Below are 115,343 nucleotides of genomic sequence, written 5' to 3' on the forward strand. Positions count from 1 at the left end.
CCTAAACAGGCTGGCATACAGCCGCCTAAAACACAAAATTAAAGTAAAAATCTCTTGACTTTTAACACAGAATCTCTATAACATCTCTATAATGTCTCTATAAGATCACTGCAATGGGGTGGGAAAATGTTTGGAATGACGAATGCATCGAATTACGATTAGGACAAAGGGAATAGAAAAGATGATAGATGATGGTTGATAGTTGGTAGAGGGGATTTAGGGATTTCGGAATTTAGGGATTTTGAGATTTGGGGACGCTGAGGTAATTAAATACCAGATTGATTGAATTGTTTTATAGGCTTAGGTACGGTTTAATGTGGTGTAGGTTTGGAGTAAGTGCGGAGTAAGTAGGGAGCAGGTAGAGCGTGCGAGAAGTTTAGAAAATGCAATGGTGATTGGCGGCGATGTTCTAAATTTTCACTTACCAGTTATTGGAAGAATCGGCGAAATATAACAGGGTTGTTTAAACATTTTGGGTTTATGAGGATTAGAGAAGCTGAGATTTATGATATCAAACAGATACAGATTGTAAGAAATTCTGTATCAGAAAATGCTTTATCAGATCCAAAGCTGGTGAGTGATGAAGACTGTGAAGAATTTATTACGATTCGAGGAAAGGGTTGGGTTTGTGAAGTTGACCGGCAAATTGTAGGTTTTGCCATTGCTGATTTGAAGGGCAATAATATCTGGGCTTTATTTTTAAGGCCAGAGTATGAAAAGAAAGGTATAGGCCGACTACTACATGACACTATGCTTGAGTGGTATTTTAGCCAAACAAAAACAAAGGTTTGGTTAGGAACAGCACCCAATACAAGAGCAGAAACTTTTTACAGGAAAAATGGGTGGACAGAAGTTGGGACACATGGAAAGTGTGAAATAAAGTTTGAAATGACTTATAATGATTGGATAAACAAAAAGGGATAGTAGTTATATTGTCATTCAATAGGCGCAAAGCTGCCATCATGCTTTATCAAAAGTTGAAGAGAATAACTAACTTTCATCTATAAACTGAAAATAAGCTTAAGGAAGTAAATAAGGGTACGTGGTCATATGCTGCCCTGCCTTTCCCAACCTCATGAAACGTTGTTTGTTATTTAACTACTACTACCATGAATAACATCGACATCAATACAACTGTTCGGAAACTATACAGTCGCATTTTTAATTGGTATCAAGAAAACGGGAGTGCTGCATTGGAGAAGGTTATTCAATCAGTCCAGTCCTGGAAAGATGGCAATGAAATTATAGCTGAATACAAATATGCGTTAGAAGAAATGCCTCGACCAGAAAATGCTACTCTTGAGGAAATATACCTGGTTGCTGATAAAGTTATAGTTGGGATTTTGGAAAGAAATTATTCTGAAAATGTTGGTGATGACCTTGTATTAGGAAACGTAGCAAGAATTATCACAGAGTTATATAAGGAGATAAAGAAGCAGGAGACGGCTGAACAATTGAAAGACAGCTTTTACACTGTTATGGATTATGATATTCAGGATGATTTTGAATATTTTGAAAAGGCAGAAGAAGTTTACAAAAGCGTTTTGCTTGACAACGATAAAAATATTGGAGGACGGGTTGCCTTAGCTGATACAAATTGGGAGTTGCAGAAATTAAGTAATGACAACAGCCAATTATTTTTCAGAAAACCAGTAGCATTAAACTTTGAAGAAGTTGATGAAGCAAATAATTTATATCAATTGGCTATAGATGGAAAAATTTCAATCACTAATATAACAGTAAAGACATGGCCTGGACTACAGAAATAACAATTAAAAATACGAGTCACTCAAAAGTCAGGTGCAAGGTCAAGAAGGGACAGGTTTTTGAAAATAAGAAGGTAGGGACTGGCCTACAGAATGTAGCTGCAGCAAAGGATTATATTTTCGACCTGCAGCCCAACTCAACTCAAGTCGTTCAGATTGAAGTATTATGTATTAACCAGAAATTAAAGTCACCTGAGGGCTTATTAAACATTACAAATTATGTGGTGAATAAGGAATTTCATACACAAGAGGATTTATGGTCCGTTATGAACAAAGTATAAACCAACAAGCATGGCAGAAAATTCAATTGAGACTCTCGAAATTTATATTGATTACGACCGATTAAAAGCACATGATGTAGCAACGTTGTTATCGAATCTGTCATTCGTTTCAACTAAAATCGCAGAAGATTATTTTTCTAGATTTGATGATTATCAAGGAGAAGACCTTCCTACTTTGGACATTGAAGCCGTAAATACTGGTGGTTCCATCAAGTTTATTTTCGTTGAAGGATGGAAATTGAAAATCACCAATAGTGAAGACGCTGATATTGTAGTCGGCATCCCTAAAAAACTTGGCATACCAATTCTCATTGGATACTTATTCCTATACATGGCTAACAGTTATCAAGATTTTAAAAATACACAGCTAGATAACAGACTTAAAGAAATTGAGATACAACTTAAAGAAGTTGAATTGTCAAGAGCATTATCATTCAATAATGAGACAGAGAAGCAAGATACTTTCAGGCTTGCTTCATACTATATTGACCATAAAATTCCAGAAATCAAACCTGTTCTTATTGACACTATAAAATCAGTTCTAAGAAACCCAGACTTCACATCATTCAGGGTGAACGATACAGAAATAAAAAATTCCAACAGGCCATAAACATCACAGATATTAGCTTGACTGCAGTTTCCATTATTGCATTGACAAGTGTATTCCCCAGTATAAATGGGTAGACTTTGTCAACGAGGTTTTGAATGGCAATAGTGGCAGCGCATGAATATGTGTACAGCGGCATCATCGCAATGTGCCTTTAATTGGAGCAACTACTTATACTTCGGCTTTTTTTCTTAATTCTTTGTACCAGTCTTCGTTTTCGACGCCTTTCATGGCTGGGTGTTGCATGTAAAAGATGGGGGTGAATAGTTTTTTTTCGATGCAGTTTTTGAAATGGTAAGTTGCTTTTTCCCGATCGCCTAAGCCCCAGTAGATCATGCCAAGGTCTCCGTCCAATACAGTATCTGGCTCTTCGGCATGGCGTTGGTGGATCTTCTCAATACACTCCATTGCTTTTTCTGATTGTCCCAGCTTTGCATATGCGAATCCTAAAATATTTACTGCTTTGAGTGGGTGATTGACCAACCGGTGCACTTCTTCAAACAGATGGAGTGCTTTTTGCCAGTCGCCTTTTAAGCCATTAGCCCAGCCTTTTATTTCTATGGCTACGCGCATATGTGGACTCATTTCCAATACTTTGTCTGTCTGGCGTATGGCATCATCATAGCGATCTGCATAAAGGTAGGCTTCGCCCAGATAGATATTTAGTATAGGAGAAAGAGGGTCTAATTTTATTGCTTTTTCCATCATAGTAACGGCTTCATCCTTTTTGCCTATACCTATGTAGTAATACCAGAGCAACTGGTAGGCTTCCATGGCTGAAGGATTTAAACGAAGAGCAGTTTGCAGTTCTTCATAGGCCTTTTCCCACTTCAGTTCGTAGAAGAGGTAAAGGCAGGCTCTTGCTATATGACCTTCGGAAATAGAGTGGTCAATTTCCAGTGCTTTTCTGCTGTAATTGTCCACAATCTCGAATGCTTGGGGCGTTTTTAGTTGTCCTGAAACACCCAAATAGCCATAAATGTTTGCTATCATAGCATAAGCCTGGGCATAGTTAGGTTCGATGGCAATCGCCTGGCCGAAATATTCAATGGCTTTACGGCCGTCTGCGGGGGTCAACTTATGCCAGAAGTGCATGCCTTTGAGGTAAAGCGTATAAGCTTCCATGTTGTATGTTGGCGCTTTTACCAGGTGGCTCTCTTTGTGGGTGGGCAATAGATTCTCTCTTAGCCTGTTTGCAATGATACTGCTGATCTCGTCCTGCACTTCAAAGATATCAGTAAGGTTGCGGTCGTAGTTTTCGCTCCAGATGTGGTAGCCATCAGCTGCATTGATCAACTGGGCTGTAATGCGTACGCGGTTGCCTGCTTTGCGCACGCTACCTTCCAGGATCTTGTCGACATTTAACCTGATGGCGATATCGCGAATGTCGTCGTTCTTTCCTTTGAAGGCAAAGACAGATGTGCGGGAGGTGACCTGCAAGCCTTCCACTTTCGTGAGGGCATTAAGGAGTTCTTCGGTTATGCCATCGCTGAAGAATTCATTGTCGGGGTCAGCGCTCATATTTACAAAAGGGAGCACGGCAAGGCGATTAACAGGAAGTTTTGTCTTGCCTTCCAATTCGTGACGGGCCGGGACCACGATGCCTGTATTTGCAATAGCGAAAATGCGAACAGGTTGTTTTACATTCTTTAGTTCAAAATAGCCGACCTCGCGGACCAGGATGTCTTCCTGGTTTTTGATATCGTCGTATACCTTTTCTGAAACTAATATACTTCCGGGCGCTCCTAAAGATTCGATGCGGGATGCCAGGTTGACGCCATCACCATAGATGCTTTCTTCTTCCAAGATCACATCGCCAGTATGGATGCCAATACGTACATCTACTTTGGGTTCTTGCTGTAACAATTTTTGTATCTGGATGGCACAGTTTACGCCATCAATGGCGCTGTTGAATAGTGTGAGTGTGCCATCGCCATAATACTGTAGGATCTTTCCGCCGTACTGAGGTACGGAGGTATCGAGCACCTCTTTCATATGCCTGCGCTTTTGCCGGGCTAACTGTTCATTATCCTGCATCAGGGCGGTGTAGCCTGTCATATCGGCGAAGAGTATGGCTGCGAGTTGGCGCATGCTCTAAAATTAGCACATTAGTTCATTAGATCATCCTTAAAAACGGGACAGGTGGTGCTAATGTGCTAATTTGAAAATGATCGTGGCGGGTGGTATTGGCAGCGTTTTACATCACATTACCTGCTTTAGAATTTCCCTGTGGCTGCTTTCAATGTGTGGTTTGAACTCTGCGTACCATTTCTGCCATTCTTCTTTGCCCATCTCCTCGGTGAGTGATTTTTCGAAGTCGGCGAGCGAATTGTAGCTTTCTTCAAAAATGAGACGATAGGAATCGCCGGTAAAGTCAGTAAGCATGCGGGCTTGTTGGTCCATTGGCATCAGCTTTCTTTTTACGGCGTCATCTACTAAGGCTTTAACATCGCGGTAGTGACCAAATTTTAATTGGAAAATGTCGCGGATAATGTACATAAACCAGGTTTTAGAGGTTAGAAATTACCTGGTACGGCGTGGGGTGTTTTGTAGGGAACGGGAAGGTAAAGTTAGGGAACGTTTTGAATGACGAATGGGGAAAAAAGATGGTAGATGATAGAGGGGAGAGTGGAGGGAGTCGGAGGGGAGAAGGGATGTTTTAAGTTAGTATTATCAAGAGGGTGGTAAGGATTTCTGGAGGAATGGCTACTTTAGCAAACCTGAAATTTAATGAAATGTCTGTTGAAGTAAGAGGATTAACTAAGGTTTATGGTTCGCAGAGGGCTGTGGACAATATTTCTTTTAGTCTTGCAAAGGGTGAGATCGTTGGTTTTCTTGGACCTAACGGAGCCGGGAAGTCTACTACGATGAAGATGATCACTGGCTACCTGGAGCCCGATGGTGGTCAAATCCATGTGAGCGGCATCGATGTGCAGCAGTCGCCATTGGAGACAAAGAAGAGAATTGGTTATTTGCCTGAGTCGAATGCTTTGTATTATGATATGTATGTGCGGGAGTACCTTCAGTTTATAGCGGGTATTCACCATGTGGCCGGGGCAAGGGTTCAAGTGGAGCAGGTAATTGAAACTGTTGGCCTGACACCTGAGAGCAATAAAAAAATTGGCCAGCTTTCAAAAGGTTATAAGCAACGTGTAGGTATTGCAGCTGCCCTGTTGCACAGCCCGGAGGTGTTGATCCTTGATGAGCCTACCAGCGGATTGGATCCTAATCAAATTGTAGAAATCAGACAAGTCATTAAGGAACAGGGAAAGGATAAGATCGTTCTTTTTTCTTCACACATACTGCAAGAGGTAGAAGCTATTTGCGACCGTGTTATTATCATCAACAAGGGGAAGATCGTTGCCGACGATCAGCTTTCCAACCTCAGGAAGCGAAGCACGACCAATGTTGTGAAGGTGAGCTTCCAGGAGCCCCTGGAGGCAGAATGGCTGAGGCGATTGCCTGATGCAAAAACTATCACTAAGGTGGATACATATACCTGGAGCATTGAAACGGATCAACCGGATGCTTTGAGGAAGGAGGTATTAGAAATGGCGTTGCAACACAACCTGAATATCAATTCGCTGCAGAATGAGCGCCAGAGTTTGGAGGAGGTGTTTAGGTTGTTAACATCAGCAAATAATGGATAAAGAGAAAGACCAGGAAAGGACAGATGCATAAAATCTAAGGGTATGTAGTTTATATTTCAGGCGACCTGTTGCTGCATTTTTTAAATTTGCAGATTGAATATTTATTTAAAAATATCGTTGTTTCATCAACAATTCCAGAGCCTAGCCTAATGGTTGGAGAAGTATGATTTTCCGCACCTAGTTAACTTGAATGACTCATTTAATGGTACTCCGTGTAAAACGAATCATTTTTTCATTTTAAACCATTTGTTATGAGTACACAGGTTGCTGCCTCCAATGCGATCATTACCCGCGAACTATTTGATGCTTTTTTACGTGGTGATATCCCTTACATTCTCAACCACCTGGATGAGAATTGCCAGTGGAATGTCATGGGCGCTCCATTACTTCCTCATGCAGGGAAGTACATAGGTAGTGGTACAGGTCTTTTCTTTACCAAACTGAATGAAGATTTTGAGTTTCCCACTTTTGAAGTACAGGACATTTACGAGGTTAATGACACTGATGTGATCACTACTGGTCATATTGTAGCCAGGTCGATAAAGACAGGTAAGACGGCAGAGTCTCCGTTTATGATGCTGAACCGGTATAAGAATGGTAAAGTTGTTTACTTCCAGAATTATGTTGATTCTGCAGCACTGGCGCAAACGTTAAAATAGTTTTGTTATGAAATTAGAGAGTAGTGACTTTAAACATGGGGAAGCAATTCCATCGGTTTTTACCTGCCAGGGAGAGGATAGGAGCCCGTCGTTGAAAATTTCGGATGTGCCGGCAGAGGCGAAATCGTTGGTGCTGATTTTGGATGATCCTGATGCTCCGAATGGGAGGTGGGTGCATTGGCTGGTTTGGAACATTCCACCAGAGACTGGGGGTATTGACGGAAATCATGTTCCCAAGGAAGCAGTGCAGGGGAAAAATTCATGGGGCCGAACAAGCTATGGAGGTCCATGTCCTCCTTCTGGTACTCATCGCTATTTTTTCAAATTGTATGCGTTAGACGAGATGCTTTCGCTTTCTTCTGCAGATGTGAAGGCGCTTGAGAAGGAAATGGAGCCGTACATTATTGATCAAAGTGAGTTGATGGGGACTTACAGTAAAAAGTGAATTCAGAAGCCTATTTTTTGATTTTGACAGCGGATTTTTAAAAAGCTTTAAATTACATACTATTCGACTCATCTAATACTGTTCTATGGATAGGGGACACCGCCATCTCGCCGCTATTCTATTTACTGATATTGTAGGCTATACCGCCATGATGCAGCATGATGAACAGCTGGCAATGGAGGCTGTAAAACGCCATAAGAAAGTATTAGAGAAAAACGTGGCCGCCAATGAAGGTCAAGTGATGGATTATTACGGAGATGGCAGTTTAAGTATTTTTCGTAGTGCTAATGATGCGGCCAAATGTGCTTTATATGTTCAGAAAGAATTACGGATACCTCCGGAGGTGCCTTTGCGGATCGGTTTACACATTGGGGAGATCATATTTGAAGAAGGCAATCCATTTGGTACAGGTGTTAATGTTGCTTCCCGCATTCAGTCGCTGGGTATAGCCAATTCTGTTTTATTCTCCAAAGAGATCTGCGATAAAATCAAGAGCAATCCCGAATTCAAGATCGTTCCTCTTGGTGTGTTTGAGTTTAAAAATGTAGAGGAACCAATGGAAGTGTATGCCCTTTCCAATGAAGGGCTTGTGGTGCCCTCCAAGGAAGAGATGATGAAAGAAGGGAAGCTGAAGAAGGAGGTGGGCCAGGAAAAAGTAACTTCCCTGAAGAAGGTGATCCTGGTAGCTTCTATTGCTTTGTTGGTGATTTCTTCTCTTTTTTATGTGTATGCTCGTTTTATTTATAAGCCCCCTTTTCCCAATAAGGACAATTCTTTGGCTGTTCTCTATTTTAATAATATGAGTGGCGATCCAAGGGAGGAGTATTTCAGTGATGGCATTACTGAAGAGATCATTTCAAGGCTTTCTATGATCAAAGGGCTGCGGGTGAAAAGCCGCACTTCTGTGTTGGCCTATAAAGGGAAGGCCAAGAGTGTGAAAGAGATCGCAAAAGAACTTGGTGTTAAAAATATACTGGAGGGGAGCATCAGGAAACAAGGGAACCAGTTGCGGGTTACGGCGCAATTGATCAATGCTCAAACTGATGAAAATATATGGTCGTTCAGTTATGACGAACTTCTGCAGGATATTTTCCAAGTGCAATCGGATATTGCCCACGAGATTGCATCCAAGTTCCAGATCAAGTTATCCGATGCCACATCCAAGAAGCTGGAAACGCCATCGACCACCAGCACAGAAGCTTATGACAAGTTTTTGAAAGCGATCAGTTTATCATTTGTAGAATGGGGGTTAGGAGGACCGCAAACGAACAGGCTAAAAGCTATTGAGTTATTAAGGGAGGCAATCAAACTTGATCCTGATTTTTCTAATGCATACTCTTTGATGAGTACCAGTTTTGCCTATTATAGTTTTGATGCTGATAATCCCAAACGCTGGCTTGACTCGGCAGAAATACTGGCGCGGAAGTCTATTACGTTGAGGCCGGACCGGGAATACGGGTACAGTGCCCTGGCTTTTGTTTTTGAAAGCAGGGGCAACCTTGATGAGGCTTTAAAATGGCTGGATAAGGTTCATGAAATTGCGCCTTATTCGGCTGCTGGCTGGGCCAGTGCTATTTACCGGAGAAAGAAAGAATATGGCAAGGCTTACGAGTGGGTGATGAATGCCATTGAATATGATCCTTCAGAACCGCAGCATTACCTGGCCAAAGGATTTATCTTTTATGATTTAGGCTTGCTGGACTCCATGAAAAATTACATTGATGTTGCCATGGGTATAAAGCCGGAGTCGATAGATATAGAAAACTCAGCCTCCAACTATTACCTGCGTACCGGCAACCTGGAGGAATACAGGCGTGTCAACCGTTATAAGATGGCCAATGATGAAAAAGAGTTTAATTACCAGATGGCCATCTTCTACCTGTTTCAAAGGGATTTTAAGACAGCTGATTCTTTATACCAAATTTCTTCGCATCCTGATGATATGGATGCCGGCCTTGCCAAACTCAGGTTGGGGCAAACAGAGCAGGGTAAGCAGTATCTTAACAAGTCCATTGAGCGCAGGTTGCGTTTTTTGGGCTTTGATGCTGTATGGCACAACTTTGACATCTGCCGGGCTTATGCAGCGATGGGGGATATGCGCTTTGTTGAATACTGGGAAAGGGCTGTAAAAAATGGCTGGCATGATTACCTTTTTATACTGCAGGATCCCTTCTTAGACAGCGTGAGAAATAATCCTGAGTTTATCAGGTTAAAGAGAGAAGCAGAGCAAAGGAATGAGCAGTACAAGGCAGATTTAAGAGCGGCGATAGAAGCACGGGAGGGGAGGAAAGATGATAGATGATAGATGGTAGAAGGGAACTGGCTGGGTGTGAGTAGGAGTAAAAGGGGTTAATGGGTGAGTAGTCATCATCAAAATACAGTTGATATTGGGTTTATGGGGGATGTGATGATAGGGCGGCTGGTGAATGACAGTATCCGTCGGCATGGTTATGCTTATCCCTGGGGAAACCTGTTGCCACATCTTCATTCGACAGACCTGAATTTCATAAACCTGGAAACTACGTTTACGACCTGCGAAGATGCTGTTTTAAAGACCTTCAATTTTAAGTCGGACCCCGATCATGTAGCAGTATTACATGAAGCGCGTATAGATGCTGTAACTATTGCCAATAATCATATCGGAGATTTCGGGATCCAGGGTATGATGGATACCATCGAGGTGTTAGACAAAGCTGGTATTCCGCATACAGGTGCTGGCATTAATGCAGCTGAAGCATCCCGCCCGGTTTATATTTCCTGTAATGACCTTCATATTGCATTTCTTGGGTGCACTGATAATGAACCTTCCTGGTGTGCTATGGATGATTATCCTGGTATCAATTATGTTGAGGTTGGGAATATTAATAAGATCAGAGCCCAGATTGAGTCAATCAGGCATGATGCTGACCTGGTTATTTTATCTATTCACTGGGGGCCTAATATGCGTGAGCGGCCATCGAAAAAATTTATTGAATTCGCCCACCAGATCATAGATGCAGGAGTTGATATCATTCATGGTCATAGTGCACATATTTTTCAAGGGATTGAGCGGTACAAGGAAGGATTGATCCTTTATGATACAGGTGACTTTATTGATGACTATATGGTTGATCCCATATTGCGTAATGATCATTCTTTTTTGTTTTTATGTACAGCTGGGGCGCACAAGGTTTATGATCTCCGCCTGATTCCTGTTGTTATTTCTGATATGCAGGTAAATGTGGCGGAAGGAGAAGACCGGGAGTGGAGTGAAGGGAGAATGAAACGAATGACGAATGACAAGTGACGAATGGGAGAGGGGATGAGCAGGGCAAAGTGGGAAAAATATTGCCTAATGGTAAGGGGAGAGAAGGAAGGAGAGTGAATAATAATAAAAACAGCGGTAGAGTTTACCGCTGTTTTTGAATGAATGAAGCATTCTGTAATTATGTTTGAAGTATTGCTGTTTAATTAATACTTCTATTGTTATAAGCCTCTCTCTATTAATTCTAATACCCGCTATCCTGATAAAGCCTCGTTCATTAAAAGAGCCTGACTATTGGGATATGTCCTTTAGAATATATCCAATTTTCATTGGGTATTGATGTAATTACAGAACGCCTGCAATTAATAAGTGCCGAAAAGCTGTTTTCACCTTTAAGCTCTAAATAACCGTTTCATAGTAGTGAAAACTTCTCACTGCCTTAAGCACTTTGTTTAATGATGCCCTCCTGCTTATTCACACCAACATTGTCTAAATAATCACTGCTCAGGGCTATTTTCATAAGGTTTCGAACTTTAAAGAGCTGTACAGATTTATTATGCTAAGCCAATCTAAATACTAAAATCAACTACACCATACCATAAATAAACAATTATGCCAAAAAAATGGGGAAGCTGAACCGTTCAAACTACGAATGGTTCGAATCCGCCAGAGGCGGACAAGTTGCGATTGATGAATGGGGAGAGGGGCATCCTGGAAGTTTGCCAGGATCTTTATTGTTAATTGGATTGGTTTGTCCAAACTTCGAGCTCTACATTATACCCGATATCGAAATACCTGATGATTCTTGTAGATTGATATTTTCCTGTTGGCTGATGATCCTTGCCATCAGAAACGATTTGGAAATAATGTTGCTCTGTTTTTACAACCTTAAAGATGTTTTCGGTATGGAGAACAGATTTATCAATGTACCGAAGTTGGTCTCCTAAACATACGTTCTGGCCGGGATGAAGGTGTTTCCACATAGGACTTAATTTTTAGTTAAACATCAGGGTAAACGAATTTTAGTTGAAAATATATTATTGTGTAATTGAAAAAAAATTACATAGCGAAAAAGTTGATTAAAGCCAAAAAAACTTTATAACAGATTAGGCGATAACTCTTAAAAAGGAAGTGGCGCCCGGACCGAAGTTGTTGCACCGGGGCGCCAGGTAATTATTTAATCTGCAGTTGCGCCTTTTTCGCCGACGAACCATTGTTCTTTATTTTTGAACAGGACGTTGAATGTTGTCAGGGAGCCGTAGATGCGTGTGATGTATTGCTGGATGTTAACTTTTTCGTCGTCAGTCAGCTTTTTATGGGCGTTGATCTGTTGTTCTAAAACACGTAGCCTGTCGCGCAGCATTACAATTTTGTGGAAGAAGGCTTCGATAGGAATGTCTTTGGGTTTGAGTGATTTATCAGCAGGTTGCAAGATCATGGTGCCGCCCTGCCAGCGATCGCCAATGGATACTACTTCATTTACACCACCCCACAAGCGTAGAATTTTTAATAAGGATTTTTCTACTTCTGAATGTGTCTCAATTTCTTCTGTAACATTTTCAGGTATGATCTCTTCGAGGTTGGTATCGTTTTTATCAATCTCCTTCACTCCATGATAGATGAAAGAGATAAGGTAAGTAGCGTAGCGAACGCCTACAATAACGCCGGGGCCATATTGTGTATGTTGCAAACGGGTGCCGATGCCTAGGTTTAGTTGATCCATAAGAATGAGTTATTAAGGTGAAGATGTCAAATGTAAAGAGCGAATGGTGAATGGTTAGTGTTGGGCGGTAGCTTTTTGTTTCATGAACATCTTGTATGATTCTTTGATGTATAACTGGAAGTCGTAGTCATTGCTATAAAGGGTGAATTCGTAAGTAGGCCGGTAGAGGGCCATGAACCTGTCCAATTCTTCGTCTGCCAAGTTTGTTAACCGGCGTACCAATGCTTTATTGAATCGGTGGTCGATGGATTTATCCTGTTCCTGTTGCAGCAGGCGTTCCTGGAAGCGTAACATGCTTTTATTTTTCCGGAACTGGAATGAGCGGATCACTTCATCCAAATTAATGCCGGCACCTGTTTGCCCGATAGAAGTCATGTTTTCGAGATTGGGCCTCCTGTAGTCGAAAACTTTCGCATAGTCGAGCCGGTTTTGTATTGAATCCTGTTTGTAGTTGCGGGGTTGGACTTTTACTTCTTTTAAAACCGTGATCGCGACCTGTAATGAAATGTCGAACTGTGTGACATCAGCGATTTTGAGTACCGGGAATTTTATAGTGGGTTTGCCGAGATAAGAAAACCAAATAGAATCTTTTTCACCAACTGAAATGGAGTAATGGCCATTGGCATCGGTAACTGTTCCGTTTCCGCTAGTGCTCATTACCGAAACTGATATCATAGGAAAGGAGCGGCTGCTATCGTAAACGGTTCCCTGAACTTTGTATTGTGCCTGTGCCTGACTGGCGATCAATAGGATGCAAGCACAACACAAAGTTTTAATATGTTTTATGAGTTGATTCAAAAGACACTTTGTCGGGCAAGTAACGAAACAAAATGCAAATGCAATGTAAAATGATGGCAAATGGATTGCGCCTTATTCTGTTAAGGCTGCATAGACAAGGGCTTTGAATTTCTCGTGGATGTCGGCCTGGCTGTTGGGGTATTTGTTCAGGAACAATTGGGCGACAATTTTTTCTTTGGGATCGATCCAATAAGTAGAACTGAACATGCCTCCCCAGAAGAATGAGCCTGGTGAAAGCGAGGATTTGCCGCTATTGGCTTCGGAAACCACTTCAAAGCCAAGGCCGAAGTAATTTCCCGAGTGGAAAGAAATTTGTCCGATCTGGTTGGAGGTCATCATGCGTATGGCGGCTTTGCTTAGAATGCGTTTTCCATTGAGTGAGCCGCCGTTTAAAAGCATTTGCATGAATAAGGCATAATCATAGGCTGTAGAAGAAAGTCCGACGCCGCCAGAATAGTAGGAGCCATTGTGTGCAGGGTAGTCTGTATAGAAATTCCCATTTAACTTATAAACAGCAGGCGCTTTTTGTAGTTTTTTGTCTGAGTCTTTGCTTTCTGTATATAAGGTTACCAGGCGGGCTCTTTTGGATGACGGCAGATAAAAATAGGTGTCCTTCATTCCCAGCGGTTCAAAAATGCGTGTGCGGAAGAATTGGTCCAGGCTCATACCGCTGACCACTTCGATCAAATAGCCCAGAACATCTGTATTAAGGCCATAAGTCCATTGTTCTCCAGGCTGGTGAAAGAGCGGCAGGCCTGCAAGGATCTTTATTTTATTACCCAGCACCATGGTATCTGCTACACCGATGCCGCCCACTACGCCAGCTTTGGCGTAAATCGCGTTCATTTTAGGATTGCCTATTTGGGCATAACCAATGCCAGATGTGTGTGTCAGCAGCTCACGGATCGATATCTCTTTTTTAGCCGGGATGGTTGTATAGGTAGTATCCCCTTCGTTGTACTTATCCAGCACTTTAGGATTTTTGAATTCAGGGATATATTTAGAAACAGGGTCATCCAGCAGCAGTTTGCCTTGTTCGTACAGCATCATCACACCGACGGAGGTGATAGCTTTTGTTTGGGATGCTATGCGGTAGATGGCATCCTTAGCAAGGGGCGTTTTGGTTTCGAGGTCGTTGTAGCCAATGCTTTTATGGTAGATGATTTTGCCATCCTTCATAACAAGTGCTGTAGCACCAGAGATCCATTGTTTGTCAACATACTCTTGTAATACTCTGTCAATCTGCGACAATCGTTCTACGGATACTCCCATAGAGGCTGGAGAAGCCGAAGGCAGTTGCCAATCTTTAACTGAGGTTTGTGCCTGTGAAGACAGGAACAAGATCAACAAGGAAAAAGCAAGGATTTTTCTCATTTGTTATGATTTGGTCACTAAGATAGGTTAGTCAGAAGTTCTTCTATGACGACCGGATAATGTTTGTGTTCGAGGGCGTGAATCCTTTCTGCCAGCATTTCCGGTGTATCGAAAGGGTGTACGGGGCATTGGGCCTGGAAGATGATGTCGCCATTATCATAATGTTCGTCCACATAATGAATGGTAATGCCACTTTCTGATTCTTTGGCATTGACCACAGCTTCATGGACAAAGCTGCCATACATTCCCTTTCCGCCATATTTAGGCAGCAGGGCGGGGTGTATATTAATAATGCGATTACGGTAAGCGTCTATCAATGCCTGGGGGATTTTCCATAAGAAGCCTGCCAGAACGATGAAGTCAATTTTTTTTTCCAGTAGTACAGGCACATAGCCATCTTCCTTAAAGAAGCGTTCTTTATCTATTAATAATGTAGGAATGTTTTCTTTTTCGGCAATCCATAATACGCCTGCTGTAGGTTTATTAGAAACGACCAGTGCGACTTCAGCAGTTCCGTTGTTGGTATGGTGGAAATGTTCAATGATCTTTTGGGCGTTACTCCCTGCTCCGGATGCAAATATTGCGATTTTTTTCATGTGAGAATAAATGTAGAAATATTACGATTTCAAGTATGAAAATGCCTGATCAGAATAATTTATAGACATGATTTTCATCTGACCAAATTATGACAAACTTACGAGAGGGCCAGCAGGGAAAAGGTCAAAAATCTTCTGAAATGCAGGCTGGGCTTGGGTTAAAAAAATTTTAAGAGCCGTTGCTTTTTGTAAAATTCCTGTCATATTTTTGCACCCGATTTAGGAATTTTTCCACATTTTTAGCGAAGCATTATGATTTTTTTTAAACCCAATGCTAAGAAGATTGCGCTGACGGGGATTGTTTTTCTTCTTTCATTTACGGCAGTATTAGCTCAGGATGGTAAACAGTTGTTCGCTGCAAACTGTCAAACTTGTCACTCACTTACAAAGGATCTGACGGGTCCGGCTTTAGCAGGTGTTACTGAAAGGGGGCCTTGGGGCGACCGCAAGAATTTGCATGCCTGGGTGCATAATCCGGCAGCTTTTATGGCAAACAATGCCTATGCAAAAGGTTTGCAGGCGAAGTTTGGTTCTGTGATGCCTAGTTTTCCGCAATTGGCTGAAAAAGATATCGATGCGATCATTGACTATGTAATGACGCCTCCTGCTCAGCCTACTGGTGGTGAAGCTACCGCCGGAGGTCAAGCGGCTGCTGAGGAAGAGGCTTCGAACAAGAATGCTATCATCTTTGGTATTATTTCTATTATATTGGCTTTGATTGCCCTGATCCTGATGCAGGTAAACAGCGGACTGAAAAAGCTTTCAGATGACAAGGAAAATATTGTTCGTCCTGAGCCTGTACCATTCTACCGCAATAAGGTCTATATCGCAATGTTTGCATTGGTGTTGTTTGTAGTTGGAGGTTATTTAGTTGGAAAAGGTGCGATCAACCTGGGCCGTCAAAAAGGTTACCAGCCTGATCAACCCATTGCCTTCTCTCATAAGGTGCATGCCGGTGTGAACCAGATCAACTGTTTGTATTGCCATGGCAATGCGTGGGAGAGCAAGCATGCAGCAATTCCGTCTATGAATGTTTGTATGAACTGTCATAAGGCTATCTCCACTTATGAGAAAGGGCCGAAGCTTTATCATCCGGACGGAGAAGAGATCAATGGTACAAATGAAATTGCGAAGTTGTATAAATATGCAAATTATACAGCAGGACAGCCTTGGGATGCATCCAAAGCGAAACCGGTTGAGTGGGTAAAGATCCACAATCTTCCTGATCACGTTTTCTTTAGTCATGCTCAGCACGTTAATGCAGGGAAGGTTCAGTGCCAGACCTGTCATGGAAATATCCAGGAAATGGATGTTGTGAAACAGCAAGCTGAATTAAGTATGGGATGGTGTATCAACTGTCACAGAGAGACCAAGGTTAACTTCAACGATAAAGCGGATGGATCCGGTAATAAGTTTTATAGCATATACGAGAAGTTCCATAACGACCTGAAGAGTGGCAAAATGGATAGCGTGACGGTTAAGGATATCGGTGGTCTGGAATGTCAAAAGTGTCACTATTAAGCCCGGGTTTCCTGCAATGGGAAGTTTGGATGGGTATGCATCATAGTTAAAATGTTCTTTAATAATAATTTTTGTATCTAAACACTTCCGGTAAACCGGAGGGTATAAAAAAGTCTCCGCTAAAGGCGGATTGGGGGTACATATGAGCGATAAAAAGTATTGGCAAAGTTTCGCTGAGCTAAACGATAAGGAAAATTTTCAAAAAAGAAGTCAGGATGAATTTCTGGAGGATCTTCCTTTTGAAGATCAGGATGGAAAAGGTTGGCTTGACGCCAAGTCTCCGCGTCGTGATTTCCTTAAGTATTTAGGTTTCAGCACGGCTGCAGCGACTATTGCAAGCTGTAAACAGCCAGTAAGAAAAGCGATTCCTTACGTTAACAGGCCAGAAAATGTAGCACCAGGTGTTGCAAAGTATTATGCTACTACTTATGTGCAGTCCGGTGATGTATTGCCCATCGTAGCCAAGGTGCGTGATGGCCGTCCTATCAAGATTGAAGGAAACGATCTTTGCTCTTATACCAAAGGCGGAACTTCTGCAAGGGTACAGGCTTCTGTTCTGGACCTGTACGATACCAACCGTCTTACACATCCGAAACAAAAGACTGGTGACAAGTTCCAGGAAGTACCTACTTATGAGCAGCTGGACAAGTTGGTAACCAGTGCTTTATCTGGTTTGGGTGGTGCCCCGGTAGTTTTACTCACCGGAACAATTGTTTCTCCTTCTACCCAACAAGTTATTTCTGAATTTTTAGGAAAATATCCAGGCAGCCGCCATGTTCAGTATGATGCAATGTCATACAGTGGTATGCTGTTGGCCAATGAAGCCTCATTTGGAAGAAGGGCTATACCTTCTTACCGTTTTGACAGGGCTAAGGTTATTGTTAGTTTGGGTGCCGACTTCCTCGGTACCTGGCTGAACCCTGTAGAATTCGGACGTGCCTATTCTTACAACCGTAAGATTGATGAGCGTAATCCTCAAATGAGCAAGCATTACCAGTTTGAGAGCTACCTGAGCCTTACTGGTTCCAATGCTGACGAACGTTATTCACACCGTCCATCAGATACAGGTGCAGTAGCACTTGCATTGTATGCTGCTTTAGGCGGACAGGTTGCAGCTCCATCTATTGCTGATGAGAAGTTGCGCCAAGGTATACAGAAAGCTGCAGCTGATTTGAAAGCCAACAGTGGCGCCGCTTTAGTTGTATGCGGAAGCAACGATCCAAATGTTCAATTGGTAGTAAATGCCATTAACAGCGCTATCGGTAGTAATGGTTCTACTATCGATTGGGCACAACCTCTTCTTGTAAAGCAAGGTATTGATAAAGACATGGTTGACCTGGTTGGGCAGATGAATGCCGGACAGGTAGGAGCCTTGTTGGTCTATGATGCCAATCCTGCTTATGAATACTTTGACAGTGCTGCTTTCATCAATGGTTTGAAGAAAGTGAAGCTGTCTGTTTCATTCAATGAAAAGATGGATGAAACCACGTTGTTGTGTAATTATTCTGTACCGACTCATCACTTCCTGGAAAGCTGGGGTGATGCTGAGCCCAAAGCTGGTTACATATCCTTTATGCAACCAACTATTGCTCCTTTGTTCAAAACCCGCCCATTCCAGACATCTTTATTGAAGTGGGCCGGCAGCAATACTGATTATGAAACCTACTTCCGCCAATACTGGTTAGGCCGTTTAGGTGGAGAACAAGCTTTTGATAAAGCATTGCAGGATGGGGTTTTAGAAGGAGCTGCGCCTGCAACAGTTACTTCGGGTGGGGCATCCTTCAACGGAAGCGGTATCGGTAATGCAGTCGCACAAATCAATGCCAACAAAAAAGCCGGAAAAGATGAGCTGGTTATTTATGAATCAGTGCCTCTAGGATCTGGTAAGCAAGGTGGTAACCCCTGGTTGCTGGAATTGCACGATCCTATTACCAAGGCTACGTGGGGTAACTATGCAATGATTTCCATGACAAAAGCTGAGGAATTAGGCATTGATTATAAAAGTACTGATTACGAATATTACCCAGAGAAACCTGTTATTAAGATAACACTCAACAATAAGGAAGTTTCTCTGCCTGCTCTTGTAATCCCTGGTATGAATGCGAATACAATCGCCATTGCTGTAGGGTATGGAAGAAATAAAGAGTTGGGTGTAGCTTCTTTCGGAATCGGTCAGAATGTTTATCCGTTTGCCAGATTCAATGGTACTACAGTTGAGCATTATGCTCCGGTAACCGTAGCTGGTGAAACTTTTGGAAAAGAGAAGATTGCACAAGTACAGATCCATAATTCATATGAAGGAAGGACAGAGGTAGTAAAAGAAACTACCATGGCTACCTTTAAGAAATATCCTAAACGTTATACTGAGTTCCGGGAAGAGCTTGCAAAGGAATATGCTCCTAAAACAGGTGATTTCCGTAAAGAAGCAACGCTTTATGGAGATCACGTTCAGCCAGGGTTGAAATGGGGCATGTCAATTGATATGAATTCCTGTATTGGTTGTGGAGCCTGCGTTGTAGCCTGTCACTTAGAAAATAACGTACCTATTGTTGGTAAGAAGGAAGTTTTACGTGCCCATGAAATGTACTGGTTGCGTATTGACCGTTATTTTGTGAGCGATGATCAAAATCCTGATGATCTGAAGGCTGTTGTATTCCAGCCAATGCTTTGCCAGCACTGTGATAATGCTCCTTGTGAAAACGTATGTCCAGTTGCTGCCACTATGCACAACTCTGAAGGTATCAACCAAATGGCTTATAACCGTTGTATCGGTACCCGTTATTGCGCAAACAACTGTCCATATAAAGTACGTCGTTTCAACTGGGCAGATTATACCGGAGCTGACAGCTTTAAGGACAACCAAAAGCCATTGGTTGAAGAAGGCAAGCTAGACGAAGTGGTACTGCAAATGAACGATGACCTGACCAGAATGGTGCTGAATCCTGATGTTGTTGTCCGTAGCCGTGGTGTGATGGAGAAATGTTCTTTCTGTATTCAGCGTACCCAAGAAGCTAAATTGAAAGCTAAGCTGGAAAACAGAGTATTAGTAGATGGTGATGCGAAAACAGCTTGTATGCAAGCTTGTCCGACCAGTGCTATTATTTTCGGTAATGCGAATGATCAAAACAGCCAGGTATCACAACTCCGTAAGAATAACCCAGGACGCTTGTTCTATGTAATTGAACAAATACACACGCTACCGAATGTTAGCTACCTGGCTAAGGTGAGAAATACAGATGAGTTGCAAGAAAATGTAGAGGAACATGCAGAAGCTGAGCACGCAGGTCAAAATGCAGAGCCAGGAATTCCGAGTGAACATAAAGCTGAGGAAAAAGCAGCACATTAATTAAAGAAGTAATTATTAATTATTGATTAGTAATTATTATAAATAAAGTAGACAGAATCAATAACGGGCTTGTTGTTTGAAGGGAGCAAGCCCCGAATATTATCACTTATGGCATTACTTAAGTACGAATCGCAGGTAAGACCACCGCTTGTAGTAGGCGAAAAAAATTACCATGATGTTACAGAAGACATCTGTACTCCAGTGGAGGCAAATCCATCCAAGTTATGGTGGATAGGCTTTTTGATTTCAGTTGCATTATTGATGTTTGGGGTGTATTCCATTTACCGTGAGGTGACCTATGGTGTAGGTCAGTGGAACCTGAACAGAACAATCGGATGGGGATGGGACATTACCAACTTCGTATGGTGGGTTGGAATTGGTCACGCCGGTACACTGATTTCGGCCATCTTGTTGCTTTTCCGCCAAGGATGGAGAACGGGTGTGAACCGTGCGGCGGAAGCCATGACCATCTTTGCGGTAATGTGCGCCGGCCAGTTTCCTATCTGGCACATGGGTCGTGTATGGATGGCCTTCTTTGTATTGCCTTATCCAAATACACGTGGTCCGCTTTGGGTTAACTTCAACTCGCCACTACTTTGGGACGTGTTTGCGATCTCTACTTATTTTACTGTATCCTTATTATTCTGGTATTCAGGTTTATTGCCTGACCTGGCAACTTTACGTGACCGTGCCAAGGTAAAATGGAGAAAAATGTTTTATGGGGTTACTGCATTTGGATGGACAGGTTCTACCAAGCACTGGCAAAGACATGAAGCATTATCATTGGTTTTAGCAGGTTTGTCTACTCCTCTGGTATTATCAGTACACACGATTGTATCATTTGACTTTGCCACTTCCGTAATTCCAGGCTGGCATACGACGATCTTCCCACCTTACTTTGTTGCTGGTGCCATCTTTTCAGGATTTGCCATGGTGCAAACTTTATTACTTGTCACCAGGAAAGTGCTGGCATTAGAGGAATATATTACTATTGAGCATATTGAGGTAATGAATAAAGTGATCGTATTGACAGGTTCTATTGTAGGTATTGCCTACCTGACAGAGTTGTTCATGGCCTGGTACTCTCATGTAAATTATGAATGGTTTGCATTTAAAGAGAACAGGGTAAATTTATTTAGTCCTTATGGATGGGCTTACTGGCTGATGATGGGTTGTAATGTAATATCCCCGCAGATCTTCTGGTTCAGGAAGATGAGGAGGAACCTGCTGGTTACATTTTTTATGTCTATCCTGGTAAATATTGGAATGTGGTTCGAACGTTTTGTAATCATCGTTACTTCGCTGTACCGTGATTACCTACCATCTTCCTGGAGCACTTATTATAGTCCAACAATCTGGGAAGTTGGTTTTTACCTCGGAACTTTTGGATTGTTCTTCACCTGTTACTTCTTGTTTGCAAAGTTCTTCCCTGTAATCGCAGTTGCGGAAATCAAGCACATTTTGAAGAAGAACGGGGAGAGCTATAAAGAGAAGATGGATGTTGTTGAGAAAGAATCAGTTGAGGAATTTGCACATCATCATGCACATTAATTATTAAAAAGAACTTTTTACTATGGCGATAAAAAAATTTGTAGTTGGTTGTTTTTATGACGAACAAGTGCTTTTCCCTGCTGTTAAGCAGGTACGTAAAGCAGGGTATAAAATACATGATGTATACACGCCATTTCCCATTCATGGGTTAGATGCTGCTATGGGTTTGAGGGATACCAGCCTGCATACAGCAGGATTCATTTATGGTATCACAGGAACTACGGTTGCCTTGAGTTTTATTACCTGGGTATTTACAACTGACTGGCCAATGAATATTGGTGGTAAGCCATTCTTTGCCTTACCAGCATGGATACCTATCACATTTGAGCTGACAGTATTGTTTGCAGCAGTTGGTATGGTGTTGACCTTTTGCTACCTGTGTCAATTGGCTCCATTCGTTAAAAAGGATCACTTCCACTTAAGGGCAACGGATGATACGTTTGTAATGGCTATTGAGTGTACTGAAAAAACAAATGAAGCAGAAGCACAACAGTTTCTAGAAAGTGTGGGAGCAGTTGAGATCAACACCCAGTACAGAGAAACAGGTTGGTGGATGGGTCGTTACGACAAGGAAACCAAATTTTTCAGCGAAAAAGCAGAAGCCATTAGTTAATAGAAATCAGGTAGAAGAAATGAAAAAATTATTAATAGTAACGAGCATTTTGATAGCAGGAACTGCTATGATTGGCTGTGGTGGTGCAGAAGGAAATGACCCCGGCCGTATATATGTGCCTGATATGGCTTTTAGCCGTGCTTATGAGACTTATGGTTATAATAACATTGGCGACTATCAACATTTAAAAGACAAAGGCATTAATTATACTGCAACACCTGTTGCTGGTACAATTGCTCGGGGAGATGTGGCTGCTTATCCATACCCCGGTACTGATACAGGTTATGTTCAAGCGAAGGCTTACAGAAATCCATTAGATACAGTTAGCCTAAGTAAAGATCAAATGACAGAAGCTGAACGTATTTACCTGGTCAATTGTGCTATTTGTCATGGACCTAAACTAGATGGTAATGGTCCATTATGGAAGGATGGAAATGGTCCTTACCCTGCTGCACCAAGAAACCTGATGGATGCCTATACTAAAGCCTTGGCAGATGGCCAGATCTATCATGTTATTATGTATGGTAAAGGTCAAATGGGAAGCTATGCTTCTCAACTGAAGCCTATGCAACGTTGGATGGTCGTTAAATATATCCGTTCGAAGCAAGGACCTGCAACTGATACTGCGGCAGCAAAGGCAGCGGCAACGCCCGGTACACCATCACAAGCAGCAAGTACAACAACTTCAAAATAAAAAAGAAGCAAAGAAACATTATAAAAAGATCGTAATGGCACTTAGAGAACAATATCTAATTCCCAAAAAATACAATAATCTGTCACTTGCATTCATGGCAGTTGGATTGTTGTCTATTATTGTTTTATTTTTTACGCATGGCACAAGCAGCGACCCTCATGAGCAAACAAGGTTTTGGGCTTCACTGCTGCAAAACAGTGTTTATTTTCTGCTGGTTGTCAATGCATCTATGTTCTTTATCTGTGCTACGACATTAGCATGGGGTGGTTGGCAGATGTCATTCAGAAGAGTGACGGAAGCCATTTCAGCCTGTGTTCCTGTCATTGGTGTTATTACCCTGGTTATTCTTCTGGCAATTGTTTTTGGAGGTAATCATGAAATTTATCACTGGACAGATGCTGAGCATGTGAAGCATGATGCAGCACTTACTTTTAAAAAGGGATTTCTGAATAAAGGCTTTTACACAGCTTGGTCTATTATAACAGTTGTTGGATGGTGGTTGTTGGGCAAAAAAATGCGCCAATTATCCACTTCTATTGACAATGATCCTTTAACCATTGAAGAAGGTAAAAGTTATATCTGGAAAAACACGGTTTGGGCAGCACTTTATATTATTTTGTTCTCACTAACTGTAATGTCATCTATTCCCTGGTTCTGGCTTATGAGTATTGATGCGCACTGGTTTTCCACCATGTATAGCTGGTACACATTTGCTTCTTCTTTTGTTGCAGGAATTGCATTAATCACAATTTATGTTGTTTTTCTAAAGAACAATGGCTACCTGGAACTAGTAACAAGAGAGCATTTGCATGACCTGGGTAAATTTCAGTTTGCCTTTTCAATTTTCTGGACTTACCTGTGGTATTCGCAATTCATGCTGATCTGGTATGCAAACATTCCTGAAGAAACTACCTATTTCGAACCCCGTTTCCAAGGTGTTTATCGTGGTATCTTCTTTTTGAACCTGATCATTAACTTTTTAGCTCCTTTATTAATATTAATGAAACGTGCATCCAAGAGGAATTATGGCACAATTACGATGATGTCGGTATTGATTCTTTTTGGCCATTGGCTGGATTTCTACCAAATGGTTTTCCCAAGTGTTTCTAAAGAACATGTGCCTTTTATGTTAGCAGACCTGGGAATTGCATTAGGATTTGTAGGATTGATCATGTTCCTTACAGCAAGACATCTTGCCAAACATCCGTTATTTGCTAGAAATCACCCTTTCTTGAAAGAAAGTATTATTCACCATACATAAAAGGAGCGGTAAACAACTTACTGAAAAGAATATGTCAAGTTTTTGGATTATAGTATGTTTGATTTTAGGCTTTATCATCACTTTTCAAATTGCTAAAGCCAGTGAGTATGTTGCTATTTTACGGGGTGAAGAAAGAACCCGTAAAGAGAACAATCGTATCAATGCCTTTATGCTTCTTGCATTTTTGGTAGTAGGCCTTGTAGGTGTTTGGTATTGCAATGAAAAACTTAAGGGTAAAATTTTAGGTGAAGCTGCCTCAAATCATGGTGAGAAAATCGATACGATGCTCTACATTACCCTGGCCATTACCGGTGTTGTTTTCTTTATTACTCAAATATTGTTGTTCTGGTTTTCCTATAAATACCAGGAAAAATCTGACAGGAAAGCATTTTTCTTCCCACATAACAATAAGTTGGAAGTAATTTGGACTGTAGTACCTGCTATTACCTTAACCATTTTGGTAGGTTTTGGATTGTATTACTGGTTCCAGATCACCGGGGAAGCTCCAAAACAAGCTATGGTAGTTGAAGTAACCGGAAAGCAATTTGGCTGGGAATTCCGTTATCCGGGTAAGGATAAAAAGCTGGGAAGAAAGTATTATAAAGAGATCAGTGAAGGAATAGGAAACCCATTAGGTCAAATATGGGCTGATAAAGACAATCATGATGACATATATGTAAGTCAGGAAGCTCATATTGTAGTGAATAAACCAATAAAATTTATCATAGGTTCTAAAGATGTGATCCATGATGTTGGTTTAGCTCATTTCAGGATGAAAATGGATGCAGTGCCAGGTATACCAACCACTATGTGGTTTACTCCAAAGTTTACCACAAAAGAAATGAGAGAGAAATATGGTCCAGATTTCAATTATGAAATTTCATGTGACCAGATGTGTGGAAAAGGCCACTTTAGTATGAGGGGCACGATAGTGGTGGAAACCCAGGAAGAGTTTGACAGATGGATATTGTCGAAGAAGCCTCAGTATTTAGCCGCTATGGAAATGCAAAAATCTGCACCGGCAGTGACGACTACTGATTCAACTTCTGTACAAACACAAGCAACGACATCAATTCAATAAAAAATTAGCTGAACCGAAGGGTTGTAAAAAATATTGATATGAACAACGAGTCAACAATTCATGTGCATGGTGCGGAAATAGAGACACATGAAATTCATCATGATGGAAATGGACATCCCCATCATAAAGAAACTTTTATAACAAAATACATTTTCAGCCAGGATCACAAAACTATCTCAAAGCAATTTTTGATTACAGGTATAATCTGGGCAATTGTGGGAGGTTTGTTTTCTGTACTTTTCAGATTGCAGTTGGGTTATCCTGGACAAAGTTTTGCTATTTTGGAAACTTTCTTTGGCAAGTGGGCTGAAGGAGGCCAAATTAAGCCAGAATTTTACTATGCATTGGTAACGATGCATGGAACTGTTATGGTGTTTTTTGTATTAACTGGTGGATTAAGTGGAACATTTGCCAACCTGCTGATTCCTCTGCAAATTGGTGCTAGAGACATGGCTTCACCCTTAATGAATATGCTATCCTACTGGTTCTTCTTTTTAGCCAGCATGATCATGTTGTCTTCCTTGTTTGTTGAAACTGGTCCTGCAAGTGGTGGTTGGACATCTTATCCACCATTGAGTGCATTAGGTCAGGCTTCAATAGGTTCAAAAATTGGTATGGATCTTTGGATCACCAGTATGGCCATGTTTGTAGTTTCTTCATTATTAGGTAATTTGAACTACATAGCTACCATATTAAACATGCGTACAAAAGGCATGAGCATGACAAGATTGCCATTGACAATTTGGTCGCTATTTTTTACAGCTATTCTTGGTGTACTTTCTTTTCCAGTTTTATTGTCAGGTTTTATTCTTTTATTGTTTGACCGTAACCTTGGAACAAGTTTTTATTTAAGTGATATTTTTGTTAATGGACAAATATTGCCAAATGAAGGTGGAAGTCCAATATTATATGAGCACTTATTTTGGTTTTTAGGACACCCAGAGGTATATATTGTAATATTACCTGCAATGGGAATGGTATCAGAAATCCTGAGTATCAATTCCAGAAAGCCAATCTTTGGTTATATGGCAATGATCGGTTCTTTATTTGCCATTTGTATTTTAGCCTTACTTGTTTGGGCTCACCATATGTTTGTAAGTGGTATGAATCCATTCCTTGGTTCTTTCTTCGTATTACTCACTTTATTAATCGCAATTCCATCATCGATAAAAGTATTTAACTGGCTGACAACTATATGGAGAGGAAATATAAGGTTTACACCAGCAATGCTTTTTGCTATTGGTTTTGTTAGTTTATTTATTTCTGGTGGTTTGACTGGAATTTGGTTGGGTAATGCTACCATAGATATTCACATACATGATACAGTGTTTGTAGTTGCGCATTTCCATATCGTAATGGGTGTATCCGCTTTCTTTGGCATGTTTGCGGGTGTTTATCATTGGTTTCCTAAAATGTATGGACGTTTTATGAACAATACACTTGGTTACATACATTTTTGGATCACTTTTATAGGTGCCTACCTTATATTTTGGCCTATGCACTACGAAGGTCTCGCTGGGGTACCTCGGAGATACCTGGATAGAAGTATCTGGACTTCCTTTAACCAATTCGGTGATTTGAATAAAGTAATCACAATTGTTACCATTGTTGTATTTGCTGTTCAATTGATGTTTGTGTTTAATTTCTTTTATTCCATCTGGAAAGGAAGAAAGGTGCGCACTTTGAATCCTTGGTCAGCTACTACGCTGGAGTGGACAACTCCAGTTAACCCAGGACATGGAAACTGGGTAGGCGAAATTCCAGAAGTTCACCGTTGGGCATATGATTACAGTAAAGATGGTCGTGACTTTATTCCACAGACAGAGCCTGTTGGTGCGAATGAGACGACGGAACACTGAGAGAAATGACGAGTAATTAGAATGACGAACGACGGATTGAAAGAGGGGAAGTGACTGATTGATTAGGAATAATTAATTATTGAAGTGAAATAGAATTTGATAATACGTGAGGTTGAAAATGGTGGAGCAAGAATTAAGTATTTCAGAGAAAATAAAGGTGTTCAATACTGATGATTTTGGACACCGGAAATTTTCTAAGCATTATAAACAAGGAACAGTAGTGAACGAATCATCTCAACCGGCAAATCGTGCAGAAAGAGCGGTAATGAAAGATTACCTTTTGTTGATAAAGCCATCGTTGAGTATAATGGTTGTGTTTTCGAGCATAATCTCCTACCTATTGGCACCAAAAGTGGTAGCCTTTGATTGGAAGATGGTAGTTCTTTTATTTGCGGGCGGTATGTTGGTAACAGGAAGTGCCAATGCCATTAACCAGGTAGTGGAAAAGGAAACCGATGCTGTAATGAAAAGAACAGCAAAAAGACCTATTGCTGCGGGACGAATGAGTGTGTTGCATGGATGGGTATTTGCTATTTTATCAGGATTGGCAGGTATATTGATCCTTGGCTACTTTTTTAATTGGTTGAGTGCAGGATTGGCAGCATTCAGTTTATTTCTGTATGCTTTTATATACACACCATTAAAAAAAGTAAGTGCAATATCTGTATTGGTTGGTGCTTTTCCTGGTGCTCTTCCTTGTTTAATTGGATGGGCTGCCGGGGATGATCAATTGAGTCTTGGAGGATGGGTGCTATTTGCTATACAATTTTTATGGCAGTTTCCCCATTTTTGGGCTATTGCATGGGTTGCACATACTGATTACAGTACAGCAGGATTTAAACTATTGCCAAGTGATAAAGGCCCAACTAAGTTTACCGCTTTGCAAACGATCATATATTCACTTTTATTAATTCCTGTTGGTGTTATTCCGTACTATATTGAAATGAATGGCTTAATAGGGTTGATAATCGTTTCTCTGGCAAATATTTTCCTGGTAGTTCAGTGTATCAGGTTGTACAGGGATATGAGTGTTAAATCGGCAAGGCGAGTAATGTTTAGCAGTTATATTCATTTGCCTGTTGTATTATTGGCTATGTTGTTTGATAAAGTGTAAGGAATGAAGAATGATTCGAATCAGCCAGAGGCGGAAACGTGCGAATGGCAAATAAGATTTAATGAATCAAGAAAATATAATAGAAAGAAATGGTAATTGTGAGTAATCAACGAAATAATAGAATGCATCCTCACAAATTTGCGCTTTGGGTAGCCATAGCAAGTATCATTATGATGTTTGCTGGTCTGACCAGTGCTTATATTGTGAAGAGTAAACTGGCAAATTGGGAGGTTGTAGAAATTCCAACATATTTTATTTATTCTACTGCATGCATTATCATTAGTAGTTTGACCATCCAGGGAGCATTGCGCAGCTTCAAGCAACGTAATATGAGCCAATACCGGACCTTATTGATGGTGACTTTATTCCTTGGTATATGTTTTCTGGCACTTCAATATTTGGGTTTCAGTTGGCTATGGGAAAATGGTGTCAGGTTTAGAGGAGCAGGTGCTGGGCAATTTCTTTATATCATTGCCGGTTTGCATGCATTGCATGTTGCAGGTGGGATCATAGCTTTGATCGTTATTATATTAAGGACATTAATAGGAAGAAAAAAAGTTTATAATTCAGTAGGTTTAGAAGTGTTAAGTACCTATTGGCATTTTGTTGATGTGCTATGGGTATATTTATTAATATTTTTCATTTGGTTAGGATAGGATCATTTATATTGTTTTAAAAGTAATTCGTAAATCGTAAATTCTTTATGGCGACAACTGCTGTAGCAATTAAAAACAACTGGTGGAGTGGAGGAAAAAGTCCGTTTAATGTAGAGTACGGAAAGCTGATGATGTGGTATTTCTTAATAAGTGATGCCTTTACTTTTGGTGCCTTTTTAATTTCATATGGTACCATCCGCTTTTCACAAAATTATTGGCCAAACCCAAATGCAGTTTATAATGCATTTCCTGGTACAGGGCATGCCAATTTACCATTGGCTTTCGTAAGCTTAATGACTTTTATTTTGATCTTTAGTTCTGTAACTATGGTATTGGCAGTTCATGCAGGTCATCATAACAATAAAAAAGATGTAGTTAAATGGTTGGCCTGGACAGTTATTGGGGGATTGGCTTTCCTTGCTTGTCAAGCCTGGGAATGGACACACTTAATTACGGGTTATCATGTAGTATTAACCGGCAATCATTTGGATGTAGTTGGAACCACCGTTACAGGAAATCCCTGGGGTGTGCATATAGATAGGGCTGCAACAATTGCCGATGCATTGAAAAATACACCACATGAAGCACTAGTGAATGTAGTACATACGCAGCATCATGATATGAGCCACCATCAATTGGCCGCAATGAGTGATGACCAACTGAGAGGGATGCTTAATTTAGCAGAGCTTCATGTTACAGAAAAAGGCCCTGTTGCTTTCGGCGGCTTCTTCTTTGGTATTACCGGCTTCCATGGCTTCCACGTTTTCTCAGGAGTTATCATTAATAGCATTATGTTAATAATGGCTCAGAAAGATGTATTTGCTAAAAGAGGTCATTACCTGATGATAGAAAAAGCAGGTTTATATTGGCACTTTGTAGATTTAGTTTGGGTTTTTGTATTCCTTTGCTTTTATCTAATTTAATTATTCAAAAAGAATTTTGAAATGGACCAACTTTCACAATCAACGGAAATTACGTATCACCACGAGCCAGCAGAAGATACAAGCAGGATTTGGAAAACCTTTTGGATCTTACTTGGAATTACAGTTATAGAACTTGGCCTTGGCTTATTTATGTATCTCTTACCTATTCCTGCGTGGGTAGACGTATTTATTAAAGGTGTGATTGTCATATTGACTATGGCTAAAGCCTTTTATATAGTTAGTATATTTATGCACTTAGGAGATGAGATCAGGAATATGATCATGACAATAGCTCTTCCTTTATTGTTATTTATTTGGTTTATCGCTGCTTTCCTGTGGGATGGAAACGAATTTCGAACCAGTAGGAATCGTTATGATAAACATTTCCAGGAACAAACAATGAAAAGGCAGATAAGGATGGGAGACACTTCACAGCATAGTTTTGAATGATGTATAACTGATCATTTCTTTTATCAAAATATTTAAATGCCCTTCACCGTCGCAATCATAAATTTGCGGCGGTGTTTTTTTTATGAATAAAAAAGCTTTTTTAGGATTATTGGTTGCGGTTGCCATACCTCTTGTCAGTTACCTGATCATGAGGTCTTTGGGCAAGGACATTGGTGTCATGCCTCGCCATTTTATTTATGATACAGTTCATTCAGTCACCAAAAATGGAAAGCTGGAAAATGATACTGTGTGGCATAAAATTCCGGATTTCTCATTTGTCAATCAGCTGCATGATACTGTAGGCTGGAAGGATATAGGTGATAAAATTGTGGTGGCAGATTTCTTTTTTACCAGGTGTCCAACAATTTGTCCGAAGTTGACCCTAAATATGAAACTCCTGCAGGATCATATCCGGACATCGGAAAAGGTAGGAGACCGTTTCCCACGTTTTGTTCAATTCCTTTCTTTTTCAGTTGATCCGGAGCGGGATGATGTACCTGCATTAAAACATTGGGCTGATCGTTTTCAAATTAATCCGGAAAACTGGTGGTTACTTACAGGTAATAAAAAAGAAATCTATGACCTTTCGATTAATCATTTTAAACTTGGATTGGTTGATGGTAAAGGGATAGATACGGGTTTCTTTCATACCGATTACATGGTATTGATCGATAAAAACAGGAACATACGTGGGTATTATCATGGATTGGATACTACTGAAGTTCAACAACTTGCAAGAGATATTGTATTGCTTTCATTAGAAAAAGACCCTAACCGAAAAGGTGTATTTGCCGGAAAGCTAGAAATGCTTGCTGTCATCTTTTTTATTACCATTATTGGGATTGTTTTGTTGGTTTACCTTTTAAAACGTTATAAATGAATATTACTATTACGAAGAATGATACAAAAGCAAGGATAATCATATTCATTTTCTCTATAATAGTATTTTTTGCTGTTACTGCCTTAGAGAGAGTAACCCTAAATGTCCATTTAGGCTTTGATGAACATTTGTTTGCAAAGTTGAATGCAATTATCAACTCGATAGTAGCGGTATTACTATTAGCAGGTATTGTAACGGCAAAACAGGGGATGTATAAAAGCCATCAAAAAATTATGCTTTCAGCGATGGGATTATCGGTGCTTTTCCTGGTTAGTTACATTTGCCATCATTTATTTGCAGGTTCAACTTTATATGGAGATGTAGACAAAAATGGTATTGTAAGTGCAGCAGAAAAGCTTGAAGTTGGTAATATGCGCATGGTCTATTTTTTCATATTGAGCACCCATATTTTGCTTGCGGGTTTATCACTGCCTCTGATCTTATTTACGGCATACAGGGCACTAATCAACGAAAATGCCGTGCATCGTAAGCTGGCTAAGATCACATGGCCCATTTGGTTTTATGTAGCGTTATCAGGGCCAGTAGTTTACTTGATGATCAGCCAATATTATTGAGTGACGAATGATACGGAAGACGAATTGAGAAAGACAGCAAAGGTGTAGTTGAGCTACACCTTTGCTGTTATTAGAAGCCTGTTTTACCAGCCTTGTTTAGCCACTCCGGACTTTATTGCTGCTAAAGCTTTTTCTTCATTACATAAGGTGGTTAGTTTATTTCCTTTTCCATCGTGCCCCTGAACCATATAGGCACCTTTTGCTGTTTTTGTAATTACTGCATCCTGGATAGGCACGTTTTTCTCTTTGGTTTTCACGTTATAAGCTGTCAGGTTTACTTCTGCCATTTTTTATTGTTTTTTATTAAAGAAAAGGGTGATTTATTATATGTTGTGGCAAATCAAAGGCCAAACTGGCAATTGGATTAATGTTCAGTTTACAAAAAGTGTACCGCGCCAGTCCTGTTGGTTTCTAACATTTCCTTAGCACACGAACATACCTAATGTTCGTTTAAAGATAATGGAAAGTTTTACGTTAACTGGTGTATAATTTGCTTTATCTCCTTCAACACACAATACCAAGAATATGAGTAAGGAAATTTACCGCTTTTTACTTTTTTGGTTTGTTGTTGCTGTTGTAGACATAAATCCTGTTCATAGCCAATATTTTGGACGCAATAAGGTTAATTACAGGCGAATTGATTTTAAAGTTCTGGAGACCCCCAATTTTGAGATCTATTACTATTTGCAGAATGGAACTGTTCGCGACCGGATAGCACTACAATGCGAACAATGGTATCAAATGCACCAAACAGTGCTGAAAGATACCTTTAAGCGGCCGAATCCGGTTATTTTTTATAATAATCATGCTGATTTTCAACAAACACGTGCCATAGAAGGAAATATCGAAGTTGGAACCGGTGGTGTAACAGAAGCATTAAAAAGGCGGGTTATTATGCCTTTTATGGAATCGAATGCACAGACCGATCATGTGTTGGGCCATGAACTTGTACATGCTTTTCAGTATCACCTGATTTTGGATTCTCTAACTATGGATGCAATCGCCAATCTACCCCTGTGGATGGTGGAGGGCATGGCTGAATATATGTCTATTGGTTACCAGGATGCTCATACAGCCATTTGGCTACGTAGCGCTGTTGCCGGGAACAGGATGCCGACTTTAAAGGATTTAACGAACCATCCAGATTTATATTTCCCCTATAGGTGGGGTGAAGCTTTTTGGGCTTTTGTAGCTGGCACTTGGGGAGAGCAGATGATTAAGAGGCTATTTATGCGCACGGCGAGGGATGGTTATGAAAATGCTATCAAAGAGATTTTGGGAATTGATGCCCAGAAGTTCTCAGAAAAGTGGCAGGAAGCACTTCGGAGAGCCTATACACCCTATCAAAGAACAACCTCTACCTATGCTTTAGGGAAGAAACTTGTTGTGAAACATGATGCCGGTGAGCTGAACATTGTACCTAGTATAAGTCCTGATGGCAGCAGGGTTGCCTTCTGGACTGAGCGGAACCTGTTTAGGCTTGATTTATATGTGGCAGATGCAGAAACTGGTGATAACCTGGAGAGGGTCACATCTCACTCATTTACCTCACACGTAGATGAGTATAGTTCATTTGAATCCTCTGTCGCCTGGTCACCAGACAGCAGGCAACTTGCTTTTGTGGCTTTTGCCAAAGGTAGCAACCGCCTGATCATAGCGCGGGCAGATAAAGGCAGAATCATGCGCCAGATCGATATACCCGGGGTACCTGCTATAAGCAATCCGACCTGGTCGCCAGATGGGAAAAGCATTGTGGTAACGGGACTTGTTGATGGGCAAAGCGATCTTTACCTTTATCAACTGGAAAGCGGAAAGGTTATACAATTGACCAATGACCGTTATTCTGACCTCCAGCCTTCTTATGCTCCCAACGGGAAGTGGATCGTATTTGCAACCGACAGGCTAAGTGTTGACTATAAGCCACAACAGCATTCCTACAACCATAATATTGCACTATATAACTTTGAATCTAAATCTGTTACCAATCTCGATTTCTTTCCGGGTGCCAATAACCTGAACCCGGTATTTGGGCCGGATAACCAAGAGATCTATTTCCTTTCTGACCGCGATGGTTTCCGTAACCTATACAGCTATAATATCTATGGCAAACGACTTTACAGGCTGACCAACTATTTCACAGGAATTACCGGAGTTACGATGTTTGCACCAGCTATCAGTGCTTCCAGGCAGCAAAATAAGGTTGCGTATACCTATTACAATAACAACGCTTTTCTTATTTATACAGCTCCAATCAAGTCTTTTAATCCTGTTGCAGTTGATACAAACGCTGTAAACATGCAGGCTGCTATTCTGCCACCTTTTGCCCGTACAGGGCTAAATCTTGTGCAACGGAATCTTACTGAATCGCCTGTTGACAGATATTCAATTGAATCATTTAATCAGGTTTCATATAAACCAAGGTTTCAACTTGATTATATAGGAAATACCGGTGTTGGTGTCACCACCGGCCTAGGCTTTGGGATCGGTCTTGTGGGAGGAATCAATGGCATGTTTAGTGATATTTTGGGTAATAACCAGTTGTTTGGTGCTATTTCTTTAAACGGGGAACTTTATGATATTGCCGGGCAATTTGCCTATCTGAATCAAAAAAACCGGATAAACTGGGGTGTGAGTGTATCGCATACTCCTTATTTGAGCGGCGCCCAGTACCTGTTTCTTGATACTTTAGAATCACGGGGGGACGATCCGCAGCAGGTGTTGAACTCCTCAATGGATCTGTTACGCACATTTGAAGACCAGATATCAGTTTTTGCCTCACGTCCTTTTTCCCAATCCAGGCGTGTTGAGGCCGGTTTGTCTTACGCACGTTATTATTACCGGATGGACAGGTATACTGATTATTATGATCCAACGGGCCAGATCTATATTGATAGTAAGAGGGAACGGCAGACTACACCAAAAGGTTATGGTTTTAGCCAGGGTTATATAGCCTGGGTCAGTGATAATTCAAGTTTTGGGGTTGCTTCACCACTTAGTGGGCATCGATTCCGCTTTGAAGCCGGGAAGTACCTAGGGGTAGTGAACCTTCAGAATTTATTAGCTGACTACCGGAAGTACTTTCGTTTCGCCCCGGTGACCTTAGCAACGAGGAACTTATATGTAGCCCGTTTCGGGCGTGATGCTGAGAGCGGCTTATTGCCTCCTCTGTATGTAGGCTATTCCAGCCTGGTAAGAGGATATGAAGCGCTGCAATTTGCAGATAATGGTGATATACATGATGATGTAACCATCAATGACCTTATAGGCAGCAGTATGTATGTAGCCAATGCCGAACTTAGGTATCCATTAACCGGACCTGAGCGATTGTCGAGCATTAAATCGCGTTTTTTCCTTTCAGAATTAAATATGTTCACCGATGCTGGTATAGCCTGGGGTAAGAGCAATATAGTTGGTGGATTTAAGAATATTGGATTTTCGAGGAATAATGCCCAGTTGATCATGAGCAGTGGTATTTCTCTGCGGATCAATTTATTTGGATATATAGTGCTTGAACCATTCTATGCCATTCCCTGGCAAAATGGCGGATTTAGCAATGGAGATATTGGATTGAATTTTATTCCCGGATGGTGAGCTTGGGTTGGCATAAGATTTTACTTATCAATCTTAAAAGAAGAGATTATGGATATTGAAAGAAATGATGAAGAGGAAAATGAATTAAAAATTAGCAAACCGCCGGGTTCTGAACCAGAAAAGAAAAAGGACAAGGCCTTAACAGAACCACATTTTACAGAGGTGGAGAATGCTCATGCATCAGGTTTGGGGTCAATGGGCAGAAGTGACGAAAAGGTAAAGGATAAGGAAAAAGGGGCAGGAGAGGGAGAAGCTGTCTATTGAATGACGGATTTCGGAAGGGAACGTTAGCATTAATCGTAATTATAAAAGGAGGGTGGATATGAAACTAGCGTTGGTTGCAGTGTTGCTTTTCCTTTATAGCAAGACGGTTGGTTATGCTGTTGTTACAGAAAGAAAAGAGCGGCCTAATGAGAATAAAGTCTTTGTGATCACGTTGGATGGTTTTCGGTGGCAGGAGTTTTTCAAAGGAGCAGATGAGGTGTTGCTGAAAGAAGCGTCTGTATCGAGCAAGATGGATTTGAAAAAGACTTTCTGGGATGATGATGTTGCTATCAGGAGGAGAAAACTGATGCCTTTTACCTGGGATGTGATTGCTCAACAGGGGCTGCTATTGGGTAACAGAGCTTATGGAAGCAAGGTAAATGTATCAAATCTTTACGCGCTCTCTTATGCAGGGTATAATGAAATGTTCACTGGTGGTACAGACTTTACCATCTTCAGCAATAGAAAGATCAGGAATCAGAATGTTTCCTTTTTGGAGCACATTAATAAGTTGCCACAGTTCAAAGGTAAAGTCGCAGCCATTACTTCATGGGATGTATTCCCATATATTTTCAACAAGACCAGGAGCCGCCTTTACATAGATTGTAACAGTAAGCCAGATGTATCTCATATCCCTGTTTCTATGCGTCAGCTGATGGATGATCATAGCGTGAGGGACGGAGCGGTACGTAATGACCTTTTTACATTTGCAGCTGCGAAAGAATACATTACCAAGAATCTTCCGCGTTTGCTGCATATTGGTTTGAGTGGTACTGACGAAGCCGCCCACCAACATAAGTATGGTGATTACCTGCAGCAGGCCCACCTGGCTGATAAGATCATTGGATGGTTGTGGCAGCTTACACAGAAGCTTCCTTATTACCGTGATCATATTACTTTCATCATAACCACTGACCATGGCCGTGGCAGTAAGAGGTCGAACTGGAACAAACATAATTTCTGGATTAAAGGATCATCCGAAACGTGGATGGCCTTAATAGGCAATGGCGTCAAACAAATGGGAGAATACAAGGGACGTATTCAATTATATCAAAAACAAGTGGCAGGAACGATTGGGTATTTTCTTAATGTGCGTTCCTTCAATAACTATACGATGCCGTTGACTTGTTTGGGGGTGATAGATGATAGATGAAAGATGAAAAGTTGGGTGATGATAGAAATTAGAGCGTTGAATGGAAAATGGGAAAAGGAATTGGAGGGGAAATGAACTCATTTCCCCTCCAATTCCTTTTCCCATTAATTTTTGGTTAGAGTAAGTGGAGCATTACAGTCGTCCTAATATAGGAGCGATTGTTGCTAATGGGGAGCTTAATGTTGTTGCTGCAGCAGGAACTGCGCCTGTGAGCATTTGCAGTGAACTGGTCAATAAAGTAGTCCCCAATTTTTTCTGGCGTCTTTTGTACAGGTAGATTCCTGCCGCGAGTAATGCCCCTGCAGCTAAAATTCTAATGAACATACCGCCTTTTTTCTTTGGTATATAGGTAGGGCCGTCTTCATTAAATAATGCAGGCTCATTAACATAGCGTCCTGTTCCAGGCATGCCTAGCTGCCAAAATTCTCTTGCCAGTTTATGCAGACCATGGCGGGCTTCATTACCATAGAGTGCATGCCCATGACCTGTTGTTATTACATTAGGCTCAAGTGCTGCCAACGCTTTTACTGACCGGGCTGCTGATCCCCAATCAGGTGTAAAGTATTTTGGAGGGCCGCAAATCTCTCTTTTTTGAGACATTACAGAGAATATCGATTCCTGCCTGGTTGTTGCAAACGCATCTCCTGCTATCAATACGCCATCTCTTTCCCGGAACAGACTGATATGGCCCGGCGCATGCCCAGGTGTATGGATCCACTTCCATCCGGACAAACCCGGAACGGAACCATTGTCGGGGAGTTCCTGTACGCGGTCGTGGATGTCTATCGGGCCTTTGGGAAATGTAAAGGAAATAGTAGAAAACAGGCCGCCTCCTGCATTAGGATCCGGAGGAGGATAAGACGCTTTGCCTGTGAGGTAAGGCATTTCAAGTTTGTGGGCATAGACCGTTGTATTCCATTCATTGGTGAGTTGCGCCAATGAACCAACGTGGTCAAAGTGTCCATGGGTCAATACAATAGCTTTTGGTACACTATCCGGATCTGAAACTTCGCTAATCATTTTTTTTATTTTTGAGGCTGAAGATTTCAGGCCGGTATCTACCAGGATCCATGAATCTTCATCAGGATCCTGGATAAGATACATATTCACAAATATGTCTTTCAATCGCCAAACTCCAGGTGCGACCAAGTAAACATTATTGTACAGTTCCCTTTCTCCAAATGCACTTACTTGTCTCTTATCAACTAATGCTTGGTTCATATGCATGTTTTAAGGTTGTGATGTAGAGACCGGCACAAATGTCATACCAGTGAGGGAGGGCGGAAAATGCCCTGGACGTGTTTCGCCTTGTTTTTAATGCGATGTTTTAATTTCTTTTACCGGGTCAATACCAGGTTATTCAACTGTTTTGGCATTGGCACCGATGTGAAGGGCAAAGGCAGCAAGGGCTGTATCTTTTAATAAAGCCACAAGAGCCAACTGGCGCATTTCAGCATCGCCGGCATTCATAAAATTGGGTAAATGAATGGTTAATACGAAAATGAAAAGCAATGCAGCCAAGAGATATCCTGCTAGTCTTGCCTGTCGGTTGATGATAAAGGCAATAGCTGCCAGAATAAAAGCTATACCCACAATATAAACCCAAACGAGGCCACCTGGAATATAGGATGGAACATATACCATCAGGTTCTTAGGGTGAAGGAAATGGTATACTCCAAAAGCAAGCATGACGAATGCTAAAATATAGATGGCAGTACGTGAAATGGTATGCTCATACATATTTTGGAATTTATTACTAAGTTACGAATTTCCAAGGTATGGGCGTGGTTATATACATATAATTGCTAATAATGGTGCTGGCGGTCGATGGAAGGGAGGAGCGGAAGTTGCAGTTGCCGGTTACAAGGGGGGTTGGTAGCCGGCAACCATAAATGGATTATTTTATAATTCCGTTCAGCATAGCATATTGCAGGAGCATGATCGTCTTGGAATCCCTGATCTTGCCTTGATGCAATTGCTGTGTTGCTTCATGAAAGGGCATTTCAATTACTGTGATATGTTCACCTTCGTGCTGTAGTCCACCACCTTCGCCTGTTTTGTGGTGTTCTTCGTATTCGGCTATATACAGGTATAACAACTCTGTTAAGGAACCTGGTGAAGTATAAGTCTCATATACCTTTTGAACGTCTGTAACTTCATATCCTGTTTCTTCTGTGATTTCCCGCTTAATGGTATCTGCCGCATCTTCGTCTGCATCCAGCAGGCCGGCGGGAACTTCTAAAAGCATTCCTGATGGGTTGCCATTGAGGAAGGTTGGTAGTCGAAACTGTTCGGTAAGTATGATTGTTTGTTTGTCTTTGTTGTATAATAAGGCTGCAGCTGCGTTGCCATGGCTAAATACAAGCCTGCTTTGGTTGTGCCAGGCCCCATCCTCTTTCTGCAATTCAAAGTTTATCTTCTTCAGTGTAAAGCGTTCGTTGGTTAATGTTTCTGTATCGGTGATCTTTATGTTTGCCATAATAAAAATTGTTGTGGAGTAAGTAAAGCAATTAGTGTGCAGGAAGTTGGGCGTATTGATATAGTAAGCATAGAGATTTTTTATTGAGTGGATTGATATCAATTTTAAGTTCTGATGGTCCCAATTTCAAGAGTTGGTATGAATGCTGCCAATATTCTTCTTTGCTTGTTATTGCTGTATTGGTTCCGATATGGAAGCCTGTCCGGAGTGTTCTGATTTTTTTATTAATGTGTTTGTAAAGTTTCTCTTTCGCAATTGTTCTTTTTCCTCTCTGCTTTTTTTCAGGAGGCATTTCTTTGTGTTTGTTATTGAGTCTGAAGCATAATGCTCCTAGAACGACATCCAGCATCTGTATTAACAAGTGTTTTTTGGAGTCAACTTCAGCTATATCCTGTTTTCTAATTTTTAACCGGGCTAATTGGAACGGCATCGTTGTTTGAAGTCCTTTGATATATTCTTTAAAGGCTTGCCTATGCTCTAAAGTATCTGGCAGGTTGTCGAAATAAAGACGTAAATAAATTTCATGATCTGAGTTGTTACTGTGTGGCAAGCCAAAGGCATGAGTAATAAAATGACGGTATAAAATAAAGAATGTTTCTGATTTGGGTTTTTCTTTTAAGTGGTTAGCGGCATTAGTATTTGGGGTGTACATGATCCTCACCTTGGCCTTCCCTTCAGCAATGAGCCTGAAAAATGCATCCATCACGCTCATGTATTTTTCTACATAATGCTGCGATACTTTGTGCCACTTGATTTCATCAAAGAAGTGCAGCCTTCTGCAAACCTTTTGAAGATGTGTCAGCACTTCACGTAGGTGTTCACTCTTTACCAGCACACCGCCATAGAAATTAGAACAGAACTTTCCTTTACTGGTGCTTTCATCGCACCATATAAAATATTCCTTACCATTCTTCCTGGTTCGTATAGTTGCTTTACGGATGTGTTGTTTGCAGGTTAACATTCTAATTTCAGCATACAGCTGATTTAGCGATATTTTATATCATGTTCAAGTTAATTCATTTTGTTTGAGTGTTGCTATTCAAGTTCGTTTTAAGCCCTGCAAAAAGCCCGGTGAGGAATCACCGGGCTTAACTGTTTATAACCATTACCAAACTCGCGGGCATTGAGGATGCCTGCAAAGAAATTACTAATGCTTTTATTTATGATGCTACTTCTATTTCGTCTATTTCAATGTGTGTAGCGGGGGTGGGTAAGTGCTTTTTTATGCCAAACCATTTGTTTACTTTGTTCTTTGCACCTTCTACAACCACGTACACTGAAGGAACTACTACCAGTGTTAATAAGAGCGAACTGGTGAGGCCTCCGATGATCACCCATGCCATGCCATTCTTTACTTCGGCACTGGCACCTGTTGCCAGGGCAATCGGCAGCATCCCGAAGATCATGGCAACTGTGGTCATCAGGATCGGGCGAAGACGTTCCTTGCCTGCTTCTATGAGGGCATCTTTCACTGCATAACCTTCTTCTTTCAACTGGTTGGTAAAGTCGACCAGAAGGATCGCATTCTTGGCCACAAGTCCCATCAGCATGATGAAACCGATGATAGCGAAGATGGTCATGGAGTTCATGGTTAAAGCCAGGGCCAGCAAGGCGCCGATCAGGGCCAGCGGCAGAGAGAATAATACCACGAACGGATACACAGCACTCTCGTACAGGGCCACCATGATCAGATAGATCAATACAATGGCCAGTGCCAGGGCTAATCCCAAAGAACCGAATGAATCTTTCTGGTTTTTGGCATCCCCTTCATAATCCACTTGCACTCCGGCAGGGAGATGAACGTTGGCCAGTGATTTCTGAATTTCCGCTACAATCGTACCGGCAGGACGGCCAACAGCAGCTGAAGTTATTTTGATAGAGTTCAGGCGGTCGGTACGTTCCAATACTGACTGGCCCAAAGTTTCGCGTACTTCGGCAAAGTCTGCCAGGCGAATGTTTGCTCCTTTATTGTTACGAACTACGAGGTTCTTAACGCTTTCGATATCTTGCCGGTCGAACTTCTCCAGTAAGAGGTTGATCGCATATTCTTCACCGTTCTCTTTGAACTTGCTTTGATCATTGCCACGGAAAGCCAATTGCACAGCGGCACCTACTTCACCTACGCTTAAACCCATATCAGACATTTTCTCTCTATCCAGCCTGATCTCAATTTCACTCTTCGGTGTTTTGGTGCTGAATTCGATGTAATCAGTTCCGGGTGTTTTTGCCACTATATTCTTTATGAGGCGAGCGGCTGTCCAGATGCTGTCCAGGTCGGTACCTTTGATGGCTATCTGGATCGGCATTTGAGCGTTACCAGTGATTGAGGTTGGTGTCACTGTTACTTTCACCCCGGGAATCTGCATCAATTCATCACGCACCTTTTGTCCCATATCATCTGTAGTAATCTTACGCTTGTGATTGTCCACCATTTTCACAGCGATCTCGGCCATGTTGGCTGATGAAGAGCTGTTACCAAGGCCGGAAGTAGAACTGGATGTCCCTACTTTGGTAAACACTTTTTCAATTTCAGGGTGGGTCATCAGGATATCCTCAGCTCTGCGTGCTGCTTTGTTGGTCTCATATAAAGGTGTTTGAGAAGCCAATTCCATTTGCACCACGAACTCACCTCGGTCGCTATTACCTACAAAGGAAGCACCAATAAAGCCAGCGCCCACGAGGGCAAATGAACCAATGAAAAGAACGAAGGCCGAGATGAATATATAACGTTTGTGTCCTAAAGCCCAGGTCAGGATCTTTGCATACTGGTCTTTTAAATTGTCGATGATTTTTTCGAAGCCAAGGTTGAGCCTTCCCCAGAGAGATGACTTATTGAGCACCTCCAGTTTTCCAAAGCGTGAAGCCAGCAAAGGAGTGAGGGTGAAGGATACGAAAAGACTCATCAAAGTAGAGAATACCACCACCAGCGAGAACTCACGCAGGATGTTTCCAATCAGACCACCTGCCATTGCCAGAGGAACGAATACTACTACGTCTACCAGGGTAATCGCCAGGGCCGTAAAGCCAATCTCTTTACGTCCTTCCAGAGAGGCTGTGCGCTTATCCTTACCCATTTCCATATGGCGGTAAATGTTCTCCAATACCACGATACTATCATCCACCAGGATACCTACTACCAGCGAGAGGGCCATCAGTGTCATCAGGTTGAGCGAGAAGCCAAACAAGTACATCAGGATGAACGTAGGGATCATCGCAGAAGGCAGTGACACCAGGATGAAAGATGCACTTCGTAAACTATGCAGGAAGAACAGCATTACGAAGGCAACGATCAATACCGCCAGGAACAAGTCGTGCACCACAGCATCAGCTGATGCAAGGGTATAGGTTGCCTGGTCAACGGCCACCACATAGTTGAAGTTGATACCAGCGTATTGTTTCTTTACCTCGTCCAGTTTTTTCTGAACGTCGCGGGTAACGTTTACCGTGTTGGCATCAGTTTGCTTTGAGACTTCGATACCAATACCTTCTACACTGTTGATGCGGTTGATGGTAGTGATCTCAGTTTCTGCATCTGTAACGTTGGCAACATCTTTCAGTAATACCTTGCTACCGTCTGCGTTCTCGCGCAGGATCAGGTTGCGCAATTCATCAACCTTAGTGATCTTGGCATCCAGGCGCAGGGACATCCTATCCTGCTTATTTTCCACGCTACCTGCCGGGTAAGAGCTATTGCTGATGGCAATTGCCTGGTTTACCTGGGCTGGTGAAATACTGTAAGCCTGCAGTTTGTCATTGTCCAGATTCACTTTGATCTCTCTTTTGGTACCACCCACCAGGTTTACATTACCTACACCTGATACACTTGAAAGCACAGGCTTGATCTTTTGATCGATAATGTCGTACAACTCTGAAGGGCTGATATTGGCCGAAGCACTCACGCGTAGCACAGGAATATCATCCATGCTGAAGCGGCTTGTAACGGGTTCGTCAGCTTCTTCGGGCAGAAGGGCTTTTATCTGGTTGATTTTCCGTTCGGCATCTCTTTGTGCATTGAGGGCATTTGCTGTTTGCTTTAACTGCACCACTACAATAGAAGCACCTTCCCTGGAAGTAGATGTGATCTTGTCGACACCTTCAATACTACTGATGGCATCTTCCACGGGTTTTGTAATACTGGTCTGCACTTCCTCGCTGGAGGCACCACGGTAGGTGGTTTGCACCATGATCACCGGCACGTCCATTTTAGGAAGCAGGTTATAGTTTAGATTGTTATAGCTGATATAGCCAAACAAGAGGAGCGTCACGAAGATCGTGATGATCAGTAACGGCCGCTTTATTGATAGTTCTGTTATAGACATTTTTAGTTTGGAGTTTGGGGTGTGGAGTTATCGTAACGAGTTGAAACATTGTTCGTTTGATATTCCTTGTCCTTTGGTTAGTTCTTTACGATTTCGATCTTGCTATTTTCGGTCAGGTTGATCTGGCCGTTTACTACAACTACTTCGCCTTGCTGGAGACCGCCGATCACTTCAACATTTTCACCCAGTTCGCGGCCAAGCACCAGTTTTCTTTGTTCAACGCCATTGCCTTTCACTACGTAGATATATGGATTCTTCATGCCTTCTGCAAGGGCCTTTTTCGGGATCTGCAGTGCGTCGGATTGCTGGCTCAGGCCAAACATTACTTTTACGTAAGTGCCTGCTTTCAATGCCTGGCCTGCATTGGCTACTTCCACTTCTACAGGGTAGTTGTGGTTGTCGTCACCTTTAGGAGAGATGAATGATATTTGACCTCTGAAGGTTTTGCCGGGGAATACATCGCTACTTACCACTGCCTGTTGTCCGTTCTTCAATTTGTACACATCTTTTTCGTTGACCATTACTGCAGCTTTCAGGCTATTAACACTTACTATAGAAGCGATCACAGTTCCAGGGTTTACAAACTCGCCGGCTTCCAGGTTCTTGGTAACGACAATACCACTGATAGGAGCTATGATGTTTCCATCGGATATTTGCTGGCGGATCTGGTCTATCTGGATCTTATTGTTCTCGTAGTTGTATTTAATGTCGTTGTATTTTTCTTCTGTAGTCGCATTTCCTTCCATCAACTCTTTATAGGTCTTCATGTCTTTCTCCAGTTTGGCAGAAGAAAGCTGGGTAGATTGCAGATTCAGTTCCTTCAATCTTGTGTCTATTTTACCGATTACCTGGCCTTGAGCAACATAAGAACCTTCTTCTATATTCAGGCTTTTGATCATGCCCTGTACTGCAACGGCAATGTTTGCATCTTTAGCTGGTTGCAATACAGCAGGCAGGGTAAAGTCGCCACTTACTGAAAGGATGCGGGCTGTATCTATAGAAACCGCAATAGGTATATTAGTCCGGTCAGCAGGTTTGTTGTTTTCGTCAATTTTTTTCTTGTTGTTCATCAACTTAAAAGCGGTGAGGCTAATGATCGCTAAAATTGCAACGATGGTGATGATTCTTCCGCCGATTCCTTTTTTCTGTTTCATGATTTATAAGTTGGAATAGTTTTGATTAAAGTGTGTTGATAAAAGTTTTTAAGGTGCCCTTTGCCCTTTCGAGCTCTATATTGGCGACATAATAGTTGATCACTGAAGTGATGTAATTGTTCTGTGCTTCTTTATATGAATAATCTGCGTTGAGTAGCTCTGTCAGTGAGGTTGTTCCTTTCTGGTATTGAAGACTGGTAGTGGTGAACACATCCTGGGCCAGTGAAAGGTTCTCTTTATTTGTTTGCGCATTGGTGTAAGAGCTTAGCAACTTTGTCTGTGCATTCTGGTATTGCATCGTCAGGTTAGTCTCACTGATCTTCAGGTTGTTCATTGCATTTTCCAGGCTTAGCTGACTTTGCTTCAACTGGCTATTGCGACGCATACCGCTGAAGATGGGGACATTCACTTTCAGACCTACTCCAGAGAAGTCGTACCAATTGCCATAAGTTTTGCTTATGGTGCCGCCAAACGCCTGTTGGCCGTAGCGGTAGTACATAGAAACCGTAGGCAGGTAAGACGCCTTCTTACGCTTTACATCAATGTTGTACAGTTCAATGTTTTGTTGTTGTATTTTATAATCCAGCTTGTTGCTTGGGCTAAAGTCCTGGTTAGCCAAAGGCTGCAGGGCAGTGCTGATGTTAACTGAATCTGTAATTGTCAGCGGTGCATTCAGCGGCATGCCAATAGCGTTTTTCAACTGGTTTAAAGCCACCTGGTAGTTGGTTTGTACTACCTGCTTTTGTGATTGAATGTTCAACAGGTTTACACGCACCCGGTCGTAGTCAATTTTCTTGGCCACACCTTTTTCATACTGCAGCTTTAAGGTTGGGAGTAATTCCTGGTATTTCTTTTCGTTCTCAGCCAGCAACTTTTCCTGCTCCTTGTAGATCATTACCTGGTAATAAGCAGTAGCTGCATTGTAAATGATGATTTCATCATTCTTTTCCTTGTTCAGGTCGGCTAACTGTGTATTAGGCTTTGCTGCTTTGATGCCCAGGAGCATGGATTGGTCAAAAATAGTCTGTTCGGCCTGCAATGTGGCGACCGTAGTGTATTTGTTGCCAAAGCTCACCTTGGTTTCCGAGGGACCGAAAACACCTGCCGGAATCACTGTAGTTTGCAGCTTCAGGTTGTCATCAGCAGCAAGGTTGGCATTTACCTGTGGCAGGTAGCTGGCCAGGGCTTCTTTGGCTTTATAGTCAGCTATGACCTGTTCATTTTTGAAAATATCCAGGCTGGGGTGGTTCTGTAAGGCGAACTCGAGGCTTTGCTTTAAGGAAAGCGTGTTTGTTTGCGCATTACCTGCAAAGGCGAATAGCAGGGCTGTTGTCAGCAAGTATAAAAACTTAATATTCATTCTACTTCGTATCATACTTTATATGTCTAAAAAATTAATTTGTTGATGCTGTCTATTGTTGATTATGTCAACTATCTGCATGAATTTTTTTACAATCTGTGGATTGTTTTATCGTGAGTAGTACCTCGCGAAAGATGTTCATTTTTTCTTCAGGAATGGATTGCGTGATCTCCTGGAAAACTTCATTCAATACTTGCATCGCTTTGTCCAGCATTTGCTGACCGGCCTTGGTTATTACTAAAATCTTTCTCCTTCTATCCGAGTTGTCATTCACTCTCACCACCAGGTTTTTCTCTTCCAGGGCGTCCAAATGCCGCATGACAGCTGATTTATCCTTGCCTGCAAACTCAGCCAGGTCCGACTGGATGGTATCTTTTCTCTTTGATAAAATATACAGGACGCCAAACTGCTCTGTTGTAAGGTTGATGTCTTGTTCTACAATCTGTTGGTGTACTTTTTTGCAAAATTTGAAATTGACTTCTCCCAACAAGAGTGCAGTTGAATATTGTGTTTCGTTCATCTGGGTTATCTTTTTAAATCGCCATTATTTCTAATAGCGGTACAAAGATAAAAATAAATAGGTGACATAGTCAACTAATATCGGTAAAAGTATGGTGGTGATCGGTTAACGGCAGAAAAATGAGATGAAAGGTGGTTTTTTTGAGATGAAAGGGCGGGGCAGGAGATGATAGAAGGCAGATGATTGATGATAGATGTTAGATGACAAATGATAGAGGGAGAGTGGGAGTTGATGGGCAATTGGGGGCATGAAAATGCCCGGTTTATGGCCGGGCATTTTCATTTAGAAATTGTGATGTTGTATAGTTATATAAGCACAACAGCTTAATTAGCTGGCATTTCGAAGATCTTGGGGTCTATTTCCTTGTTTACTTCTACTTTTTTGAAGGTTGTAGCCAAGCTAAAGCCTTGTGGTAGTGCGACTTCTGTTTTATATGGCATGGTAAAGCCATAATCGGTTTTCTTATAATCCGAAAACGAAATTTCTACTTCAGCTTCCTGGCCACCCATGTTGGCTACTTTTACCACTTTGACGAGGTAATACGTATTGGCATCGATGAAGTAGGTTGTTGTATCCTGCTCTTTTGTTGACAGCTTTATTTTATAAGCATCTGCGTTGGCTACTTTTTCTTTTCCTACCAATTCTGCCTTGTTGCCATGAGCCTGGTAGTCTAATAAAGCGCCGCCAATCACCATTTGGTCTTTGCTGGCATTAAATTGTTCTGCTGGCAGCGGTTGCGGAGCAGAGCTTCCCATCATAGGGTTGATCATCCAACCACCTTTTTCATTCATGGCATTTACGATCTTCTGGCCATTAAATTCCATTTCGCTTTTATAGCCTTTACCGTTCAGGATATAAGAGGTGATTGGGGCTTGATTTCCCATTAAATCCACAGCACCTTCCATGTAAAGGGATTTTATCTGGCTGACCTTTTCCTTGCCACCTATAGCGGATATATGCTTGCTGATGATTTCGTCGGCTGTCTGGGCTTGAACTAAAATCGTGCTGAACAGAGCAGTCGCTGCCAGCAAACCTGTTTTGAGAATTTTCATTGTTGTTTCATTAAGTGTGGTGATAAAACTAGGTAATTCTTCAGTTAGATGAGTTATTTATTTGATAAATGGCGGGGAAGGTGCATCCATTCGTCGCAGCATTTTCTCCGCTTGTCTCATTTGGGAGGGATAAAAAGTAAGTTCAAGTAAATTTGCGTCATAATTACGTTTATGAAAAGGATATTGTTTTTAGTGATGGCGGCGTTTTTAACGCTTTCTCTCTACGCCCAGTTTCCGGTCGGCGTACCTGCCGGGGGAAAGACGGGCCAGAAAGCACCCAGTATTGGTCATATTTATGGAAAGATCGTTGATAGCACTGGTAAGCCAATTGCCGAGGCATCAGTGATGTTAATGCAGAATAAACTTGATACCGTTACCAAGAAAAGGAAGGAAGTGTTGCTGAAAGGAATGCTTACTAAAGGAAATGGCGATTTCAACTTTGAGGACCTGCCTATTTTTGGACAATTGAAGCTGAAGATCTCTGCGACAGGGTATGCCCCGGTAGAGCAAACTGTGGCTTTTCAAATGAAAATGCCTGCAGGGGGGCAAAGGCCTGCAAATGGCGGAACACCGGATATGTCGGCCATCAGCAGTGCGTTGAATAACGTTGATAAAGATTTGGGAAATATTACCCTTAAGACCGATGTGCAACAACTTCAGAACGTTGTCGTCGCTTCTTCTACCGGACGGTTGAGGATGGATATTGATAAAAAAGTGTTTTCTGTAGATGCGAATATCGTTTCTGCTGGTGGTACCGCTGTGGATGTGATGAAGAATGTGCCTTCTGTGCAAGTAGATATGGATGGGAACGTTACCCTCCGTAATGCTTCTCCGCAGATCTATGTGGACGGCAGGCCCACTACGCTTACGCTGGACCAGATCCCGGCCGACGCTATTGAAAGTGTAGAGGTGATCACCAACCCTTCAGCAAAGTACGACGCTTCAGGAGGAACTGCGGGTATCCTGAATATCGTTTTAAAGAAAAATAAGAAGACCGGCTATAATGGAAATGTACAGGCTGGTGTGGACAAGCGTGGCGGTTTGAACGGCGGTGGTAGCTTTAATCTGCGCCAAAATAAAATAAACCTTTCTCTGTCCACTTTTGGCAACCAGAACAGGAACCGGAATACCGGCAGTACCGAGATCAAAAGCCTGGCGAATTCACCTGCCTTGCTAGTTGATCAGGCTAACAAGAACCGTAATAATGGTGGTTTCCTTTTCGGGCGTCTAGGGCTCGACTATTTTATTACCAACCGCACTACACTCTATGTAAGCGGGGTAAAGGTGCATGGCAGTTTCAAACCAGAAGACTTCCTTAAAACGGATAGTTCTTACGAAAATGGTAACTATATCAGCTATAGCGAACGCAATGCTAACAATAACAGGGAATTCAATGCTGGTGGTCTGCAAGGCGGCTTCAAATACCTCTTCCCCAAGCAAGGTGAGGAGTTGACCGGGGATATTAATTTCTTCTCGGGCAAAAGCGAGAATAATGCGCTCTACAATACAGATATTTATAATAAGGCCGGAGGTGTGCAAACCGGCAACATCCGCCAGCAGGTAATGGGTGATGGAACTAACCGGTTCCTGACGATGCAGGTGGATTATGTAAAACCTTTTAAAGGTTCGGCCAAGCTGGAAACAGGTTTGCGGGCTCAATTGCGTAAAATGAGCAACCAACAGGGAAACTTCTTTTATGATGCGACTTCCGGGCAATTCATAGAGATCCCGTCCACCAGCAATAACTACGAGAGTGATGATGATGTGTATGCGGGTTATCTTTCTTATACCAACAGTTACAAGAATTTTGGTTATAAGCTGGGACTGCGTGCAGAGAGTTCTCAATATGATGGAACATTGATTGATAAAAAGGAAACTTTCGGCAATACGTATCCGATTAGCCTGTTCCCTTCTATCTTCCTGAGCCAGAAACTGAAAAACAACCAGGAATTACAGCTGAGCTATACCCGCAGGATCAACAGGCCATTCTTTATGCAACTGATCCCGTTCATTGATTCTACGGACCAGTTGAACTGGAGCAAGGGTAATCCCGACCTGAAGCCTGAGTTTACCAACTCGCTGGAAGCTTCTTATACTAAAACGTTAAAGGGCGGACATACTTTATTGGGGTCGGTTTATTATAAATACTCGACTGACCTGATCACCCGCTACCTGGATACGCTGACCATTGCTGATGGTTCCAAGAGAAATGTGAATACTTATATCAATGCCAACTCGAGCCGTTCGATTGGTGCGGAGCTGACGTCGCAAAATACTATTACCAAGTGGTGGGATATGAATACCAATGTGAACATCTACAATTCCGAGATCAAGATAGATCCTGAACTGGGAGCGTCACAAGAAGCACTCTGGAGCTGGTTTGGTAAGATCAACTCCAACTTTAAGCTGCCTAAAAATTTTACTGTTCAGTTATCCGGAACTTACCAGTCTAAAACCAACCTGCCTCCTAATAGCGGTGGTGGCGGACAGCGCGGTGGTCCTGGTGGCGGTGGCCCTGGCGGCGGAGGTCCCGGTGGTGGTTTTTCTCAAAGTGCTGCGCAGGGATATATCAAATCTACCTATGGTATCGATGCTGCTTTGAAAAAGAGTTTCCTGAAGAACAATGCCGCTTCGGTAACGTTTAGTGTGAACGACATTTTCCAGACCCGGAGGATGGATCAGTATTCTGAGAGCGATTTTTACATCCAGAACAGTCACCGTCTAGGCGACTCTCCTATGATGCGTTTGACATTTGCGTTCCGCTTTGGTAAGATGGATGCATCATTGTTCAAAAGGAAGAATACGAAAGCGGAAGGAGAAGGCATGCAGGGAGCGATGGATAGCATGTAGAGGGGAATGATGAATGAATTGAATGACGAATGGGCCTTGGCCCATTCGTCATTTTTTTTGACATTCATCAGGTGTTGATGGGTTGTTCGAGTAAGAAGTGGTTGAGGGATTCTAAAAGGGTGTGGGGCTTCAGGGGTTTGTGGATGCATTGGTTGAAGCCAACTTCGAGGCTACGTTTGTCGGAGTCGGGATAATAACCGGCTGTCAGGGCTATGATGGGGATTTGGGAGGCCAGTTTTTTACGCATGTAGTTTGCTGCCTGGAAACCATCAACGTGTGGCATTTGGAGGTCGAGCAGCACAAGGTCATAGTTCCTGTTTTTTTCATACAGGTCTAATGCTTCCCTGCCATCACTGGCAATATCAACCAGCATTCCTTCTTTTTTCAGCAGGTGTTCAATGATCTTCTGGTTGAGTTCGTTGTCATCGGCTACCAATATTCTTTTGCCTGCAAGCTTTTTTTCTGTGGGTTGTGCGGCTTCTGTTTTGGCTTCTTTGCGAAATTTGAGTAAGAATTTAAAAGTGGTCCCAACACCATACAAGCTGTTAATGTCTGCCTTGCCGCCGCCCTCCTCCACCACTCTGCGGGCTTTGGTCAGCTGGCGTTTATAGGTAAACAAATTGATTCCTGGTTCCTCAAGAATCTTTCCTCCATTATCGGTGACGGCAAATTCCAGTAATACTTCTTTTTCGGCTTGTAGCAGCTGTTTTACTGAGACCATGATGCTGGTCGCTCCCACGTATTCAGCAGCCGTGTTCATGAGCAGTTCCAATGTATCCAGCAAAACTTGCTTGTTGCCAATGAGTGTAAGTGGTTCTACGAGGTCATCAACTCTTTGTAGTTTTATTCGCCGGTATTTTTCATTAAAATGAAATTCGTGCAGGCATTCTTCAATTATTTGTTGAAGCTTAAAGGTTTGTTTTTCAGATGTGAACTTATTCATAAGCAGAACCTGGGGGTTTCATAGTTTATAATTGACATTGTTAATCATTCATTTTCAACTATTTAAAGATTGAAAACCGGCAATTTCATGAAGCCAGAATATAGATTTTATGTCATCATGTTTTCAAGAAGTGCTTCAAAACATGACTAATTAAGGGTTCTGTCTTTCTACAGTGGACAAGCGCTCGTAGATTTTATCTACTCAAAGTAGATAAAGTTCAAATGTAATGGTTTCCTCTTATTTGTGTAGCTGTTTTGACAAGAATCATACCAACAAGTGGAATGACGAGTGAGGAAAAAGATGATAGATGATGGATGATAGAAGAGAGGTTGGGAAGGAGGGGCTGAGTGGAGGATTGAGGGATAGAGGGGTGAGGGCTATTGTCAATTGATTTAACTTCGCCGGCATGGAGAAGAAACTGTTTTTGCTGGATGCCTACGCGCTTATTTTCCGTGCGTATTACGCCCTTATCCGCAATCCGCGCATTACCTCGAAAGGAAAGAATACAAATGCCCAGTTTGGGTTTACCAATACCATTATTGAACTGATCAACAACCAGAAGCCTACCCATATGGCTGTGTGTTTTGATACAGCGGCGCCTACTGAGCGTCATACTGACTTTACTGAATACAAAGCCCACCGCCAGGAAACGCCGGAGGATATTTCTGCGGCCGTTCCGGATATTATGAAGATCCTCAAAGGATTGAATATCCCGATCATTGCAAAGGATGGCTATGAGGCGGATGACGTGATCGGTACCTTGAGCAAGCAGGCCGAAAAATTGGGTTACGAGGTGTATATGGTGACGCCGGATAAAGACTATGGTCAGCTGGTTTCGGATAAAGTGAAAATTTATAAACCGGGCTACCAGGGTGGTGACGTGGAGATCATGGGACCGCAGGAAGTGTGTGAAAAATGGTGTATCCAGAACGTAGAACAGGTGATCGACATCCTGGGCCTCATGGGAGATGCCGTTGACAATATTCCAGGCATTGCCGGTGTGGGACAAAAGACTGCCTGCAAGCTATTGACTGAATATGGTACGCTGGAGGGCGTGCTGGAGCATGCTGATAAAATTAAAGGGGCACTGGGAGAGAAGATCAGGGCCGGTCGCGAAGATGCCATCCTATCTAAAAAGCTGGCGACCATTATTACCAATGTGCCGGTGGAATTTCATGAAGAGGACTTTTTGGTGAAGGAGTGGAATAAAGACGTGCTGAGGGAGATCTTTATTGAACTGGAATTCAGGACCGTGGGCCGGAGATTGCTGGGTGAAGACTTTGCCGAACCGGCCGCTGCGCCTAAAAAAGCTGTTGCCGGTGTGCAAGCTGATTTGTTTGGATCTGCAGGAGAAGAGGCCTCACCGGGTTCTTCAGCTCAATCGGCCAAACCAGGAGATTTGGAGGAGGGTGAAATTTCGGTGGTACATCCTACCAGGAACATCCATAATACGCCGCATGAATATGAACTCGTTGAGAGTGAAGCAGAAATGGCTGCTTTGCTGAAGGCGTTGCAAGAAAATGCGGAAATCTCTTTCGATACTGAGACCACAGGGATCGACGCCAACAATGCCGAACTGGTAGGGTTGAGTTTTGCGGTAAAACCACAAAGTGGATGGTATGTACCGGTACCTTCTAATAAGCAGGAGGCTTTGCAATTGCTGGAGCGTTTCAGGCCTGTCTTTAGCGATCCATCCAAAACCTGGGTCGGTCATAATATCAAGTATGACCTGCTGATGTTGAAGTGGTATGGCATGGAGCTGAAAGGAAAGCTGTTCGACACGCTGCTGGCGCACTATTTAATTGAGCCGGATGGCAAGCGCAATATGGACTGGTTGAGTGCCAAGTTCCTGGGTTATGAGCCTATCCATATTGAAGAATTGATTGGCAAGAAGGGTAAGAACCAGGGGAATATGAGGGATGTGGCGTTGGACAAGATCAAGGAGTATGCTGTTGAGGATGCCGATGTGACGCTGCAGTTCCGGAATGTGTTCCAGCCTATGCTGAAACAAAACGAGGTGGAAACGGTATTTGAGAAAGTGGAAAGTCCGCTGGTGCCCGTGCTGGTAGATATGGAGCACGAGGGGGTGAAGATCGATGTAGACTTTTTACAGGAGTATTCCAAAGTGCTGGAAACCGAAGCAAAGGTTCATGAAGAAAAGGTGTATGAGATTGCTGATGTACGTTTCAATCTGGGTTCTCCCAAGCAATTAGGAGAAGTGTTGTTTGAAAAGCTGAAGCTGGATCCCAAAGCCAAAAAGACCAAGACCGGTCAGTATGCTACGGGTGAAGAAGTGCTGAGCAAGCTGGCTAATGAGCATCCTATTGCGGAAAATATTCTGGCTTACCGTGAGTATACGAAATTGAAATCGACCTATGTAGATGCGCTGCCGCTCCTGATCAACCAAAAGACGGGAAGGGTGCATACTACTTTTGGCCAGGCTGTAGCTGTTACGGGAAGGCTGGCGAGCAACAATCCCAACCTTCAAAATATTCCTATCAGGACTGAGCGCGGCCGTGAGATCAGGAAGGCGTTTGTCCCAAGGGATAAGAACCACATCCTGGTGAGTGCCGACTACTCACAAATTGAGTTGCGCATCGTTGCGGCTCTTAGTGGCGATCCGGCTATGTGTGAGGCTTTCTGGCAAAACAAGGATATTCATACGGCTACTGCAGCCAAGGTGTACAATGTGGCCGAGGAGGCTGTTACCAAAGAGATGCGCCGTAAAGCCAAGAGTGTCAACTTTGGTATTGTGTATGGACAAGGTGCTTTTGGCCTGGCGGAGAACATTAATGTAAGTCGTGCAGAAGCCAAGACCATTATTGATAATTACAAGAAAGAGTTTGCCGGCATTACCAGGTACTTGGACGATATGATCAACTTTGCCCGCGAGCATGGGTATGTGCAGACTGTGTTGGGCCGTAAGCGCTGGTTGCGTGATATCAACTCTGCCAACTTTACGGTAAGAGGATTTGCCGAGCGTAATGCTATTAATTCGCCGATACAGGGTACAGCTGCAGATATGATCAAACTGGCGATGGTGAAGGTGCACCAGGCGTTTGTGGCGCATGGTTTCCAGTCGAAGATGGTGTTGCAGGTGCATGATGAGTTGGTGTTTGATGTGGTGAAGGAAGAATTGGAAAAGGTGAAGCCGGTGATTTTGGAGTGTATGCAATCGGCGATGGAGTTGCCGAACAATGTGCCGATTTTGGCGGAAGTGGGAGAGGGAAGTAATTGGTTGGAGGCACATTAGGGATTTGGGATTATTAATTAAAAAGTAAAAAGAGCATGCAGCCTACGATATATTATTGTTATGATGCTTATTGCGGGTGGTGTTATGGGTTTAGCCCGGTGATGAAGAGCATTGCGGAGGAGTATAAGGACAAGATCACCTTTGATGTATTATCGGGCGGTATGATCCTGCCTGAGGAGCCTACGCATTTTGGTGCATTGGCTAATTACATTCAAACGTCTTATGAACAGGTGGAGGAAATGACGGGCGTGCAATTTGGCCAGGACTTTTTGTGGCATGTGTTCAATCCGGAGGATACGGATTGGTTTCCTGATTCAACAAAGCCGTCTATTGCTCTTTGCATTTTCAAAGAGTATTTTCCGGGTAATGCCATACAGATGGCGTCGGACCTGCAATATGCTTTGAACTTTGAAGGAAGAGACTTAACTGATGATGAGGCGTACAGGCATTTGTTGCACCAGTATGGTATACCTGAAGATGATTTTTATGCAAAGTTGAGGAGTGAGGAGTACAAGGAGAAGGCCCATTATGAAATGGCACTGGTGCGGCAGTTGAAAGTAACAGGGTATCCTACTGTATTGATGCAGGTGAGTGATAGCAAGTTTTATTTGCTGGCGCAGGGGTATACAGATTATGAGACGTTGAAGAGGAGGATTGAATCTACCTCCTCCCTTCCATAAATCCCAACTGCTTCAAAATACCTTTCAGCATATTGATACGAATAGGGATGAGGTCGGCGTTCTTGTCGGGAGTTTCTATATTGAGTACAAAGAAATAGGGGTGTTTGTTTTCTTCGATCCAGCCAACTACCCAGCCCAGTTGGTTGCCTTTTTCTGTGAAGCCGAGGCCGGTTTTGTATGCCAGCCTGTATGCGGGCTGGTTTTCAAAAAGCATAGCACGTTTTACTATTTCCTGGTTGATCTGGTGAAATGGAAGTTGGTTGAAGTAAAGCCTTTTCACCAATCCTATTTGTTCGTCAGGCGTAATCTTCAGCGAGTTGTTCAGCCAGAAGGTATCGATGGCGCCGCCAATTTTCTTATTGCCATATGCTAATGAATCCAGCCAGAACTGCATAGTGTCCTTGCCAATGCGGCGGGCCACTTCCTGGTAGTAAGGTACGGCTGATACGCGGAAGGCTTCATACATGGTGAGGTCCTTGTTCCATTCGGGAACGCTTCTTTGTATTCCATCCCATTTGATGACCATGGTATCGCTGCTGATGATCCCTGTTTGGAGACCGATCAATGAGTTGACGATCTTAAATGTTGAAGCGGGCAGGTAGGCGCTGTCGCGGTAGCGGTCCAGGTTGTAGACAGTGAATTTGCCGGAGGCATTGTCCATAAGGGCGAATGTGCCTGCTACCTTATTGTCATTGAAGAACTTTTCAAGGGAATTGTCAACTTTTACATTATTAGGAGTACAACTAAATAAACAACAAACAGAAAGTACGAACAGCAGATGCTTCATGGAAAAAATTTGCGCAAAGATAATGACCGCGGATTGGTGGGATTGATAGGATTATGGGAATGACGAATGATTCGAATCCGCCAAAGGCGGACAAGTTTGAATGTAGAATGGGGAAGCATAGATATTGAGATAGTAAGAGGTTGGGATATTGTCAGTTGCTGCTGTGAGCGGTGTCATAAGATTAGTTGGGGGTTGTGGACAAATTTGTCTCTAATAAGGGACGAGTATGAGACGACTTCTATTATCAGCTGTTTTCTTTTCTGTTTTAATGGGCTGTGCACAAGCCCAGGATAGTGCACGCAAAGGCTTTACTATTGGACTGGAGCAGGATGTGCTTCCTTATACTACGGGAGGCTATTTTGCTGGTTTGTGGGCAGGTAAGGGACATGTACGGGTAAGAACCATTATGGCTCAAGTGAACAAACCTGATTTTATTGTGAAGGAAAGCTTTACCAATAACAAGGTGACGGCTTATGCTGTTTTGGGGGATTACTTCCTTAAGGAGAACTGGAAGGGCTGGTGGGCCGGTACCGGGTTGGTTTACTGGAAAAGCAGTATCCAATCGGATGCGCGGTTGCAAACTGTGCATTATGAAAACATATTGCTGAATGGAAGCCTTGGCTATAACTGGAAAATTTACCGGAACTTTTATATAAGTCCCTGGGCTGGCATGCACCTGCGGGTTGGGGGTGATCAGAAAGTAACAGCGGATGGGAAGTCATTCGTTCCACCGCTGCTGAATCCTGAAGCGTCTGTGAAGGTAGGCTGGCATTTTTAAGAAAGGAGATTTTTAACTTTTGTTGTAACATTTTTCTTTCTTCTTTCGTCGAATGAATAAATGGGCAACATGAGACCTCAATCGACTTACAAATTGCTGTTGGCTTCTTTTCTGGTTTGTTTGGCTATAACTTGTCTTTTTGTGCTGAACAAACAGTTGTATGCATCAGGTAAGGAGGCTTGTTGCAAAGAGGAACCAGAAGTGAAATCAGAATTGCCGTGGGAAAGCATGACATTCCAGTTTGTGGGATCGGTGTTGTTCAAATAACTATTCTACTTGCCGGAGGTCGGCCCAGCGTGTGGTATAGAGGGGCGAATGAAAGCTTTGCTGCATTTTCCAGGTTTTTTTGGTGCCGGCGGAGACAAAATTCACTACATTGCCGCGCATACTGAAGTTGATATTATCCATCATTTCCATTAAAGAACGTCCAATACTTTTGCCGGGTTCAAATAAGTTACCCTGGATCGCATCATCGGGGACAATACTGCTTAAGATCACACCTGCTTTTTTATATTTCTTTCCATTTACAAACAGGCTTTCTACCATCTGCAGTGCAGGCTTTATCAATTCATTGGTTAAGGAAGTAGGCTGAGGCAGGTTGGTGTAGGCATTAACTGTGGGGCCATGTTTGAAATTTGGTGATTCTATTTTTTCCTGGGAGACAAGGAATACACTGATCATGCAGGCTGCCCCGTTTTGCCGGCGCAGTTTTTCGGCAGCACGGGAGGTATAGGAGGCAACTGCTTCTTTTAAATGGCAGAGGTCGGTTACGGCTGTTCCGAACATGCGGGTGGTGGAGATCATCTTTTTATTCGCCAGTTCGTCCTTCATGGTGATGGTATCTTCTCCGCGCAGTTCTTTCAGTAACCGTACCCCGACTACTCCGCCCATATTTTTGCGCACCCATTCTTCCGATAAATTACGTACATCCCAGGCTGTTGTTATGCCCCACATGTTCAGCTTGTCTGCATACTTTCTTCCAATGCCCCATACATCCGAGACCCTCGTGGTCTTCAGTGCTGCTATAATCTCTTCTTCCGGTTCCAGGATGGTGATGCATTGGGATTGTGTTTTATTCTTCTTTGCCATTTTATTTGCCATCTTTGCCAGGGTCTTTGTAGGAGCCATGCCAATAGATACTTTAATGCCGGTCCATTTGTCGACTGTATCCCTGATCTCATTCGCCAATCTTTGCAGTTGGGTGCCTGAATAGCCATGGAGGTCCAGGAAAGCTTCGTCTACAGAATATACTTCTACGTTTCCTTCGCCTACAAAAGTTTTCAGTACTTCCATCACCCGCCAGCTCATGTCGCCATATAAGTTATAGTTGGATGAAAAAACCTCCACCTTATGCGCTTCAATCAGATGCTTAGCTTTAAAATAAGGTCCGGCCATGCCAATACCTATGGCTTTTGCTTCATCAGTGCGGGAAATGATGCAGCCGTCGTTGTTGCTGAGTACTACGATTGGTCTTTCGTCCAGGTCGGGACGAAAGACTTTTTCGCAGGAGCAGTAGAAAGAGTTACAGTCGACGATAGCTTTCATTAGAGGGGTTTGAGGGAATGACGAACCTTTTGAATGACGAATTACGGATGACGAATTTTAAACTGTGTGGATGACGTAGGTGACGACCCCCCAGATGGAGAACTGGGTGCAATTGTCTATTTCCAGGGGTGCTAACTTGTCGGTTGCAGGCAGTAATCGTACCCGGTTGTTGAACCTTTCGTAATAGCGAATTAACATTTCTCCGTTGAGTACGGCAATTACTACTTTCCCGTTCCTGGGCTCCAGGGAACGGTCGACGATCACCACATCACCGCCATGTATACCCGCACCGATCATGGCATTGCTGTTCACACGCATAAAAAATGTAGCCGGCTTGTTCCTGATGAGCTGCTCGTTCAAATCGATGCCTCTTTGCGCATAGTCGTCCGCAGCAGCGCCAAAGCCTGTTGCATTGGCTGTTTTCACATTGTGCTGGGTAAAATCTTTTGAGCCTTTGTAGTCCGCGTAATAAAATTCTTCTCCTTCCATAACAAATTGGTTTTGTTATGCTAAATTATTTAGTATTTTTATACTAATAAAATTAGGTTATCCACTTCACTTTTAAAACCAACGTTTATGAATAATTTATTTCAAATGCCGGCGTACAGGATCAATGAGTATCGAGTGGTGGTGCCATTGCCTGAGGTTTTGCAGGAAAAGATGCATCATTTACGCGTATGCATGCACGAAAAGCATGGGGTAAAGTTGCCGTTTGATCTGAAGCCAAGTCTCACCATTTTGAATTGCCATGCTTTTGAAAGAATTGAGCCCAAGTTGGTGGAACGGCTGCAAGAAGTTGCTATGAGCCACAATCCTTTCAAAGTAGAGATCAAAGATTTTTCTGCTTATCCTTCCCACACTATTTACGCCGATGTATTGACCAGGAGTCCCTTCAATGAGCTGGTCAAAAACCTCAGGAAGGCCAAATGGCTGATGAACATTCCCCAACACGAACCTTATTTTATTACAGAGCCCCACCTGATCCTGGCGCAGCGACTAAAGCCGAAAGAGTTTACCCGCATGTGGCTGGATTGTGAACACCGGCAGTTTACTGGCAGGTTTGTTGCAGATGCGATGCTGCTGTTGAAGCGCAGTCCTATTAATAAGCGGTGGACCGTGTTGCGCCGGATGGAGTTTATGAGTTTACCCATGTTTGTGAAACAAGGAGAGCTGTTTGCGTAAGTGAACCTATTGACCATTCACCATTCACGATGCCAGTTCTGCGTATTCATAGGGTTGGGTGACTTCGGGGACGTTTGTATCGGCGCCGCGGGTGGTGATGAGTTTGGAAATGGGATGGGCTTTCATGAGTGCATTGTCGCAGGGGGCGAGGAGGGATTGGATATCCTCTTTGTTCAATGCAGGGTCGAGCCAGGTGTCCCAAAGTTCATGGGGCAGTATGACGGGCATGCGTTGCTTGGTGTTGTGAATCTTTGCCATCAGTGGATTGGCATCGGTAGTAATGATGGTAAAGGTGCGCAGGAGTTCGCCGGTTTCTTTATCGGTCCAATGGGAATAAAGTCCGGCAAAGGCAAACAGCTGCAGCCCATCCAGGTGTACGAAGTGCGGGTATTTTTTCTTCCGGTATTCCATCCATTCAAAGAAACCATCAGCTAGTACTAAACAGCGGTTCTCCTTTACATAAGTGCGGAAGGAAGGTTTTTCAAATACCGTCTCACCTTTGGCGTTCAGCGTTTGCGCTCTCAGTTTTTGTGCATCTTCTGCCGTTTTTACCCAGTGTGGGATCAGTCCCCATTGATAAGCCTGTACCTTGCGGGGCTCCTGCATGGTGATGACGGGCATTGGCGCAAATTCAAAGCCGCTAACATGGTAAACCGGCTCGAAGGGCATTTCCCATTCGGCGCGGATCATTTTCATGATCTCTTCCTGTTTCTTGGTAAGGGAGTAGTGGTAGCACATACATTGTAAAGGTAAATGGAATGACGAATAATTCGAGTGACGAATGAAGAATGGGAAGGGTGGAAATGTAAAATGCGGGTCTTGGATTTTTAAATTTTAAATACAGTTATTAGTGCAAAGGGAATATAAGAAAGGAAGAGGGGCGCAGATGAATACGAGGAATCGTTTTGAAAGGCAGGAGCGTACAACAGAACATGTGGAGGGGATAGATGAATGGGTAGAAGCGGGTGTGACTACGCAATTCATAGATGTTCAGGCCAGGAGCATTGTTAATAAGGTGGATAGCCCGGATGTACCCATGTTTTACAGCATGAATCCATACATGGGCTGTGAACATGGTTGTATTTATTGTTATGCGCGTAATTCTTTTGAGTATTGGGGCTATAGTGCGGGTTTGGATTTTGAAAGCAAGATACTGGTGAAGCAGAATGCACCAGAGTTGTTGCGTAAATTCCTGATGAATCCCAAATGGAAATGTGTGCCGATCAGCATTAGTGGTAATACGGATTGTTACCAGCCCGCGGAACAAAAGTTCCGCCTGACCAGGAAGTTGCTGGAGGTCTGCAATGAATTCAACCAGCCTGTTGGCATTATCACCAAGAACGCCGCTATACTACGCGACATAGACCTGCTTAAGGATATGGCTTCAAGGCGGTTGGTTTCTGTGTTTATTTCCCTGACGACATTGAATGAGGAATTAAGAAGGGTAATGGAGCCAAGGACCACTACGGCCTTGCAACGTTTGCGTGTTATAGAAGAATTAAGCAAGGTGGGTGTGCAGATGGGGCTCATGCTTGGTCCTATTATTCCAGGTTTGAATGAACATGAAATGCCGGCTGTGATCAAAGCAGCGGTTGAAGCAGGGGCCACTTTCTCTGGTTATACGTTTGTGCGATTGAATGGGGCTGTAAAGGTTTTATTTCATGACTGGCTTTACAAGAATTTCCCGGACAGGGCTGATAAGGTATGGCATATGATTGAATCGGGGCATGGAGGGAAAGTGAATGACAGTCGCTGGGGAGTACGTATGAGGGGAGAGGGAAATATAGCAAAGCTGGTGGCGGATCAATATCGTGCGTATACGAAAAAGTATGGGTTGGGGAAGGAGAAGATGGCGTTGGATTGTACGAGGTTTAACCCTCCTGTCCCTAAAGGGGAGTCATGGGAACAATCTACTTTGTTTTGAACAGGCTTAAGATATTGAATGTTTAGTTTAGAGCTTATACCTTCGCTGGTATCATGAATGTATTCATCCATCCGACGGCAGTCGTTGATGAAGGGGCTCAAATTGGAATGGGAACCCGGATCTGGCATTTTACGCACCTGATGCCGGGCTGCAGACTTGGACGTAACTGCAATGTAGGACAGAATGTTTTTATTGATAACGGTGTAACTATTGGGGATGGGGTAAAAATACAGAACAATGTGTCGGTGTATAAGGGGGTGCTTATAGAGGATGATGTGTTTTTGGGACCTTCGGCTGTGTTTACCAATGTTATTAATCCAAGAAGCTTTATTGAAAGGAAACATGAGTTCAGGCAGACGGTGGTGCGCAGGGGAGCGACCATAGGGGCTAATGCGACGATTGTGTGCGGAGTGGAAATTGGGGCCTATGCAATGGTTGGTGCCGGGAGTGTGGTGACGAAGAATGTGTTGCCCTTTGCGCTCGTTTATGGCTGCCCGGCAGTGCAGGAGGGCTGGGTGAGCAGGGCGGGGCATCGGTTAGAGTTTGATGAGGCAGGTGAGGCTAGTTGTCCGGATTCGGGGGAGCGGTATTTGTTAAAAGAGGGGAAAGTGAGGAGAATGACAAATCATTCGAATGATGAATGAGAGGTGGAGGAAAATTATTATGAGGCCGTGGAATATCAACTTTTGAGGAATTGATTCCGAAAAAGTGTATACTTTTAGGGAATTGATTCCGAAAAAGTATATTTCGATGATCCCAAGAACTATTGGAAAAAAGATACAGGAAAGGTTATTTAAGGGGAAAGTTATTATCATAATGGGTGCCCGGCAAACGGGGAAGACCACGTTACTTAGATCGCTTATGCTCCCTTCAGAGGATACACTCTGGCTTAACGGAGATGAGCCGGATGTGCAGGCTGTTTTTGAAAATGCAAGTTCTGATCGTCTAAAGGCCTTTTTAGGAAATCATAGAGTGGTAGTTATTGATGAAGCGCAAAGAATCAGCAATATTGGTGTGGGTATCAAGTTGATAAAGGATCATTATCCCAATGTTCAAGTTGTAGCAACCGGCTCTTCGTCATTTGAACTGGCTAACAAAGTAAACGAACCACTTACCGGCAGAAAATGGGAGTTCCAGTTGCATCCTTTATCGTTCCAGGAAATGGTGCAATACCACGGTCTCATTAAAGAAAAAAGGTTATTGGAGCACCGGCTGGTATATGGTTATTATCCAGAGGTTGTAACATCTGAAGGCGATGAAAAGGCAATATTAAAAGAGCTATCTGACAGCTATCTTTATAAAGATATTCTATTGTGGGAAGGTATTAAAAAGCCAGAAAAGCTGGTGAAGCTACTACAAGCGTTAGCCTTCCAGGTTGGCAACCAGGTATCCAATAATGAACTCTCACGCTTGACAGGATTGGACGGCAAAACGGTGGAATCTTATATCTATTTGCTGGAACAAACTTATGTAGTGTTCCGTTTATCGTCGTTTAGCCGCAACCTTCGCAACGAATTGAAAGCTTCAAAGAAAATCTACTTTTATGACAATGGGATACGCAATGCCATCATTGCCAATTTTCAGCCAGTTGGTCTTAGGGCTGATACGGGAGCTTTATGGGAGAACTTTTTAATGGCTGAGCGTTTGAAGCGTAATCATTATCATGATCATTTTGTGAACAGCTATTTCTGGCGTACCAAGGAGCAGCAAGAGATAGATTATATCGAAGAAGAAAACGGGCAATTGCTGGCAGCGGAGTTTAAATGGAGGGCTGAGACGAAAGCTAAGATTCCTGCAACCTTTCTTAAGCATTACCCTGAAAGCCAGCAGAGCATCGTTACACCGGAAAATTTCGAGTCTTTTGTAATGGGCGAATGGGAGGAATGATTCGAATGACGAATTTATTCCCCCAAAATCTCCCCTTTTTTCTTTTGCCAGTTTTTGGGTTGGGCGCCGTCCATCTTTACTATTTTGGGATAGAAGAGGCCGACGGTTTCGACCAAATGCTTCTGGGCGTTCATGACGGTGTAGATGTCCTTATAGGCTATAGGAGCCTCGTCGAGGCCACCGCCGATGAGGGTGACGCCGTGGTGGCGGAGCATTTCGTTGAGGGTGGTATGGGTAATGGTATTGAGGGCGGCGGTCCGGCTCATTTTACGGCCGGCACCATGAGAGGCTGATGACAGGGAAGCCGGTTCGCCTTTGCCGCGCACGATAAAGCCGGGTGCGGTCATAGAGCCGGGGATGATGCCCAGCATATTCTTACCGGCAGGAGTAGCACCTTTACGGTGCACGATCACTTCGCGGCCTTCCCAGGTTTCCTTCCAGGCAAAGTTGTGGTGGTTCTCAACCATTTTCAGGGGCTTAGTGCCCAACTGGCGGGCTATCTTATCGTGGATGATGTGGTGACAAGCTGAAGCATAATCCCCAGCCAGGTTCATCGCCATCCAGTATTCGGCACCCTCCTGTTCGGATAGGTCCAACCACGCCAGGTTAGCGGCCTCTCCAGGTAGTTTTCTTTTCTCCTTGGCTATTTTGGTGTAATGATTGGCAATGCTAGCTCCCAGTGCCCTTGAGCCAGAGTGAGACAACAAGCCTAAATAGCGTCCCTTCTTTAACCCAAAGCCTGATTCTTCAGAGGATACATTTTCATCCGAGATATCAATGGTCCCAAACTCAACAAAATGGTTACCCGAACCTGATGAGCCTAATTGCTTCCAGGCTCTTGCCTGCAAGCCCTGCAATAATCCCAGTTGGTTCCACTCGTCCCTTTCCATTACTTCGTGGTCGCTCTCCTTTTCAAAAGTGGCACCCGCGCCAAATAGCGTAGCTTCATTCAGTTCCCGCTTAAAGTAGGGCTCTCTTTTTGACAACTCTATAGGGTCTATATCGAAAATAGAAAGGCACATACGGCAGCCAATGTCCACGCCTACACCATAGGGGATCACTACGTTTTCTGTTGCCAGTACACCGCCAATGGGCAGTCCATAACCCGCATGGGCATCCGGCATCAGTGCTCCGGCCACTGCCACGGGCAGTTTTGCCGCCGTATACATTTGCTGGAGGGCGCCAGACTCTATAAACTCCCCGCCAAAGACATTGAAGTCAATGCCCGTCTTGTTGAGCGGGATCTCTTCGCCGCCAATCTTTGGCTTGGGGATCAAAGCTTCTGCAATTTTATCCAGGGGACCCTCATGTGCATACTGGTTCGGGCTCTGCAGTATCGCCCTTAATATTTCCAAGGCATCTTCCAGGGAGAGGTGCTTGAAGTTTTTTTCCATGATGTTCATGGCGATGCTGATCACCGGTCCTTCGGGGTAGCCAATATTGCGTAGGTCCTTTCCTCTGAGCTTCAATTTTGACATGACGGGCTGTTTATTATAAATGCCGAACAATTTACCAAATTTTATAAAAGCAAAATTTGCCATTTTCAACTTTATCCTAGGCTTTGGTATGCCTTTGATATGCCTTTGGTAGGGAGTATCTATGGGAATGAGGGGCAATTTGAATGAGAATTGTGAGATTGTGAGCGAAAAATGGGGATCCGGGAATTTTGAGAATTCAGAAAAAAATAATGACGAAAATCAGGTTCAAAAATATGTCAGTAATGGGTTGAATATCAAAAACTTATTAGGTGACTACGGGGTGGATTAAACGATGGTTTCCACCTAACTTGTTCAAAATCTGTATTTTTTATTCACTACTCACTCCCATTCCTCATTATATTTGCGGTCGCGAACAAGAATAGTGCTTTCAAAAGCACATGGAACCCAAGGACCGGAAATCATACATGGAAAATACCCTATCTGAACGGAACGTAGAAAGGCACGAGGAAGCACTGAAAACTAGTGATACTTCGTGCCTTTTTATTATCTGAACATGGATTTGGGGATTGAAAGGATTAGGAGGAAATGAGATATAGGGATTATGAGAGATTAAGACATTGCTGATTTGGGGAGAGTGAGAGATTTGATTTGAGAGATTGTATTATTCATTTGAAAACAGACCTGACCAGTTGCGGTAAAAAAGAGACCTGTGACTGAGATGGCGAAGCCGTACCAAAAAGACTGCCATGAGTTATAAATGGTTTGCTGTTTATACCAAGCCCCGCTGGGAGAAAAAAGTGGTCAAGCTGCTTGTTGAGAAGGGTATTGAGAACTACTGCCCGTTGAACAAGGTTAGACGCCAATGGAGCGACCGGGTGAAGCTGGTAGAAGAGCCGCTTTTCAAATCTTATGTATTTGTGCGGGTGACCGATGACGAGCGTACAGCAGTGCGCATGACCAGCGGTGTGATCAACTTCATATACTGGGATGGAAAGCCTGCCATGATCAGGGACAAGGAGATCGTAGCCATCAGGCAGTTCCTGGACGAGTATGAGAATGTAGAACTGATCAAGCTGGAGATCAAGACCGATGACCGGGTGAAGATCGTTGCCGGGCCATTTATGGACCAGGAGGGAAAAGTGATCGAAGTAAGGAATAAGACAGCAAGGATTGTGATCGATAGTTTAGGGTATATGCTGGTGGCGGATATTGATAAGGGGAAGCTGGTGCATAATAATCATAAATAATTCATCATTGCTCTATTACTTTGCTCAACTTTTGTAAATAAAATTATCGAATGCGGTTTTTTAGCATATTGGCTGTAATCTGTTCCCTGGTTTTTGCATCCTGCAAAACGCAGAAGGCTGTATATAATTACCTGGAGGATATGAAGGATACGGCTGTTGGCAAGCAGTTTTACATTGCTGAGCCAGTGATCCAAAAAAATGACCAGTTGTCCATTCAAGTTTATAGTGCCAGTCTTGATCCGCAGGTAGACCAATTGTATAATATGAACCCGGGAGGTGGAGGACAACAATTAGGATATGGCTATTTGGTTGATCAAAAGGGGAACCTTGAGCTCCCCAGGCTGGGAAAAATACATGCAGAAGGCTTAACAAAGACTCAGCTAGGCGATACCATAAAGGGAAGGTTAACTGGACAACTGAATGATCCTTCCGTGATCATCCGCTTTACTAATTTCCGTATTATCGTGATTGGCGAAGTGGGCAGCCCGGGTGTAAAGACCATACCAGTAGAGAACCTGACTATTTTAGAAGCATTAGCAATGGCGGGGGATATCAGGGAATCAGGTAAGAAAAAGGAAGTAAAGATCTTGCGGGAAAATAATGGCAAACGGCAGTTGGGTATTGTAGATGTGACCAATTCGAAGTTGTTTGAATCGCCTTATTACCAGCTACAGCAGAATGACGTAGTGATGGTAGAGAAGACGAGGTATTCTGTACAGAGGGCGGAGCAGGGAAGAATTATGACCCAGATTGGGTTTGGACTGACGATTATTTCAACCATTGCTCTTTTGGTAAGCTTAGTTAATAAATAGAAGTAGCAGCGTCTACAGAAACAATATTTCATTCACCTTTATTTTTCAATCCACCTCAATGGAGGGACAATTTCAATCGAAAACTACCGAAGCGGCGAACCTGACCGTTAAAGATATTTTCTTTAAGTATATCCGTTTCCTTCCGCTGGTTTTTCTTTCCGTGGCATTAGCCTTTATGGGTGCATATGTTTATTTGCGTTATGCAACGCCGGTATACTCTTCTTCCGGTGCCCTAATCATTAAAGGTGATAATGGTTCTGCGGGTGGTTCTGGTGATAAATTTTCCCAGCTTTTTGTGTTGGATAATTCACTTAATCTTCAGAATGAGATAGAGCTTCTAAGGTCGCGCCAATTGATGGAAGAGGTGGTAAAAGGTTTGAACCTTAATTTTACCTATCATGCTATTGGTAAAATCAGTCAATTGCACCTATACAATAATGAACCTTTTAAACTAGTAGCTTACAAAATCAATGATTCTTCTTCGGCTTTCCATTTACAGGTTGAGGTATTGAATGATCAGCAATTGCGCGTTAACGGCGAAAAAACGGTTGCCTTTGGACAATTATTCACTAATAACTATGGCTCTTTTCGTTTTGTAAAAAATAATGATAGATTGATTGACCGCTATACCATTGACTGGCAGCCAACTCGTTCTGTAGCAGGTGATCTAGCTTCCAGAGTGGAAGTTTATCCAAAAGGGCCAACCGGTATTATGAATATTTCATTGGAGTCCACTCACCCTAGGCTTGCTGCGGATGTTATCAATCGGCTGATGCTAGAATATAAAATCGCCACTCTTAACGATAAAAATGAAACCAAGCGCCAAACCATAGATTTTATTGATGGCAGGCTAAAAGTGATTTCAAAAGAGTTAGATAGTGTTAATTATAGTTTGCTACGCTACCAAGAGGCGAATAATCTAATTAACTCGGAATCATTATCAGCTAGTCTTTTTTCTCGTATTGAAGGTAATGATCAGCAAATTATGGATCAAAGGGTGCAAATCAATGTAGCTGAAATGATCGATACCTACCTACGGGACCAGAATCATGCTTACGAACTGGTGCCGTCTTCATTAGGCCTATCTGATGCTACTTTAGGTACCATGATCTCAGCTTATAATGTAGCACAGTTGGATCGCAAAGCCTTAATAGATGCTAACATTCCCGTTACCAATTCCCGGGTGAAACAGAAAGAAGACCAAATTGAGCGCTTGAGGATTAACATACTGGAAAGCCTGGATAATATAAAGAAATTCCATACGGCTGCTATTACCAGGCTGGAGCGAAATACAACCGAAACGCGTTCAAAAATGGAGAGCTTGCCTTTGAAGGAGCAAAACCTGCTTGAAATCAAAAAGCAGCAACAGATGAAGCAGGGCATTTACAACTTTTTATTGGAAAAAAGGGAAGATATTGCCATGTCATTAGCTGCTACTATTTCTAATATCAAGGTTGTTGAAGAAGCTTTTCCAAACAAAACTCCGGTTAGTCCTAACCGGAAAAACATTTACCTGATTGCAATTATTATTGGTCTGGCTATTCCTGCTTTAATCATTTTTGTATCGGAAATTTTAAATGACAAAGTGAGCTCTCGTTATGATGTTGAAAAAGTAACATCTGTTCCTATTATAGCTGAGATTGGTCATTCACTGGGAGGAGATACATTAGCCGTTAAGGCCAACAACCGAAGCATGGTGGCTGAACAGTTTCGTATTATGCGATCTAACCTCCAGTATGTTCTGGCAAATATGCCTAAGCCTGTTTTGCTGGTCACTTCTTCCTACAGCGGTGAGGGTAAATCCTTTATCAGTACCAATTTGGGAGCTGTTATATCGCTGGCTAATAAAAAAACAATCATTCTTGAATTTGATATTCGGAAACCTAAGATTTTATCTGGCCTAGGCATGCCCAAAAAGCCTGGTCTGACCAATTACCTCCTGGGGAAAGTTTCATTGGATGAATTGCCGATAGAAGTGTCTGGGCACGACAATCTGTATGTATTGCCCTGTGGGCCAGTTCCTCCCAACCCTTCTGAATTGTTGCTGGATACAAGGATTAAAGAACTGTTCCTTTACCTGAAACAAAACTTTGACGTGATTGTGATCGATACAGCACCAGTAGGAATGGTAAGTGACGCGCTCACTTTGAGCGAATTTGCGGATGCCACCCTTTACCTGGTGCGTCAACGTTATACACAGAAAAACCAGTTAGGTCTAATTGATGAGCTGGCCCGGGAAAGAAAGTTACCCAAGGTTTCTATTGTATTGAATGATGTAAAAGTGAGAACGGGTTATGGATATTCTGGTTATGGACGGTATGGTTATGGCTATGGCAGTGTTTATGGTAATGGAAATGGTAATGGTTATTTCGACGATGAGGCTCCGGCATCCACCTTTATGAAGCGCTGGTTTGGATGGGCAGATACCAAAAGGTGGAAACATAAAAACAATAAAAAGGTTAAAGTATAATGCGCATATTAGTAACAGGTGGAGCAGGGTTTATTGGCTCCAATTTGGTAGAATATCTATTAGGATTGGAAGAAGTTTCCTTTGTAAGGGTATTGGATAATTTGGCCACTGGTTCTTTAAAGAATTTGCAGGAATTTGAAGGCAATCCCAAATTTGAATTCATGCAGGGAGATATCAGGGATTATGAGACCTGCCTGGCAGCTTGCGAAGATATTGATGCCATTTCCCACCAGGCGGCCCTAGGTTCAGTGCCCCGATCCATTAATGATCCATTGACCTCAAACGAGGTGAATGTAACAGGTACGTTGAATATTTTCACTGCTGCTAAGGAGAAGGGTGTCAAAAGGGTAGTATATGCTGCCAGTTCTTCCACTTACGGTGATCATCCTGGGCTGCCTAAAGTTGAAGATGTGATTGGAAAACCGCTTTCACCTTATGCCGTGACAAAGTATGTAAATGAATTGTATGCGCAGGTTTATGCACGAGTATATGGACTCCAACTGATCGGGCTTAGGTATTTCAACGTATTTGGACCCAGGCAAAATCCTGCAGGTCCTTATGCTGCGGTCATTCCACTTTTTGTGAAGGCCGTATTGAATAATACGCCACCAACCATTAATGGAGATGGCGATCACAGCCGGGATTTTACCTTTGTGGCCAATGCGGTACAGGCAAATGTAAAGGCATTATTTAGCAATAACCCAGAGGCCTTGAACCAGGTGTATAATATTGCATTTGGAGAAAGAACTTCATTAAATGAATTATTCGAAGGCATCAAAGAAATCGCGGGCAGTGACCTGGTGCCTGTATATGGACCAGAGCGGAAGGGCGATGTGAAGCACAGCCTGGCAGATATATCAAAAGCGAAGACATTGTTAGGGTATGATCCAGCAATCAGTGTAAAAGAAGGACTGAAACAAACGTTTGAGTGGTATAGAATGCAGCATCATTTTGCTTATTCATAAATTAATTATTTTAAATAAAGATGAAAACGATCATCATAACAGGCGGAGCTGGGTTTATAGGCTCGCATGTAGTTCGGTTGTTTGTGAATAAATATTCCGACTACAAGATCATCAATCTTGATACATTGACTTATGCAGGTAATTTAGAAAACCTCAAGGATATTGAGGATCATTCTAATTACATCTTTGAGAAAGTAAACATCCTGGATGTGGAAGAGCTGGATCGCGTATTCACAACTTATCAACCTGATGGCGTGATCCACCTGGCAGCAGAATCACACGTAGACCGCTCTATTTTATCTCCACTTGATTTTGTATTTACGAATGTTGTTGGTACGGTAAACTTGCTGAATGCCGCAAAGAAACACTGGGCCGGCGCTTACGAAGGCAAACGGTTCTATCATGTATCCACAGACGAAGTTTATGGAGCATTAGGGGATACTGGATTCTTTACGGAGGAAACACCCTATGATCCGAATTCTCCTTATTCTGCCTCCAAGGCTTCTTCTGATCATTTTGTAAGAGCTTATGGTGAAACCTACCATTTACCCATAGTTGTGACGAATTGTTCCAATAATTACGGTCCCAATCATTTCCCAGAAAAGTTGATTCCCCTCTTCATCAATAATATTATCAATAAAAAGCCTCTGCCGGTTTATGGAGATGGCTTATACACCCGCGACTGGCTGTTTGTAAAAGATCATGCGGTGGCTATTGATCTTGTGTTTCACAAAGGAGTGGAGGGTGAAACCTATAACATCGGTGGATTTAACGAATGGAAGAATATTGACTTGGTGAAGCTTCTTTGCAAATTGATGGATGAAAAGTTAGGCAATGCTCCTGGCACCAGCGAGCAGTTGATCACTTATGTGAAGGACCGTCCTGGTCATGACAGAAGGTATGCTATCGATGCCACAAAGATCAACAAAGAACTAGGCTGGAAGCCAAGTGTAACTTTTGAAGAAGGACTCAGTCAAACCATAGACTGGTATTTTGAAAACACTGAGTGGTTGAAGAACGTGACCAGTGGTGAATACCAGCAGTACTACCAAAAGCAATACGCAGAATAACAGTTCACAAACCAAAATACTTCTTATGAAAGGAATTATTCTCGCCGGTGGATCAGGCACACGCCTGTATCCCATTACCAAGGCCATCTCCAAGCAATTGATGCCTATCTACGACAAGCCGATGATCTATTATCCTTTGTCTATTCTCATGATGGCAGGCATCAAAGAGATCCTTATCATTACTACACCCGAAGACAATCCTCAATTCAAGCGCTTGTTAGGTGATGGTAGCCAGGTAGGATGCCGGTTTGAATATGCCATACAGGAAGTACCTAATGGCCTGGCGCAGGCATTTGTAATAGGAGCGGACTTCATAGGTGATGATAAAGTAGCATTGGTATTAGGTGATAATATCTTTTATGGGACTGGTTTAGGCCGTCAATTACAATCTCTGAATGACATTGAGGGTGGTTATGTATTTGCCTATGAAGTGTCAGATCCTGAGCGTTATGGAGTAGTGGAGTTTGATGAAAACAATAAAGTAATCTCTATAGAAGAAAAGCCAGCCAAACCAAAATCACACTATGCAGTACCTGGTTTATATTTCTATGACAATGATGTGGTAGAGATCGCGAAAAACCTGCAACCTTCAGCCCGCGGTGAATACGAGATCACGGATGTCAACAAGGAATACCTGAAGCGTAGTCAATTGAAAGTAGCGATCCTGGACAGGGGCACTGCCTGGCTGGACACAGGTACATTCGATTCCCTGAGTGATGCCACTGAATTTGTAAGAGTGATTGAAAAACGTCAGGGTACCAAGATCGGTTGTATTGAAGAAATCGCATATCGAATGGGCTTCATCAATAAGGAACAATTATTGCAACAAGCCGATGCCCTGATTAAAAGTGGTTATGGAAAATACCTGAAAGAAGTAGCAAGACAATATAAAACCCTTAAACCAACAATTAATTAAAATCTCAATTCATTAAATGTCTAAAGTAGCATTGATTACCGGTGTGACCGGCCAGGATGGAGCCTACTTATCTGAACTCCTGTTAGAAAAAGGATATGAGGTTCATGGCATCAAAAGAAGATCCTCTCTTTTTAATACTGATCGTATTGACCATTTGTATCAAGATCCCCATGAGCGTAACGTGCGCTTTAAACTCCATTATGGTGATCTGACCGACTCTACCAACCTGATCCGCATCATCCAGGAAGTACAACCAGATGAGATCTATAACCTAGGAGCCATGTCTCATGTAAAGGTGAGCTTCGATACTCCAGAGTACACCGCCAATGCAGATGGCATCGGCACCTTAAGGCTACTGGAAGCTATCCGTATTCTTGGATTGGAGCAAAAGACCAGGATCTACCAGGCCTCTACCTCTGAGCTCTATGGACTTGTTCAGGAAATCCCTCAAAAAGAGACCACTCCTTTTTATCCTCGCTCTCCATACGCAGTAGCCAAGATGTATGCCTACTGGATCACTGTAAACTACCGGGAAGCTTACAACATGTTTGCCTGCAATGGGATTCTCTTTAACCATGAAAGTCCCTTAAGAGGTGAAACCTTTGTGACCCGAAAGATCACTCGCGGTGTAGCCCAAATCGCACTGGGGCTTACTGATAAGCTTTACATGGGAAATATAGATGCCAAAAGAGACTGGGGGCATGCCAAAGATTATGTAGAAGCCATGTGGCTGATCCTGCAACAGGACAAACCAGAAGACTACGTCATTGCTACCGGCATTACTACTCCTGTAAGAGAGTTTATCAAAATGGCTTTTGAGGAAGTAGGTGTACAAGTGGCGTTCAGTGGTGAAGGGGTTAACGAAGTAGGAATTGTGGCCTCCTGCACGGATGAATACCACTTTGCTGTAGGACAAGAGGTGGTGAAAATAGATCCCCGGTATTTCCGTCCAACAGAAGTAGACCTGCTCATTGGAGATCCCTCTAAGGCACAACAGAAGCTGGGCTGGAAACCTAAGTATACCCTAAAGGAAATGATCACTGAAATGGTGGCTGCAGACCTCAGTGCTTTCAAAAGAGAGCAGTTGCTGATCAATAATGGTTTCCAGGTAGCCAGGCAATATGAATAAGATCGCGAATATGTAGGATTCATAGGATTGTTTTAAAAGTATTCAATGGACAAGAATAGTAAAATCTATATAGCAGGACACAGAGGTATGGTGGGCAGTGCCCTCTTGAGAAAATTGGAAGCAGAAGGCTTTAACAATTTTGTACTGCGTACTTCCAAAGAGTTAGACCTCAGGAACCAGGAAGCAGTAGCCCAATTTTTTGCAGAAGAGAAGCCGGAATACGTATACCTGGCGGCCGCCAAGGTGGGTGGTATTGTGGCTAACAATACCTACCGGGCTGAGTTCTTGTATGATAACCTGATGATTGAGAGCAACATCATTCACCAGGCATATGTACATGAAGTCAAGAAATTAATGTTCCTGGGTTCTTCCTGTATTTACCCTAAGCTGGCACCCCAGCCACTCAAGGAAGAGTACCTGCTCACAGGACCTTTGGAGAACACGAATGAGCCCTATGCCATAGCCAAGATAGCAGGAATTAAAATGTGTGATGCTTACCGGGATCAGTATGGCTGCAATTTTATTTCAGTAATGCCTACCAACCTGTATGGTCCTAATGATAATTATGACCTTAACAATTCTCATGTACTACCGGCACTTCTAAGAAAGTTTCATGATGCCAAAGAAAGAGGAGATGGGGAAGTGGTTGTTTGGGGTAGTGGTACACCCAAAAGAGAATTTTTGCATGCAGATGATTTGGCAGATGCATGTATATACTTGATGCAAACTTATAATGAGTCGGGTCTTGTGAACATAGGAGTAGGTGAGGATATTAGCATCAAAGAACTCGCTTACCTTATTAAAGGCATCGTGGGCTTTGAAGGCGATGTGATATTTGACGCTACTAAACCTGATGGCACTCCCAGAAAACTCATGGATGTTTCCAAACTTAAAAGTCTTGGTTGGTCAGCTTCCATCACACTCAAAGAAGGAATTGAAAGTGTGTATCAAGAAAAATTTGATAAACACGATATTGTAAATAGTTAATTATTGGCGTTATTGAGCCATTGCGAGTTTATTGAAAGATAAAATAAGAAATTCCTAAACAAAACCTAATCTAAAAATTAACCTTTTATACGTTGATGAATACCGCTGAACTAGTAGAAGCGCCATATGTATTAGAAGAAAAACAAAAGGAAGAACATTGGACAGAGACGATTGAGCCACGTACCCGTTTACTGGATTTACGATTGAAAGAAGTATGGCGATACCGCGATCTTATAGCGATGTTTGTACGCCGAGACTTTATTGCTACTTATAAGCAAACTATACTTGGCCCACTTTGGTTTTTCATTCAGCCGCTCCTTACTTCAATTACTTTTGTGATCATCTTTGGGCGAGTAGCGAAAATATCTACAGATGGAATGCCGATGATGGTTTTTTACTTGTCGGGTATAACTATTTGGAATTATTTTTCACAGACACTAACGGCTACGTCTACCATTTTTACGGCTAATGCAAATATTTTTGGTAAGGTGTATTTTCCAAGGCTGACTTTACCACTTTCTTTGATCATTTCTAATTTAGTTCGATTTTCTATACAATTCGTACTCTTCCTTTGCGTTTGGCTATATTATATTATTAAAGGTTCTGCAATTCAGCCCAACTGGGCAATTGTACTAACTCCTGTTTTGCTGGTACTTATGGGGCTGCTATCACTTGGCGTAGGTATGATCTTCAGTTCCATGACAACAAAGTATCGAGATTTGACAATGTTGTTACAGTTTGGTATACAACTGTTAATGTATGCAACTCCCGTTATTTATCCTCTTTCTGCGCTACCTCAAAAATATAAATTGTTCATTCTGGCTAATCCTGTAAGTCCTATTGTGGAAACATTCCGTTATGCATTTTTAGGCTCTGGTAACTTAAGCTGGGGGCTTCTTTGTTATAGCATAGGTATTACAAGCTTAATTCTCTTCTTTGGGATTATTACTTTTAATAAAGTAGAGAAAAGCTTTATGGATACGGTATAAAAGTTGAGCCTTATAGTGTTTAATCGTTTAGATTAAATGCTTGCTTCTCAATTAACCATCACAACAAATAAATTTAAACAAAGCGCTAAACATTTCACCTCAACATGAGTGATATTGCTATAAAAGTAGAAAACTTAGGTAAGCTGTACCGTTTAGGAGAAGTCGGAACCGGAACTTTAAGCCAGGATTTAAAACGTTGGTGGGCCATAAATAGAGGCAAAGAGGATCCATTTGCTAAAATTGGAGAGGCTAATGACCGTACCACAAAAGGTGCAAGTGATTTTGTTTGGGCTTTAAAAGATGTAAGCTTTGAAGTAAAGCAAGGCGAGGTCTTGGGTATAATTGGTCGTAATGGAGCTGGAAAAAGTACGCTATTAAAACTTTTATCGAAAGTTACAGCGCCTAGCACTGGGAACATAAAAGTGAAAGGTCGAATCGCCTCATTATTGGAAGTAGGTACGGGTTTTCATCCTGATCTTACCGGTAGGGAAAACGTATTCCTGAATGGAGCCATTCTTGGCATGTCAAGGAAAGAAATCAATAGCAAGTTTGATGAAATAGTAGATTTTGCTGGTGTAGAACGATATATTGATACACCTGTAAAAAGATATTCTTCGGGTATGTATGTACGTTTGGCATTTGCAGTAGCAGCTTTCTTAGAACCGGAGATTTTGATTGTAGATGAAGTTTTGGCAGTAGGTGATGCAGAGTTTCAAAGGAAATGCCTTGGCAGAATGAGAGATGTTAGCAAAAATGACGGAAGAACAGTTTTGTTTGTGAGTCATAATATGGCAGCAGTTCAAAAATTATGTAATAGGGGGATATTTTTTAGAAATGGACAAATACATTTAACAGGTGAGATAGACCATGTGATATCTAAATATTTAGAGAGTAGTGATGCAATTCGTTCAATATATGAAATTCCAAAACCAGACTTTACTCCTGAAAACTTGGGATTCGCTTATTGCTTAAAAGTAGAAGATATTAATGGTAATTTAATTAATGAAATACCTGTTGGAAAGGCTTGGCAGATTAGAGTGCAATTCAAACTTAATAAAAAAGTAGAACACTTTATTATCGCTTTAGGTATTGTTAATACAATGGATGTAAACTTAAGAACAACTTGGAGTAAAGAAATGGATTTGGATGCAGGTGAATATGAAGCTTTGTTTAAAGAAGACCAATTATTATTAGCTGCCGGAACATATCAACTAGCATTAGGATTATCTTCTTATGAAAGAGCTTTTCAGTATATAGAAAATGTAGCAGCTATAACAATTTCAGATGTTCCTGATTCAACTCTTGATAAAAGTATAGTAAGAACAACTGGTGTAGGGTTAATATTAAATCCAATGGACATTGAAATTTTGAACTTGACAAAATCAATATGATTTTTTTTAGAATAGTAGAACGAATAAGATCAATACTCAGGGGCTTATTGTTAAAATCGGTAACAATTAGGCATGAAGAAGTTGTAGATGATAGTAATTATAAAGGTGTAAAAATCATTGGGGATCAAAGTTTAATTTCAATTGGTGATAGTGTCAGTTTTGGGGGTAACGTTATTTTATTTGCAAATGCTCAAATATCTATTGGAGACCATTCAATGATATCAATAAACGTTGTAATTCATACTTCTACCCATGATTATAATAATCATCCAATGTGGATTGAAAGAATAGATAAGCCAATTAAAATCGGAAAGCATGTGTGGATTGGAGTAGGCGCTATAATATCTCCAGGTGTAACTATTGGAGATTTTTCAGTTATTGGTGCAGGAAGTGTTGTTGTTTCAAATGTTCCAGAAAGAGCAATAGTTGCAGGAAATCCAGCTAGAATTATAAAATACAGAAATATTGAAAAAGAAAAATTTCAATTGCCAGTTGAAAAGTATCCAATTGGATCTTTTATAAGCAAACAGACTTTCATAGATGAAACAAATATTTGTAAAACAAAATAGCATCAAATATAAAAATCTAATTCATGATTAAAGAAGTAGTTAAGCAATCAATTATTTATAGAAAGTGGAGTAATTATGTAACAAAAGCAAAACAGTTTAAAGAAGACAAAATAGCTATTGAAACATGGGAAAAAAATGGAAGACCAGCGCCACCACCTCAAATATTTAAGAGATTAGAAATTAAAGAGTATGCAAAGGAGCATCAAATAAAAATACTGGTGGAAACAGGCACATATTTAGGTGAAACAGTAGATTATTTCAAGGATTTTTTCAAAAAGATTATTTCCATAGAATTGGATCATAAGCTTTATGCAAGAGCCAAGGAAAAGTTTTCAAAGGAGAAGCACATTCAAATTTATCAAGGTGATAGCGGAGATGCTATACAGAATATAATTGAAAATATTTCTGAACCATGTTTATTTTGGCTTGATGGACATTATTCTGAAGGGATAACTGCAAAAGGGGAATTAAATACGCCAATAATCAAAGAACTCGACCATATATTCAATCATAAAGTTGATAACCATATCATTTTAATTGATGATGCCCGATGCTTTACTGGAAATGATGATTATCCTACAATAGAATTTTTAAGGAATTATATTAAGCAAAAAGATTCATCACTTAAGTTTAGTGTTAAAGACGACATCATTAGAGTTCATAAATAGATAACTTATGTTAAAGTTAATAAGCAAAGTCCTGATAAAGATTGCAAGGATCCTTTATGATGATAGTAATCATTTATCAAATTCAATAATTTCTTCGGTACCAGAACGTTCTATTCAAGAAATCAGGGCTGAAAAATGGTTTAAAGATAAAGGGGATAAAACTCATAGATTGAATTATGAATTAAACGAAAATTCAATAGTTTTTGATGTTGGAGGGTATGAAGGGCAATGGGCCAGTGATATTTTTTCAAAGTTTCTGTGTAATATCCACATTTTTGAACCTTATCAAGAATATGCAAAGAATATCCAGGATCGGTTTAAAAGAAATAAAAAAATATACGTTCACTCATTTGGGCTATCCAATATCACGAATACTTCAAAATTGTCATTATTAAATGATTCTTCTTCTTTATTCAAATCAGAAGCTAACGCTACAGATGTTGAAATTATTGAAGCAGCAGGCTTTATAGACGAGAATCAAATAGATAAAATAGATTTAATGAAGATCAATATAGAAGGAGGCGAGTATGATTTACTAGACCATTTAATAGATAAAGGATTAATTAAAAAAATTGAAAATATTCAGATTCAATTTCACGATTTTGTTACCGATGCTGAAATGAGGATGCGATCAATACAATCAAAACTAAGCAAGACGCATTATGTTACCTATCAGTATGAATTTGTTTGGGAAAACTGGGCACTTAAAAAATAGATGGTTATTGTTAAATTACAAGGTGGCTTAGGCAACCAGATGTTTCAATATGCTACAGCAAGAAGTATCTGTAAGGGATTTGAAAAGGTAATTTTAGATCCGTCATTTTTGTTAGAGAATCATACTTCTACAGAATTCTTTACAGCAAGAAGATACGAGCTAGAAATTTTCAAAAATTTGAATGCTAGACTTGCAAATACTTTTTGGCAGCAGATTATTCACAACAAAAGAGTTTATTTTAGAGCTGCAAAAAAAATAATCTGCAACAATTTTAGGTATGTTAAACAGGTAGGAAATGAAATTCTAGAATTTGACCTAAATAAAGGTTCAACCCTTTATTTAGATGGATATTTTCAGAGTGAAAAGTATTTCCATTATAATCGGAATCAATTACTACAAGAATTTGCATTTTCTTCATTAGATATTGAAAACATTACACAATTAAATCAAATTCAGTCTTATTCGAATCCTGTGAGCATCCACATAAGACGTGGAGATTATTTAAAACCTCATGTATTGAATTACCATGGTATATTGCCTATTAACTACTACAAAAAAGCAATTGAAGCATTAGAAACAACTGTAAGTAATCCTCATTATTTTATCTTTTCTGATGATATTGGATGGTGCAGAGAGAATCTTTCATTTATCTCAGGTCGATATACAATAATGGAAGTAGATAACTCAAGGGAATCTTGGAAAGATATGTGCTTAATGACACATTGCAAACACCATATAGTAGCAAATAGCAGCTTTAGCTGGTGGGGCGCCTGGCTTTCTCAAAAAAAGGGCATCAATATGGCCCCTTATAAATGGTTTAATCCAGCAGTAGTAAGTTTTAATATACATGATTTTGTTCCATCGTCCTGGTCGATAGTTAATTATGAGTAGTGTATCCGTAATTATGCCTGCATATAATGCAGCAAAATATATATCAGCAAGTATAGAAAGTGTTCTTCAGCAAACATATTCTAATTGGGAGTTAATTGTAGTTGATGATGGTTCAAAAGATGATACTAAAGCTATTGTGCTAGCGTATGTCCAAAAAGATAACCGTATAAAATACCATTGGCAACCAAATGGTAAGTTAGGAAATGCAAGAAATTCAGGAATAAGAAATGCAACAGGCAAATGGATAACATTTTTAGATTCAGATGATCTATGGGCTTGTAACAAATTAGAAAAGCAAATTGAAGCAGCTCATAAGAATAAAGATGTGGATGTAATTTTTACAGGGGGGTATTTTTTTAATGATGATGATTTGACAAAATTAACACCTTACCCAACACTCTTAGGCAAATTTGGGCCAAAGGAAATGTACAAATTGGAATATCAAAGTAACTATATAGCCAATCTTTCTGTAATGGTGAAGAGAGAATATATAGATAAGATTGGATTTCAGGATGAGCATCGATTCATTTATGGATGTGAGGATTGGGATTATTGGATCAGATTGGCTAAAGGTGGAGCTACTTTTCTCGGGATTGAAGATCAGTTATTCTATTATCGGCGGCATTCTTCAAACATGTCAAATGATCATCTTACAATGCGCATAGCCGAGGCTTTTGTTTATATAAAAAACTTTGTACCTGATCTTCTTCCAGAAGACTTTAAAGAAATAAAGTACAATAACTTTTTTGTTCCCTTGATAGAGGAGCTGTTGTCAAAAAACAAAATTGAAGAAGTAAAATATATAGCAAGCAAATATGCAACTATAGAACCTTCGTTTTATAAAAAAATGTACAAATTTATCATTACTATATTAGGAAGAAAGGCTTACTATCCCTGTAAAGTTATAAATAAAGTGAGATCAACAATTTGAATAAATAGAATAGAATCCCTTCAAGTAATAAAGGTAAATTAATCCTCTCTAGAATATCTAAAAGTAAAATTATATACACATAAATTGATATGAAGAAAGTTGCAATCTTATATATATGTACAGGGAGATATACTATATTTTGGAAAGAGTTTTATGAAAGGTGTGAAAAGTTTTTCCTTGAAGGATACAGAAAAGAATATTTTGTTTTTACAGATGGAGAAATCAGAGAAAGGAATGATAGAATACATATCATAGAACAAAAGCAACTGGGTTGGCCTTTTGATACATTGATGCGCTTCAAAATGTTTATGAGAGTTGAGACCAAATTGCCTGAGTTTGATTACATTTTCTTTTTAAATGCTAATATGTATTTTCAAAAGCCAGTAGGTGTAGAGGTATTGCCTGAAGTCGAAGATGGAGGATTAATGGCTGTAAAACATCCAGGATTTTATAATAAAAGTAATGAGGAATATACCTATGAAAGGAATCCATCCTCTAACGCTTATATTCCTGAAGGTAAAGGCGAGTATTATTTTATGGGAGGATTTAACGGTGGTCGATCAAAAGAATATTTACAGCTAATAGAAAGTCTAGATCATCAGATTAAAGCGGATTTAGATAGAGATATTATTGCCATCTGGCATGATGAATCACATTTGAATAAGTACTTACTTGACCGAAAATGTAAGGTGCTAGACCCGTCTTACGGATACCCAGAAGGCTGGAATATACCCTTTGAACCCAAAATTATAATATGTGATAAATCAAAGTTGGGAGGGCATGATTTATTACGTAGTCCTAAGAAGTTGCCTGTTCTACAAAAAATAAGAAACTGGGTGCAGGCCAGGGTGAATTGTTTTTAAATAAATATGCTACTGAAGTTATAAAGCTAATTGAATGGAAAAAGAGGAAAAAAAATATCCTCGTGTTACTATTGTTATGCCTGTATATAATGCTGAAAAGCATTTAAAAGAGGCTATTGAAAGTATATTGAATCAAACATTTACAGATTTTGAATTTGTAATCATAAATGATGGCTCGACAGATCAGTCCAAGGAGATAATAATTTCATACAGCTCTGATCCCCGTATAAAGTATTATGAAAATGATCAAAACATCGGCTTGATCAAAACTTTGAATAAGGGAATTGAAATAGCGAATGGTGAGTACATAGCAAGAATGGATGCTGATGATATTTCTTTCCCAGAACGATTGAAAAAGCAGGTAGCATACTTGGATAAATATGCTGAAGTTTCAATAGTGGGAACGTGGTTTTTATTCTCAGATTCAAAAGAAGAAGTTAAGTATCCCAATGACCATGAATCTATAAAGGTCAAGCTATTAACGGGGAATGCGTTAGGCCATCCTACTGTACTTATGAGGAAAAGTGATATTCAACGATTAGAATTAAGATATTGTGTTGATTATCCCGAAGCTGAAGATTACCATTTGTGGACAAATGCTGTGATGAAAGGTCTTAAAATGGCTAATTTACCAGAAGTACTTTTAAATTATAGAATTCATAATCATCAAGTATCTAATGTAAGGGCTTCAAAGCAAAATGAAATAACCAAACGAGTAATTCTTGAATATTGGGAATATTTTTTTGCTAAATACCAATTGCAGTTTTCAGCGCAATTAAGGCATCTTTTATTTGGAAGTGTTTTTAAAAAAACTGAATATATAAATCTTATAAGGCTATGTTCAGTATTAATTGAGAAGAATAGCGAGTTAGCAGTGTTTGATCATTCAAAGTTTGTTGATTTAATATATTCTTATCAAAAAAGGGTTACAGCCGTATTTTACACTTCTCAAAATAAATATAAGGTTCATTACTTGCTTTTGGCACTCTATGATAAATATTTTCACAAGTTCTTATCTCCAAAGGCAAAATTTTTATTTTTTATGCGTTGCTTAAACTTGTATGGGTAGTATGATTGGCATAAGTGTTATTGTACCTTGTTATAATCAATCGAAGTATTTAGCTGAATGCATTCAAAGTTTACAAGCTCAAGCTTATTTAAACTGGGAATGCATTATTGTTAATGATGGGTCAACAGACGAAACAGAATCAATTGCTTCAAACCTTGTCAAAGGAGATGAACGGGTAAAATATATAAAGAAAGGTAATGGCGGGCTAAGTTCTGCAAGAAATGCAGGTTTGAAAGTTAGCGAAGGAGAGTATATTCAATTTCTGGATGCAGATGATGTAATAGGTGAAAATAAATTTGATGAAGCTATTACAGCCTTTGATCAAAACAGTTGTGATTTGGTTATTAGCAATTTTCAATGTACAACAAAAAACTTAGAAGAAATATTACCCTCGTACTGTGACTTAAAAGGTGTAAACTTTTCCTATGAAAGTATCCTTCTAGAATGGGATAAAAGGTATACAATACCTATCCATTGTGGGATATTTAAAAGGAGCCTATTGCATGATTTTCATTTTAACGAAAATCTCAAAGCAAAAGAAGATTGGATCATGTGGCTACATATCTTCAAACTTACCAATCGTTTTGTTTTTATTGATAAACCGCATGCAAAATACAGGTTACATGGCAATGGATTAACAAATGATGCTTTGCATATGTATACCAATACTGTCAAGGCATTCAGATACATCAATAACCAGTTAGAAGAAAAATATAAGTTTGACTTTCTGAAGAAAACTAATGAGTATTGGGAAGAAAAGATAATCGAACTTGATCAGTTTAAAAAAGATTTGATGGCATCCAGAAGTTATAAATTGTCATCTGGTATTGTGCGCATATATGCATTGATTTATAAAAAGTTTTTTAATGTGAGGCATGCTAACAGTAATCATTCCTAATTTCAATCATGCAAGATATTTAGAACAAAGGATTCAAACTGTTCTTTATCAAACCTATCAAGATTTCGAAATCATTATTTTGGATGACTGTTCCACTGATGAAAGCAGGAACGTCATTGAGAAATACCGGAATCATCCCAAAGTATCTAATATTATATTCAATGAGCAAAATAGCGGTTCCACTTTCAAACAATGGAACAAAGGTATTGATTTAGCGAAAGGAGAAGTCATATGGATAGCAGAAAGTGACGATAAAGCTGATCCAAATTTTATAGCTACTCTCATTGGTATTTTGGATGAAGAGCCAAGAGTAGGTATTGTCTACTCCAACTCTTACTTTATTGATGAAGAGAATAATATTTTAAACACTTATAATGATACCTATGCTTCCTGGTCTAACCGTTGGGAGCAAGATTATATAAATAAAGGGAGTGATGAAGTAGTAAATTACATGCGATTTTCACCAGTTATACTTAATGTAAGTTCATGTATATTTAGAAAGAGCATTTATGAAAGTGTAGGCAGAAGTGGTGAAAGATATAAGTTAGCAGGCGATTGGTTTACGTATGTAAAAATGCTTCAATGTGCTGATATAGCTTATTGCGCAGATCCACTTAATTATTTCCGTTGCCATACACAAACTGTAAGAAGCAGTTCAAATCAGTTTGTTCATTTTTTTGAATCACTGAAAGTAATTTGCTATATATACCAGAACTTTCATGTTCCCTACTCAGAGAAAAAAGCACAAGTTTATAATATACTAGCACAGCTGCGTCAATTAGATTCACAATTTACCTCTCAACAAAAGTCAGAAGTTATGTCTTATCTCCGCAAGAATCTAATGCGGAATGTTGATATATTATGGTGGAAGTATAATGCTTCCATGCAAATAAAGAAAATATTTCACGCTTAATCATTAATACATGGAGAAACCAATAAATATAGCCTTAGCGTCAGATGCGGAATACCTGATCCATGCGCGCGTAACTTTATGTTCTTTGTTTGATTCCAACAAAAGCCGTCAATTTGCTATATACCTATTTACTGAAAGCGTTAGTCATACAGAGATTGATAAAATCAGAGAGCTTTCAGATAAATACAATAACTCTTTTCATGTAGTGCAGATCAATAAGAAGTTATTTGAAGAGTTTTTTATCAGCGGTCATATTAGTGTTGCAACCTATTACCGGCTTCTAATACCTGAAATGTTGCCTACTGAGGTTCAGAAAGTATTATATCTTGATACTGATATTATAATAAAGAAAGACATAGAGGAGCTTTGGAAAACAGATATTCAGAAGTATTGTTTAGCTGCAGTGGACGAGAAGAATGTTGATCATGTACAGCGATTACAACTTCCGACGGTTAATTCCTATTTCAATGCTGGTGTATTATTAATTAACGTTCCGGTTTGGCGTCAACTCGAAGTGACAAAGAGAGGCTTACATCTTGCTAATAAATATAAAAACCAGTTATTAGCACATGATCAAGATATCCTAAATATGTTATTGCTTGATAATTGGATTCCATTATCACCGAAGTGGAATCAAACAGAAGGACATCGCTTAGGGAAGTTAATTGATGACCCAACAATCATTCATTTTGTTGGTTTTAAGCCATGGACAATTCATTGTATACATCCGTATAAAAATGAATATTACCACTACTATTATAAAATGGAAGGTTTTACAAAAAAAATCAAGGATAAATACACTCATTATCTAAATGCTTTTAAAAGGAGAATTCCTTTTTTAAAGCAGAAATAACTTAAATATCTATTGTTGCTTCAAATTATTAATCCGCATCATCATGTTGAAAACTCCCGTCCTATTGTTAGTGTTTAACAGGGCAGAAACAACACAGAAAGTCTTTCATACTATCAAAAAGATCCAGCCAAAACAATTGTTTATAGCAGCAGATGGACCAAGAAAAAATCATCCAGAAGATATTGAGAAGTGCGCTAACGTTCGAAAGTTAGTATTGGAACAAATCAATTGGGATTGTGAAGTAAAAACACTTTTTAGAGATGAGAATTTAGGTTGTGGAATTGGGCCTTCGGATGCCATTACCTGGTTTTTTGAACATGTTGAATATGGTATTATTTTAGAAGATGATTGTTTACCTTCTCAAAGTTTTTTTACTTTTTGCGAAGAACTTTTAAAAAAGTATTTCAGGGATGAAAAGGTAATGCATATTAGCGGTAATAATTTTCAATTCGGGAAGAAACAAGGAGATGGAAGTTATTATTTTTCTAATTACATCAATGCATGGGGGTGGGCAACCTGGCGTAGAGCATGGTCATTATATGACTTCAACATCAAAAATTATACAGACCAAACAGCAAATGCTGTGTTAGATAGAGTCCTTTCTTCCAAGGTTGAAAAGAAATTCTGGAAAGGCCATTTTGATACTGTCAAGGACGGCAAACGCAAGGATATATGGGATTACCAATGGGTTTATACTGTCTGGAATCACAATGGTATTTCCATCATTCCAAATGTAAACCTAGTGAGCAATATCGGGTTTGGTAGCGATGCAACCCATACGTTTGATTCAAAAAATATTGTAGCCAATCATCCGAGCTTTGAAATAAATAAAATTGTTCATCCTGGAAAAATGATTATCTCAAAATCTGCAGATAAAAGGTTATTCCGAATTTGCCACCAACCAAAACTTACCTTAAGAGATCGCGCCTACCTGGTTAAAAAAGAAATATTGAAACTGATAAAAATTTAGATTTTGTAGTCCTCCTATAAATAAAGAATGATGAGAATACTATTGGATCCTCAAATCTTCATCAATCAGAAGGTAGGTGGAGTATCACGTCAATTTGTTGAAGTTTGGCATCGTTTAAAGAAATATAACGATATAGAAGTTTATTCTCCACTAGTATTTTCAGAGAATTACCATTTAGAATCTTCTCCTGTAAAATTGCGCAATCCTTTAAATCTTTTGCACCATAAGCAATTCAAGGGGATGGGGAAGATAAAAGAAACACTAAACCATGTGTCACTATTCAGCACTAAGAAATTATTAAATAGTAATTTCTTCCAGGTCTTCCTGCCTACTTATTACGATCCATATTTCGAAAGCTCCCTGAAAGACACTCCTCTAGTGCTTTCTGTTTTCGATATGATTCATGAATTATATCCCCAATATTTTCCAGGTGATCATAAAACCATAAATAATAAAAAAAGCTTACTATATAGAGCCGACAGGATCATTGTACATTCCAATCAGACTAAAAAAGATATTATAAAATTCTATCCAGACCTGGATACATCAAAAATTGATCTTGTTCCACTAGCGAGTTCTGTTATACTAAATGATTCCACGCAAATAACAGCGCCGGAATTAATTAATCGTCCTTATCTTTTATTTGTTGGTACGAGGGATAAGTATAAAAACTTTTCTTTTTTGCTACGTTCAATTGAAAGACTCTTGCATAGAAATGACCTATACCTGATCTGTGCTGGGGGAGGTGTTTTTACTTCTGAAGAAAAATCTCTCATAGATAAACTGGGGCTCTCAGAAATGGTTGCCCAAATTACAATTCAAGACCAACTGCTTCCTTTATTTTACCGGAATGCCCGCGCTTTTATTTTTCCTTCAGAGTATGAAGGATTTGGAATGCCTGTATTAGAAGCAATGGCCTGCGGTTGTCCGGTTATTTTATCAGATAATGGAGTTTTCCGTGAAATTGGAGAAGAAGCGGCTCTTTATTTTAACCTGAATGATGAGCAAATGCTAAACCATTGTGTGGAAAGGGTTCTTGAAGATCAGTCACTACGGGATTATCTGATTAAAGAAGGCTTTAAGAGGGAAAAATTATTTTCCTGGGATAAAACAGCAAGGGGTTATTATGAAACAATCATGAAACTAATGAGCCATAAATGATGATGTTTTAGCAGGCTTACGAACAATATAGCCTACTAAATTTATTTATTAGTCGAATCAACAATGATGGAATTACCCAAGATTTCTATAATAACGCCTTCATTTAACCAAGGCCAATATATAGAGCAAACCATACTTTCTGTTTTGGAACAGAACTATTCTAACCTCGAATATATAATTATTGATGGGGGCAGTACAGACAATACCATTGAAGTAATCAAAAAGTATAATAAGTATATCAGTTTCTGGAAGAGTGAAAAAGACAGGGGACAAAGTGATGCGATCAATAAAGGTCTTAAACTTGCATCTGGTGAAATTATCAACTGGCTGAATAGCGATGATTATTATATGCCGGGCGCTCTTCAGCATGTTGCTTCAGTTTTTGCAGATCCAGGAGTTACAGTTTATTGTGGCCGTAGCCGTGTATTTTCTTCTGGATTCGAGTATTTATCTCAAGGAACCGATTTATATAAGGGAAATTTAGCCAAAACAATTGGTTGGGCACGAATTGATCAACCAGAAACATTTTTTCGTAAAAAGGTATGGGATATAATAGAGAATGTGAATGAAAACTTTCATTATGTAATGGATAAAGAGTTGTGGATAAGGTATCTTTTGCATTTTGGTTTGGATGGAATAGCAAAAGATGAGAAGGTGCTGGTGAATTTTAGAATACATGGTCAATCAAAAACGGGGTCCCAACAGGAAAAGTTCAGACAGGAAACTTTTAACCTCTTTTATTCGCTTGCGACTCAGTTTGGATTGCCTAATGCAGAGAAGTTAAGTTCACTATATGAAGTTCAACAAAAAAAGATTTTCGGTTTAGAAAATATAAATAGTGCTTTCAGTGAGCATGTAATTGAATATTTTTTATTGCGCGTCTTTTTAGAAGCATATGCAGAAAACAATTATACTATAGCAAAAGAAGCAGAGAAACTTATCAATAGAAAGCAATTGATGGATGAAGACAATACAGTGTTAAGAAAAGTATCTTTTCGAATGAAACTTTTACCTGTCGGTGCAAGGAAGCTTTTGAAAAAGATGATGAAATAATTAAAAGCTATTTTCATAATTGTATTTAATTGATAAACAGGATTGTAAATAAGATTACGAAAATAGTACTTAGGGATTATTTAAGTTTTAAAGAACATCAGTAGGATTGTCATAAGGCATTACTTTGGCGCTTCAATAAATACGCCTTCTGGGAAGGCGAAAAATCTTACCAAGCGGTGTACCTTGATTGCTATAGGTAGAACGGTTGATTAATAAGTGCATAAATAATGAAGGTTTCAGTTATTATACCGACATATAATGGAAAACATCGTATAGGTAATCTCCTGTCAACATTAGCCAACCAAACATTTCAAGTTTCTGAGGTGATTGTAGTTATTGACGGAAGCACAGATGGAACAAAGGAATATTTAGAGCAAGGAGATTTTGGGTTTACATTTTCAATATTTGTACAGAATAATAAAGGTCGGGCTGTTGTAAGGAATAAAGGGGCAGAACTTGCAACTGGAGACCTTTTGATTTTTTTTGACGACGATATGCGCTTGGAGCCCAATTGCATTGAACAGCATATCTGCCATCATCAAAAACATCCAAACAGCATATTGACTGGTGCGCAAATTGATGATTATAAGAAAGCAAGTTCAGACTTTTTGAAATACAAGTGCTGGTTAAGCCGTAAATGGTCAGATCCATTAAATGCATATAAAGGGCAGCCACTGCCATTAAATAACCTGCATCTTACAGCTGCAAACTTTTCTATCGCAAAAGAGTTGTTTGTAAAATTAGGTGGCTTCGACTCAAGGTTAAGGGATGCAGAAGATTTTGATTTAGCGATAAGAGCTTATAAAGCTAATGTGTCGATTTACTATAAACATGAGGCATTTGCATGGCATGACGATATAGTAACAGCAACTTCCTACATCAAAAGGTTGCGACAGTATCAATTTGCGCATAGAACTCTGAGGCGTATAAAGCCAGAAATATATCATAATATTGAGCTTAGAGAACCTGTCCAGCCTCATGGTTTAAAAAAAGTTTTATTTTCTCTTTTTTCAAATAAACTTTTTCTGGACATCATTGATCGACGTTCTAACAGATTAGTGTTTCTTCCCAGAATATTCAGGTATAAGCTCTATGACCTGGTTACGACATCTTATGGTGTTTTTTTTACTGATCGACCAATATAATTGATATATGGAAAGGTATAGGGTTGCACATATCATCAATAATCTTTCAAGGGGTGGGGCAGAAGTACTTTTAAAGAGTACTATTAACTTGTTTCCTGAATATGAGCATCTAATCATTTATTTACATCCTCCTGCCGAATTAAGGGAGGAACTGGAAGGAAAGGCTTGTTTCATTTGTTTACACCACACTTCTTGGAAGCAGCTATTTAGTACTCGAAAAAGGATTAAAAATATTATTAGAGACTGGCAGCCGCATATTATTCATGCTCACCTTTTTGATAGTACACTTCTTGCAAGGTTATCCAAAGTTTCAAGAATACCTATAGTTTCCACTATTCATAGTACTTATAGTATTGATGCCTTTAGAAAAAGTAAAAAGGCCTTAATACTTGAAAGACTGACTGTAAATAAGCAGCAGGGGCTAATTGGCGTATCCGGATTTGCGTTAAATGACTATCTTGAACAGGTGTCATTTAAGGGGAAGACATATGTCTTGCATAATTTTTTACCCGAAAGAAATTTTGCGGCAAAACCTGAATGCTATCATAAAAGTGAAGAATTGAAGTGCGTGGCTGTAGGCAATTTAAAGGAAGCAAAGAATTATTTTTACCTTTTAGAAGCTTTTACTCTTTTAAAAGATTATAGGATCACATTGGATATTTATGGAGAAGGGCCCTTAAGAGAGCTTTTAACAAATTACATAAATGAAAAGGAGCTAAGGGTTCGATTGTGTGGACAAGCAGGATATGTATTGAATGTGTTACCAAACTATAATCTCTTTTTACAGGCTTCATCACATGAGGGCTTTGGAATTTCTGTTGCCGAAGCCATGGCGTTGAAACTGCCAGTTTTAATTTCTGATATTCCTGTATTTCGGGAAATTACTGATGGGCAAGCTCACTTTTTCCCATTAAATAACGTAAATGAACTCGCTACCATACTGAAAAGCTTATCTCAAGACGAAACAAAAAGAACCCAATTTGTTCATAATGCTTATGAGCAAATCTGCAAGATCAGTTCGGAAGAAAATTATAAAAAAAATCTTCACGAGATATATTCATTTTTTATTCAACCTAAAAGCTAAATGAATGTGTGGCATAGCCGGTTTCATAGATTTTAGAAAGTCTTCTTCTGAAGAACTGCTTCAAAAAATGACAACTACTCTCTACCATAGAGGTCCAGATGGAGAGGGTATTTATTTTATAGAAGCATCACAGGCGCAAATAGGTTTAGGGCACCGCCGGTTGTCCATTATAGATTTGAGTGAATGCGGTAGTCAGCCCATGCATTTCAATGGGCTACATATTGCTTTCAATGGTGAGGTGTACAATTTTGAGGAGATCAGGAAAGAACTCGAAAAAAAAGGACATCAGTTTCATGGCCATTCAGATACAGAAGTGATCATCCATGCCTACCATGAGTGGGGAGTAGATGCCATTCAACAATGGAAGGGAATGTTTGCAGTAGTGATCTATGATGAGGCAAAAGATGAGATAATTGCCATCAGAGACAGAGCTGGCGTAAAGCCGTTTTATTATTACTGGCAAGATGGTTTGTTCTTATTTGCTTCGGAGCTAAAGGCTATAGTCGCTCATCCTGGTTTTAAAAGGGAGCTAGATCCCGCAGCGGTAGCTTCTTATCTTCAATATGGTTATGTATCATTTCCTCACTGTATTTATAAACATACGAATAAGCTTTCCGCAGCTCACGTATTGCAGCTGGATCTCAAGAAACAGGTTATTTCTACCGTGAAGTACTGGAATGTATATGATTATTATAATCGGCCTAAGGTGGACATGAGCTTTGGTGAAGCTATACTGGAAACTGAAAAGGTGTTGCAAAAAGCCTTTAATTACAGGATGGTGGCTGATGTACCAGTGGGTGTGTTCTTAAGTGGTGGCTTTGACTCTTCTTGTGTTACTGCTTTATTGCAAAAAGATAGTACGGAGAAGATTAAAACCTTTACTATTGGTACAACTGATAAAGAATTGGATGAGGCCCCTTTTGCGAAACAAATTGCGGAACGTTTAGGTACGGATCATACAGAATATTATTGTACATATAAAGAAGCGCTGGATATTATACCAGAATTGCCATTCTATTATGACGAGCCGTTTGCCGATAGTAGTGCAATTCCCACCATCTTAGTAAGCCGGATGGCAAGGAGGAAAGTAACAGTAGCGTTATCTGCTGATGCGGGTGATGAGATATTTGCGGGTTACAACCGCTATGATTACCTAATAAAATATGGCAAACAGTTACAATCAATTCCTAAAGTGGTGAGGAGGGCGATGGCAGGAGTAATGGAGAATGTGTCATCTGAAAGCATACCTTATTTTAAGAATCAGAATAATTTCCATAGTCGATATCAAAAGATCCGTAATCTATTAAATGATCCTTCTCCTTCAGAGATGTTAAAGAACTTAAGCCAGGTGTTTACAAATGAAGAGATCAGTTTGTTGTTCCTTCAACCGGTTAAAGAATTACCAACCGCACTGGTGAGTAAGGAATTGAATCCTGAGTTTTATGATCCGCTGTCTTATATGATGGCTGTGGATTACCAGACATATATGGCAGATGACATTCTACAAAAGGTGGACAGGGCAACAATGTCAGCTAGCCTGGAAGGGCGTGAACCATTTCTTGATCAATCAGTTATAGAGTGGGCTGCACAGTTGCCTAATGAATTTAAATACCATGGAGGAGATAAAAAGTACATCATAAAGCAAATTGTTTACCAGTATATACCGAAAGATATTATGGACCGGAAGAAAATGGGGTTTGCGATACCGGTTCAAAAGTGGCTAAACGAAGAATTAAAGGACTTAGTGCAAGAGTATTTATCGGAGCGGGCATTAAGTAAACATGGAATGTTTAGCAATGCATATGTGCAAAAGATGGTGAGCTCATTTTTCGAGGGTAGAACAGATTTATATTTGAAAATATGGTATTTATTAATGTTTCAAATGTGGTTTGAGCGATGGATGAAGTAAATATAACAATTGCCATTATTTTCTTTTATGATGCGCAATCACTACCTAATTTTGTTTTATAAGAAAGTCAAATCTTGTTTTAAATAAATCATTCCAAGAAAGTCAAGGTGAAAATTTTTAATGTTAGGTATTTCCTTGTCGGGTTAGGTTTTCTTTTTTTATTGCCCAATTTCTTACCAAGACCGAAGGTTCTATTGGTAAATATGGGTCATCGATGGGAACGCTTTGATCCGCAGCTCGCCTTACGGCTTCAATCTGTTGATGATTTACTTCAATACACAGATTCTGCAGCCAAAGCAAACAGGTCAGATAGTTCTCCACTAGGGTATGCTAATGAATTAGCTAATGTGGTTAGGAACAGGTTTTACCACGGCTACAGTAATTATTCTTTAAGGGAAAATTGGATTGCTGTAATTGCCGGATCTCTGATATGGTCAGATTTATCAGCAATTGTTCTTCCTAATGATATTCTTAAATACCCAAATGCAGCCTGCAGTCAGCAAAGTATCGTCATGATGGAATGTTTTAAAAGGAAAGGTATTCCATTTCGCAAAATAGGCTATGATCATCATTTTGCATTAGAGGGATTAGTTCAAGGTAAATGGTATTATTTCGATCCTGACTTAGAGCCAGAGTTCTATGATGTGAAAAGAAATAGTATCGACTCAATTTTTGCCAAACAGGAAGAATTTACGATTTATAAAAATCGTTTGGATTCTGCAGGTATAGAATCTGGTCTTGCAAATAAGACGATTGGTGAAGTAAATACTCCTCCAGCTCCCAGAGCTTCCTTATTTCATCTAGTAACAAAGGTTCTATCTAAAACCTTATGGCTCTTACCTCTTGGGTTGCTGTTCTATTTTAATAGAAGAAAAAAATTGACAAAGGGGAGGCTTTACGAAGAGAATGAATTAGCGGCATAATAAATTTTAATAACCATAGGGATTATATAGCATCATGGTTATATCTCTAATGAGTTGATCATAATCTTAATTTAATAAATTCTTTCCTTGCAGAAAAAAATTCTTTATATCACCTATGATGGCTTAACAGATCCATTAGGACAATCACAGATCTTGCCATACTTAATGCACTTGGCTAGGCGTGGGTACCTGTTTACCATATTGAGTTTTGAAAAGAGGAACAGGTTTGATAAGGAGGGCCAGTTGATACAGGAGATCGTAAATAAGGCTGGCATAGAATGGATACCACTCACCTTTACAGCAAAGCCTCCTGTCTTGTCGAAAGTGTATGACCGGTACCGAATGTCGCGAACCGCGTTGTCTCTTCACCGGCAGAAAAACTTTGATCTCGTTCATTGCCGTAGTTATATAGCTGCAGAAGTTGGGCTATTACTGAAAAGGAGGTTTGGTGTAAAGATGTTATTTGATATGAGGGGCTTCTGGGCGGATGAAAAGGTTGATAACGGTCAGTGGAATTTGAAGCATCCTCTCTTCAATCGTATTTACAGGCATTACAAGCAGAAGGAAAAGGATTTTTTATTAAATGCTGACGGCATTATTTCCTTAACACAAGCCGCTAAGGCCTATTTGAAACAACAACAAGAATATAGAAATTTATCTATTGAGGTCATTCCCTGTTGTGCCGATTTACATCATTTTGACTATACAAAAGTCGATCCTTTATCTGTAGATTCTTTAAGAGTTGAATTAGGCATTCCGGCTAATACAAAAGTTATAACTTACTTGGGTTCGGTAGGCGGCTGGTATATGACAAAGGAAATGTTTCAATTTTTCAACATTTTACAGCAGCGGCAGCCTGAATATAAGATGTTGATATTAACCAAGGACGATCCAGAGGTAGTGAAACAGGAAGCAGCGGCACAAGGAATACCAACAGAAAAGCTCATTGTGACTTATTCGGACCGGAAGCGATTGCCCGTTTTCTTGGCACTTTGCGATTGGAGTATATTTTTTATCCGTAACACATTTTCCAAGACAGCTTCATCGCCAACTAAGCATGCAGAGTTGATGGGGATGGGGATACCTGTGGTGTGTAATACGATTGGAGATACAGGAAATATCATTAAAACAACGGCAACAGGCTTGCTGGTGGATGATTTTAGCCGGGTAACATTCGAAAAGGCTTGTGGGGAGATGGCTCATTTTGACAAAATGGATAAGAAGGTTATACGTCATTTTGCTAAAGAATATTTTGATTTGGAAATGGGGGCAGAAAATTATTTGCGGTTATACAGGCGAATATTGGAAAATGAACTTACGGGTTCTCGCGTTCACGAGTTTACAAACCAGGTTTAGGAATTTTTATTCATCCTTTCCCTTTCCTGACAATCTGCAGTTATCATGAAAACAAAAGTTTTATTTCTTTTGCCTTACCCTTTATTCAAAGCGCCTTCACAACGGTTCCGGGTAGAGGCTTTCTTTCCTCTTTTAGAGTCACATAAAATTGAATTCAGGACAGACGAGTTTCTAGATGAAAAGGCATGGAAGTTATTATACCAACAAGGTTCGACTGTACAAAAAGGTTGGGCTGTAATCAGAGGATTTTTAAAACGACTTTTCACTGTGTTATTTGTGGCGCCCCAATATGACTATGTTTTTATTCATAGGGAAGCTTCGCCGTTAGGACCTCCGATTTTTGAATGGATACTGGCTATGATGTTTCGAAAAAAAATCATTTTTGATTTTGATGATGCTATTTGGATACCTGCAGTTAGTAAAGGCAACAAAATCGCACTTTATATAAAGTGGTTTTCTAAAATTAGTACTATTTGTAAGTGGGCTTATAAGATTTCTGCGGGTAATGAATATTTAGCTAATTGGTCTAAACAATTTAATCAGCATGTTGTTATCACACCTACCTCCGTGGATACGGTGAATAGGTTTAACCGATTAAAGCAGGTGAATCGTAATAAGATGGTGATTGGCTGGACAGGTTCTCATTCGACATTGAAATACCTGGATGTTATTTATCCTGTATTACAAAGATTAGAAGAAGAATTTGCGTTTGAGTTCCTGGTAATTTGCAACCAGCCACCTTCTTTCCAGTTGAAGTCTATGAAGTTTATTCCTTGGCAGGAAACTTCGGAGATTGAAGATTTATTGAAAATTGATATTGGAGTGATGCCGTTGTTAGCGGATGCTTGGAGTGAGGGAAAGTGTGGTTTTAAAATCATTCAATACCTGGCATTGGGCATCCCAGCTGTGGCAAGCCCAGTGGGGGTAAATAAGGATATTGTTGAAGACGGGCGTAATGGATATTTGTGCAGTACAGAGAAAGAGTGGTATGTTGCTTTGAAAAGATTACTGGGGGATAGTCTCTTAAGGGGGGAAATGGGTATGAAGGGAAGAGAAAAGATTGTAAAGGAGTATAGCGTGCAGGCGAATGCAGATAATTTATTATCGTTTTTTAAGTAAAAGGCGTAAATAGCAAATATTTAATAGTCTTATATTAATTCAGGCGATCTCTCATTCTTACTATCAGGGACAAGATTTCCTTTTTTGGAATCTTTAGATGAGATTCTGTCATAATTCATCACTATCATTAAAAAGGCTGCATAGAAAGGTAAACATGGAATTTTGTATCTGGATAAAGACCCAAAATTGTAGGAGGAAATTCCCACAGCGAAAGCAAAGATGACAGAAAAAACCAAACAGAACAGTATGTTGGGATCTTTCATGATTAATTGAAGTGTTTTTCCCATTCCTCTTTTTTGGAATGCCTTAAAAGTAAAGTAAACAAAAACTAAAGCCTCCAAAGCTGACAGCATCATGATCACTTTTCGTGCTTCCCAAGGAAAGGGACGGAATAAAGTAACTACTACCGCCTGTGGAAATTTTTTTAACATGCCCACTATACTGGGATCAAATTCACCCAGATCATATGCTGATCCTTCCTGTCTTTCAGACACATAAGCTATCCAGCCTCTTGTAGTAGCTGCAGTTTGTGCAATGTTTTCTAAAGAGTATTTTTCCAGCTCATTGGCAAAGATTTGGGTGAAGTATAAAAAAGCAATAGCTGCAATACCTATAAAAGCAATTTTTACAACAAAGCGTAGGCCTCCTGATGATATCCGAGATGAATAAGTTGTCAACAGCCAAATGGATAAGGCTGGTAAAAAGGCTAACAAAATGTATACTTTTATAACGGAAATCAAATGAAAACTTAATACCAACAAGACGCTATTTTTGACAGAAAAATCCCTGTTAATAAACAGTCTAAAAGTCGAATAAGTCATCCAGCCTAAACCAAACATACATATAGTATCCTTAAAGATCGCAGATCCCCAGACAAAGGTGCTTGGAATGAATAAAAAGGCTATAGCCATTTCCTTATACAACCCAGGATAAAGCGTTGTGAACGTACGATACATAGCCCATATGCCAGTATAAGAAAAAAAGGCGAAGAGCAGTGCAATCGGCATATAAGAGGTTCCATTGAGTAACCCAAAAATCGCAGCTATGGATGCAACTGTGTAAGACGCCGGATCATAATACCATTGCATTTGTGATACATATGGATAAAGCTCGGGGTTTGACTCCACAGATTGTCTAGTAATCAGTTTAAACCAAGTTGAAAAGGAATCACTGAGCGCAGAGTTTATAATCCTTGAATGGGTAAAATAATTGTATGTATCTCCTCCGCCATAATAGTATTGGTATAACAACCCTATGAAAATAGCGCCGAAAAATTTAAGGTATAAACCTTTAAGGTAATATTCACGCAAAGGATGACCAATGGGATACCTTTTATCTCTTTGCCTTTTGGCAATGGCTGATAAGACGATCAGGTAAATTGGTGTCAGAAATAAATCCCATATGGTTAAGTACTGCATAGAATTATCGCGCAATGTTACGGATAATTTGAATATAATAGCCCTTCCGTTTCTTCAATCAATTAATAAAAAGCCTTCCATTTTGCTTTATCTAATATACCGCCCTGTATACATACCCATTTTTCAGGAGCACCATCCTTATATTCAGAATTATATATCCGGTCGCCATTAATGAAATTAAAATTGTTAAAATGGCCCCATTTCTTTAAATCATCTACAGATCTTGCATATAAAACAATCCTATTTCCAACAAAATACTGCCTGACAGCAATACTAGCAAAGGGAACTTTTCTTTCTGCGTTATCCCAATCCTTTAAAACAGCTGGGGGAGTCAGGAACTGAAAGAAGTTTGCATTTTTACCATCGTTTCTAAAGTTGAAGCTATAGTTGCCATCCTGGTTGCCTCTTAGATTCACCTGTCCGAAAGTAAGTTGATTCTCATTGATAGAATAAGAATTACTAATCACTTTCTGCTGCATCCATCCTATAAATGAGTTGGCATGTTCACTCACCTTAATGCCATTTTCGTGTATTCCACCCCAAAGATTAGAAACACCCCTTATTTCACTTTCTGGACTACCGCCTTCCCCATAACAAAAAGCCACATTGCCTCTTGCATTGGCATTCATGACTTTATAATGGCCTCCCGCATTATTATGAGCCATGCAGGAAATAAACTGGTTTCCTAAAAATGATTCATCCATAAACCCTACACCACCATTGTCTCGAGCGCCACAATGGAAAACAGTAATTTGATTCGCATCTCCTCCCTGAAAATAAAAGCCATGCCTGCCGCACTGGATCACTTCTACATCCTCGATTTTAGAATGGCTTACGTCAGTTTTATTGGTTGCCATATCAGCTGTGAAACGCACACCATCTCCAGCAAAGTTTTTTATCTTCAGCCCCTCTAAATACGTTATGGAATGAGCAATTATTCCATGTGCTTCCGGATTTGTCTTTGCGCCTCTCGTTTCAAAATTGATATCTTTAATTACACATTTGGGAGTAGAGCTATTCCTGTTAATTTCTATTGCACTTACTCCGTTTTTAAAAATAAGGGTGACATTATTTACCCCTTCTAGTCTGATTGATTTGTTGAAAATTTTTATCGTCTTTGAAAATTGATATTCTCCTTCAGGTATAAATATTAGGGATGTGTTTTTACCCGCAGGTAAAGAGTTTATCAATTTTTCAATAGCCAAACTGTTTTGTTCACCTGTATTTGAAGGAAGAACGCCTTGGTCCTGTATATTGATTCCAAATGAAGTTTTTGTTGCAGCCATTTTTTCAAGCGCAATAATCCTTTTTTCCAATTTTTCGTAAGCAGTTTCTGTTTGCGCATTCTTTTGCGCATAAGACAACAGGATCATCATCGTAAGCAGGAAAGTGAATAAAGTTTTCATTTGTTGTAAATATTTTTATTTAATAGAATAATAATTGTAGATCATTGGATTCCGGATTATTAAATATGTCAATTGCCGGCCACATTCAGAATGAGTAAAACTCTTTATGAAAAATCCATTCTTCTCGCAAAGGTCAATATCTTTTATGAGAGCAGTAATATGCATCTTTCAGTATTGTGAAAGACTTTTATCTTTCTCATTCATTTACTTCGAAATTGCATAAAAGCCTGCTATTTATCTATCTTTGGCGCCTTTATTACTGAGTATAAACCTTGACCTAAATTCGCCAAAGTACTATACCATGCCACGTGTACTACGCATAATGAACCGATTAGCCGTTGGAGGACCTGTGCTGAATGCTACCTATTTAACCAGGTACCTGGCACCAGATTTCGAAACTTTACTGGTGGTAGGTGAACGGGAAAGCCACGAAAAGAGCGCCGATCACTTGGTGGAACAACTGGGTATCGACTATACGGTCATTCCGCAGATGGGACGATCCATCAGTCCTGCTGACGATTTCAAGGCTTACCATACCTTAAAAAAGCTCATTAAGGACTTCCAACCTGATATCGTCCACACCCATGCGGCTAAGCCGGGAGCTTTGGGCAGACTGGCAGCGGCAGCGATGAAGGTGCCTGTGGTGGTGCATACTTTTCATGGACATGTGTTCCATTCCTATTTCAACTCATTCAAGACGAATTTCTATATCCAAACGGAGCGTTACCTGGCCCGGAAGTCGGATGCTATTGTGACCATCAGCGACCAACAGAAAAGGGAATTGGTGTATGACTTTAAAATAGCTCCGGAGGATAAGTTTCACGTCATCCGCCTGGGACTGGACCTGGATCGCTTCCAGGAGAAGCAGGAAGTGAAGCGGAGAAAGTTCCGGCAGGAGTATGGCTTAGAAAAGGATGATATTGCTATTGGTATCATTGGCCGGCTGGTGCCGATCAAAAATCACGGGGTGTTCCTGCGGGCTTTGGCGCATGTGCTGGCAAATAGGTCCAAAAAGGTGAAGGCATTTATTATTGGGGATGGCGAGACCAGGGATGAACTGGAGGCACAGGCCAGGAGCCTGGGGATTTCCTTTACGACACAGTCGGACTTCTACCACCCGCACCCGCTGGTGTTTACTTCCTGGCGGACAGATGTGGATGTGATCAATGCGGGACTGGATATCATGGCCCTTACTTCGCTCAATGAAGGCACCCCTGTCAGCCTGATCGAGGCACAGGCGGCGGACAAGCCGGTAGTTTCGACGAGGGTGGGCGGCATCCAGGATATCGTGATCGAAGGGGAGACGGCTTTACTGGCTGATATCGATGATGAAGCCAGTTTTCACCAGCACTTGTTAGCTTTGGTGAATGATGATGCTCTTCGTCATCGCCTGGGGCATAACAGCAGCCAGTATGTACTGGAGCGTTTCGGTTACCGGAGGTTGATGAACGAGATGTCGGCGCTCTATTACCAGCTTTTACATCAAAAACGGAACCCTGATGTTCTTCTTCAAAAAGAAGTCGCCTAAGCTAACTGACCTTAGCTGGCTGAAGACTGATATACACTCACACTTAATTCCGGGCATTGACGACGGATCGCCGGATATGGCTACTTCTTTGGCGCTGATCAAAGACCTGGCGGCCCTGGGGTATAAAAAGATCATTACCACGCCGCATATTAACTGGGAAGTGTATCCCAATACTCCGGAGATCATTACGGCCGGACTGGGTGAACTGCAGGAGGCTGTGGCTGCCGAAGGTATCGATGTGGAAATAGGAGCTGCAGCGGAATACTATATCGATGAACATTTTGGTGAGTTACTCAGGCAAAAGGCACCCCTGTTAACGTTGAAGGATAACCTGTTGCTGGTGGAGTTTTCTTTTATGTCAGCACCTTTGGATCTGCAGGATGTTTTATTCGACCTGCAGATGCTCAACTACCAGCCAGTGATCGCCCACCCGGAGCGATACCTGTACCTGGAACGGAGGAGGGACTTTTACGAAATGTTGAAACATGCAGGTTGTTATTTCCAATTGAATCTTCTATCATTGACAGGCTATTATGGCCGCGGTGTGCAGGAGCTGGCGGCTTACCTCCTAAAGCAGGGTTATTACAACTTTGCGGGGACGGATCTGCACCATGACCGCCATATAGCTGCCTTGAAAAAGTTGGAGGCATCACCGTTGTACGGGGAGTTAAAGGAGGCCGGGTTGATGAATCCAGGTCTCTAACATCCCCTAATTCCACGCCCCTTGCACTCCACCGTCCAGTTGCACCATTTTCCTTTCCACACCCCTGTTATCATCCCCTTCCTTTTTCTGCCAGAGGATCTCCCATTCAGTCTCCTGCACCCCTCTACTATGTTGCACTTCCCCCATCAGCACCGGCCTTCCTCTCACTTCCGCTACATCCATCTTCAGCCATTCTTCTGGACTCATCACTAGCTCCCCACTTTTGATCGGTGCTCCATGCACACTGAGCAGCTTACCTCCGACCCAACCCCGCTTCCTGTCCCGGATCAACCCATAGAGCACCGCACGCCGGTCTCCTCCCTTTTCCTGTCCCCACCGGCCTACCCGCCTTCGCTCCAATATCTCTCCACCTTCCCCAATGGCCCACTGCTTTCCATCCCCCGTCCACTGTCCCGCCTTCCAGCAGCCATCCCGCTCCCCTTCATAAGAGAACCACTTGCCATTGATCCATTCTCCCTTCATGCCCCTTCCTTTGCCTAAAGTTCCCTCCACCTCCGCACTCACCAGGGCTTGTGCCGCCAGCTGCTTCCTCAGCCACTGCTTATCCCCTTGCATTCTTAGATACAATTGGATAGCGGCCTGGTACACCTGCTTTTGCTTCTTTCGGGGCAGGGTCTTTTTGAAGGCTTTCTTTCTTTTGGGATCCTCCACCACCCACTTCGCATAGGCTACCGCTTCTTTAAACAAATTCCTTCTTTCCTTCTGCTTGTCAGAGGGAATAATGCGGCTCATGTCCGGGTAGCGGGTCACCACGATCTTTCTACCCTTGTAGCGTTTGATCACAAACCTTTTGCCCACCGCTCCCCTCATGTTCGAATACAACGTCCGGCTCACCTGTTTCATAACTTTTTGCTTTAAGAACTCGAAACTACCACCCTCCACCCACCCCTCAAAACCCCCTGGCCGCTTTTGGCCGATTTGGCACAAAATGGCACAAAATGACCGCCTCCATTCCTCCCCTCACCCTACCATCCTTCGTACCTGAGCCGTACTTACGCCATAGCTGCGATATACTTGATATACGGTAGGGTGCCCTATCCTCCGTTACTTTCAGATATTGTTACAGGAAATTTTCTTTATCCCGATCTTACGGTCCAATGTATATATTTGGGCAAACGAATCAAGGAAGTATAATAAACTAACTGGTTATAAAGATGAAAGTAAAAAAAGCGGTGATCACTGCGGCTGCCCGCGGTGAGCGTTTGTACCCTGTGGCTGATACTGTGCAAAAGGCTATGTTGCCTGTGGTGGACATAGATGGATTGGAAAAGCCTGTATTGCAAATTATTATTGAAGAAGCATTTGCTTCGGGCATCGAGGAGATCTGCGTGGTGTGCGCTCCGGGTGATGGCGCCCGTTATATCGATGCATTCACCACTTTGCGCAATAACCTTATGGAATCATTCAAGCGCGTAGACTGGGCGCAAAAGGGAGCGGGGCAAATCGACCATCTCCTGAGTCGAACACAGTTTGTAGAACAGAAAGAACCAAAGGGTTATGGGCATGCCGTTTATTGCGCCCGCGAGTTTGTGAATGGCGAACCTTTCCTGCTCTTGTTGGGAGATTACCTTTATGTCTCACACCTGGTACAAAAGCGCTGTGCTGCCCAATTGATCGACCTGGCAATACAGGAAAACTGCTCTGTATCGGCAGTGCATGCGACCATCGAGCACCAGGTAACCCGTTATGGTACTCTTACCGGTAAGCAACTACCTAATAAGCCTGGTGTATACCATATTGAAAAAATCATCGAAAAGCCTTCGCTGAGCGAGGCTGAACTGGAATTGCAAACTTCGGGACTGAGGGCTGGCTATTACCTGTGCTTCTTTGGGATGCATGTATTCACGCCTTCTGTTTTCTCTATTTTAGAACAGCATCTCGGGCAGAATGGGGGCAAGTCGTTACTGACACCTGCCCTGCAGGAGCTGGCGGAGCGTGAGCAATATCTTGCGCTGGAAGTGAGGGGAAGCCGGTATGACCTGAGCCGGAAGCATGGCCTGCTGAGGGCGCAGATTGCGCTTGGACTGGCGGGAGAAGCGAAGAGCGAGACATTGACGACATTGGTGGAAGCGTTAGCCGAAGCGCAAGGTCGATAGTGACGAATGATTCGAATCCGCCAAAGGCGGACAAGTTGCGAATGACGAATAAGAGAGAAAAATCATGAATTTATTTATACTAACCATTACTGCTGCGGAGCCGGGCGTAAGGAACCGGTCGTTTTTTGAGATGGCGAGGGAATTGAGTGCCAAAGAGTTAATGAAGGCTTTGAGGGAGTTGGACCAGTTTCGTAAGTCAACGCCCAACCTGTATGAAAAGGTGCGGGCGATTCTTTTTTTACATGCCGGCTACCGGTTTTTCCTGGAGGGATCAGCGGAAATACCTGCCGTGGGCAAGATCTCTTACCGCGGTTTTGAGGATCTGCTGAACAGGCGCTTTGAGCATGCCATTTCTACTTTTTTGGGTGAGCTGGACAAGCACGGGCCAACTGCCACTTTGTTTTCAGCACTGGCGGAAAGCTATCACCACCTCTCGTTCCAAATACTGGCAGGCCAGGTGCGTAAGAGTGTGCGTTCCAGCAAGGGCAACCAATGGATGTTCCGTGTAGGGCACCAGGAAGAGCATCCCATCCGCATTCATCCGCGCCTGCTGCAGCGGCAGGATGATTCACTATTTTATCCCATCCTGCACGAGCAGACTTCTGTGCGCATGGACCTCACACATAGTGGCTGGTCCGATATCTTTTTCTTGGGTATGGACTATCCCGAAGGTGCCAGGGTGATCAACGTATCTATTGACCTGGGGGTGTTTGGCAGGGATAAGGACATCCGTCCACCCCTGCACTGTTATGTAAGGGTGATTCCCGAGCCTGTATTGCGCCTGACCTCTATTGACCTGAATACTACTAAAGACATACATGATCTGGACGACCTGTTCAACTTCGGTAACGACTACCTTAGCCTGGTGAAGGCCGGTGTGATCGCTTCCGGCTTAATCCCGCCATCTTTTGAAGGTACCAACCAGTCGCTGGCCCAGGTGCTGTCGCGAATTGTAGCACCGGGAATGGGTATCGAACTGGTGACGAAGGTGAACGATATTCCCAAAGGCTCCCGTTTTGCCGTTTCTACCAACCTGTTAGGATCTATTATCAGCCTGCTGATGCGGGCTACAGGCCAGACCAAGAGCCTGGAAGGCGGTCTGCAGGAAAGTGAAAGGAGGTTGGTGGCTTCAAGGGCTATCCTTGGTGAATGGATCGGTGGTTCCGGTGGCGGCTGGCAGGATTCCGGAGGTATCTGGCCTGGCATTAAAGCCATACAGGGCACCTTTGCCGATGAAGGCGACCCGGAAGCCGGTATCAGCAGGGGCACCTTGTTACCCCGTCACCGCGTGTTGCAGGGAGATGCCTTGCATCCAAAGTTTGAAGAGCAGCTCACAAATTCGCTGGTGCTGATGCATGGAGGTATGGCTTCGAATGTGGGGCCCATCCTGGAGATGGTGACAGAAAAGTATTTGCTGCGTGGTGAAAAGGAATGGAAAGCAAGGCAACAAACCAACCAGATCTTTGACAACATACTGGCGGCCATCAGGGAAGGGGATATTAAAAAGCTGGCAGCCAATACCGCCGCCAACTGGGAAGGCCCGATCAAGACTATTATTCCCTGGGCGTCTACTTATTTTACCGAGCAGATCATTGCAAAGGCCAAAAAGCAGTTTGGCGACAACTATTATGGTTTCTTGATGCTTGGTGGTATGTCGGGCGGCGGCATGGGGATGTTTGTGAACCCGGAGCGTTACGAGGAATCCAAGCTAAAGGTATTGGAACTGTTGCGGCAAACGAAGTCAGAACTGTCTGACTCACTGCCTTTTGCCATGGAGCCGGTGGTGTACAACTGGAGCATCAACCCGAAGGGTTCCTGGGCAACATTGCATGAAGGTGCCGAGGCCCTGATGCCGGAGGCTTATTATGGTATCCATGTATCTGAACTGGTGCGGAAAGATCCTGCTTCCATTGCCTATATCCGCAGGGCGGAGATCGATTTCTTTACTACTTACTGTGAGCAAAATAACCTGGCATACCCCCTGCTGCGTACCATTGTCAGCAATTTATTTAAAGTTTCTGATCCTACTTCACATGGCAACAGGAGTGCGGAAAATGAGAAAACGGAGCGTGTGAAGAAAGAAAATGGGTTCGATTATATCCAACACGAACAGATCAGGGAGGAGTTGAAGAAGGGCCGCATCGGCTTGTCACGCAACCGCCTGCCAGCTGAAACTTCTATCGAAGACATCTTGCCTGCAGATATCTATGCTCCCTTCCCCATTGCCGATAGCTATTTGCCTGTGATTGAAAAGGGCGAAGATGCCATCAGGGGCGGACAGATCGCCGTCATGAGCCTTGCCGCCGGTGTGGGTAGCCGTTGGACCAAGGGAGCGGGCGTCATTAAAGCGATCAATCCTTTTGTGGAGATGGGAGGTGCGCATCGCAGCTTTTTGGAGATCCATCTGGCCAAGACGAAAAATGTAGCCAGTAAGTATAGCGCCACGATACCGCATATTGTTGCCACTTCTTACCTGACACATGGACCTATTGAAAAAAAGCTGGCCGAGACCGGCAACTTTGGTTATGACGGTCCTGTGTACTTGTCGGCAGGCCGTTCTGTTGGCCAGCGTTTTGTGCCCATGGAGCGTGACCTCCGGTTTTTATGGGAGGAAATGCCTCAGGAGGCGCTGGACGAAAACAAGCAGAAAGTGCGGGAGGCTGTGCGCCAAAGCATGATCGGATGGGCCAGGTCGAAGGGTGAGGGATCGGATTATGTAGATAATATCGCAGCACAGCGGTTCTCTCCTTTAGGACACTGGTACGAAGTTTCCAACTTATTGCGTAATGGCAGTCTCGCCCGTTTACTGGCAGAACAGCCGCAGGTAGAGACCATTATGCTGCACAATATTGATACGCTGGGGGCTGATGTGGACCCTGTGGCTTTGGGGTATCACCTGCAATCCGGAAATGTATTGACCTTTGAAGTGATCGCCCGTCGCATTGAAGACAGGGGCGGTGGCCTGGCTCGTGTGAATGGACAGGTACGCCTGCTGGAAGGGTTGGCACAGCCGAGGGAAGAAGATGAATTGAAATTGAGTTATTATAATTCCATGACTACATGGATACAGGTGGATGCCTTGCTTCAACTCTTTGGACTTACCCGCGAAGACCTGCAAAAAGGAGATGAGGCCAGGCTGGCGAAGGCTGTAAGGAGCGTGGCGCAGCGTATTCCTACTTATGTGACCATCAAGGATGTGAAGTACCGCTGGGGACATGGACAGGAAGATATTTACCCGGTGGCACAGATCGAGAAACTGTGGAGCGATATGTCAGCCCTGCCGGATGTATCTTGCGGGTATATTGTTGTTCCGCGTTTGCGTGGGCAGCAGATGAAGGACCCGGCACAGTTGGATTCCTGGGTGGGCGATGGAAGCCAGGACTATGTAGGAGGGCTTTGTAAGTTTTAGCGTCAACTATTTCCCTTTTCGTTTGTAACTTATCCGATGGCTTTTTCTATCAAAGAATTAGAGCAACTGTCCGGCATTAAGGCCCATACCATACGGATATGGGAGCACCGCTATCATTTCCTGAAACCTTCACGGACGGATACCAACATCCGCAGTTATTCGGTCGAGGAGTTGAAGACCCTGCTGACAGTTGCCCTTCTGAACAAGTATGGTATTAAGATCTCGCGCATTGATGAAATGCAGCCTGAACAGTGGCACCACGCTTTGCTTCAACAGGTTGAGGCACAGGATGAATACCTGGTAAACCAACTGGTCGGCCATATGGTGGATATGGATCATGTGGCGTTTGAAGAAGTGCTCAACCTGTACATTCACCAGAAAGGCCTTGAAGAAACCGTCGTCTCTCTTATTTTCGGCTTTCTTCAAAAAGTAGGCATCCTGTGGCAAACGAACCATATCAATGCAGCCCAGGAACATATAGCCGCTCATATCATCCGGCAAAAGATCATCAGTGCCATAGACAACCTTCCTGCTGTTTTCCGTATACAACCGCTTTTCCTTCTTTTTCTGCCTGAAGACGAGCATCATGAGCTGGGGCTCCTGTATGTTTATTACCTTTTGAAAAAACGCGGGCTTCCCGTTCTTTACCTGGGCGCCAGTGCACCTTTGGATGATGTGGCTTACGTGATGCGTATCAAACAACCCTCTTACCTTTACCTGCACCTGGCTTCTTTTCCTCCTGGTGGCCAGTTTGAGAAATATATCCACAGGCTGTCGACCATTGAACCACATATACAAATATTGATCTCCGGATCTGTTGTATCAGGATATAAAAAGGTGGTTCCCCACAACGTGACATTACTTCATTCGCTGGAGGAAGCTATTGACCTCATTAAAAGTGTTTAATCAATTTCTTTAGTTTCTTCAACAAAATTGCTGGATTATTTGGTTTGAATGCTTGGTATTGTCTAATTTTAATATGTGTAAAATTAGACAAAACTTCCTTTCTCTTATACCTGCAGGGTTATCATTATCAGGAAATTGCTGATCTTCTTAACCAGCCTCTTGGCACCATCAAGAGCCGTATTCACTTTGCAAAAAAGCAATTACAGAAAAAGTTAGACCGTTGAAACCTTCCGTTGTCAACATAAGGGCAGGTAGCCGAATATTATTCTTAGCTCAATAATATAAAGTCAACCAGTCCGAAGTTAATTTTACAGAAGCACCGGCTTATCATAAGGCGTATATATTTTGATGGCACGGATGACGAAATTCAGAATATAAAATATAAAATTTAAAATGGGAGCGGAACAGGACATTGTACTGGTTAATGAAAAGGATGAACAGGTTGGATTGATGGAGAAAATGCAGGTGCACAGGGAGGGGCTGCTGCACCGGGCGTTTAGTGTATTTGTATTTGACAGGAAGGGTAGGATGTTGTTGCAGAAACGTGCTCCCACTAAATACCATGGCGGTAATTTGTGGAGTAATGCATGCTGCAGTCACCCTTACCCTGGAGAGCTGATAGAAAATGCTGCACTGCGCAGGCTTCAGGAGGAGTTAGGCTTTGTTGCACCCCTGCATAAGATATTCGAGTTTGTGTATAAGGCCAATGTGGAGAACGGCTTGGTAGAGCATGAATACGATCATGTATTTGTTGGTGAGTATGAAGGACCCATACTGATGAATGAAAAAGAAGTAGCTGAATATTGTTATGAGAGCATGAATGATATAAAATGGATGATGAAGGAGCAACCTGAGAAATTCACTACGTGGTTCAAGCTGGCTTTTCCTTCGATTGAGACGTGGTGGGCTGGAAAAGGATGGAGCATGACGAATGACTTGAATCCGCCAGAGGCGGACAAGTTTAAATGACGATGGGATAGAGGGTTAACGTGATTGGGAATGATTTTTTAGCTTATCTTGTTATATATGTCAGGATTTTCCTTAACCAGATTGATCAAGATACTTCTATTCTTATTTCTCTTAATTGCAGGGCTGGTTTATGCCAGGCCATTTCTGGTTCCCTTGACTTTCGCAGCTATTATGGCCATGCTTTTCCTGCCGCTTTGCAGCTGGCTGGAAGCAAGGGGCGTTCATAAAGTCATAGCGATACTTTTGTGCATCATTATCATGTTGTGCTCTATTGCTGGTGTGCTGTGGTTGTTGTACTGGCAGGTAACTGATCTTGCTGAAAATGCCGGAAAGATCCAGGAAAACTTCATGAAGCGATTGGATCAGGTGCGCCGCTTTATATCCAGTTCGATAGGTATTTCAAAACAAAAGCAGGAGGAGCTGATACAAAATGGCCAGTCATCCGAAACGATCGGGCATACCGTAAGCGGTATCTTATCGGGCCTGGGTGAATTGCTTACGGATTTTATACTCTTTGTCGTTTACCTTTTCATGTTGCTTTACTACCGTTTATTTTTAAAAAGGTTTGTACTCATGTGGGTACCCCAAAAGGACAGGGAGAAAACGTCTGCTATTATTGAAAATTGCAGGCATGTGGCGCAGCAATATTTAGGGGGGCTCATCATCATGATCGGTTGCCTTTGGGTGATGTACAGTATTGGATTTGCACTGGTGGGTGTAAAGAGTCCTATATTCTTCGCCATTCTGTGCGGCCTTTTGGAAATTGTTCCTTTTGTAGGCAACCTGACAGGCAATGCCATTACGATGCTTATGGTGATTGCCCAAGGTGGCAATTTTTCCATGATCCTTGGCATTCTGCTTACCTATGGGGCTATTCAGTTCATTCAGACTTATTTGCTTGAGCCTTTGGTGGTCGGGGCCGAGGTGAATATCAATCCTCTTATTACCATTATCAGCCTGGTGTTGGGTGAACTGATTTGGGGCATACCGGGCATGGTGCTGGCCATTCCTGTTATGGGCATTATCAAGATCGTTTGCGATAATATTGAAGAGTTGAGGCCTTTCGGGTTCCTGTTAGGCCGGGAAAGGACAGAGCGCAAAACTCACTTTGCTGATAGATTAAGGAAATGGCGGATGAGGAGGGAGGTGATGTTAGATGATAGATGATAGAGGGAGAGGAGATGAGTGATGAATGATCGGTGATGAGGGGGGAGGGGATGAAAGGAGGAAAATATGGATGAGTGGTAAATTAGGATCGGAAATCTGAAAATCGTCAGTTGAACGTTTAATAATTTGTTAATATTTTTTTGCCAGTAATCATATTTCTACTATTTTAGGCACCCCGAAATCTCAAAAGAGAAAAGGGTTTCTAACGTTTGTTTGTCACCTTGCTTTAAAAGCGTAAAGCGCAGGTTTATCCTTTTGCTTTACGCTTTTTATTTTATTCATTGGTATATGGTAATTTTTGCTCATCCAAGAAATGGATAACTTTGAATATTATTTAGCTCAGCAGCTCATTTTTCCCTAATGTGGAGCATTCCCCAATGCCTGTTTTTTAGAAAAAATATATTTCTGTTCAGGACCACTATAAAAGCCAGGAATTTTTTGTATAGAAAGAACGGGCATTCATTATTTCTTTTTAATCACCACACACCAGTCGTTTCTTTTCATTTTTGATGCAGGATCAGGACCGTTAAACTTTACCATCATTCGTCTTTTACATTCTTTCGTGTTGTCCATTTCAATAAGTTTATTCGTATTTTTAATTTTCACCTTTAATCATCCAGATTCTTTTAATTCATTAGTCATGCAAACCAGAACATCAATAACAAGAATTGTTTTGACCGACGATGACGTTGATGACCAGTTCTTTTTTCAAATGGCTCTTCGTCAGTCAGGTGAGAAGGCGGAATTACATGTCTTTGATAATGGCATATTGTTATTAGAGGCGTTGATTAAAGGCGATACTGCTTTGCCCGATGTGATTTTTATGGATTACAATATGCCTTGTAAGAATGCGGTTCAATGCATGGAAGAATTGCGCCAGCACCAACATTTACAACATATACCTGTTATTATACTGACTACGGGCATGAGTCCGGCAGAAATGGAAAAAGTTTACCAGAAAGGCGCAACTGCTTGCATTAGGAAGCCTCACGATTTATCGAGCCTTGTGCAATTAATTAAAGACGTTTTGGCCAATAAATTAACTGCCCGGGAGCCCATTTTTTGTTTATAATGACGGGGCCATTTTATAACGATTGCTTTCATTCTTTATTCTGCTTTCATGAGAACTTTTAAATCCATTCCTTTCAGGATTACTTTTTTATTCTGTGTATTCCTGCTGGCTGTCCTGGCCATACTTCTTTTTAAAAGGATAGACAACCTGTCAAAGTCTGCAGATGACCTCAATAAGTTCAGCGCCGTGCACCTGAAGCTGGAAGAAACAATTTCGTGGCTGCGGGAGGTGGAATCGAGCCAGCGTGGCTATTTATTAAGCAAGGATACGGTTTATCTGAAGACCAGGGAAGAAGCTTTGCAGAAGATGCGGTCCAGCCTGCAAAAAGTTCATGAGGGGCTTGGTAATAACCTGGAGCACCAATGGCATGCAAATAACCTGGGGATGTTGATCAATGAAAGGACGATGCTCCTGGACAGGATATTGTGGCAGTACGATCATAATCCCGGCCAGGAAGAACAAATCAAAAAGGATATCATGACGGGCCAGGTTGCCATGAAAGCAGTACAGGCCTATGCGGACCGAATGATGGCTCACATGGACCAGATGCAGCGCCGTCTTCAGTACACATACAGGGAGTATACGCTGATTGCCCCTGTGTATGCTTTTTTCCTTGTTTTGTTTATGCTGGTTTTCATCCTGATTGCTTATATCAGTTTGAAGCGGCAATTAAAGATATCCAGGCAGCTTGCCCGTAAAACTGAGGATACGAACAGGCAGCTTAAAGAAGCCAACACCATTTTTGAAATGGCAGAGGAATCTGGTGGTGTGGGTTCCTGGGTGTTCAACCTCGATAGAAAGGAAATCCACTGGTCGAAGAATCTTTGTCAGTTGTATGGATTTCAATGGGGTAGTTTAAAGCCTTCGCTGGAAAATCATATAGAAATGGTGCACCCGGAGGACCGGCACAAATTATTGCAGGCAAGAGAAGAAGCCTATAGTCATTCGCTGCCTATCATTTTGGAATACAGGATCATACGTATAGATGGCGAAGTAAGGCATGTCAGAAGCTTCAGCAAGCTTAGTAATAATGAATTGGGCGAGCGTGTGTTGATGGGAACTACACAGGATGTTACAGGCATTACCCACATCACCCAGCACTTAAAGGAAACCAATGTTTTATACGAAAATGCTGAAGAGATTGCCGGTATTGGCTCCTGGAAACTGGATCTGAAGACCAACAATTTTGCCTGTTCCAGGAACCTGTTTCAAATTTATGCCTGCGAGCCTAGGGACAGGGAAATTCCTTACGACACCTTTGCTCTTTTCATTCACCCGGCCGACCAGGAGAAGGTGAGAAAACATGCGGAATTAGCAGCACAATCCGGCAAGCTGGAAAAGATCAATTTCAGGATTTTCCGTAAAGATGGTGTGATGCGCTATATGCAGGCGGTCGGTAAAATCAAAGAAGATGGTGAGGAAAGATACTTGCTGGGCACAACGCAGGACGTTACCGAATTTACTTTAGCAGAGGAAGGCCTGCGGCAGACCAATGCTTTGTTTGAAAATGCCGAAATGGCTGCCGGAATTGGCTCATGGTCGTGGAACCTGGACTCCAATGAGTTCAGTGCCTCCAAAAACCTGTACCGGGTGTTTGGCTTTGAACCTTACGAATTCGAGCCCTCGCTCCAGGCATTTCTGGATCGCGTGTACCATGAAGACAAAGAAAAAGTGGCCTTTCGTTTTCCGATAGATGCATTTAGTGAACATAAAATGATCACACTCAACTTCAGGATCGTTGATAAGAATGGACGGTTGATCCATGTTCAGGGCAAAAGAAAATACTACCGGAATGCAAAAGGTGAGCGGGTTGTCTTAGGCACCACCCAGGACATATCTGTACTGGTGAGGGTGATCAACCGTTTAAGCCGTGTCATCAACCAATTGAAGAAAAGCGAAGCTTTCAATCGCAATACAGCGGAAAAACTGGACCAGTTGAACCGCGACCTTACTTCCAGGAACCTTGAACTGCAGCATGCCAATGAAGAACTGGCCTCTTTCAATTATGTGGCCAGCCATGACCTGCAGGAGCCGTTGCGAAAAATACAAACCTTCATTTCATTCCTGGCCGAAAAAGAATCCCATTTGTCAGACATGGGCCAGGCTTACCTGGAGAGAATGCAGGTGGCTGCAGGAAGAATGCGCAACCTGATCAAAGACCTACTTTCTTATTCGCGCACTACTATGATTGAAACAGGGCCGATGCCGGTTGACCTGAATGAAGTCCTGCTCAGTACACAGAGTATATTGAAAGCTTCCATTGATGAAAAAGGCGCAGTGATTCACGCCGATCCATTGCCGGTAGTGCAGGGTATTGATTTTCAAATGCAGCAGTTGTTTGAAAACCTGATCGGCAACGCCATTAAATATTGCAGGCCTGGTGTCGTTCCTGTTGTAAACATTACTGCTGAAAAAGTGCGCCAGGCGCAAAGTGCCGAAAGCCTGGAAGACGCACAATGGTATTACAAAATTTGCTTTATTGATAATGGAATTGGTTTTGAACAGGAATATGCCAGCAAGATCTTCGATCTTTTTCAGCGTCTGCACGGCAAAGGCGAGTATGAGGGCACTGGTATAGGTTTAGCCATCTGCAAAAAAATTGTGCAGGGACATGGAGGCTGTATTGATGCATTGGGTATACCCGGTGTTGGCGCCACCTTCACTGTTTACCTGCCTGTTGCTACAGTGCCGGAGCAGGCTCCTGCCCAACACTAGATGTTAGTAGTGAATAGATGCAGAAGGGTCAATCGGGGCGCACTTTTTGAGGCACAACTGTTAGCCTAAGGTGTGTAGCACTTATAGTTCCACCTGCCTCATGATGTCTCGAATAAAGTTTTCACAAGTCGCTTTAGTAAGGGGCATTTTTTCCCTTGCTGTCATCTTGCTTGTCATGATGTCCATCCTCTTGTTTACAAGAATGGGCAGGCAGGTATCCTCTACGGAGGAGGCAAACCGCACGAACCTGATAAGGCTTTACCTGGAGCAAATGTTGTCTCAAGTGCAAGGCGTAGAAGCCGGCCATCGTGGCTTTCTGCTCACAGGAGACTCCTCTTTCCTGCAGTCGTTCAGGGAAAGTAAAGATGAAATCAATACCGACCTGGCTGCATTGCATACCCTTGCTGTAGGACATGATTCCCATCAACAGGTGGATACTTTGCGATCATTGATTGACAGGAGAATGTTCCTGATCGATTCTGTGATACGTGTTTACAGCAGCAATGCTCCTGGCGTTAACAGGGGTAGTGTGCAAGCGGCTTTGATGCCCGGCCGGATCGTGATGGATCAGATAAAGGAGCATACTAACCGGTTGGTACAAACTGAAATGCAATTATATAACAGTGAGCAGAGGCTTAAAGAAAGGAACCGGAATGCTGCATCTCTTTTTGCATTACTGTTGATCATCTTTGTCTTTATTGTATTTACGCTTGCCTATGTCAGTTTGAACCGGCAGCTGCGTATTTCAAAAGATTACCTGCAACAAAAACAATTGGCATTGGAAGACCTGGAAGAAATGGATGAAATCTACCGCAATGCTGAAGAATTGGCCACTTTGGGCTCCTGGCAGTGGAATCTCCAAACGAACTTATTTAAGTGTTCTGAAAATCTCTTCCGGATATATGGAAGCGAACCCAGGCAGGAGGATATTTCTTTCAACCGGTTCATGTCCTTTGTTGTTCCGGAAGATCGTGAAACGCTTGTAAAAAATATTTTAAGTGCTATCAATAAAAGGGAAGCCGTTGTGGTTGCGTACAGAATTGTGCGGGCCGACAAGGAGATACGGCACATGCGTGCCTATGGAAAATTGAAAGCTGGCAGTTGCGACATTATGTTGGGCGCAACGCAGGATGTTACGGATTTGAAAATGGCTTATGAGCAACTTTCAGCGGTCAATAAGGAACTGGCTGCAAAGAACAGGGAACTGGAACAAACCAATGCTGATTTGGCTTCATTCAACTTTATTGCCAGTCATGATTTGCAGGAGCCGTTACGCAAAATTCAAACTTTTGTCAGCTTCCTGGAAGAAAGTGAATCCAACCTTTCAGAAACGGGTAAGTTCTACCTGCAACGCATGGAGCGCGCAGCTGCGCGTATAAGGGCTTTGATACAGGATTTGATAACTTATGCTCATGCCACCAGTCAGGGAAAAGAGTGGAGCGATGTAGACCTGAATGTTGTACTCAATAATGTGCTGCAGTCTCTTCACCACATTATCTCAGAGAAGAATGCTAATATACAGGTTGACAAGTTGCCAGTTGTGCAAGGCAGCATTTTCCAGTTGCAGAAATTATTTGAACACCTTTTGAATAACTCAATGAAATACCACAAACCTGATAATCCACCGGTGATTTCCATTAAATCGGAGACGATCACCAATGATGATGGAGTGTTGGCTGAATTGGAAGCCGGCCGCGTTTATCATAAAATAAGCATTGCCGATGAAGGTATTGGTTTTGAGCAGGAGTTCGCAGGTAAGATATTTGGTGTTTTCCAGCGGCTGAATGTCCAGGGCGACGATGTTGGCTCGGGAATAGGACTTGCCATTTGCAAAAAAATAGTGCAGCAACACGGAGGTGTCATCAAGGCGAGGAGCGTGCCCAATGAAGGATCTGTTTTTGATGTATACCTTCCTGCGTGATAGGAATTTCAGGATGACCGTGGCTTATTTTTTGATGTTGATATATTCTTTACCCTAACCATTTGCCATGAAGCTCCTCCTCTTATTTGTCCTGTTTTTGCCTGTAAGCATGGTAGCAC

At 41.7% G+C, this 115,343-nt stretch carries 101 protein-coding genes (1 of these 101 running past the window's edge); 75 read left to right on the forward strand and 26 right to left on the reverse strand.

The window, feature by feature from the left end; genetic code table 11:
* The first annotated feature begins 480 nt into the window (after positions 1 to 480).
* The 3 genes from OCK74_RS19005 (at position 481) to OCK74_RS19015 (ending at position 2,657) form a co-directional block, all read left to right on the forward strand.
* Positions 481 to 924 carry a GNAT family N-acetyltransferase gene (locus OCK74_RS19005; protein WP_279298660.1) on the forward strand — a complete coding sequence of 148 codons (444 nt, stop codon included), beginning with the start codon at positions 481 to 483 and terminating at the stop codon, positions 922 to 924.
* Positions 925 to 1,193: 269 nt separating this feature from the next.
* Positions 1,194 to 1,769, forward strand: a complete 576-nt coding sequence (locus tag OCK74_RS19010) for a hypothetical protein (RefSeq protein ID WP_279298661.1) — start codon at positions 1,194 to 1,196, stop codon at positions 1,767 to 1,769.
* Positions 1,770 to 2,057: 288 nt separating this feature from the next.
* Positions 2,058 to 2,657: a hypothetical protein gene (locus OCK74_RS19015; RefSeq protein ID WP_279298662.1), complete on the forward strand. Its 600-nt coding sequence runs from the start codon at positions 2,058 to 2,060 to the stop codon at positions 2,655 to 2,657.
* A gap of 168 nt (positions 2,658 to 2,825) precedes the next feature.
* Here OCK74_RS19015 and OCK74_RS19020 read toward each other — a convergent pair whose 3' ends face one another.
* Both OCK74_RS19020 and OCK74_RS19025 read right to left on the reverse strand, forming a co-directional pair.
* Positions 2,826 to 4,745, reverse strand: coding sequence for an adenylate/guanylate cyclase domain-containing protein (locus OCK74_RS19020; RefSeq protein ID WP_279298663.1), 1,920 nt, complete (start codon positions 4,743 to 4,745; stop codon positions 2,826 to 2,828).
* A 111-nt stretch (positions 4,746 to 4,856) separates the two neighbouring features.
* Complete coding sequence (locus OCK74_RS19025) at positions 4,857 to 5,153, reverse strand: hypothetical protein (RefSeq protein ID WP_279298664.1); 297 nt, start codon at positions 5,151 to 5,153, stop codon at positions 4,857 to 4,859.
* 203 nt (positions 5,154 to 5,356) lie between these two features.
* Here OCK74_RS19025 and gldA point away from each other — a divergent pair, with 203 nt between their 5' ends.
* From gldA to OCK74_RS19050, 5 genes are all read left to right on the forward strand, one after another.
* Positions 5,357 to 6,304, forward strand: coding sequence for a gliding motility-associated ABC transporter ATP-binding subunit GldA (gldA, locus tag OCK74_RS19030; RefSeq protein ID WP_279298665.1), 948 nt, complete (start codon positions 5,357 to 5,359; stop codon positions 6,302 to 6,304).
* A 251-nt stretch (positions 6,305 to 6,555) separates the two neighbouring features.
* Complete coding sequence (locus OCK74_RS19035) at positions 6,556 to 6,963, forward strand: nuclear transport factor 2 family protein (RefSeq protein ID WP_279298666.1); 408 nt, start codon at positions 6,556 to 6,558, stop codon at positions 6,961 to 6,963.
* A gap of 7 nt (positions 6,964 to 6,970) precedes the next feature.
* Positions 6,971 to 7,408 carry a YbhB/YbcL family Raf kinase inhibitor-like protein gene (locus OCK74_RS19040; protein WP_279298667.1) on the forward strand — a complete coding sequence of 146 codons (438 nt, stop codon included), beginning with the start codon at positions 6,971 to 6,973 and terminating at the stop codon, positions 7,406 to 7,408.
* 85 nt (positions 7,409 to 7,493) lie between these two features.
* On the forward strand, positions 7,494 to 9,710 hold the full coding sequence (locus tag OCK74_RS19045; protein ID WP_279298668.1) for an adenylate/guanylate cyclase domain-containing protein: 2,217 nt from the start codon (positions 7,494 to 7,496) through the stop codon (positions 9,708 to 9,710).
* Positions 9,711 to 9,764: 54 nt separating this feature from the next.
* A complete protein-coding gene (locus tag OCK74_RS19050; protein ID WP_279298669.1) occupies positions 9,765 to 10,694 on the forward strand; it encodes a CapA family protein in 930 nt (309 codons plus the stop codon).
* Positions 10,695 to 11,389: 695 nt separating this feature from the next.
* On the opposite strand, the gene OCK74_RS19055 is transcribed toward OCK74_RS19050, so the two are convergent.
* The 5 genes from OCK74_RS19055 to purN all read right to left on the reverse strand — a co-directional run bounded on the left by OCK74_RS19055 (position 11,390) and on the right by purN (position 15,143).
* The gene (locus OCK74_RS19055) at positions 11,390 to 11,635 is read right to left on the reverse strand and encodes a hypothetical protein (protein ID WP_279298670.1); all 246 of its coding nucleotides are present in this window, start codon (positions 11,633 to 11,635) and stop codon (positions 11,390 to 11,392) included.
* Between the two features lie 194 nt (positions 11,636 to 11,829).
* Entirely contained in the window at positions 11,830 to 12,375 is a 546-nt protein-coding gene (locus tag OCK74_RS19060; RefSeq protein WP_279298671.1) for a hypothetical protein, read from the reverse strand.
* 54 nt (positions 12,376 to 12,429) lie between these two features.
* Positions 12,430 to 13,173, reverse strand: coding sequence for a carboxypeptidase-like regulatory domain-containing protein (locus OCK74_RS19065; RefSeq protein ID WP_279298672.1), 744 nt, complete (start codon positions 13,171 to 13,173; stop codon positions 12,430 to 12,432).
* Positions 13,174 to 13,245: 72 nt separating this feature from the next.
* Positions 13,246 to 14,547: a serine hydrolase domain-containing protein gene (locus OCK74_RS19070; protein ID WP_279298673.1), complete on the reverse strand. Its 1,302-nt coding sequence runs from the start codon at positions 14,545 to 14,547 to the stop codon at positions 13,246 to 13,248.
* 17 nt (positions 14,548 to 14,564) lie between these two features.
* Positions 14,565 to 15,143, reverse strand: coding sequence for a phosphoribosylglycinamide formyltransferase (purN, locus tag OCK74_RS19075; RefSeq protein WP_279298674.1), 579 nt, complete (start codon positions 15,141 to 15,143; stop codon positions 14,565 to 14,567).
* A 252-nt stretch (positions 15,144 to 15,395) separates the two neighbouring features.
* Between purN and OCK74_RS19080 the strand changes: the two genes are divergently transcribed.
* The 14 genes from OCK74_RS19080 (at position 15,396) to OCK74_RS19145 (ending at position 31,667) form a co-directional block, all read left to right on the forward strand.
* Positions 15,396 to 16,664, forward strand: coding sequence for a c-type cytochrome (locus OCK74_RS19080; protein ID WP_279298675.1), 1,269 nt, complete (start codon positions 15,396 to 15,398; stop codon positions 16,662 to 16,664).
* A 142-nt stretch (positions 16,665 to 16,806) separates the two neighbouring features.
* Positions 16,807 to 20,010 (forward strand): TAT-variant-translocated molybdopterin oxidoreductase, encoded by a 3,204-nt coding sequence (locus OCK74_RS19085; protein WP_279298676.1) that lies wholly within the window; start codon positions 16,807 to 16,809, stop codon positions 20,008 to 20,010.
* Between the two features lie 108 nt (positions 20,011 to 20,118).
* Entirely contained in the window at positions 20,119 to 21,561 is a 1,443-nt protein-coding gene (gene nrfD, locus OCK74_RS19090; RefSeq protein ID WP_279298677.1) for an NrfD/PsrC family molybdoenzyme membrane anchor subunit, read from the forward strand.
* 22 nt (positions 21,562 to 21,583) lie between these two features.
* Positions 21,584 to 22,174, forward strand: coding sequence for a DUF3341 domain-containing protein (locus OCK74_RS19095; RefSeq protein ID WP_279298678.1), 591 nt, complete (start codon positions 21,584 to 21,586; stop codon positions 22,172 to 22,174).
* Between the two features lie 19 nt (positions 22,175 to 22,193).
* Positions 22,194 to 22,868: a c-type cytochrome gene (locus OCK74_RS19100; RefSeq protein WP_279298679.1), complete on the forward strand. Its 675-nt coding sequence runs from the start codon at positions 22,194 to 22,196 to the stop codon at positions 22,866 to 22,868.
* Positions 22,869 to 22,902: 34 nt separating this feature from the next.
* Entirely contained in the window at positions 22,903 to 24,129 is a 1,227-nt protein-coding gene (locus tag OCK74_RS19105) for a quinol:cytochrome C oxidoreductase (RefSeq protein WP_279298680.1), read from the forward strand.
* 31 nt (positions 24,130 to 24,160) lie between these two features.
* On the forward strand, positions 24,161 to 25,210 hold the full coding sequence (locus tag OCK74_RS19110) for a cytochrome c oxidase subunit II (RefSeq protein ID WP_279298681.1): 1,050 nt from the start codon (positions 24,161 to 24,163) through the stop codon (positions 25,208 to 25,210).
* A gap of 38 nt (positions 25,211 to 25,248) precedes the next feature.
* On the forward strand, positions 25,249 to 27,069 hold the full coding sequence (locus OCK74_RS19115; RefSeq protein ID WP_279298682.1) for a cytochrome c oxidase subunit I: 1,821 nt from the start codon (positions 25,249 to 25,251) through the stop codon (positions 27,067 to 27,069).
* Between the two features lie 118 nt (positions 27,070 to 27,187).
* Entirely contained in the window at positions 27,188 to 28,183 is a 996-nt protein-coding gene (gene cyoE, locus OCK74_RS19120; protein WP_279298683.1) for a heme o synthase, read from the forward strand.
* 122 nt (positions 28,184 to 28,305) lie between these two features.
* Positions 28,306 to 28,839, forward strand: a complete 534-nt coding sequence (locus OCK74_RS19125; protein WP_279298684.1) for a cytochrome c oxidase subunit 3 — start codon at positions 28,306 to 28,308, stop codon at positions 28,837 to 28,839.
* 47 nt (positions 28,840 to 28,886) lie between these two features.
* On the forward strand, positions 28,887 to 29,762 hold the full coding sequence (locus OCK74_RS19130) for a cytochrome c oxidase subunit 3 (RefSeq protein ID WP_279298685.1): 876 nt from the start codon (positions 28,887 to 28,889) through the stop codon (positions 29,760 to 29,762).
* A gap of 21 nt (positions 29,763 to 29,783) precedes the next feature.
* On the forward strand, positions 29,784 to 30,212 hold the full coding sequence (locus tag OCK74_RS19135) for a cytochrome C oxidase subunit IV family protein (protein WP_279298686.1): 429 nt from the start codon (positions 29,784 to 29,786) through the stop codon (positions 30,210 to 30,212).
* Between the two features lie 82 nt (positions 30,213 to 30,294).
* Positions 30,295 to 31,092, forward strand: a complete 798-nt coding sequence (locus tag OCK74_RS19140) for an SCO family protein (RefSeq protein ID WP_279298687.1) — start codon at positions 30,295 to 30,297, stop codon at positions 31,090 to 31,092.
* Positions 31,089 to 31,667: a DUF420 domain-containing protein gene (locus OCK74_RS19145; RefSeq protein WP_279298688.1), complete on the forward strand. Its 579-nt coding sequence runs from the start codon at positions 31,089 to 31,091 to the stop codon at positions 31,665 to 31,667. Before OCK74_RS19140 ends, OCK74_RS19145 begins: the two co-directional genes overlap by 4 nt.
* A gap of 83 nt (positions 31,668 to 31,750) precedes the next feature.
* On the opposite strand, the gene OCK74_RS19150 is transcribed toward OCK74_RS19145, so the two are convergent.
* Positions 31,751 to 31,954, reverse strand: a complete 204-nt coding sequence (locus OCK74_RS19150; RefSeq protein WP_279298689.1) for a hypothetical protein — start codon at positions 31,952 to 31,954, stop codon at positions 31,751 to 31,753.
* Positions 31,955 to 32,192: 238 nt separating this feature from the next.
* Between OCK74_RS19150 and OCK74_RS19155 the strand changes: the two genes are divergently transcribed.
* The 3 genes from OCK74_RS19155 to OCK74_RS19165 are packed head-to-tail and all read left to right on the forward strand — an operon-like array spanning position 32,193 to position 36,675.
* On the forward strand, positions 32,193 to 35,258 hold the full coding sequence (locus tag OCK74_RS19155) for a DPP IV N-terminal domain-containing protein (RefSeq protein WP_279298690.1): 3,066 nt from the start codon (positions 32,193 to 32,195) through the stop codon (positions 35,256 to 35,258).
* 48 nt (positions 35,259 to 35,306) lie between these two features.
* On the forward strand, positions 35,307 to 35,522 hold the full coding sequence (locus OCK74_RS19160) for a hypothetical protein (protein ID WP_279298691.1): 216 nt from the start codon (positions 35,307 to 35,309) through the stop codon (positions 35,520 to 35,522).
* Positions 35,523 to 35,580: 58 nt separating this feature from the next.
* A complete protein-coding gene (locus OCK74_RS19165) occupies positions 35,581 to 36,675 on the forward strand; it encodes an alkaline phosphatase family protein (RefSeq protein WP_279298692.1) in 1,095 nt (364 codons plus the stop codon).
* 132 nt (positions 36,676 to 36,807) lie between these two features.
* Here OCK74_RS19165 and OCK74_RS19170 read toward each other — a convergent pair whose 3' ends face one another.
* From OCK74_RS19170 to OCK74_RS19210, 9 genes are all read right to left on the reverse strand, one after another.
* Entirely contained in the window at positions 36,808 to 37,896 is a 1,089-nt protein-coding gene (locus OCK74_RS19170; protein WP_279298693.1) for an MBL fold metallo-hydrolase, read from the reverse strand.
* 135 nt (positions 37,897 to 38,031) lie between these two features.
* Complete coding sequence (locus OCK74_RS19175) at positions 38,032 to 38,415, reverse strand: DoxX family protein (RefSeq protein WP_279298694.1); 384 nt, start codon at positions 38,413 to 38,415, stop codon at positions 38,032 to 38,034.
* Between the two features lie 157 nt (positions 38,416 to 38,572).
* Positions 38,573 to 39,154, reverse strand: a complete 582-nt coding sequence (locus tag OCK74_RS19180; RefSeq protein ID WP_279298695.1) for an NUDIX domain-containing protein — start codon at positions 39,152 to 39,154, stop codon at positions 38,573 to 38,575.
* A gap of 31 nt (positions 39,155 to 39,185) precedes the next feature.
* The gene (locus OCK74_RS19185; RefSeq protein WP_279298696.1) at positions 39,186 to 40,115 is read right to left on the reverse strand and encodes a DUF3800 domain-containing protein; all 930 of its coding nucleotides are present in this window, start codon (positions 40,113 to 40,115) and stop codon (positions 39,186 to 39,188) included.
* Between the two features lie 199 nt (positions 40,116 to 40,314).
* A complete protein-coding gene (locus OCK74_RS19190; protein ID WP_279298697.1) occupies positions 40,315 to 43,473 on the reverse strand; it encodes an efflux RND transporter permease subunit in 3,159 nt (1,052 codons plus the stop codon).
* A 77-nt stretch (positions 43,474 to 43,550) separates the two neighbouring features.
* Positions 43,551 to 44,627 carry an efflux RND transporter periplasmic adaptor subunit gene (locus tag OCK74_RS19195; protein WP_279298698.1) on the reverse strand — a complete coding sequence of 359 codons (1,077 nt, stop codon included), beginning with the start codon at positions 44,625 to 44,627 and terminating at the stop codon, positions 43,551 to 43,553.
* 25 nt (positions 44,628 to 44,652) lie between these two features.
* On the reverse strand, positions 44,653 to 46,002 hold the full coding sequence (locus tag OCK74_RS19200) for a TolC family protein (protein ID WP_279298699.1): 1,350 nt from the start codon (positions 46,000 to 46,002) through the stop codon (positions 44,653 to 44,655).
* Between the two features lie 52 nt (positions 46,003 to 46,054).
* Complete coding sequence (locus OCK74_RS19205) at positions 46,055 to 46,507, reverse strand: MarR family winged helix-turn-helix transcriptional regulator (protein WP_279298700.1); 453 nt, start codon at positions 46,505 to 46,507, stop codon at positions 46,055 to 46,057.
* Positions 46,508 to 46,830: 323 nt separating this feature from the next.
* Positions 46,831 to 47,559 carry a LolA-like protein gene (locus OCK74_RS19210; protein ID WP_279298701.1) on the reverse strand — a complete coding sequence of 243 codons (729 nt, stop codon included), beginning with the start codon at positions 47,557 to 47,559 and terminating at the stop codon, positions 46,831 to 46,833.
* A 171-nt stretch (positions 47,560 to 47,730) separates the two neighbouring features.
* Between OCK74_RS19210 and OCK74_RS19215 the strand changes: the two genes are divergently transcribed.
* Positions 47,731 to 50,409, forward strand: coding sequence for an outer membrane beta-barrel protein (locus OCK74_RS19215; RefSeq protein ID WP_279298702.1), 2,679 nt, complete (start codon positions 47,731 to 47,733; stop codon positions 50,407 to 50,409).
* Positions 50,410 to 50,476: 67 nt separating this feature from the next.
* Here the strand turns inward: OCK74_RS19215 and OCK74_RS19220 are convergent, their stop codons facing one another.
* Positions 50,477 to 51,352, reverse strand: a complete 876-nt coding sequence (locus tag OCK74_RS19220) for a response regulator (protein ID WP_279298703.1) — start codon at positions 51,350 to 51,352, stop codon at positions 50,477 to 50,479.
* A gap of 406 nt (positions 51,353 to 51,758) precedes the next feature.
* Between OCK74_RS19220 and polA the strand changes: the two genes are divergently transcribed.
* Complete coding sequence (gene polA, locus OCK74_RS19225) at positions 51,759 to 54,605, forward strand: DNA polymerase I (protein WP_279298704.1); 2,847 nt, start codon at positions 51,759 to 51,761, stop codon at positions 54,603 to 54,605.
* A gap of 35 nt (positions 54,606 to 54,640) precedes the next feature.
* Positions 54,641 to 55,285 carry a DsbA family protein gene (locus OCK74_RS19230; protein ID WP_279298705.1) on the forward strand — a complete coding sequence of 215 codons (645 nt, stop codon included), beginning with the start codon at positions 54,641 to 54,643 and terminating at the stop codon, positions 55,283 to 55,285.
* On the opposite strand, the gene blaOXA is transcribed toward OCK74_RS19230, so the two are convergent.
* Positions 55,266 to 56,072 carry a class D beta-lactamase gene (blaOXA, locus tag OCK74_RS19235; protein WP_279298706.1) on the reverse strand — a complete coding sequence of 269 codons (807 nt, stop codon included), beginning with the start codon at positions 56,070 to 56,072 and terminating at the stop codon, positions 55,266 to 55,268. The two genes, OCK74_RS19230 and blaOXA, sit on opposite strands and share 20 nt — an antisense overlap.
* Positions 56,073 to 56,298: 226 nt before the next feature.
* On the opposite strand from blaOXA, the gene OCK74_RS19240 reads away from it, so the two are divergent.
* Both OCK74_RS19240 and OCK74_RS19245 read left to right on the forward strand, forming a co-directional pair.
* Positions 56,299 to 56,850: a hypothetical protein gene (locus OCK74_RS19240; RefSeq protein WP_279298707.1), complete on the forward strand. Its 552-nt coding sequence runs from the start codon at positions 56,299 to 56,301 to the stop codon at positions 56,848 to 56,850.
* 69 nt (positions 56,851 to 56,919) lie between these two features.
* Complete coding sequence (locus OCK74_RS19245; RefSeq protein WP_279298708.1) at positions 56,920 to 57,117, forward strand: hypothetical protein; 198 nt, start codon at positions 56,920 to 56,922, stop codon at positions 57,115 to 57,117.
* Here the strand turns inward: OCK74_RS19245 and OCK74_RS19250 are convergent, their stop codons facing one another.
* Together OCK74_RS19250 and OCK74_RS19255 are read right to left on the reverse strand one after the other, a co-directional pair.
* A complete protein-coding gene (locus OCK74_RS19250) occupies positions 57,118 to 58,395 on the reverse strand; it encodes a Y-family DNA polymerase (protein ID WP_279298709.1) in 1,278 nt (425 codons plus the stop codon).
* Positions 58,396 to 58,452: 57 nt separating this feature from the next.
* Positions 58,453 to 58,884, reverse strand: coding sequence for a LexA family protein (locus tag OCK74_RS19255; protein ID WP_279298710.1), 432 nt, complete (start codon positions 58,882 to 58,884; stop codon positions 58,453 to 58,455).
* Positions 58,885 to 58,971: 87 nt separating this feature from the next.
* Between OCK74_RS19255 and OCK74_RS19260 the strand changes: the two genes are divergently transcribed.
* Positions 58,972 to 59,577, forward strand: coding sequence for a 2'-5' RNA ligase family protein (locus tag OCK74_RS19260; protein ID WP_279298711.1), 606 nt, complete (start codon positions 58,972 to 58,974; stop codon positions 59,575 to 59,577).
* 24 nt (positions 59,578 to 59,601) lie between these two features.
* Here the strand turns inward: OCK74_RS19260 and OCK74_RS19265 are convergent, their stop codons facing one another.
* A complete protein-coding gene (locus tag OCK74_RS19265) occupies positions 59,602 to 60,315 on the reverse strand; it encodes an SOS response-associated peptidase (RefSeq protein ID WP_279298712.1) in 714 nt (237 codons plus the stop codon).
* Between the two features lie 112 nt (positions 60,316 to 60,427).
* Between OCK74_RS19265 and OCK74_RS19270 the strand changes: the two genes are divergently transcribed.
* The 3 genes from OCK74_RS19270 to OCK74_RS19280 all read left to right on the forward strand — a co-directional run bounded on the left by OCK74_RS19270 (position 60,428) and on the right by OCK74_RS19280 (position 63,388).
* Positions 60,428 to 61,501 (forward strand): PA0069 family radical SAM protein, encoded by a 1,074-nt coding sequence (locus OCK74_RS19270; protein WP_279298713.1) that lies wholly within the window; start codon positions 60,428 to 60,430, stop codon positions 61,499 to 61,501.
* Between the two features lie 53 nt (positions 61,502 to 61,554).
* A complete protein-coding gene (locus OCK74_RS19275; RefSeq protein ID WP_279298714.1) occupies positions 61,555 to 62,145 on the forward strand; it encodes an acyltransferase in 591 nt (196 codons plus the stop codon).
* A 106-nt stretch (positions 62,146 to 62,251) separates the two neighbouring features.
* Entirely contained in the window at positions 62,252 to 63,388 is a 1,137-nt protein-coding gene (locus OCK74_RS19280) for an ATP-binding protein (protein WP_279298715.1), read from the forward strand.
* Positions 63,389 to 63,402: 14 nt separating this feature from the next.
* Here the strand turns inward: OCK74_RS19280 and OCK74_RS19285 are convergent, their stop codons facing one another.
* Positions 63,403 to 64,866, reverse strand: a complete 1,464-nt coding sequence (locus OCK74_RS19285) for an RtcB family protein (RefSeq protein ID WP_279298716.1) — start codon at positions 64,864 to 64,866, stop codon at positions 63,403 to 63,405.
* A 707-nt stretch (positions 64,867 to 65,573) separates the two neighbouring features.
* Here OCK74_RS19285 and OCK74_RS19290 point away from each other — a divergent pair.
* The 29 genes from OCK74_RS19290 (at position 65,574) to OCK74_RS19430 (ending at position 95,893) form a co-directional block, all read left to right on the forward strand.
* On the forward strand, positions 65,574 to 66,074 hold the full coding sequence (locus OCK74_RS19290; protein ID WP_279298717.1) for a UpxY family transcription antiterminator: 501 nt from the start codon (positions 65,574 to 65,576) through the stop codon (positions 66,072 to 66,074).
* Positions 66,075 to 66,124: 50 nt separating this feature from the next.
* A complete protein-coding gene (locus OCK74_RS19295) occupies positions 66,125 to 66,886 on the forward strand; it encodes a polysaccharide biosynthesis/export family protein (RefSeq protein ID WP_279298718.1) in 762 nt (253 codons plus the stop codon).
* Positions 66,887 to 66,944: 58 nt separating this feature from the next.
* Positions 66,945 to 69,356 (forward strand): GumC family protein, encoded by a 2,412-nt coding sequence (locus OCK74_RS19300; protein WP_279298719.1) that lies wholly within the window; start codon positions 66,945 to 66,947, stop codon positions 69,354 to 69,356.
* A complete protein-coding gene (locus OCK74_RS19305) occupies positions 69,356 to 70,321 on the forward strand; it encodes an SDR family oxidoreductase (protein ID WP_279298720.1) in 966 nt (321 codons plus the stop codon). The genes OCK74_RS19300 and OCK74_RS19305 overlap by 1 nt, the downstream gene beginning before the upstream one ends.
* 20 nt (positions 70,322 to 70,341) lie before the next feature.
* Positions 70,342 to 71,391 carry a dTDP-glucose 4,6-dehydratase gene (gene rfbB / locus OCK74_RS19310; RefSeq protein ID WP_279298721.1) on the forward strand — a complete coding sequence of 350 codons (1,050 nt, stop codon included), beginning with the start codon at positions 70,342 to 70,344 and terminating at the stop codon, positions 71,389 to 71,391.
* Positions 71,392 to 71,416: 25 nt separating this feature from the next.
* Positions 71,417 to 72,307, forward strand: coding sequence for a glucose-1-phosphate thymidylyltransferase RfbA (gene rfbA / locus OCK74_RS19315; protein ID WP_279298722.1), 891 nt, complete (start codon positions 71,417 to 71,419; stop codon positions 72,305 to 72,307).
* A gap of 16 nt (positions 72,308 to 72,323) precedes the next feature.
* Positions 72,324 to 73,436 carry a GDP-mannose 4,6-dehydratase gene (gmd, locus tag OCK74_RS19320; RefSeq protein ID WP_279298723.1) on the forward strand — a complete coding sequence of 371 codons (1,113 nt, stop codon included), beginning with the start codon at positions 72,324 to 72,326 and terminating at the stop codon, positions 73,434 to 73,436.
* 45 nt (positions 73,437 to 73,481) lie between these two features.
* On the forward strand, positions 73,482 to 74,423 hold the full coding sequence (fcl, locus tag OCK74_RS19325; protein ID WP_279298724.1) for a GDP-L-fucose synthase: 942 nt from the start codon (positions 73,482 to 73,484) through the stop codon (positions 74,421 to 74,423).
* A gap of 95 nt (positions 74,424 to 74,518) precedes the next feature.
* A complete protein-coding gene (locus OCK74_RS19330) occupies positions 74,519 to 75,412 on the forward strand; it encodes an ABC transporter permease (protein ID WP_279298725.1) in 894 nt (297 codons plus the stop codon).
* A 104-nt stretch (positions 75,413 to 75,516) separates the two neighbouring features.
* Positions 75,517 to 76,803 carry an ABC transporter ATP-binding protein gene (locus OCK74_RS19335; RefSeq protein WP_279298726.1) on the forward strand — a complete coding sequence of 429 codons (1,287 nt, stop codon included), beginning with the start codon at positions 75,517 to 75,519 and terminating at the stop codon, positions 76,801 to 76,803.
* Positions 76,800 to 77,372: an acyltransferase gene (locus OCK74_RS19340; protein ID WP_279298727.1), complete on the forward strand. Its 573-nt coding sequence runs from the start codon at positions 76,800 to 76,802 to the stop codon at positions 77,370 to 77,372. The genes OCK74_RS19335 and OCK74_RS19340 overlap by 4 nt, the downstream gene beginning before the upstream one ends.
* 23 nt (positions 77,373 to 77,395) lie before the next feature.
* Positions 77,396 to 78,040 (forward strand): class I SAM-dependent methyltransferase, encoded by a 645-nt coding sequence (locus tag OCK74_RS19345; protein WP_279298728.1) that lies wholly within the window; start codon positions 77,396 to 77,398, stop codon positions 78,038 to 78,040.
* Between the two features lie 7 nt (positions 78,041 to 78,047).
* Positions 78,048 to 78,755, forward strand: a complete 708-nt coding sequence (locus OCK74_RS19350) for an FkbM family methyltransferase (RefSeq protein WP_279298729.1) — start codon at positions 78,048 to 78,050, stop codon at positions 78,753 to 78,755.
* On the forward strand, positions 78,756 to 79,646 hold the full coding sequence (locus OCK74_RS19355) for an alpha-1,2-fucosyltransferase (protein WP_279298730.1): 891 nt from the start codon (positions 78,756 to 78,758) through the stop codon (positions 79,644 to 79,646).
* Entirely contained in the window at positions 79,639 to 80,577 is a 939-nt protein-coding gene (locus tag OCK74_RS19360; RefSeq protein WP_279298731.1) for a glycosyltransferase family 2 protein, read from the forward strand. Before OCK74_RS19355 ends, OCK74_RS19360 begins: the two co-directional genes overlap by 8 nt.
* Before the next feature lie 89 nt (positions 80,578 to 80,666).
* Positions 80,667 to 81,440, forward strand: coding sequence for a family 6 glucosyltransferase (locus OCK74_RS19365; RefSeq protein WP_279298732.1), 774 nt, complete (start codon positions 80,667 to 80,669; stop codon positions 81,438 to 81,440).
* A gap of 34 nt (positions 81,441 to 81,474) precedes the next feature.
* Complete coding sequence (locus OCK74_RS19370) at positions 81,475 to 82,509, forward strand: glycosyltransferase family 2 protein (protein ID WP_279298733.1); 1,035 nt, start codon at positions 81,475 to 81,477, stop codon at positions 82,507 to 82,509.
* Complete coding sequence (locus OCK74_RS19375; RefSeq protein ID WP_279298734.1) at positions 82,502 to 83,407, forward strand: glycosyltransferase family 2 protein; 906 nt, start codon at positions 82,502 to 82,504, stop codon at positions 83,405 to 83,407. Before OCK74_RS19370 ends, OCK74_RS19375 begins: the two co-directional genes overlap by 8 nt.
* Positions 83,385 to 84,320, forward strand: coding sequence for a glycosyltransferase family 2 protein (locus tag OCK74_RS19380; RefSeq protein ID WP_279298735.1), 936 nt, complete (start codon positions 83,385 to 83,387; stop codon positions 84,318 to 84,320). The genes OCK74_RS19375 and OCK74_RS19380 overlap by 23 nt, the downstream gene beginning before the upstream one ends.
* Before the next feature lie 10 nt (positions 84,321 to 84,330).
* Positions 84,331 to 85,173 (forward strand): glycosyltransferase family 8 protein, encoded by an 843-nt coding sequence (locus OCK74_RS19385; RefSeq protein WP_279298736.1) that lies wholly within the window; start codon positions 84,331 to 84,333, stop codon positions 85,171 to 85,173.
* A 136-nt stretch (positions 85,174 to 85,309) separates the two neighbouring features.
* The gene (locus OCK74_RS19390; RefSeq protein WP_279298737.1) at positions 85,310 to 86,143 is read left to right on the forward strand and encodes a hypothetical protein; all 834 of its coding nucleotides are present in this window, start codon (positions 85,310 to 85,312) and stop codon (positions 86,141 to 86,143) included.
* Positions 86,144 to 86,539: 396 nt separating this feature from the next.
* Positions 86,540 to 87,304, forward strand: a complete 765-nt coding sequence (locus tag OCK74_RS19395) for a glycosyltransferase family 4 protein (RefSeq protein WP_279298738.1) — start codon at positions 86,540 to 86,542, stop codon at positions 87,302 to 87,304.
* Between the two features lie 63 nt (positions 87,305 to 87,367).
* Positions 87,368 to 88,357, forward strand: a complete 990-nt coding sequence (locus OCK74_RS19400) for a glycosyltransferase family 2 protein (RefSeq protein ID WP_279298739.1) — start codon at positions 87,368 to 87,370, stop codon at positions 88,355 to 88,357.
* 227 nt (positions 88,358 to 88,584) lie between these two features.
* Entirely contained in the window at positions 88,585 to 89,502 is a 918-nt protein-coding gene (locus tag OCK74_RS19405; protein WP_279298740.1) for a glycosyltransferase family 2 protein, read from the forward strand.
* 7 nt (positions 89,503 to 89,509) lie between these two features.
* The gene (locus tag OCK74_RS19410) at positions 89,510 to 90,586 is read left to right on the forward strand and encodes a glycosyltransferase (protein WP_279298741.1); all 1,077 of its coding nucleotides are present in this window, start codon (positions 89,510 to 89,512) and stop codon (positions 90,584 to 90,586) included.
* A 4-nt stretch (positions 90,587 to 90,590) separates the two neighbouring features.
* Positions 90,591 to 92,495 carry an asparagine synthase (glutamine-hydrolyzing) gene (gene asnB / locus OCK74_RS19415; RefSeq protein ID WP_279298742.1) on the forward strand — a complete coding sequence of 635 codons (1,905 nt, stop codon included), beginning with the start codon at positions 90,591 to 90,593 and terminating at the stop codon, positions 92,493 to 92,495.
* A gap of 107 nt (positions 92,496 to 92,602) precedes the next feature.
* Entirely contained in the window at positions 92,603 to 93,418 is an 816-nt protein-coding gene (locus tag OCK74_RS19420; RefSeq protein WP_279298743.1) for a hypothetical protein, read from the forward strand.
* Positions 93,419 to 93,505: 87 nt separating this feature from the next.
* The gene (locus OCK74_RS19425) at positions 93,506 to 94,774 is read left to right on the forward strand and encodes a glycosyltransferase (RefSeq protein WP_279298744.1); all 1,269 of its coding nucleotides are present in this window, start codon (positions 93,506 to 93,508) and stop codon (positions 94,772 to 94,774) included.
* A 45-nt stretch (positions 94,775 to 94,819) separates the two neighbouring features.
* A complete protein-coding gene (locus OCK74_RS19430) occupies positions 94,820 to 95,893 on the forward strand; it encodes a glycosyltransferase (RefSeq protein WP_279298745.1) in 1,074 nt (357 codons plus the stop codon).
* A gap of 29 nt (positions 95,894 to 95,922) precedes the next feature.
* Here OCK74_RS19430 and OCK74_RS19435 read toward each other — a convergent pair whose 3' ends face one another.
* On the reverse strand, positions 95,923 to 97,311 hold the full coding sequence (locus tag OCK74_RS19435) for a hypothetical protein (protein WP_279298746.1): 1,389 nt from the start codon (positions 97,309 to 97,311) through the stop codon (positions 95,923 to 95,925).
* A gap of 62 nt (positions 97,312 to 97,373) precedes the next feature.
* Positions 97,374 to 98,717 carry a hypothetical protein gene (locus OCK74_RS19440; RefSeq protein ID WP_279298747.1) on the reverse strand — a complete coding sequence of 448 codons (1,344 nt, stop codon included), beginning with the start codon at positions 98,715 to 98,717 and terminating at the stop codon, positions 97,374 to 97,376.
* Between the two features lie 301 nt (positions 98,718 to 99,018).
* Here OCK74_RS19440 and OCK74_RS19445 point away from each other — a divergent pair, with 301 nt between their 5' ends.
* Both OCK74_RS19445 and OCK74_RS19450 read left to right on the forward strand, forming a co-directional pair.
* The gene (locus OCK74_RS19445; protein WP_279298748.1) at positions 99,019 to 100,245 is read left to right on the forward strand and encodes a glycosyltransferase; all 1,227 of its coding nucleotides are present in this window, start codon (positions 99,019 to 99,021) and stop codon (positions 100,243 to 100,245) included.
* Entirely contained in the window at positions 100,217 to 100,948 is a 732-nt protein-coding gene (locus OCK74_RS19450) for a tyrosine-protein phosphatase (RefSeq protein ID WP_279298749.1), read from the forward strand. The genes OCK74_RS19445 and OCK74_RS19450 overlap by 29 nt, the downstream gene beginning before the upstream one ends.
* A 6-nt stretch (positions 100,949 to 100,954) precedes the next feature.
* On the opposite strand, the gene OCK74_RS19455 is transcribed toward OCK74_RS19450, so the two are convergent.
* Positions 100,955 to 101,812 (reverse strand): hypothetical protein, encoded by an 858-nt coding sequence (locus OCK74_RS19455; RefSeq protein WP_279298750.1) that lies wholly within the window; start codon positions 101,810 to 101,812, stop codon positions 100,955 to 100,957.
* Between the two features lie 311 nt (positions 101,813 to 102,123).
* On the opposite strand from OCK74_RS19455, the gene OCK74_RS19460 reads away from it, so the two are divergent.
* The 10 genes from OCK74_RS19460 to OCK74_RS19505 form a co-directional block, all read left to right on the forward strand.
* Complete coding sequence (locus tag OCK74_RS19460; protein ID WP_279298751.1) at positions 102,124 to 103,065, forward strand: UTP--glucose-1-phosphate uridylyltransferase; 942 nt, start codon at positions 102,124 to 102,126, stop codon at positions 103,063 to 103,065.
* A 64-nt stretch (positions 103,066 to 103,129) separates the two neighbouring features.
* Positions 103,130 to 106,474 carry a UTP--glucose-1-phosphate uridylyltransferase gene (locus tag OCK74_RS19465; protein ID WP_279298752.1) on the forward strand — a complete coding sequence of 1,115 codons (3,345 nt, stop codon included), beginning with the start codon at positions 103,130 to 103,132 and terminating at the stop codon, positions 106,472 to 106,474.
* 36 nt (positions 106,475 to 106,510) lie between these two features.
* A complete protein-coding gene (locus tag OCK74_RS19470) occupies positions 106,511 to 107,380 on the forward strand; it encodes a MerR family transcriptional regulator (protein WP_279298753.1) in 870 nt (289 codons plus the stop codon).
* 44 nt (positions 107,381 to 107,424) lie between these two features.
* Positions 107,425 to 107,604, forward strand: coding sequence for a sigma factor-like helix-turn-helix DNA-binding protein (locus OCK74_RS19475; RefSeq protein WP_279298754.1), 180 nt, complete (start codon positions 107,425 to 107,427; stop codon positions 107,602 to 107,604).
* A gap of 169 nt (positions 107,605 to 107,773) precedes the next feature.
* Positions 107,774 to 108,349: an isopentenyl-diphosphate Delta-isomerase gene (idi, locus tag OCK74_RS19480; protein ID WP_279298755.1), complete on the forward strand. Its 576-nt coding sequence runs from the start codon at positions 107,774 to 107,776 to the stop codon at positions 108,347 to 108,349.
* A 57-nt stretch (positions 108,350 to 108,406) separates the two neighbouring features.
* Positions 108,407 to 109,516 (forward strand): AI-2E family transporter, encoded by a 1,110-nt coding sequence (locus OCK74_RS19485; RefSeq protein ID WP_279298756.1) that lies wholly within the window; start codon positions 108,407 to 108,409, stop codon positions 109,514 to 109,516.
* Positions 109,517 to 110,156: 640 nt separating this feature from the next.
* Positions 110,157 to 110,588 carry a response regulator gene (locus tag OCK74_RS19490; RefSeq protein WP_279298757.1) on the forward strand — a complete coding sequence of 144 codons (432 nt, stop codon included), beginning with the start codon at positions 110,157 to 110,159 and terminating at the stop codon, positions 110,586 to 110,588.
* Positions 110,589 to 110,636: 48 nt separating this feature from the next.
* Positions 110,637 to 113,303, forward strand: a complete 2,667-nt coding sequence (locus OCK74_RS19495; protein ID WP_279298758.1) for a PAS domain-containing protein — start codon at positions 110,637 to 110,639, stop codon at positions 113,301 to 113,303.
* A gap of 175 nt (positions 113,304 to 113,478) precedes the next feature.
* Entirely contained in the window at positions 113,479 to 115,224 is a 1,746-nt protein-coding gene (locus tag OCK74_RS19500) for a sensor histidine kinase (RefSeq protein ID WP_279298759.1), read from the forward strand.
* Positions 115,225 to 115,291: 67 nt separating this feature from the next.
* On the forward strand, positions 115,292 to 115,343 hold the beginning of the coding sequence (locus tag OCK74_RS19505) for a hypothetical protein (RefSeq protein ID WP_279298760.1). The gene runs 410 nt beyond the window's last position; 52 of the gene's 462 nt are visible here — the first part of the coding sequence; its start codon is at positions 115,292 to 115,294; its stop codon lies beyond the right edge, outside the window.

Origin of the sequence: Paraflavisolibacter caeni, assembly GCF_025628885.1 — a bacterium.
Classification (GTDB): domain Bacteria; phylum Bacteroidota; class Bacteroidia; order Chitinophagales; family Chitinophagaceae; genus Flavisolibacter; species Flavisolibacter caeni.

Coding starts and splice junctions, on each gene's coding strand:
- OCK74_RS19005 (WP_279298660.1), top strand. CDS start 481: ATGAGGATTAGAGAAGCTGAGATTTATGATATCAAACAGATACAGATT.
- OCK74_RS19015 (WP_279298662.1), top strand. CDS start 2,058: ATGGCAGAAAATTCAATTGAGACTCTCGAAATTTATATTGATTACGAC.
- OCK74_RS19020 (WP_279298663.1), bottom strand. CDS start 4,745: ATGCGCCAACTCGCAGCCATACTCTTCGCCGATATGACAGGCTACACC.
- OCK74_RS19025 (WP_279298664.1), bottom strand. CDS start 5,153: ATGTACATTATCCGCGACATTTTCCAATTAAAATTTGGTCACTACCGC.
- gldA (WP_279298665.1), top strand. CDS start 5,357: ATGGCTACTTTAGCAAACCTGAAATTTAATGAAATGTCTGTTGAAGTA.
- OCK74_RS19035 (WP_279298666.1), top strand. CDS start 6,556: ATGAGTACACAGGTTGCTGCCTCCAATGCGATCATTACCCGCGAACTA.
- OCK74_RS19040 (WP_279298667.1), top strand. CDS start 6,971: ATGAAATTAGAGAGTAGTGACTTTAAACATGGGGAAGCAATTCCATCG.
- OCK74_RS19045 (WP_279298668.1), top strand. CDS start 7,494: ATGGATAGGGGACACCGCCATCTCGCCGCTATTCTATTTACTGATATT.
- OCK74_RS19055 (WP_279298670.1), bottom strand. CDS start 11,635: ATGTGGAAACACCTTCATCCCGGCCAGAACGTATGTTTAGGAGACCAA.
- OCK74_RS19060 (WP_279298671.1), bottom strand. CDS start 12,375: ATGGATCAACTAAACCTAGGCATCGGCACCCGTTTGCAACATACACAA.
- OCK74_RS19070 (WP_279298673.1), bottom strand. CDS start 14,547: ATGAGAAAAATCCTTGCTTTTTCCTTGTTGATCTTGTTCCTGTCTTCA.
- purN (WP_279298674.1), bottom strand. CDS start 15,143: ATGAAAAAAATCGCAATATTTGCATCCGGAGCAGGGAGTAACGCCCAA.
- OCK74_RS19080 (WP_279298675.1), top strand. CDS start 15,396: ATGATTTTTTTTAAACCCAATGCTAAGAAGATTGCGCTGACGGGGATT.
- OCK74_RS19085 (WP_279298676.1), top strand. CDS start 16,807: ATGAGCGATAAAAAGTATTGGCAAAGTTTCGCTGAGCTAAACGATAAG.
- nrfD (WP_279298677.1), top strand. CDS start 20,119: ATGGCATTACTTAAGTACGAATCGCAGGTAAGACCACCGCTTGTAGTA.
- OCK74_RS19095 (WP_279298678.1), top strand. CDS start 21,584: ATGGCGATAAAAAAATTTGTAGTTGGTTGTTTTTATGACGAACAAGTG.
- OCK74_RS19100 (WP_279298679.1), top strand. CDS start 22,194: ATGAAAAAATTATTAATAGTAACGAGCATTTTGATAGCAGGAACTGCT.
- OCK74_RS19105 (WP_279298680.1), top strand. CDS start 22,903: ATGGCACTTAGAGAACAATATCTAATTCCCAAAAAATACAATAATCTG.
- OCK74_RS19110 (WP_279298681.1), top strand. CDS start 24,161: ATGTCAAGTTTTTGGATTATAGTATGTTTGATTTTAGGCTTTATCATC.
- OCK74_RS19115 (WP_279298682.1), top strand. CDS start 25,249: ATGAACAACGAGTCAACAATTCATGTGCATGGTGCGGAAATAGAGACA.
- cyoE (WP_279298683.1), top strand. CDS start 27,188: ATGGTGGAGCAAGAATTAAGTATTTCAGAGAAAATAAAGGTGTTCAAT.
- OCK74_RS19125 (WP_279298684.1), top strand. CDS start 28,306: ATGCATCCTCACAAATTTGCGCTTTGGGTAGCCATAGCAAGTATCATT.
- OCK74_RS19130 (WP_279298685.1), top strand. CDS start 28,887: ATGGCGACAACTGCTGTAGCAATTAAAAACAACTGGTGGAGTGGAGGA.
- OCK74_RS19135 (WP_279298686.1), top strand. CDS start 29,784: ATGGACCAACTTTCACAATCAACGGAAATTACGTATCACCACGAGCCA.
- OCK74_RS19140 (WP_279298687.1), top strand. CDS start 30,295: ATGAATAAAAAAGCTTTTTTAGGATTATTGGTTGCGGTTGCCATACCT.
- OCK74_RS19145 (WP_279298688.1), top strand. CDS start 31,089: ATGAATATTACTATTACGAAGAATGATACAAAAGCAAGGATAATCATA.
- OCK74_RS19150 (WP_279298689.1), bottom strand. CDS start 31,954: ATGGCAGAAGTAAACCTGACAGCTTATAACGTGAAAACCAAAGAGAAA.
- OCK74_RS19155 (WP_279298690.1), top strand. CDS start 32,193: ATGAGTAAGGAAATTTACCGCTTTTTACTTTTTTGGTTTGTTGTTGCT.
- OCK74_RS19160 (WP_279298691.1), top strand. CDS start 35,307: ATGGATATTGAAAGAAATGATGAAGAGGAAAATGAATTAAAAATTAGC.
- OCK74_RS19165 (WP_279298692.1), top strand. CDS start 35,581: ATGAAACTAGCGTTGGTTGCAGTGTTGCTTTTCCTTTATAGCAAGACG.
- OCK74_RS19170 (WP_279298693.1), bottom strand. CDS start 37,896: ATGAACCAAGCATTAGTTGATAAGAGACAAGTAAGTGCATTTGGAGAA.
- OCK74_RS19175 (WP_279298694.1), bottom strand. CDS start 38,415: ATGTATGAGCATACCATTTCACGTACTGCCATCTATATTTTAGCATTC.
- OCK74_RS19180 (WP_279298695.1), bottom strand. CDS start 39,154: ATGGCAAACATAAAGATCACCGATACAGAAACATTAACCAACGAACGC.
- OCK74_RS19185 (WP_279298696.1), bottom strand. CDS start 40,115: ATGTTAACCTGCAAACAACACATCCGTAAAGCAACTATACGAACCAGG.
- OCK74_RS19190 (WP_279298697.1), bottom strand. CDS start 43,473: ATGTCTATAACAGAACTATCAATAAAGCGGCCGTTACTGATCATCACG.
- OCK74_RS19195 (WP_279298698.1), bottom strand. CDS start 44,627: ATGAAACAGAAAAAAGGAATCGGCGGAAGAATCATCACCATCGTTGCA.
- OCK74_RS19200 (WP_279298699.1), bottom strand. CDS start 46,002: ATGATACGAAGTAGAATGAATATTAAGTTTTTATACTTGCTGACAACA.
- OCK74_RS19205 (WP_279298700.1), bottom strand. CDS start 46,507: ATGAACGAAACACAATATTCAACTGCACTCTTGTTGGGAGAAGTCAAT.
- OCK74_RS19210 (WP_279298701.1), bottom strand. CDS start 47,559: ATGAAAATTCTCAAAACAGGTTTGCTGGCAGCGACTGCTCTGTTCAGC.
- OCK74_RS19215 (WP_279298702.1), top strand. CDS start 47,731: ATGAAAAGGATATTGTTTTTAGTGATGGCGGCGTTTTTAACGCTTTCT.
- OCK74_RS19220 (WP_279298703.1), bottom strand. CDS start 51,352: ATGAATAAGTTCACATCTGAAAAACAAACCTTTAAGCTTCAACAAATA.
- polA (WP_279298704.1), top strand. CDS start 51,759: ATGGAGAAGAAACTGTTTTTGCTGGATGCCTACGCGCTTATTTTCCGT.
- OCK74_RS19230 (WP_279298705.1), top strand. CDS start 54,641: ATGCAGCCTACGATATATTATTGTTATGATGCTTATTGCGGGTGGTGT.
- blaOXA (WP_279298706.1), bottom strand. CDS start 56,072: ATGAAGCATCTGCTGTTCGTACTTTCTGTTTGTTGTTTATTTAGTTGT.
- OCK74_RS19240 (WP_279298707.1), top strand. CDS start 56,299: ATGAGACGACTTCTATTATCAGCTGTTTTCTTTTCTGTTTTAATGGGC.
- OCK74_RS19245 (WP_279298708.1), top strand. CDS start 56,920: ATGAGACCTCAATCGACTTACAAATTGCTGTTGGCTTCTTTTCTGGTT.
- OCK74_RS19250 (WP_279298709.1), bottom strand. CDS start 58,395: ATGAAAGCTATCGTCGACTGTAACTCTTTCTACTGCTCCTGCGAAAAA.
- OCK74_RS19255 (WP_279298710.1), bottom strand. CDS start 58,884: ATGGAAGGAGAAGAATTTTATTACGCGGACTACAAAGGCTCAAAAGAT.
- OCK74_RS19260 (WP_279298711.1), top strand. CDS start 58,972: ATGAATAATTTATTTCAAATGCCGGCGTACAGGATCAATGAGTATCGA.
- OCK74_RS19265 (WP_279298712.1), bottom strand. CDS start 60,315: ATGTGCTACCACTACTCCCTTACCAAGAAACAGGAAGAGATCATGAAA.
- OCK74_RS19275 (WP_279298714.1), top strand. CDS start 61,555: ATGAATGTATTCATCCATCCGACGGCAGTCGTTGATGAAGGGGCTCAA.
- OCK74_RS19280 (WP_279298715.1), top strand. CDS start 62,252: ATGATCCCAAGAACTATTGGAAAAAAGATACAGGAAAGGTTATTTAAG.
- OCK74_RS19285 (WP_279298716.1), bottom strand. CDS start 64,866: ATGTCAAAATTGAAGCTCAGAGGAAAGGACCTACGCAATATTGGCTAC.
- OCK74_RS19290 (WP_279298717.1), top strand. CDS start 65,574: ATGAGTTATAAATGGTTTGCTGTTTATACCAAGCCCCGCTGGGAGAAA.
- OCK74_RS19295 (WP_279298718.1), top strand. CDS start 66,125: ATGCGGTTTTTTAGCATATTGGCTGTAATCTGTTCCCTGGTTTTTGCA.
- OCK74_RS19300 (WP_279298719.1), top strand. CDS start 66,945: ATGGAGGGACAATTTCAATCGAAAACTACCGAAGCGGCGAACCTGACC.
- OCK74_RS19305 (WP_279298720.1), top strand. CDS start 69,356: ATGCGCATATTAGTAACAGGTGGAGCAGGGTTTATTGGCTCCAATTTG.
- rfbB (WP_279298721.1), top strand. CDS start 70,342: ATGAAAACGATCATCATAACAGGCGGAGCTGGGTTTATAGGCTCGCAT.
- rfbA (WP_279298722.1), top strand. CDS start 71,417: ATGAAAGGAATTATTCTCGCCGGTGGATCAGGCACACGCCTGTATCCC.
- gmd (WP_279298723.1), top strand. CDS start 72,324: ATGTCTAAAGTAGCATTGATTACCGGTGTGACCGGCCAGGATGGAGCC.
- fcl (WP_279298724.1), top strand. CDS start 73,482: ATGGACAAGAATAGTAAAATCTATATAGCAGGACACAGAGGTATGGTG.
- OCK74_RS19330 (WP_279298725.1), top strand. CDS start 74,519: ATGAATACCGCTGAACTAGTAGAAGCGCCATATGTATTAGAAGAAAAA.
- OCK74_RS19335 (WP_279298726.1), top strand. CDS start 75,517: ATGAGTGATATTGCTATAAAAGTAGAAAACTTAGGTAAGCTGTACCGT.
- OCK74_RS19340 (WP_279298727.1), top strand. CDS start 76,800: ATGATTTTTTTTAGAATAGTAGAACGAATAAGATCAATACTCAGGGGC.
- OCK74_RS19345 (WP_279298728.1), top strand. CDS start 77,396: ATGATTAAAGAAGTAGTTAAGCAATCAATTATTTATAGAAAGTGGAGT.
- OCK74_RS19350 (WP_279298729.1), top strand. CDS start 78,048: ATGTTAAAGTTAATAAGCAAAGTCCTGATAAAGATTGCAAGGATCCTT.
- OCK74_RS19355 (WP_279298730.1), top strand. CDS start 78,756: ATGGTTATTGTTAAATTACAAGGTGGCTTAGGCAACCAGATGTTTCAA.
- OCK74_RS19360 (WP_279298731.1), top strand. CDS start 79,639: ATGAGTAGTGTATCCGTAATTATGCCTGCATATAATGCAGCAAAATAT.
- OCK74_RS19365 (WP_279298732.1), top strand. CDS start 80,667: ATGAAGAAAGTTGCAATCTTATATATATGTACAGGGAGATATACTATA.
- OCK74_RS19370 (WP_279298733.1), top strand. CDS start 81,475: ATGGAAAAAGAGGAAAAAAAATATCCTCGTGTTACTATTGTTATGCCT.
- OCK74_RS19375 (WP_279298734.1), top strand. CDS start 82,502: ATGGGTAGTATGATTGGCATAAGTGTTATTGTACCTTGTTATAATCAA.
- OCK74_RS19380 (WP_279298735.1), top strand. CDS start 83,385: ATGCTAACAGTAATCATTCCTAATTTCAATCATGCAAGATATTTAGAA.
- OCK74_RS19385 (WP_279298736.1), top strand. CDS start 84,331: ATGGAGAAACCAATAAATATAGCCTTAGCGTCAGATGCGGAATACCTG.
- OCK74_RS19395 (WP_279298738.1), top strand. CDS start 86,540: ATGATTCATGAATTATATCCCCAATATTTTCCAGGTGATCATAAAACC.
- OCK74_RS19400 (WP_279298739.1), top strand. CDS start 87,368: ATGATGGAATTACCCAAGATTTCTATAATAACGCCTTCATTTAACCAA.
- OCK74_RS19405 (WP_279298740.1), top strand. CDS start 88,585: ATGAAGGTTTCAGTTATTATACCGACATATAATGGAAAACATCGTATA.
- OCK74_RS19410 (WP_279298741.1), top strand. CDS start 89,510: ATGGAAAGGTATAGGGTTGCACATATCATCAATAATCTTTCAAGGGGT.
- asnB (WP_279298742.1), top strand. CDS start 90,591: ATGTGTGGCATAGCCGGTTTCATAGATTTTAGAAAGTCTTCTTCTGAA.
- OCK74_RS19430 (WP_279298745.1), top strand. CDS start 94,820: ATGAAAACAAAAGTTTTATTTCTTTTGCCTTACCCTTTATTCAAAGCG.
- OCK74_RS19435 (WP_279298746.1), bottom strand. CDS start 97,311: ATGCAGTACTTAACCATATGGGATTTATTTCTGACACCAATTTACCTG.
- OCK74_RS19440 (WP_279298747.1), bottom strand. CDS start 98,717: ATGAAAACTTTATTCACTTTCCTGCTTACGATGATGATCCTGTTGTCT.
- OCK74_RS19445 (WP_279298748.1), top strand. CDS start 99,019: ATGCCACGTGTACTACGCATAATGAACCGATTAGCCGTTGGAGGACCT.
- OCK74_RS19450 (WP_279298749.1), top strand. CDS start 100,217: ATGTTCTTCTTCAAAAAGAAGTCGCCTAAGCTAACTGACCTTAGCTGG.
- OCK74_RS19455 (WP_279298750.1), bottom strand. CDS start 101,812: ATGAAACAGGTGAGCCGGACGTTGTATTCGAACATGAGGGGAGCGGTG.
- OCK74_RS19460 (WP_279298751.1), top strand. CDS start 102,124: ATGAAAGTAAAAAAAGCGGTGATCACTGCGGCTGCCCGCGGTGAGCGT.
- OCK74_RS19465 (WP_279298752.1), top strand. CDS start 103,130: ATGAATTTATTTATACTAACCATTACTGCTGCGGAGCCGGGCGTAAGG.
- OCK74_RS19470 (WP_279298753.1), top strand. CDS start 106,511: ATGGCTTTTTCTATCAAAGAATTAGAGCAACTGTCCGGCATTAAGGCC.
- idi (WP_279298755.1), top strand. CDS start 107,774: ATGGGAGCGGAACAGGACATTGTACTGGTTAATGAAAAGGATGAACAG.
- OCK74_RS19485 (WP_279298756.1), top strand. CDS start 108,407: ATGTCAGGATTTTCCTTAACCAGATTGATCAAGATACTTCTATTCTTA.
- OCK74_RS19490 (WP_279298757.1), top strand. CDS start 110,157: ATGCAAACCAGAACATCAATAACAAGAATTGTTTTGACCGACGATGAC.
- OCK74_RS19495 (WP_279298758.1), top strand. CDS start 110,637: ATGAGAACTTTTAAATCCATTCCTTTCAGGATTACTTTTTTATTCTGT.
- OCK74_RS19500 (WP_279298759.1), top strand. CDS start 113,479: ATGATGTCCATCCTCTTGTTTACAAGAATGGGCAGGCAGGTATCCTCT.